Annotated in this window: 89 protein-coding genes and 1 tRNA gene (2 of these 90 cut by a window edge); 37 read left to right on the plus strand and 53 right to left on the minus strand. The window is 46.2% G+C overall.

The genetic code is table 11. The features are described from left to right. The 4 genes from BUR42_RS18245 to BUR42_RS18260 form a co-directional block, all read left to right on the plus strand. Positions 1-162 carry the 3' end of an MFS transporter gene (locus BUR42_RS18245; RefSeq protein ID WP_074240868.1) on the plus strand. Its footprint begins 1116 nt before the window's first position, so the window shows 162 of its 1278 coding nt (coding positions 1117-1278); its start codon lies off the left edge, out of view; the stop codon is at positions 160-162. Next, complete coding sequence (locus tag BUR42_RS18250; RefSeq protein WP_074240869.1) at positions 159-1871, plus strand: hypothetical protein; 1713 nt, start codon at positions 159-161, stop codon at positions 1869-1871. The genes BUR42_RS18245 and BUR42_RS18250 overlap by 4 nt, the downstream gene beginning before the upstream one ends. Positions 1872-2049: 178 nt before the next feature. Further along, entirely contained in the window at positions 2050-3054 is a 1005-nt protein-coding gene (locus BUR42_RS18255; RefSeq protein ID WP_074240870.1) for a sensor histidine kinase, read from the plus strand. Continuing rightward, positions 3051-3803 carry a LytR/AlgR family response regulator transcription factor gene (locus BUR42_RS18260; protein ID WP_074240871.1) on the plus strand — a complete coding sequence of 251 codons (753 nt, stop codon included), beginning with the start codon at positions 3051-3053 and terminating at the stop codon, positions 3801-3803. Before BUR42_RS18255 ends, BUR42_RS18260 begins: the two co-directional genes overlap by 4 nt. A gap of 132 nt (positions 3804-3935) precedes the next feature. Here BUR42_RS18260 and BUR42_RS18265 read toward each other — a convergent pair whose 3' ends face one another. The 5 genes from BUR42_RS18265 to BUR42_RS18285 form a co-directional block, all read right to left on the minus strand. After that, positions 3936-5033 carry an efflux RND transporter periplasmic adaptor subunit gene (locus BUR42_RS18265; protein ID WP_074240872.1) on the minus strand — a complete coding sequence of 366 codons (1098 nt, stop codon included), beginning with the start codon at positions 5031-5033 and terminating at the stop codon, positions 3936-3938. Next, positions 5014-8259: an efflux RND transporter permease subunit gene (locus tag BUR42_RS18270; RefSeq protein ID WP_074240873.1), complete on the minus strand. Its 3246-nt coding sequence runs from the start codon at positions 8257-8259 to the stop codon at positions 5014-5016. Before BUR42_RS18270 ends, BUR42_RS18265 begins: the two co-directional genes overlap by 20 nt. 10 nt (positions 8260-8269) lie before the next feature. Next, entirely contained in the window at positions 8270-9637 is a 1368-nt protein-coding gene (locus tag BUR42_RS18275) for a TolC family protein (RefSeq protein WP_143197510.1), read from the minus strand. Positions 9638-9699: 62 nt separating this feature from the next. After that, entirely contained in the window at positions 9700-11025 is a 1326-nt protein-coding gene (locus BUR42_RS18280) for a sensor histidine kinase (RefSeq protein WP_074240875.1), read from the minus strand. Continuing rightward, positions 11022-11705 carry a response regulator transcription factor gene (locus tag BUR42_RS18285; RefSeq protein ID WP_074240876.1) on the minus strand — a complete coding sequence of 228 codons (684 nt, stop codon included), beginning with the start codon at positions 11703-11705 and terminating at the stop codon, positions 11022-11024. The genes BUR42_RS18280 and BUR42_RS18285 overlap by 4 nt, the downstream gene beginning before the upstream one ends. A 146-nt stretch (positions 11706-11851) precedes the next feature. On the opposite strand from BUR42_RS18285, the gene BUR42_RS18290 reads away from it, so the two are divergent. Next, positions 11852-12769, plus strand: coding sequence for a hypothetical protein (locus BUR42_RS18290; protein WP_074240877.1), 918 nt, complete (start codon positions 11852-11854; stop codon positions 12767-12769). 58 nt (positions 12770-12827) lie between these two features. Here BUR42_RS18290 and BUR42_RS18295 read toward each other — a convergent pair whose 3' ends face one another. From BUR42_RS18295 to BUR42_RS18315, 5 genes are all read right to left on the minus strand, one after another. After that, positions 12828-14834 carry a protein-disulfide reductase DsbD family protein gene (locus BUR42_RS18295; RefSeq protein ID WP_074240878.1) on the minus strand — a complete coding sequence of 669 codons (2007 nt, stop codon included), beginning with the start codon at positions 14832-14834 and terminating at the stop codon, positions 12828-12830. A 109-nt stretch (positions 14835-14943) separates the two neighbouring features. Next, positions 14944-15399 carry a protein-disulfide reductase DsbD domain-containing protein gene (locus BUR42_RS18300; RefSeq protein ID WP_074240879.1) on the minus strand — a complete coding sequence of 152 codons (456 nt, stop codon included), beginning with the start codon at positions 15397-15399 and terminating at the stop codon, positions 14944-14946. 29 nt (positions 15400-15428) lie between these two features. Continuing rightward, positions 15429-16073 (minus strand): phosphoribosylformylglycinamidine synthase I, encoded by a 645-nt coding sequence (purQ, locus tag BUR42_RS18305; protein WP_449506081.1) that lies wholly within the window; start codon positions 16071-16073, stop codon positions 15429-15431. A gap of 205 nt (positions 16074-16278) precedes the next feature. Beyond that, entirely contained in the window at positions 16279-17259 is a 981-nt protein-coding gene (locus BUR42_RS18310; protein WP_143197511.1) for a hypothetical protein, read from the minus strand. A gap of 15 nt (positions 17260-17274) precedes the next feature. Further along, positions 17275-18789, minus strand: a complete 1515-nt coding sequence (locus tag BUR42_RS18315) for a hypothetical protein (protein WP_074240882.1) — start codon at positions 18787-18789, stop codon at positions 17275-17277. A gap of 188 nt (positions 18790-18977) precedes the next feature. On the opposite strand from BUR42_RS18315, the gene BUR42_RS18320 reads away from it, so the two are divergent. After that, positions 18978-19904 (plus strand): TIGR01777 family oxidoreductase, encoded by a 927-nt coding sequence (locus tag BUR42_RS18320; RefSeq protein WP_234979712.1) that lies wholly within the window; start codon positions 18978-18980, stop codon positions 19902-19904. Here the strand turns inward: BUR42_RS18320 and BUR42_RS18325 are convergent. From BUR42_RS18325 to BUR42_RS18340, 4 genes are all read right to left on the minus strand, one after another. Further along, positions 19893-21131 (minus strand): anthranilate synthase component I family protein, encoded by a 1239-nt coding sequence (locus tag BUR42_RS18325; protein WP_074240883.1) that lies wholly within the window; start codon positions 21129-21131, stop codon positions 19893-19895. The genes BUR42_RS18320 and BUR42_RS18325 overlap by 12 nt on opposite strands. Before the next feature lie 60 nt (positions 21132-21191). After that, complete coding sequence (locus BUR42_RS29880; RefSeq protein ID WP_074240884.1) at positions 21192-21737, minus strand: hypothetical protein; 546 nt, start codon at positions 21735-21737, stop codon at positions 21192-21194. Between the two features lie 96 nt (positions 21738-21833). Next, positions 21834-23096 (minus strand): adenylosuccinate synthase, encoded by a 1263-nt coding sequence (locus BUR42_RS18335; RefSeq protein ID WP_074240885.1) that lies wholly within the window; start codon positions 23094-23096, stop codon positions 21834-21836. A 74-nt stretch (positions 23097-23170) separates the two neighbouring features. Next, the gene (locus BUR42_RS18340; RefSeq protein WP_074240886.1) at positions 23171-25405 is read right to left on the minus strand and encodes a RelA/SpoT family protein; all 2235 of its coding nucleotides are present in this window, start codon (positions 25403-25405) and stop codon (positions 23171-23173) included. Between the two features lie 132 nt (positions 25406-25537). Here BUR42_RS18340 and BUR42_RS18345 point away from each other — a divergent pair. From BUR42_RS18345 to BUR42_RS18370, 5 genes are all read left to right on the plus strand, one after another. Further along, positions 25538-25619 (plus strand) — tRNA-Leu (locus tag BUR42_RS18345). 183 nt (positions 25620-25802) lie between these two features. After that, complete coding sequence (locus BUR42_RS18350; RefSeq protein WP_074240887.1) at positions 25803-27173, plus strand: trigger factor; 1371 nt, start codon at positions 25803-25805, stop codon at positions 27171-27173. Continuing rightward, positions 27163-27870, plus strand: a complete 708-nt coding sequence (gene clpP, locus BUR42_RS18355; protein WP_074240888.1) for an ATP-dependent Clp endopeptidase proteolytic subunit ClpP — start codon at positions 27163-27165, stop codon at positions 27868-27870. Before BUR42_RS18350 ends, clpP begins: the two co-directional genes overlap by 11 nt. A 338-nt stretch (positions 27871-28208) precedes the next feature. After that, a complete protein-coding gene (clpX, locus tag BUR42_RS18365) occupies positions 28209-29450 on the plus strand; it encodes an ATP-dependent Clp protease ATP-binding subunit ClpX (protein ID WP_074240890.1) in 1242 nt (413 codons plus the stop codon). A 100-nt stretch (positions 29451-29550) separates the two neighbouring features. Beyond that, positions 29551-29745: a hypothetical protein gene (locus BUR42_RS18370; RefSeq protein WP_143197512.1), complete on the plus strand. Its 195-nt coding sequence runs from the start codon at positions 29551-29553 to the stop codon at positions 29743-29745. A 120-nt stretch (positions 29746-29865) separates the two neighbouring features. On the opposite strand, the gene BUR42_RS18375 is transcribed toward BUR42_RS18370, so the two are convergent. After that, positions 29866-30414 (minus strand): cupin domain-containing protein, encoded by a 549-nt coding sequence (locus BUR42_RS18375; RefSeq protein ID WP_074240892.1) that lies wholly within the window; start codon positions 30412-30414, stop codon positions 29866-29868. A 1-nt stretch (position 30415) separates the two neighbouring features. Next, on the minus strand, positions 30416-31207 hold the full coding sequence (locus BUR42_RS18380) for a c-type cytochrome (protein ID WP_074243081.1): 792 nt from the start codon (positions 31205-31207) through the stop codon (positions 30416-30418). A gap of 181 nt (positions 31208-31388) precedes the next feature. Between BUR42_RS18380 and BUR42_RS18385 the strand changes: the two genes are divergently transcribed. Next, on the plus strand, positions 31389-31952 hold the full coding sequence (locus BUR42_RS18385) for a helix-turn-helix transcriptional regulator (protein WP_084185693.1): 564 nt from the start codon (positions 31389-31391) through the stop codon (positions 31950-31952). Between the two features lie 198 nt (positions 31953-32150). On the opposite strand, the gene BUR42_RS18390 is transcribed toward BUR42_RS18385, so the two are convergent. Further along, positions 32151-33779 (minus strand): NADP-dependent glyceraldehyde-3-phosphate dehydrogenase, encoded by a 1629-nt coding sequence (locus BUR42_RS18390; RefSeq protein ID WP_074240894.1) that lies wholly within the window; start codon positions 33777-33779, stop codon positions 32151-32153. Positions 33780-34478: 699 nt separating this feature from the next. On the opposite strand from BUR42_RS18390, the gene BUR42_RS18395 reads away from it, so the two are divergent. Genes BUR42_RS18395 through BUR42_RS18410 form a run of 4 tightly spaced genes read left to right on the plus strand, consistent with a single transcriptional unit; the run spans position 34479 to position 41963 of the window. Next, positions 34479-37646, plus strand: coding sequence for a SusC/RagA family TonB-linked outer membrane protein (locus BUR42_RS18395; protein WP_074240895.1), 3168 nt, complete (start codon positions 34479-34481; stop codon positions 37644-37646). Between the two features lie 20 nt (positions 37647-37666). Next, entirely contained in the window at positions 37667-39589 is a 1923-nt protein-coding gene (locus tag BUR42_RS18400; protein WP_074240896.1) for a RagB/SusD family nutrient uptake outer membrane protein, read from the plus strand. Between the two features lie 55 nt (positions 39590-39644). Continuing rightward, positions 39645-40859: a DUF5000 domain-containing lipoprotein gene (locus BUR42_RS18405; protein ID WP_074243082.1), complete on the plus strand. Its 1215-nt coding sequence runs from the start codon at positions 39645-39647 to the stop codon at positions 40857-40859. A 33-nt stretch (positions 40860-40892) separates the two neighbouring features. Next, the gene (locus tag BUR42_RS18410) at positions 40893-41963 is read left to right on the plus strand and encodes a DUF4998 domain-containing protein (RefSeq protein WP_074240897.1); all 1071 of its coding nucleotides are present in this window, start codon (positions 40893-40895) and stop codon (positions 41961-41963) included. A 33-nt stretch (positions 41964-41996) separates the two neighbouring features. Here the strand turns inward: BUR42_RS18410 and BUR42_RS18415 are convergent, their stop codons facing one another. From BUR42_RS18415 to porX, 5 genes are read right to left on the minus strand one after another with little or no spacing between them, the layout of a single operon-like run. Beyond that, positions 41997-43142 carry an acyl-CoA dehydrogenase family protein gene (locus BUR42_RS18415; RefSeq protein WP_074240898.1) on the minus strand — a complete coding sequence of 382 codons (1146 nt, stop codon included), beginning with the start codon at positions 43140-43142 and terminating at the stop codon, positions 41997-41999. 15 nt (positions 43143-43157) lie between these two features. Further along, the gene (locus BUR42_RS18420; protein WP_074240899.1) at positions 43158-43817 is read right to left on the minus strand and encodes a ComEA family DNA-binding protein; all 660 of its coding nucleotides are present in this window, start codon (positions 43815-43817) and stop codon (positions 43158-43160) included. Between the two features lie 47 nt (positions 43818-43864). Continuing rightward, on the minus strand, positions 43865-44626 hold the full coding sequence (locus tag BUR42_RS18425) for an MBL fold metallo-hydrolase (protein WP_074240900.1): 762 nt from the start codon (positions 44624-44626) through the stop codon (positions 43865-43867). Positions 44627-44637: 11 nt separating this feature from the next. Continuing rightward, complete coding sequence (locus BUR42_RS18430; protein WP_074240901.1) at positions 44638-44988, minus strand: hypothetical protein; 351 nt, start codon at positions 44986-44988, stop codon at positions 44638-44640. A gap of 21 nt (positions 44989-45009) precedes the next feature. Next, positions 45010-46563, minus strand: a complete 1554-nt coding sequence (gene porX / locus BUR42_RS18435) for a T9SS response regulator signal transducer PorX (RefSeq protein ID WP_074243083.1) — start codon at positions 46561-46563, stop codon at positions 45010-45012. A 233-nt stretch (positions 46564-46796) separates the two neighbouring features. Between porX and BUR42_RS18440 the strand changes: the two genes are divergently transcribed. From BUR42_RS18440 to BUR42_RS18490, 11 genes are all read left to right on the plus strand, one after another. Further along, entirely contained in the window at positions 46797-48023 is a 1227-nt protein-coding gene (locus BUR42_RS18440; protein WP_074240902.1) for an HD domain-containing protein, read from the plus strand. A 91-nt stretch (positions 48024-48114) separates the two neighbouring features. After that, complete coding sequence (gene lpxD, locus BUR42_RS18445; RefSeq protein WP_074240903.1) at positions 48115-49170, plus strand: UDP-3-O-(3-hydroxymyristoyl)glucosamine N-acyltransferase; 1056 nt, start codon at positions 48115-48117, stop codon at positions 49168-49170. Between the two features lie 45 nt (positions 49171-49215). Then, positions 49216-50628, plus strand: coding sequence for a bifunctional UDP-3-O-[3-hydroxymyristoyl] N-acetylglucosamine deacetylase/3-hydroxyacyl-ACP dehydratase (locus BUR42_RS18450; RefSeq protein WP_234979713.1), 1413 nt, complete (start codon positions 49216-49218; stop codon positions 50626-50628). Positions 50629-50632: 4 nt separating this feature from the next. After that, complete coding sequence (gene lpxA / locus BUR42_RS18455) at positions 50633-51433, plus strand: acyl-ACP--UDP-N-acetylglucosamine O-acyltransferase (RefSeq protein ID WP_074240904.1); 801 nt, start codon at positions 50633-50635, stop codon at positions 51431-51433. Beyond that, a complete protein-coding gene (locus BUR42_RS18460; RefSeq protein WP_074240905.1) occupies positions 51417-52037 on the plus strand; it encodes an ABC transporter ATP-binding protein in 621 nt (206 codons plus the stop codon). The genes lpxA and BUR42_RS18460 overlap by 17 nt, the downstream gene beginning before the upstream one ends. A gap of 56 nt (positions 52038-52093) precedes the next feature. Beyond that, complete coding sequence (locus tag BUR42_RS18465; RefSeq protein WP_074240906.1) at positions 52094-53401, plus strand: MFS transporter; 1308 nt, start codon at positions 52094-52096, stop codon at positions 53399-53401. Continuing rightward, positions 53382-54221, plus strand: coding sequence for an MBL fold metallo-hydrolase (locus BUR42_RS18470; RefSeq protein ID WP_074240907.1), 840 nt, complete (start codon positions 53382-53384; stop codon positions 54219-54221). The genes BUR42_RS18465 and BUR42_RS18470 overlap by 20 nt, the downstream gene beginning before the upstream one ends. 18 nt (positions 54222-54239) lie before the next feature. After that, positions 54240-54683 (plus strand): hypothetical protein, encoded by a 444-nt coding sequence (locus tag BUR42_RS18475; RefSeq protein WP_074240908.1) that lies wholly within the window; start codon positions 54240-54242, stop codon positions 54681-54683. 37 nt (positions 54684-54720) lie between these two features. Then, positions 54721-56280 (plus strand): helicase HerA-like domain-containing protein, encoded by a 1560-nt coding sequence (locus tag BUR42_RS18480; protein WP_074240909.1) that lies wholly within the window; start codon positions 54721-54723, stop codon positions 56278-56280. A gap of 12 nt (positions 56281-56292) precedes the next feature. Beyond that, complete coding sequence (locus tag BUR42_RS18485) at positions 56293-56652, plus strand: SdpI family protein (protein WP_159442301.1); 360 nt, start codon at positions 56293-56295, stop codon at positions 56650-56652. Positions 56653-56657: 5 nt separating this feature from the next. Continuing rightward, positions 56658-57704, plus strand: coding sequence for a Gfo/Idh/MocA family oxidoreductase (locus tag BUR42_RS18490; RefSeq protein ID WP_074240911.1), 1047 nt, complete (start codon positions 56658-56660; stop codon positions 57702-57704). Positions 57705-57807: 103 nt separating this feature from the next. On the opposite strand, the gene BUR42_RS18495 is transcribed toward BUR42_RS18490, so the two are convergent. From BUR42_RS18495 to BUR42_RS18505, 3 genes are read right to left on the minus strand one after another with little or no spacing between them, the layout of a single operon-like run. Continuing rightward, on the minus strand, positions 57808-59712 hold the full coding sequence (locus BUR42_RS18495) for a RecQ family ATP-dependent DNA helicase (RefSeq protein ID WP_074240912.1): 1905 nt from the start codon (positions 59710-59712) through the stop codon (positions 57808-57810). Between the two features lie 2 nt (positions 59713-59714). Continuing rightward, positions 59715-60320 (minus strand): trimeric intracellular cation channel family protein, encoded by a 606-nt coding sequence (locus BUR42_RS18500; protein WP_074240913.1) that lies wholly within the window; start codon positions 60318-60320, stop codon positions 59715-59717. Between the two features lie 42 nt (positions 60321-60362). Continuing rightward, positions 60363-62468: a heavy metal translocating P-type ATPase gene (locus BUR42_RS18505; protein ID WP_074240914.1), complete on the minus strand. Its 2106-nt coding sequence runs from the start codon at positions 62466-62468 to the stop codon at positions 60363-60365. A 171-nt stretch (positions 62469-62639) separates the two neighbouring features. Here BUR42_RS18505 and tsaE point away from each other — a divergent pair, with 171 nt between their 5' ends. Both tsaE and BUR42_RS18515 read left to right on the plus strand, forming a co-directional pair. Continuing rightward, entirely contained in the window at positions 62640-63101 is a 462-nt protein-coding gene (gene tsaE, locus BUR42_RS18510; RefSeq protein WP_074240915.1) for a tRNA (adenosine(37)-N6)-threonylcarbamoyltransferase complex ATPase subunit type 1 TsaE, read from the plus strand. 43 nt (positions 63102-63144) lie between these two features. After that, positions 63145-64362 (plus strand): alanine dehydrogenase, encoded by a 1218-nt coding sequence (locus tag BUR42_RS18515; protein ID WP_074240916.1) that lies wholly within the window; start codon positions 63145-63147, stop codon positions 64360-64362. On the opposite strand, the gene BUR42_RS18520 is transcribed toward BUR42_RS18515, so the two are convergent. The 4 genes from BUR42_RS18520 to BUR42_RS18535 form a co-directional block, all read right to left on the minus strand. Beyond that, entirely contained in the window at positions 64359-64964 is a 606-nt protein-coding gene (locus BUR42_RS18520; RefSeq protein WP_074240917.1) for a hypothetical protein, read from the minus strand. The two genes, BUR42_RS18515 and BUR42_RS18520, sit on opposite strands and share 4 nt — an antisense overlap. Positions 64965-65003: 39 nt before the next feature. Beyond that, positions 65004-65798, minus strand: a complete 795-nt coding sequence (locus tag BUR42_RS18525; RefSeq protein WP_074240918.1) for an undecaprenyl-diphosphate phosphatase — start codon at positions 65796-65798, stop codon at positions 65004-65006. A gap of 63 nt (positions 65799-65861) precedes the next feature. Beyond that, complete coding sequence (locus BUR42_RS18530) at positions 65862-66113, minus strand: DUF3098 domain-containing protein (RefSeq protein WP_074240919.1); 252 nt, start codon at positions 66111-66113, stop codon at positions 65862-65864. Positions 66114-66133: 20 nt separating this feature from the next. Then, entirely contained in the window at positions 66134-66898 is a 765-nt protein-coding gene (locus BUR42_RS18535; protein WP_084185695.1) for a cell division protein FtsX, read from the minus strand. A 275-nt stretch (positions 66899-67173) separates the two neighbouring features. Between BUR42_RS18535 and leuS the strand changes: the two genes are divergently transcribed. Beyond that, positions 67174-69951 (plus strand): leucine--tRNA ligase, encoded by a 2778-nt coding sequence (gene leuS / locus BUR42_RS18540; RefSeq protein ID WP_074240921.1) that lies wholly within the window; start codon positions 67174-67176, stop codon positions 69949-69951. Between the two features lie 152 nt (positions 69952-70103). Further along, positions 70104-73250, plus strand: coding sequence for a S41 family peptidase (locus tag BUR42_RS18545; RefSeq protein WP_074243085.1), 3147 nt, complete (start codon positions 70104-70106; stop codon positions 73248-73250). 7 nt (positions 73251-73257) lie between these two features. Here the strand turns inward: BUR42_RS18545 and BUR42_RS18550 are convergent, their stop codons facing one another. Together BUR42_RS18550 and BUR42_RS18555 are read right to left on the minus strand one after the other, a co-directional pair. Further along, on the minus strand, positions 73258-73539 hold the full coding sequence (locus BUR42_RS18550; RefSeq protein WP_074240922.1) for a hypothetical protein: 282 nt from the start codon (positions 73537-73539) through the stop codon (positions 73258-73260). Positions 73540-73581: 42 nt separating this feature from the next. Next, the gene (locus BUR42_RS18555) at positions 73582-73956 is read right to left on the minus strand and encodes a hypothetical protein (protein WP_143197513.1); all 375 of its coding nucleotides are present in this window, start codon (positions 73954-73956) and stop codon (positions 73582-73584) included. Positions 73957-74093: 137 nt separating this feature from the next. Here BUR42_RS18555 and BUR42_RS18560 point away from each other — a divergent pair, with 137 nt between their 5' ends. Continuing rightward, positions 74094-74957 (plus strand): endonuclease/exonuclease/phosphatase family protein, encoded by an 864-nt coding sequence (locus tag BUR42_RS18560; RefSeq protein WP_074240924.1) that lies wholly within the window; start codon positions 74094-74096, stop codon positions 74955-74957. A 33-nt stretch (positions 74958-74990) separates the two neighbouring features. Here the strand turns inward: BUR42_RS18560 and BUR42_RS18565 are convergent, their stop codons facing one another. Beyond that, the gene (locus BUR42_RS18565) at positions 74991-75968 is read right to left on the minus strand and encodes a M20/M25/M40 family metallo-hydrolase (RefSeq protein ID WP_074240925.1); all 978 of its coding nucleotides are present in this window, start codon (positions 75966-75968) and stop codon (positions 74991-74993) included. A 68-nt stretch (positions 75969-76036) separates the two neighbouring features. On the opposite strand from BUR42_RS18565, the gene ruvB reads away from it, so the two are divergent. After that, positions 76037-77062: a Holliday junction branch migration DNA helicase RuvB gene (ruvB, locus tag BUR42_RS18570; protein WP_074243086.1), complete on the plus strand. Its 1026-nt coding sequence runs from the start codon at positions 76037-76039 to the stop codon at positions 77060-77062. Positions 77063-77098: 36 nt separating this feature from the next. On the opposite strand, the gene BUR42_RS18575 is transcribed toward ruvB, so the two are convergent. Genes BUR42_RS18575 through BUR42_RS18585 form a run of 3 tightly spaced genes read right to left on the minus strand, consistent with a single transcriptional unit; the run spans position 77099 to position 79713 of the window. Next, complete coding sequence (locus BUR42_RS18575) at positions 77099-77800, minus strand: response regulator transcription factor (protein ID WP_074240926.1); 702 nt, start codon at positions 77798-77800, stop codon at positions 77099-77101. A gap of 34 nt (positions 77801-77834) precedes the next feature. Then, positions 77835-78629 carry a DUF3108 domain-containing protein gene (locus BUR42_RS18580; protein WP_074240927.1) on the minus strand — a complete coding sequence of 265 codons (795 nt, stop codon included), beginning with the start codon at positions 78627-78629 and terminating at the stop codon, positions 77835-77837. A 10-nt stretch (positions 78630-78639) separates the two neighbouring features. Further along, positions 78640-79713 carry a lysylphosphatidylglycerol synthase domain-containing protein gene (locus tag BUR42_RS18585; RefSeq protein WP_084185696.1) on the minus strand — a complete coding sequence of 358 codons (1074 nt, stop codon included), beginning with the start codon at positions 79711-79713 and terminating at the stop codon, positions 78640-78642. Between BUR42_RS18585 and ruvC the strand changes: the two genes are divergently transcribed. Both ruvC and BUR42_RS18595 read left to right on the plus strand, forming a co-directional pair. Next, positions 79661-80224 (plus strand): crossover junction endodeoxyribonuclease RuvC, encoded by a 564-nt coding sequence (ruvC, locus tag BUR42_RS18590; RefSeq protein ID WP_200798320.1) that lies wholly within the window; start codon positions 79661-79663, stop codon positions 80222-80224. The two genes, BUR42_RS18585 and ruvC, sit on opposite strands and share 53 nt — an antisense overlap. A gap of 166 nt (positions 80225-80390) precedes the next feature. Continuing rightward, the gene (locus BUR42_RS18595; RefSeq protein ID WP_074240929.1) at positions 80391-81092 is read left to right on the plus strand and encodes a response regulator transcription factor; all 702 of its coding nucleotides are present in this window, start codon (positions 80391-80393) and stop codon (positions 81090-81092) included. Here the strand turns inward: BUR42_RS18595 and BUR42_RS18600 are convergent. The 4 genes from BUR42_RS18600 to rsmA all read right to left on the minus strand — a co-directional run bounded on the left by BUR42_RS18600 (position 81087) and on the right by rsmA (position 83841). Beyond that, positions 81087-81476, minus strand: a complete 390-nt coding sequence (locus tag BUR42_RS18600; protein WP_074240930.1) for an HIT family protein — start codon at positions 81474-81476, stop codon at positions 81087-81089. The genes BUR42_RS18595 and BUR42_RS18600 overlap by 6 nt on opposite strands. 67 nt (positions 81477-81543) lie before the next feature. Beyond that, a complete protein-coding gene (gene greA, locus BUR42_RS18605; protein WP_074240931.1) occupies positions 81544-82020 on the minus strand; it encodes a transcription elongation factor GreA in 477 nt (158 codons plus the stop codon). A gap of 145 nt (positions 82021-82165) precedes the next feature. Next, complete coding sequence (locus tag BUR42_RS18610) at positions 82166-83092, minus strand: NAD(P)-dependent oxidoreductase (RefSeq protein WP_074240932.1); 927 nt, start codon at positions 83090-83092, stop codon at positions 82166-82168. Beyond that, positions 83089-83841 carry a 16S rRNA (adenine(1518)-N(6)/adenine(1519)-N(6))-dimethyltransferase RsmA gene (gene rsmA, locus BUR42_RS18615; RefSeq protein ID WP_074240933.1) on the minus strand — a complete coding sequence of 251 codons (753 nt, stop codon included), beginning with the start codon at positions 83839-83841 and terminating at the stop codon, positions 83089-83091. The genes BUR42_RS18610 and rsmA overlap by 4 nt, the downstream gene beginning before the upstream one ends. Positions 83842-83937: 96 nt before the next feature. Here rsmA and pdxA point away from each other — a divergent pair, with 96 nt between their 5' ends. Next, entirely contained in the window at positions 83938-85014 is a 1077-nt protein-coding gene (gene pdxA, locus BUR42_RS18620) for a 4-hydroxythreonine-4-phosphate dehydrogenase PdxA (RefSeq protein WP_074240934.1), read from the plus strand. Position 85015: 1 nt separating this feature from the next. Here the strand turns inward: pdxA and BUR42_RS18625 are convergent, their stop codons facing one another. The 14 genes from BUR42_RS18625 to BUR42_RS18690 form a co-directional block, all read right to left on the minus strand. Further along, positions 85016-85861 (minus strand): class I SAM-dependent methyltransferase, encoded by an 846-nt coding sequence (locus BUR42_RS18625; protein ID WP_074240935.1) that lies wholly within the window; start codon positions 85859-85861, stop codon positions 85016-85018. Positions 85862-85920: 59 nt separating this feature from the next. Next, positions 85921-86217, minus strand: a complete 297-nt coding sequence (locus tag BUR42_RS18630; RefSeq protein WP_074240936.1) for a winged helix-turn-helix domain-containing protein — start codon at positions 86215-86217, stop codon at positions 85921-85923. A 68-nt stretch (positions 86218-86285) separates the two neighbouring features. Then, positions 86286-86936 carry a hypothetical protein gene (locus tag BUR42_RS18635; protein WP_074240937.1) on the minus strand — a complete coding sequence of 217 codons (651 nt, stop codon included), beginning with the start codon at positions 86934-86936 and terminating at the stop codon, positions 86286-86288. A 34-nt stretch (positions 86937-86970) separates the two neighbouring features. Further along, positions 86971-89127 carry a TonB-dependent receptor gene (locus BUR42_RS18640; RefSeq protein ID WP_074240938.1) on the minus strand — a complete coding sequence of 719 codons (2157 nt, stop codon included), beginning with the start codon at positions 89125-89127 and terminating at the stop codon, positions 86971-86973. Positions 89128-89223: 96 nt separating this feature from the next. Next, the gene (locus tag BUR42_RS18645) at positions 89224-91134 is read right to left on the minus strand and encodes an OmpA family protein (RefSeq protein WP_074240939.1); all 1911 of its coding nucleotides are present in this window, start codon (positions 91132-91134) and stop codon (positions 89224-89226) included. A gap of 15 nt (positions 91135-91149) precedes the next feature. Beyond that, positions 91150-92163: a PorP/SprF family type IX secretion system membrane protein gene (locus BUR42_RS18650; protein WP_084185698.1), complete on the minus strand. Its 1014-nt coding sequence runs from the start codon at positions 92161-92163 to the stop codon at positions 91150-91152. Positions 92164-92180: 17 nt separating this feature from the next. After that, positions 92181-105872, minus strand: coding sequence for a PKD domain-containing protein (locus BUR42_RS29580; protein ID WP_143197514.1), 13692 nt, complete (start codon positions 105870-105872; stop codon positions 92181-92183). Between the two features lie 314 nt (positions 105873-106186). Next, positions 106187-107764: a F0F1 ATP synthase subunit alpha gene (gene atpA, locus BUR42_RS18660; protein ID WP_074240941.1), complete on the minus strand. Its 1578-nt coding sequence runs from the start codon at positions 107762-107764 to the stop codon at positions 106187-106189. A gap of 88 nt (positions 107765-107852) precedes the next feature. Beyond that, positions 107853-108413 (minus strand): ATP synthase F1 subunit delta, encoded by a 561-nt coding sequence (gene atpH, locus BUR42_RS18665; RefSeq protein WP_074240942.1) that lies wholly within the window; start codon positions 108411-108413, stop codon positions 107853-107855. Between the two features lie 22 nt (positions 108414-108435). Further along, a complete protein-coding gene (atpF, locus tag BUR42_RS18670) occupies positions 108436-108930 on the minus strand; it encodes a F0F1 ATP synthase subunit B (protein ID WP_074240943.1) in 495 nt (164 codons plus the stop codon). Between the two features lie 90 nt (positions 108931-109020). Further along, a complete protein-coding gene (gene atpE, locus BUR42_RS18675; protein ID WP_074240944.1) occupies positions 109021-109287 on the minus strand; it encodes an ATP synthase F0 subunit C in 267 nt (88 codons plus the stop codon). A gap of 78 nt (positions 109288-109365) precedes the next feature. Continuing rightward, positions 109366-110499: a F0F1 ATP synthase subunit A gene (atpB, locus tag BUR42_RS18680; protein WP_084185699.1), complete on the minus strand. Its 1134-nt coding sequence runs from the start codon at positions 110497-110499 to the stop codon at positions 109366-109368. A gap of 170 nt (positions 110500-110669) precedes the next feature. Then, on the minus strand, positions 110670-112445 hold the full coding sequence (locus BUR42_RS18685; protein ID WP_074240945.1) for an ABC transporter ATP-binding protein: 1776 nt from the start codon (positions 112443-112445) through the stop codon (positions 110670-110672). A 273-nt stretch (positions 112446-112718) separates the two neighbouring features. Continuing rightward, positions 112719-114902, minus strand: coding sequence for a hypothetical protein (locus tag BUR42_RS18690; RefSeq protein ID WP_074240946.1), 2184 nt, complete (start codon positions 114900-114902; stop codon positions 112719-112721). A gap of 269 nt (positions 114903-115171) precedes the next feature. Between BUR42_RS18690 and BUR42_RS18695 the strand changes: the two genes are divergently transcribed. Continuing rightward, a protein-coding gene (locus BUR42_RS18695) for a response regulator transcription factor (protein ID WP_200798323.1) crosses the window boundary here: on the plus strand, positions 115172-115343 show its 5' end (the start). It continues 518 nt past the right edge of the window; the window shows 172 of its 690 coding nt (coding positions 1-172); its start codon is at positions 115172-115174; the stop codon falls past the right edge of the window.

A 115343-nucleotide genomic window follows, 5' to 3' on the forward strand; every position in this document is an offset into this window, starting at 1 on the left:
CACTTTTTTTCCATGGAGATCGCACTCCGGTATGCCATCATCATCATTGCCGTTATGCAACTCGGCTCTATCTATGTGGCAAAAGTGATCATGCGGGAAAGAGTGGAACTGATGCATCAGGAAGAAGAAAAAGACTTAAACAAAATTCAACAGGCTATATGAAGCATCTGATCTTATATTCCCTTTCCCTGCTGCTGCTGGCAGCCTGCAAAGAGTCCCCTAAAAAGGCTATGCCCCAGCAAAACCTTGCCAGGGTGGATTCCATGCCCAACCTGCCGCAGCCGCTGGAAATAATAGATTATCATCAACTGGCCCTGCAGTTCGACAGTACGGTATATGATCCAAACGCTACCGGCGAATACTGGCCATTGGTATGGCTGGACAGTAGCCACAAAAACTATCCACAGACCGTAGTAGGTTTATATACGGCTATCGGAGATGTACGGCAAGGCCCATCACATAACAAAGGCATGTTCCATGAAGCACTGGCCAGCATGGGTGCCATATTGGGCGCATCACTGGTAGGCATTGATAAATCCCGGCAGCGTGATCTCAATTATGTGGGTATGCTGAAAAACTACTTCAACAAAGATATTGGCTGGAACATCATGATGAACAATACCTGTCCGGAAGTAGCCTTGCTGGGTGGCGGTTATGGCCGCGACTGGTGGTACGATGTATTTCCGAATGTATTGTTCTACGCTATTTACGATAAGTATCCCAATGAACCCGGTTTTGACAGCATTGCCCGGAGCATTGCAGATAAATTCTATCTCGCGGATTCTCTCCTGCATGGTGACTATAATTATTCCTATTTCGATTATGGTAAAATGCGCCCCATGAAAACACATATCTGTCCGCAGCCGGATGCTGCTGCAGGTCATGCATGGGTTTTATATTCCGCTTACAAAAAATTCGGCGATGAGAAATATCTCAGCGGCGCTATCAGTGCTTTGAATGCATTGCAATCGCAACCATTGAATCCTACTTACGAAGTACTGATGCCCTTTGGCGCCTACCTTGCTGCAAGGATCAATGCAGAGCAGGGGAAAGATTTTTCCGTGAATAAAATGCTGGGATGGAGTTTTGATGGCACACCGCTTTGCAGGGAAGGATGGGGTGTATTAATTGGCAACTGGAATGGCATGGATATTTCAGGCGTAGTGGGCAGCACTGTTGATCATGGCGGATACGGCTTCCTGATGAACACCTATGACTTTGCATGGCCACTCGTTCCCTTGGTACGGTACAATCAATCATATGCCACGGCAATTGGTAAATGGATGTTGAATGCAGCTAATGCAGCCCGTTTCTTTTATCCTGCACATATGCCGGATGAACATGAAGCCATTCCGCAAATGGCGGCAGCCACCAAAGGGGTGATAGGATATGAAGGATTGATCCGTACATCCGGTTTTGAAAAATATGCACACATCAAAGGGCCTGTGGCTCAGGGCGACGGCCCCAACTGGGTACCGGGTAAAAACCCCGAGGTATCCCAATTCAGTGTATATGGCAGTGCGCATGTTGGTATCTTTGGCAGCATCATCCGCCCAACGGAAATACCCGGCATCCTGCAATTGAACCTGCTTGCAACAGATTTCTACCGTGATAAAGCATACCCCACTTTCCTCTATTACAATCCTTATCCCGAAAGTAAAGAGATCACATTGCCGCTAGACAAGCGCTCTGATCTTTACAATACCACCACCGGAAGTTTTATAGCCCGTAAGGTCTCTGATTCTTTTAATATCATCCTGCCACCGCAGCAATCTACTGTTATAGTGATTGTACCTGCTGGTAAAAGAGTAGTGTATGAAGGAGATAAGATGCTGGTGGATAATGTGGTGGTAGACTACAACGTACAATAATATCAACGGACAAGTACGCATAATTACGTATTTCTACGTAACGCCCAAGACAACTTGGGCGTTTTTTTCTGTTTAAATACATAATTATGTGATACCCCCGTCCAAAATCTGCGCTTAACTTGTGCCCCAATAGCCCCAAAGAATTGTTAGCGGCCATGCGCAACTAAATCTATTTACAATGACGACAAAAAAAATAAGGTGTTATGCGCCTGTTTTTCTTTTCATCTTTCTACTCCTCCTGTTCCACGTTGCAACGATCAGTTACCTGAGCATTGCCGCTTCTGCATTTTATGCCATCATGGTCAGCGAAAGCGCGCTCTGGATCATTTTGCTCACCCGGAGGAAAGCAAGCGGCATCATTTATCTTAAAAAGAAATTACGGCTGATCGTTTTATATGGATTGCCGATCCTGCTACTGGTATCTGTTTCCGGATTTCTCTTTTCCCGGTGGATAGGGCTGCATCATGAATTCGCTTATATAGCCGGCTTAAATATGTTATGCAGTTCTTTGGTGATCGGCGCTTACGAATGTGTATATTATGTACGGCAGTGGAAAAGGCTTTTCATTGAATCAGAAAACATCCGGAAGAGTACGCTTCATATTCAGTACAAGTTCCTCAGAGACCAGATCAAGCCACATTTCCTTTTTAACAGCCTCAACAGCCTCTCCTCGCTGATCTCCCAGGACCCGGAAAAAGCAGAGCGGTATGTGGAAGAAATGGCCATGGTATACCGCTACCTGCTAAAAAATAACGGTAAGGCGCTCACTACCTTTAGAGAGGAAAGGGAATTCCTTTCTTCTTACCTGCTCATGTTACATACCCGTTTTAACGATGCACTGATCATAGATATGCAGGTAGATGAATGTTACGATGATTTCCTCATACCTCCGTTTGTATTACAGCTGCTGGTAGAAAATGCCGTAAAACACAATATCGTTTCCCAGCGTCAGCCACTCACTATCCGCTTTTATACAGATGAAGAAGATCAGCTGCATGTCTGCAATAATTTACAAAAGAAAAAGAACCCTCCCCCATCAGAAAAAACAGGTTTACGTAACATCAGTTCACGGTATGGATTATTACCGGTGAAAAGAACACCCCGGATAACGGAACAGGATGGGCTGTTTAAAGTAATGATCCCGCTCATTCCTCACCATACATATGAAACCATTGAAGAATGACAGCACTTGTAATTGAAGACGAAACCTTAGCCGCTGAAAAACTACTAAAGATGCTGGCTGCCGAAGATGAAAGCATCCGGGTGTTAGGTGTTATAGATACTGTAGAAAAAGCAGTATACTATCTGAAAGACAATCCGGCACCGGATATCATTTTTCTTGACATCGAGTTAGGAGATGGAAAGAGCTTTGATATTTTCCAGGAAGTAGAGGTGAAAAGTCACATCATTTTTGTGAGTGCTTTTGATGAATACGCGCTGCGGGCGTTTAAGTACAACAGCATTGATTATTTGCTCAAACCCCTCAAAAGAAAAGACCTTGCCTTTGCCCTGGAAAAGTTCCGGCAGCATTTTACCTTAACACAATCCAAATCTGAGATAGCCGGTATTATCCGGCAGCTGCAACAAAAGGAATACCGCAACCGTTTCCTCCTCCGCCAGGGCACCCGGCTTTTTTCCCTCCATATCAATGAGGTGGCCATTGCCTATACCCGGGAGCGTTTACATTACATCCGTACCTTTTCAGATACCCATCACCTCATAGATAATAACCTGGACGAACTGGAAAGCCAGCTGGACCCGGAGAAGTTCTTCCGGGTTAACCGCCAGTTCATTGTGAGTTTCAATGCCATTGATCAGGCTTATGCCTGGTTTGATGGCAAGATCAAACTTATGGTGAAACCACCCGCGTATGAGGATATTATCATCAGCCGGCTACGGGCGAACGACTTTAAGAAATGGCTGGGTAAGTAAGTACCAAAAACATAAGGGGAACAACGCCTATCACCGCGCTGTTCCCCTTTTCCCTAATCCCTGTCTCTGATTCGTCAACCTTTCCTTTTACCAACTTTCATCATTGGCCTTTAACATAAGCATAATCCCTGTTTACTTCTTAGAAGTTAAAGCCGAGCCATTCCTGATCTCGTCATTCGCCTTTTCTACCAATATGTCCCCGCTGTTCAATTCTCCGAATATCTCCACTTTTCCTTCTGCCTCTCTACCTTTCCTTACTTCCACCCATTCCGCCTTTTGGTCCTTCAGCCGTACTACAAAGATCTTCTCAGTAGAACTTACTACTGCTGTAACCGGTACAACAAATACACTGTCTGTTGTATTCAACGGAATACTCACTTCCGCTACCATACCCGGTAATAATTTCTTATCGTTATTCAACACGTCCATTTCCACACGCTGAGAGCGCAAACGGCTATCCAGCGCACCTGAAAGACGGTTTACATTTGCTTTAAATGGTTGACCCGGCAAAGATTTCACGGTAAATCCCACTTCACTTTTATCCTTGAGATAACTGGAATAAGCTTCCGGAACGGCCACTACCAAACGTAATTTCTTTTGTTCCTGTAAAGTGAACATCGGCATTTCGGAACCTTTACCGGAAGGGCCAACATAAGCACCTGCACTCACATTCCTGCCACTGATCACACCTGCAAAAGGTGCGCGGATCTCCAGGTAGTTGCGGTTATCAGCAATTTCCCTATAAGCAGCCTTTGCTGATTCCTGCTGTGCAAAATCAGATTTCTGTTTGGCAAATGCCAGGTCCAGATCGTTCTGTGAAACAGTACCCGGTGTTTGACTGGTGGTATATAAACGATCGTAATTAGCTTTGCTTGCAAGGTATACTGCTTCCTGGGAACGCAGTCTTGATTCAGCACCTGCCAGCTGGGAGCTTAGTTCCGGTGCTTCCAGTGTTGCCAATACCTGCCCCGCAGATACGGCAGATCCCACATCCACATATAACTTCTTCACAAAACTGTTCACCTTGGCGTATAGATCCACCTGTTGAAAAGGCACCAGTTCTCCCGGCATTCTGAGGGATGCTGAAAAGATATTTTTCTCCAATGCAAAGGTGGCAACCGCGGGAACTGAAGCAGCTTCGTCCTTGCGGGTGTCTGTTTTGCTTTGCGAAACACCGCAGCCAGCCAACGCTACGGCTGCTATCAGTATTCTATTTGTTATTGTGATCATACAACGAAGGTATATAGTGTTTACTTTCTTTATTTTCAGGATCAAGGGAAACGGATGCAATGGATGCTTTTTTCTGTACCCAGGCAAATACCAGTGGCAGAATGATCAGTACGGCAAATGTAGAAGCTACCAGCCCTCCTATCACCGCACGGCCCAATGGAGATACCTGGTCCCCACCTTCTCCATGGCCAATGGCCATTGGTATCATACCTGCCACCATCGCGAGGCTCGTCATCAGGATAGGACGTAAGCGAAGTGCAGCAGCTTCTTTTGCAGAGGCCAGCGAATCGCCGTTATGCTTCCTCAGATGTTCCGCATTGGTGATCAGCAGCACCGCATTGGAAATGGACACCCCTACGGACATAATGATACCCATGTAAGACTGAAGGTTCAGGGTAGAACCTGTGAGCATCAGTAATGCAAGAGATCCTAATATTACCGCCGGTACCGTTGTCAAAACTACAAAGGAAACGCTGAAGGACTGGAAGTTAGCTGCCAGCATCAGGAAGATCACCACAATAGCCACCAGCAATCCTGATTCCAGGCTGTCCAATGTTTCTGTTAAGGTATTGGAAAGCCCGATCGGTTCCATTGCTAATCCACGGGGTAATTCTCCCAGCGAGGCAATTGCAGCCTGTACATCTTTGGTAGCGGTACCTAAGTCTTTATTGTTCAGGTTCGCTGTTACGGAAAGCATAGGCATAGCACCCAGGTTATCATTCTCTCCGTATGTAGTGGTCTGTGTGAGTGTGGCGATATCACCTAACACAGGGCGGGCTGAGTTTTTAAGGATCGGTATTTCACTGATATCATCAATGCTCGTCATTTTATTCTCCGGGATCTGCACCTGCACGCTGTACATCAACCCAGCCTTTTCATCTACCCAAACATTTTTCTCCGTTAAACGGGAAGAAGAAGTAGAGGCAATGAGCGAACGGGTAACATCTGTCATATCCACGCCCAGCTGTGCTGCACGGGTACGATCGATGTCTATATTGATAGCAGGATACTTGGTGGATTGCGTTAATTGAACATCCCTTAAGTAAGAAATTCCTCTCAGCTTCGCCATCAGTTTCTCTGCGTACTCTTCATTCAGCTTCTTATTCCTGCCGGAGATCCGCACCTCTACAGGTGTAGGAGAACCCTGGCTAAGGATCTTATCTGTGAGTTCAATAGGTTCAAAGGACAGAGAAAGTTCAGGCGCTCTTTCTTTTATTTTTGCACGTAACTTTTCTTTTAATTCATCCAGATCCACGTGATACTCTTTATTCAGGCTCACCTGTATAACTGCTTCCTGCGGGCCGGGCATGAACAAATAAATAGGGCTCACAGAAAACAGGGAAGGGTGTTGCCCTACATAAGCAGAGGTGATGGAAATATTCTCTTTCCCGATCACTTCTTCCATACTTTTCAGCGCCACTAATGTTCTCTGTTCCGTACGCTCCATCCTTGTACCCTGTTCAGAACGGATCCTCACCTGGAACTGGCCGCCGTTTGTTTTCGGTAACACATCCCGCCCGATATTCATCAGCAGTAATACGGCAATCGCGCTGATCACTATCAGATAACCTATTACAATGGGTTTGCGGTAAGGTATCATGCGATTGATGAAACGCATAAAACGTGCCCTGAACTTTTCAAACCGGCTGATCTTTCCATCTCTGTTGCTATCTGCACGTTCTACCAGTTCTTTCTTCTGGTCCCAGGTATCACCTTCACTTGCCGCACTGGGAATATGCGCATGTTTCTTATGACCCTTCATGATCCAGTTGGCCATTACGGGCACAAAGGTTTGGGAAAGGAAATAAGAAGTGATCATGGAGAAACCGATTGCCAATGCCAGCGGCAGGAACAATGATCCGGGAATACCCGTCATTGTAAATGCCGGTGCAAACACGGCGAGGATACAGAAAAGGATCAGCAGTTTCGGGAACGCTATCTCCTTACAGGCATCCCAGATAGCCAGCGCCTTGGGTTTCCCCATATCAAGGTGCTGGTGTATATTCTCAATCGTCACCGTACTTTCATCTACCAGGATACCAATGGCCAATGCGAGTCCGCTCAGCGTCATGATATTGATCGTTTGCCCGAAGAGGCTCAGGAACAATACCCCGGAAATGATAGATACCGGAATGGTGAGGATCACGATCAGTGCCCCTCTCAGGTCACCCAGGAACAACACCACCATCAAACCGGTTAATACCGCACCAATTACACCTTCACTTATCAGGCTCTTCACGGCATTCATTACGTAAGTGGACTGATCGAATTCATATGTAAGCGTTACATCTTCCGGCAATGCGGCCTGTAAACGCGGGATAGATTTCTTCAGGTTCTGTACCACTTCCCATGTAGAAGCATCCGCAGATTTAGCCACATTCAGGTATACAGAACGTTTACCATTTACCAGTGCATAACCGGCAGCGATATCGGCCCCATCCTCCACAGTAGCTACATCCCGGAGATAAAGGTTTTGCACACCACCTTTGAATAGCGGGATGTTCTCAAAATCTTTGATATTGGTGATATTGGTATTAGTAGGAGTAAGATAGTTCTTGTCGCCGATACGTACGTTACCGGAAGGTGCTGTTTGGTTATTCAAACGGAGCGCTTCCACTAATTGGTCCGGCGTAAGATTGTGGGAACGCAGCATTTCAGGGTCTGCTTTGATCACCACGGTACGGATATTACCACCAAAGGGAGGCGGGGCTACAAGACCAGGAATGGAAGTAAAGGATGCCCTTACATATACATTCGCCAGGTCCATCAATTCATTATTCGTTCTTTTATCACTGCTCAATACCAGCTCTCCCACCGGCAAAGTGGATGCATCAAAACGGATAATGAACGGCGGCTGTGATCCCGGAGGGAAAATAGCCTGTGCCCTGTTACTGAAGGCAGATACCTCTGCTGCTGCCTGCGCCATATTGGTTCCCTCATAAAAACTCAGTTTCATCAGGGTAAGGCCTTGTACGTTCTTTGTTTCAATGGATTTCAAACCATTCACAAAGAGCAGGATGTTCACATAGTTCTTGGCAAAGAAAGCTTCCATCTGGTTAGGCGTATATCCACCAAACGGATGCGCAATATATAATACCGGTAATTCCAGTTTCGGAAAGATATCTACCTTAATCTGCCGCACCGCCTTGATACCAAAGAAGAATAGTCCTGCCACCAATACCAGGATCGTGATCGGTTTGTTCAGTGCGCTTTTAATCAGTCCCATTATCTAGCTATTAGAATTCATTGATAAATAACCCGAAGTTGCCTACTGCCGCAGATTTCAGCAACAACGCCTGCCACACATTGCTATAAGCAATATCCCGGTCTGTTTCCGCACGGTTCAATGCATACAGTGCCTGTGTTACATCTACCAGCGTGCTCAATCCGTTACGGTACATCACTGTTTTCTGTAAATAAGCATCTGCTGCAGATTTGATCTGTACGGCGGCTTCCCTGTAATTGTCCAGCGCATTCTTCATTTTAGTATCTGCCAGTACCACCTGCGCTTTCAATTGCTGGTCCACTACTTCCATTTCGTTCTGTAATGCTTTGGAAGTAAAATCCTGTGCCGCAGACTGATGACGTACCCTGAGAGGGCTCGTCAGGTTCCAGGTAACTCCCACACCCAGCAGGTAATTGCTCCTGGTTGGTTTGATCCCTTCCCAGTAATTATGTGTATAAGAATTCTGGTCCTGCGCATAATCATTATGGAAACCGGAAGCCCTTGTTTGCAATACACTGAAAACACTAAAGGCAGGGTAGTTAAATGTTTTGATATATTTCTCCTGTTCCTCACTCAGCAGTACCCTGCTTTTATAATATTGTAAAAGCGGATGCGCATCAGGGTTTAATGCGGCAGTATCTGTGATGGCAGAAGGTAACCGTGTAATGAACAAACTGTCCAGCACAAACTCCGCAGGTGCTACACCCAGTAATTGGGCCAGCACATTTCCCTGCTCCTGTTCCAGGTCCTTTGCTTTTGTAAGGGCTATCCTGGCATTGGAAACTTCAGCATTGGCGAGGGAGGAATCCACCCCGGCAATCAACCCATTCTGCACGCGGCGTGTTACCACAGCACGGAAAGTGTCCGCTCTTTCGAGGTTGCGCTCCCAGGAATTTGTTAAACGCTGCGCCGCCAGTAAGTTCAGATAGGCCCCTGCCACTCTCACTTCATGCCGGAACTGTTCCTGCTGCCAGTCACGCTCATCGCGCGCGGCCACAGATGCAGCCGTTTTAATCTTTTCTTTCGCCCTGCCGAATGCAAAGAATTCCCAGTTGATATTGGCCAGGTACAAAGCCCCGAAGGCAGCATTCCAGTTCTGAGAAGGTAAGGGTAAACCGGAAGAAGCCACACCAAGACCGCCAAAACCGTACAGGGGGCCATTCTGCCCATTGACGGTTCCGTAATCCTGTTGAGCCGAAAAATTAAGATTGGGGAGGTAATCCCTCCTGGATTGTTGAACGGTAGCCTTGGAAGCGTTTAAGTAATTGGCCTTGGCTTTAATGGTCCCGTAATTGTTCAAAGCCGTTTGTACAGCATCTTTCATTGTAAGTACCTGGGCTTGCGCATTCCAGGTAGCGCAACAAAATATGGCTGACATCAGCAGATGAACCTTGTAGCGTATAGTCATCTCTAATGAATGTGCGATTATGCATGGCAGCTTTAAAGCTGAATTCTCTCATGCAAATAGCGCTCATCATTTTGAAGCAATTTTGAAGAATGGGATTCCGGGGGGAAGTTCACGATAAGGATATGGAGCCCGGATGTATAGTGGTACTGGATTTCAAAGGAATTCATGTCACATATCTGTTTTACAATAGACAGACCAATTCCGATAGAGTTGTTACACTGGCTTCCTTTCTTAAATCGCTGGAACATTTCCGAGGTAGGATGTTCTGGCGCTTTTCCGGTATTTTTTACCATCAGGAATTCCCGGTTCAGGATCACTTCTATGGTACCGCCGGGCATATTGTGGCGGATAGCATTGCTGAGCAGGTTATTGAGCAGGATGTCTGCCAGTGAGGCATGCAGCTTCAGGCAAACAGATTCTTCTATGCTGGACTTTACGGTCAGTTCTTTCAGGGCTATCAGGTCGCAGAAAGCACCCAGGGCCTCCCTGGTGTATTGGTCAAAAGGCACCTCTTCCGTAGCTTCATATTCATTGTTCTCCAGGCGGGATAACAAAACCAGCGAACGGTTAATGCGCGTGAGCTTCTCTACCGCATTGTTCATATCCGCGATAAGTACAGCCTGATCTCCCTGGATATCAGATTCTGATAACAGTTCCAGCTTACTCCGGATAATGGCCAAGGGCGTCTGCAGCTCATGGGACGCATTTTCGGAAAATTCTTTGAGGGAGCTATAATCATCCACCGCTTTATCCGTCATCTTCTTTACAAAGAGGTTCAGTTCCTTGAACTCCTTGGTGCGCGTTTCCGGCAACACCAGCCGTTTCTTGGATTTCAGGTTGAATAGCTGCAATTTTTTAATGGTGCCGTAAAAAGGAGCCAGCACTACCCGCGAAGCTACCCGGGCCGTTAACACCACCAATGCCACCAGGATGATCAGCTTCCACATGATGGAGATCCTCAATCCCGCCAGGATCTGTTCCGAGCGCGATACATAATCGCCGGAAGTGATCCTGTAATATTGATTATTGATATTATGATAAGAAGTAACAATGATCTTGCGGTCATTATCATTCAGCTGAGGATCGTGGGTTACATCCCTTTCTGTAATTACATAGTGATCGGCAGCAAAAGCTGTATCCGTTTTAGCATACAACACCCTGCAGCCTGCGGTATATTCTCCGGGCGGCTGCCCTTTCCCTATCTGTTCTGCCACCCGCACATTCACATGTTTCAGGCGCTCAATAGCTGATTTATCAATCTCCCGTTTGATACTATAATAAGTGATCACACTATTGATAGGTATGATCACCATGGTAATACCCAGGAACCATAAGGTGAATTTATCAACGAGCTTCATTGCTTTGATGTATTAAACTTGTATCCCAGCCCGTACACTGTTCCAATATAATCCGTACCATTTGCTGCGCTGATCTTTTTCCTGATATTTTTTACGTGCTGGTATACAAAATCAAAGTTCGCAAAATTGTCTGTATAATCCCCCCAGAGATGTGCGGCAATGGATTGGCGGGAAAGTACCCTGTTCTTGTTCACCACAAAATACAGGAGCAGGTCAAACTCCTTCCGCGTCATATCCAGTAATTGCCCGTTCACCGTAGCTTCCAGTGTATCTATATTCAAACTTATTTCATTAAAGGCAATAATATTGCTCCCGTTCAGCTTTTTGCGGCGGTAAATGGCGCGCAGGCGGGCATGCAGTTCCGGAAGATGGAAAGGTTTAGTGAGATAATCATCCGCACCCTCTTCCAGTCCGGCGATCTTATCGTCCAGCGAGTTTTTGGCAGACAGTATCAGGATGCTGCTTTGTATGCGCTCCGCTCTTATAAAAGACAGGAGCTGTAATCCATTCCCGTCCGGCAACATGATATCCAGCAGCACACAATCATATTGAAATGAGATCAGCTTATCCTGGGCATCCGTGATATTATAGCTCACTTCGCAGATATACCCCTCTCTCCCCAGAAATTCAGAAATACTGCTGGCCAGTTCTTCGTTATCCTCTATCAGCAAGACTTTCATATCTTCTGCAAATTACACACAAATTTGAAGTAATCTTGAAGTGAAAGGGGTTATAAATACATATTTCATTGAAAAACAACAACTTGCCTTGGTTCAAATTATTCTAGCACAGGATTTGCTTATACCTCACCCGTAAACCTATAAATATGAAACCATATTCTTTATTCTTTCTTTTAACAATGATGTTGGCTGCCTGTGCCGGTCCCTCCTCAGAAAAAAAGGCGGAGGCAGACAGTGTGCAGGCTAATGTTACGGCCGTAAGCAGTACACCTACGGATATCAGTACTTATGTAGGAGACATTGATGAAAAATCCGGTTCCGATTATTACCTGCTGGCGCTCCATGATTTTTTGAACGGAGAGAACTCAAATGGCATAGTGGCTACCTTCAATAACAGCGGACGGCCATTACGTGTACTTCTTTATCCGGAAGGAGATCAGCGGATCAAAGCTCCGCAGACCTGGATCTACCTGGATTCCCTGTCCGGCAAACCTGTATTGCTCCGGGAGATCGTGGAAAGTGAGAACAATGTAACAGAGAATAGCTTTTACTATGGTAATGATTCCGTGCTACAGTCAGAAACACGTGCAGCAGCAGATCTGCCCGGTCTTGAAAAAGCAGTATTCACCAGTTATCAGTCCCCTGCTCCGCCAAGTGACTACCGTTTACAACCGGCTGAAGTAAGCAAACTGGTGGAAAAGGTATTGACAGCAGTAAAAGCAGATAGAAAAGACCTGAGCAAAGGAGCAAATATTGTACGTAAAGATGGTGCCTCTCACTGGGGCACTGGTAATGAACCCGGATGGAGCATTGCAGTGATCCCTAATAAAAAGATCATCCTGCATATGAACTACGACCAGGATAAATATGAATTCCCATATAGTGATGCGCAGAAAGGAGATAATGAGGCAACAGAATTCATCACCACTATTAAAGATCACACCCTCACCGCAAAATTTGAGAACAAGCGGTGCACGGATGATGCAGATATAAAACATCCCATGACCGTAACCATCCGGTTCGATGGCAAAACTTACCAGGGCTGCGGCCAATCGTTATTTTAGTTAAACGGATGCACCGAAGAAAAAAGCCGTCCCACATTCCGGGACGGCTTTTCCATTTTTATTTCTTTACCTTTTTAAATGCATCCAGGCCTGATCTGAGCCAGTTGGCATACTCCTGGATGTTGGGCGTGTAAGCCACAGGGTACGTCAGCAACTTTTCTTCAGGGCTGATCAATACATACAAAGGTTGTGAGTTATTGTTGAAGTTCAGGGTCTGCATGGTGGCATACTTATTCCCGATAGTTTTGATCGGTTTTTTACGGCCATCAGGGAAGGTGTGCATGAACTGCTCATCTTCCGGCAGCTTCTGCTTATCATCCACATACAATGAAACGAGGATGTAGTTATCCTTGATCAGCGCATGCACTTCAGGATCTGTCCATACATTCTCTTCCATGTTCCGGCAATTCACGCAAGCCCATCCGGTAAAGTCTATGAGGATAGGTTTGTTCTGTGCTTTGGCCAGTTCCAGCGCTTTATCGTAGTCATTGATCACATTGGGTTCTACCGCACCTTTTTCATGCGCACTGTTACCATACCAGCTATAAGACATCGGTGGCGCGAATCCGCTCATCAGCCTTACGTTGGCATATTTAGTATTGGTAACACCCGGAAGCAGGTATATAGTAAAGGCGCCAAAAATAACGGCAAAGAAGATCCTGGTGGCCCCCAGCTTTTTCACAGGGCTATCATGCGGGAAACGGATCAAACCTAACAGGTAGAGCGTGGTCAGCAATCCGATAATGATCCAGATCAGGAAGAAAGTTTCGCGGTGCAGGATACCCCAGTGCATCACGAGGTCTGCATTGGAAAGGAATTTAATCGCCAGCGCTACTTCAATAAAACCTAATACCACTTTTACGGAAGTAAGCCATCCGCCTGATTTTGGCAGAGAGCTTAACCAGTTCGGGAACATCGCAAACAGTGCAAAAGGTAATGCCAGTGATACGCCAAAACCGGCCATACCGGCAGTAAGCAACCATGCACCGCCGTCAGAACCCAAAGAACCTGCCAGCAAAGAACCCAGGATAGGTCCTGTACAGGAGAACGATACCACAACCAGCGTTAATGCCATGAAGAAGATCCCTACCAGTGTTCCTTTATTTGCTTTGGAATCTGCCTTGCTGGCTAATCCGCTGGGCAATGTGATCTCAAAATATCCGAAGAAGGATATCGCAAACACTACAAATACCGCAAAGAAAAATACGTTCAGCCAAACGTTGGTAGAAATATTATTGAAGATCTCAGGCTCTGCCAGTCCCGCTATGTGGAAAGGCACGCTGAATAAGATATAGATCAGGAAGATAAAGAAGCCATACATGGTGGCATTGAAAATGCCTTTCTTTTTATCCTGCGCGCTCTTTGTAAAGAACGATACTGTCAGCGGGATCATAGGGAACACGCAAGGTGTTACCAGTGCCAGCAATCCTCCCAGGAATCCAAGCAGGAAGATGAACCAGGGGTTTGTTTCCCCTTCGTTACCGATACCGCCTACTTTATTTACAGGATTCTGCAGATCAATGTTATCCCGTTTCAATTTATTGGCCTGGTCAGCCGAAGCTACCAGCCCGCCTGCTTCTCCGGAAAGGTTTCCGGCAGCATCTGCTTTAAAGCGGAATTCAGTTTCTTCCGGGTTGATCTCTTCTCCTTTCAGGATGAAGTAATTGATCGTTCCTTTAAGATCGTTCACCGGGCCTTTGAATTTAACCTGCAGGGTAACTACTGTTTCTTTCTCAAAGAATTTGATTTCCTGGTTATCCAGCAAAGGTTCCGGCGCTTTCAGCTCTTTGCCTTCATAACCTAAACCTGTGATCGCAGCCCTTACATCACTAATGCTATCCAGTATAACACGGGTATTAGGATCGTCATCTCCCATACTGGGGGAAAACAACTTCCAGCCTTCGGCAATGTTTGCTTTGAATTTTAAGGTATACGCCCCTTCCCCTATCTTCTCGGATGTAAACGTCCACTTCACATGCTTCGCTGTGGCATCTGCATCCTGCGCACGCAGAGCAGGCAAGAGCATGAGCTGGAGGCTGGTAAGGAATAATAAAAAGTACTTCATATATATGATAGACTTAACAGATTGTAAAGAATGTAAATGCAAAAACGAGTTCCTGTAAAGAACTCGTTCCTGCTATACCTGAATATAATGATGTATTGGAGTGGTCAATTTACTTTCCTCCTACATTAAAAGCGAATTCTACTTCTGTAGGTGGCAGGCATTGGTGATCGTCGCAGACCATAAACTCTACAGAGCCTTTCAGCTTTGTAGCCGCTTTCCCTTTTACAGTAACTGTTTGTACAAAGGAAACGGTGTTTTCATAATACTTCAGTTCTGAATCAAAGTTCTTATCGAATGCTTTATGCAGTTTACCCACTTCTTTTACTTTACCGGTGGGTACCACCAGCGGGTTTTTGGCAAATTTAAAAGTGGTAGGGATCGGGCCTTCGCCAGCTTCCTGTGCATATACGTGCCAGCCTTTTTCAATAGTGGCAGTGGCAATCACTTCATATGTAGTGGCATTTACCTTCTTAGAGGAGAACGCCCATTTAACCGGGTTTTCTTCCTGTGCTAAAGCCAGCACGGGCAGTGCAAATAAGCACAATGCAACGAGTAATTTCTTCATAGTTCTTTTTTTTCTGGTTGGTGGTTGATCTAATTGTTATTGATAAGGCTCTGGAAAATCAGCTGCCCATCGCGGTTACCCAGTATTTCGCTGGAAGCCCTTTCAGGGTGAGGCATCATTCCAAAAACATTTCTCTCTTTATTACAGATCCCGGCAATGTTGCGAATAGCACCATTCGGGTTAGCTTGTTCAATAATATTGCCAAACTCATCGCAATAGCGGAAAAGCACCTGGTTGTGTTTAAACAGTTCGTCCAGGGTGGCATCATCAGCATAATACCTGCCTTCGCCATGTGCGATAGGGATCATCAGCGGCCTGCCCGTTACATCTTTAGTAATAGATGCCTGGGTGTTTTCGCTTTTCATGAAAACATTCTTGCAGATGAACTGTTGGTTCTGGTTCTTCAGCAGGGCGCCTGGTAACAAACCTGCCTCGCAAAGGATCTGGAATCCGTTGCAAACACCTATTACACGGCCGCCCTTTTTGGCAAACTCAATTACGCTCTGCATCATAGGGCTGAATTTGGCAATAGCCCCGCAACGCAGGTAATCACCATAAGAAAAGCCACCTGGCAGCAGCACGCAATCTTCCGTACCAAACATGCTAAGATCCTTGTCTTTATGCCAAAGCGCAATAACATCCTGGTTAAGGTCGTAACGCAATGCATCAATCATGTCCTGATCGCAGTTTGAGCCTGGAAATGTAACAACACCAAATTTCATCAGTTAATATTTGTTTTTATCGGTCAGATGGAACTTCGCTTTCGCTCCGTTTCATATAAAAATGTACATTAATTTATCCCGGAAAAAGCAAAATTACTTAGCCTTCGGGAATTTACAATAACCGCTCATAGAATTTATGATTCTACTAACACAAGGGCTAATGTGAAAAGTATTGCATTACAATAACATATGCTAAAACGAGTATGTGTATAGCGCTTGCAATACCGTTATTAGTAATGGACCAGAAAACATTCCCTACAAACATGGAAATTGGCAATACCACCAATACCCAGTAATTAGGTGAAAAATGCTCGCTGAAAAAGGGCACGAACATGGCCACCAGCACGTAAACAACCACCGTTGCCCAAATCTTGCGCCCCTGGATCAGCATCTTCTTGAAGGTCCGCTGCAAAAGCAGCCAGCCTACTGCAAAGAACAACACATTCGCAATCAGTGCGCCCCAGACCTTATAATCCGTGATCATCGGTAAATGGAAGCCTATCCGGGGCATTTCATAGATCAGATCCCACTTATCCGTCAGGAACAGGTAAGTTCCCAGCAGGTAAAAAGGGCAGAACAGCCCCAGTAACCCTATTATCCATTCTGCCAGGCGGAAAGACCGCATGATGAGCAGGCTCAGGAATAACAGCAGCACAAAAAGGATGGCGGGGAAGTAGAAAAGCCCACAGATCCCCAGGGCAAACCCAATATTAAAAGCCACATCCCTTGCGGAAGATCGCATGTACAGATCAGAAATGCTGGCAAAGATCCACAGCATGATGGTATTTACGATCAGCGCAGGAGAAAACACATTCCAGCCCTCCAGTAAGGAAGTGAAGAGCAAAAAGCTCATAGCGGGCAGGTAAGTATCTTTGGCAAAAAGGCGGTGATTATTGATGGTACGGGTAAGCAACAAAGCCTGCAGGAACTGCAGGAGCAGCACCAGTGAGGTGAAAAAGAACGGGCTCTTGCCCACTATCCCTTCCAGCCAGCCGGTTAAAGCATTATACAGCAAACCTTCGGAACCATCTGCCTGATAGAGAGACGGGTGTAAAAGATAGTAGAATTTAACGAGCAACGTGTAGATGAACAGCAGCAAAACCGTCAGCGGATTGCCTGATCTAAAAAAACGTATCACGGTGCAAAGGTGTAATTAAAAGTCAATTTTAGCAAAGCAAATATAATTCCTGTAAATGCAGGGGATCAGTACGGTACGCCCGCTGATCTGTTTGCCATAACGGGGCATCCAGGTAAAACCCTTATCCAGGTTGCGCAGTGTAGGCATACGGTTCACTTTGCCATCAGGCCCAATGGTGTTTTCAGACAGTACATACTGCCGGCGGTCCAGTTCATTGAACAGGAAATGCAGCTCACTGCCCACATTTACTAACATATAGCTCAGGTAAAGATCGGCACCATCGTCGAACTGGCTTTTATGCACAAAATTGCTGTATGTCAGCTCCCCTTTGTCGTCAAATGAAAGGATGGCCACGTTATCATAGTGGTAACGGGTTCCCTGGGCATCGTTCCAGCCATAGGGGTTATAATAATAAGGAGAGTAAGGTGAATAATAATAGGGACTGTATCCGCCATAACCGCCATACATATAGTTCCAGCGGTTCCAGGGCTGGGTGCGGGAAGTGGTATAATAAGCTTCTGCCGTCAGCAAAAAGCCGCCGTTCTTGGTATTGATCACCTTGCGGATGAAATAATCGTTGAAAGCCGCAGAAGTGGAAGATTCCCCACGGGCGCTTTGTTTAAGTTCGGGACTGAATGCCACCAGCTTTTCGAATAACCGTTGCCGTTGGCCATAATCCAGGCGGAAAAGGTATAAACCTTCCACATTCCCTCTCTTCTGTTTATAATAAAAAGCAGTAACAAGGGCCTGTTTGTCCTGGTTATCCAGTTTTACCTTCACTTCATCCAGCAGCAATCCTTTCGATTCAAAGTCCTGGTACTCAAAATCGTCCACCACAGCTCTTTTGATCACTATCTTTCCGCTGGTAATATAATCCCGGTTAGAGGTCCTTTCCAGTTTGGTGAAAATAAGGTCTCCGTCGTTATTCAGGTGGAAATTGCTCAGGAAGTGGCGTTTGGTTTCCATGGGCAGGGAAACGCGGCTGTTATTGACCAGGTTAAATGCGCTATCGTAGAGGAAAGTATAGAAAACATGGTTGTCCTCCTTATCCTGGTTGATCTTGTATACCAGGATGCGGCTTTTATCTTCGGATACTTCTACTGAATATACTTTATTGTCTTTGGAGAAATTGCCGATACGGGTGGAATCCACCATCACGGGCGCAGATTCAAAAACACCCATGCTGTTCACGATCCCGCAGAAACTGTATACCGCATCCTTACGCTGGAACTGGTAGAGCATATAAGCCTTATCCCCATAGTTCACAAAGTCCACGCTGATCAGCTTCTTAGGCAAAAAGTCCAGCTTCACCCTGTCCTTCAGCTGCATGCCATTATCATACACGGAAATGTGATAATCCCCGCGATCGGCCTTATATACAAGGATATTACCCGAAATCTTGCCTATTATTTCAAACTCCGTGGATTTATAATCATCCCGTTCCGGTTCTGAATAAGTGACCTTTTGGGCGGTTGCGACTGTTCCACACAGCAGGAGGGCAAAAATTTGTACGATAGATCGAATGCGCATGGATAACTATTTATGGTTTGATACAGGATAAACGTAACACTTGGCTATTTTATGCATGCTTCTGCTTTCAAACCTACACGAAAATTATCTTATTGCAAAGGGGTGAAAGGGTGTAAGGTGTATATTTCCCATGAGCGCGATTTATTGCGTAAATTTAGGGCGTATATTATCAAAAAGCTGGCACTACCATGATGGATACGGTTTTAATTACCGGTGGCACCGGGCTTATTGGCCGGGCCCTTACCTCCCTGTTACTGGAGAAAGGATACAAAGTGATCGTTCTTTCCCGCAAAAAGATGTCGTCAGACCATCCTCAGCTAAGGTACGCCTCATGGGACCTCGGGCACAAAACACTGGATACCACAGCCTTACAGGAAGCCGATCATATCATTCATCTTGCAGGAGCCGGTGTAGCAGATGCCCGCTGGACGTCTGCCCGCAAACAGGAAATAGTAGACAGCCGTGTACAAAGCAGCCAGCTGTTATTTGATCAGCTCCGCCAGCATCCCAATAAAGTAAGAAAAGTGATCAGCGCCTCTGCCACAGGTTATTACGGGCCTTATACAGATCATGCCTTTACAGAGAACGATCCTCCGGCAACTGACTTCCTGGGTACTACCTGCAAGGCCTGGGAGGATAGTGTACGGCAGATAGAAACCCTGGGCAAAAAAGTGATCATTTTCAGGACAGGTATTGTGCTGAGCCTTAAAGGCGGCGCACTCAAAGAATTCCACAAACCGCTGAAACTGGGTTTTGCTACTGTAATGGGGAGTGGAGACCAGTTTGTTTCCTGGATCCATTTACAGGACCTGGTAAGATTGTACTTCAATGCCATCGTGAACGACAGGCTGAATGGTGTTTATAATGCGGTAGCGCCGCATCCTGTAACCAACCAGGAACTGGTAACTTCCCTGGCACATGCCGCAAAGGGAAATAGCTTCATAACAGTTCATGTACCTGCCTTTGCGCTGAAGCTCGCCCTGGGGGAAATGAGCGTTGAAGTATTGAAAAGTGTAAAGGTATCTTCTGCCAAGATCCAGCAGACGGGGTTCCAGTTCTCCTATCCCGTAGTAAAAGAAGCAGTGAAGCAATTGATCGGGGCCTCAAAGGCCTAATGCGGTTTTCAGGGCTTTTGCTTTTAAAAGACATTCCTCCCATTCTTTTTCCGGCGTACTATTAAAAGTAATAGCAGAGCCTGTCTGGAAAGACAGGTAACGATGTTCTGCATTGTACAGCATACTCCTGATCACTACATTGAGATCAAAGTTCCCTTCCGGCGTGATGTAACCAACAGCGCCGGAAAACAGGCCGCGTTTGGTTCTTTCATATTGCTCTATCAGTTCCATCACCCTTACCTTAGGTGCGCCGGTCATGGACCCCATGGGAAAAGCTTCGCGGATGGCATCTGTAAAATGGAAACGTTCGTCGAGTGTAGCCATCACCGTTGAGATCATATGATGCACCTGCGGAAAAGCATAGATCCCGAAAAGCTCATCCACATGCACTGTTCCCTGTACCGCAGTTTTGGAAAGATCGTTACGTACAAGGTCTACGATCATTACATTCTCTGCCCTTTCTTTTGGATTATGCAGTAATTCCTGCCGCAGCAACTCATCCGCAGCAGGATCTGTGGCGCGGGTAATGGTTCCTTTGATGGGCTGGGAAATGAGCGTACTGCCTTCTTTCCGCAGGAACCTTTCAGGGCTGGAGCAAACCAGGTATTTATCTCCTGTACGGTAGTAGGCAGCAAAAGGGGCCGGGGATAAAGCATTGAGCCGGTGGAATAATAGCAGCGGGTCTATAGTAGTATATGCATACTGCTCCCGGCAGAAATTCACTTCATAACAATCTCCTTTGCGGATGTGTTCCTGCAGGGAACGTACGGCAGCCAGGTAATATGTTTCATCCATCCTGGCTTCCAGGTTGAAAGATGCCCGGGTAACTGCTGCCGGAGGGGTTTCCGGTTCAGCCAGGCAGGACTCATAGATCTTACGGGCAGCTGTTTCCTTGAGGTCTTCCCCGCTGATCAATACCTGTTGTTGTTCTAAAAGCAGGAGATAACGGGGTCTGAAAAAGAAGAGATCAGGAAATTGTATACCATCCGGATGAATGGAAGAGAGTTTTTCAGTTTCGTTCTTGAGATCATAACCCAGGTGGCCGAATAACCAACCAGGACGGGCAGCATGAAATGCGCGCAACTGTTCAAATGCAGTGCCGGCATTACATTGCAGCTGCTCTACAGCATCGGCTGCCAGCAATGCTTCTGCGCGTTGCCCCCTTAAGCGGTAATCATTATTGTCTAAAAAACAACAAATGTTGAACCGGTTGCCCCAGCTCAACATTTGCTGTTTAAATGCGCTTATATTTTTAACAGGAAAACTGTATGATAGCACTTTTACGAATTAGTAATCATCATCGTCATCATCATCGAACCGGTCGTTGAACATATCCATGTCCTTGAACTCATCGTCTATATCCAGATCATCGTCATCTCCTTTCTTGGAACTTGGGCGGCCACGTTTGCTCTTCGCTTTAGGTATATCAAATTCTTCGAAGTCAGGATCATAGTCCTCATCTTCACCTTTTTCCCACGCATCATCATCGTCTCCCTCATCATCGCTATCATCGTCATCATCTTCGTCGTCATCATCCTTCTTCTTTTTGGCGCCAGCCTTAGCCGGTTTCTTAGCGCCGGATTTCTTTGGCATATCGTCGTCATCATCTTCCTCATCGTCATCATCATCCTCTTCGTCTTTCTTCTTGGATTTTGCCGCAAGCTTATCTGATTTTTGAGAAGCAGCAGACTTACGGGGAGTTTCCTCCTCGTCCTCATCATCTTCGTCTACTTCTTTCTTAGGCTTAGCACTGGCCTTCTTTTCAGGGGCTTTGCCAGTCTGTGAAGAAGCAGTCTTTTTAGTCTCTTTTTCTTTATCAGATTTTGATTTCATAATGGTACGTTGCAATTAGATTCTTGCGTAAAGTTTTAACAGTTTTTTTGATTAGCCAAATTTTTTTTTGACTCTTTTTTTTGTATTTTTTCCTCTTTATTTTTCCAGTATCTGGTCACGTCCCGGGCCGTTTGAAACGAATTGTACAGGTACCCCCAGATAGCTTTCCACAAAAGATAAGAAATTTTTCATTTCCGCAGGTAGTGCATTGTATTGGCGGCTATCAGCTGTTGGTGTGGACCAACCGGCGAAATGTTCCAATACTGGTTTGATACTCAGGCCATTGAGTTGAAACGGCATTTCTTTCGTCTGCTTACCATTTATTTCATATGCGGTACAAGCGTACACATCTTTAAAAGCATCCAGTACATCACTTTTGGTCATCACCAATTGGGTAACACCACTTAAAATGCAGGTATAGTCCAGTGCTACCAGGTCAATCCAGCCACAACGGCGGGGACGCCCTGTTGTTGCACCAAACTCATGACCAGCCTGGCGGAGTGTTTCTCCTGTTTCATCTTCCAGTTCTGTTGGGAAAGGACCACTACCTACCCGTGTACAGTATGCTTTGGTTACACCAATCACTTCCCTGATCCACTTAGGCGCAATCCCCAAACCGGTGCAAACGCCCGCTGAAATGGTATTTGAAGAAGTAACGAAAGGATAGGTGCCGAAGTCAACATCTAACATACTTCCTTGTGCGCCTTCTGCCAGCACTTTCTTTCCTGCCTTCAGATGGGCATTGAGCCAATATTCTCCGCTTACGATATTCATTTCCTTCAGGAAGCTCACTGCTTCAAAGAATTCTTTTTCCCACTCGGAAATATCTTCGCTGAAGTCGTAATTAGCCAGTAACTGAAGGTGTTTGTTCTTTAATTTGGTATAAGATGCCTCAAAGTCTGCATGTAGTACGTCTCCTACACGTAATCCGTTCCGGCCCGTTTTGTCCATATAAGCCGGTCCGATGCCTTTCAGCGTGGATCCGATCTTTTCCAGTCCTTTGGACAGTTCGGAAGCTTTATCCAGTGCACGGTGAGTAGGTACAATGATATGTGTTTTCTCAGAGATGTAAAGGTTCTTCTTCAGATCAATACCCAGCGCGGATACTTTCTCACATTCCTTCTTAAAGGTTACAGGATCCAGTACCACACCGTTTCCGATGAGGTTAAGGGTATTATTGTGGAATACACCGGAAGGAATGGTGTGCAGCACAACCTTCTGATTATTGACATACAGGGTATGGCCCGCATTGGGTCCACCCTGAAAACGGGCTATCACATCATATTTGCCCGCAAAGTAATCTACGATCTTACCTTTGCCTTCATCGCCCCATTGCAGCCCCAGCAGTACATCTACCATTGTTGAATTGTAATTTATGGTTTAAAAGAGTCGCAAAAATAAGGCGATTGAATGAATAGTTCTAGAAATAATCCTTAATCTTCCAGCCGGTTGATGCTCTGGATGCCATCAAGGCCCTTTAAGCGGGTCACTAATTCTTCCAGTTCATCCTTATCGTGCACGAAAACTTTGATCAAACCTTCAAATAAACCTTCTTTTGATTCAATGGTAAGCCCCGCAATGTTGATCTTGAGCTCTCCGGAAATGATATTGGTGATCTTGTGGATCACCCCCACATCGTCCATCCCCACAATGCGTAAGCCTGTAAGGAAAGAGATTTCCCGGTTCTTCACCCATTTCGTTTTCACTACCCGGTGGCCATAATGGGCCAGCAACTGTGCAGCGTTGGGGCAATTGGTGCGATGGATCTTCAATCCTTCGCTGGCAGTGATAAAGCCAAATACATCATCCCCGGGGATGGGCCTGCAGCAGTTGGCCAGCTTATAGGCAATTTTATCAGAGCTTTCCCCGAATATAATGAGTTCCGCATCCTTCTTGGAAGGCTGCTTCTGGTGGGGTTCTTCTATCACCACCTCCGGCAGTTTCACCGGTTTAGGCGGCTCCAGCTTATCTCCCAGCACATTGAACTGCTTGAGCTCTTTCAGATCGATATTACGTACCGCTATCTGGTAATAAAGGTCCAGCGGCGATGGTTGTTTATAGAATTGGACCAGTTCGTTGATGTTGTATTGGCTGGCAGAAACTTTCATATGGTCCAGCTTACGCTCCAACAGCTCTTTTCCGTCCATGGCCACTTTCCGCTTCTCTTCCTTCAGTGCGTCCTTGATCTTGCTCTTGGCTTTGGCCGTTAGAACAAAGTTAAGCCAGTCATCTGAGGGTTTTTGTTTATTGGAAGTGATGATCTCCACCTGGTCTCCGCTGCGCAGCTTGTGGCTTAAGGGCACCAGCTTGTAGTTCACTTTGGCCCCGATACACTTGTTCCCCACCGCACTATGGATAGAGTAAGCAAAATCCAGCGCAGTAGAGCCTACCGGCAGTATCTTAAGATCTCCTTTGGGGGTATAAACATAGATCTCCTCCGTGAACAGGTTGCTCTTAAAGTCTGCCAGGAAGTCCAGCGTATTGGAATCCGGGCTGTTCAGGATCTCCCTGATCTGGGTGAACCACTGCTCAAATTTAGATTCCTGAACAGTTTGGTTCCCTTCCTTATAACGCCAGTGAGCAGCTACCCCTTTCTCCGCGTAATCGTTCATCCGCTTGCTCCTGATCTGCACTTCCACCCATTTACCATTAGGCCCCATCACAGTTACATGCAGTGCCTCATACCCATTGCTTTTGGGGTTACTGAGCCAGTCCCTGGTACGTTCGGGGCTGGGGTGGTAGAAGTCTGTAATGATGGAATACACTTTCCAGCAATCCGCCTTTTCCTTTTCCACGGCGGAATCCAGGATAATACGAATGGCAAAGAGGTCGTACACCTCTTCAAACTGAACGCCCTTGGTTTTGATCTTATTCCAGATGGAATGGATGCTCTTGGGGCGTCCGTATATTTCGAAATCGAAACCTTCTTCCTGTAATACCTCTTTAATAGGTTTGATGAACTCATTGATATAACGGGTCCTCTCCCGCTTGGTTTCCTTGAGCCGGCGGGCAATTTCCCGGTATTTATCCTGTTCCGTATACTTCATGGCCAGGTCTTCCAGCTCACTCTTAATAATATACAGGCCCAGGCGATGTGCCAGGGGCGCATATACGAATACGGTCTCGGAGGCTATCTTCAGTTGTTTTTCCCGGCTCATGCTATCCAGCGTGCGCATATTGTGCAGCCGGTCTGCCAGTTTAATGAGGATCACCCTGGGATCGTCTGCCAGGGTCAGTAATATCTTTTTGAAGTTCTCTGCCTGTGTGGTACTGGTATTGGAGTCAATAACAGTAGATATTTTGGTCAGCCCGTTAACGATATGGGCTATTTCAGTTCCAAATTCCCTTTCCACGTCTTCCAGCGTTACTTCTGTATCTTCCACGGTATCGTGCAATAAGGCACAGATAGCAGAACGTACTCCCAGGCCTATTTCCTCCACAGTGATCTGTGCAACAGCCAGGGGATGCAGAATGTAGGGCTCGCCTGATTTACGGCGCATATCTTTATGGGCATCCGCCGCCATTTCAAAGGCGGTACGTACAAGTTCACGGTCCCCTTTCTTCAAACGGGGTTTGAGGGCTCGTAACAGGGCCCGGTAATGCCGGACGATCTCTTTTTTTTCCTGCTCTTCGTCGAGATTATATTTTTGAACGGTCACAGTTTCCATGCTAATATCAAAATTACGAAATCAGCAGCAGTATTGGAACAGGGGAAATTGGCCACCTCAGGCCCAAATATTTTTATAATTCCCAAAAAACGATACCTTTGCAGTCCTTTAAAATAAAGGCTTTTTGAATTCGCGGGTGTGGTGAAATTGGTAGACACGCCAGACTTAGGATCTGGTGCCTCACGGTATGTAGGTTCGAGTCCTATCACCCGCACTAACATTTTACCCGGGAGCGTTGACAGCTCAAAGTGAAGATTGACTGCCAACGCTTCATCCTAACTGCTAAAAAGGCAGGGACTCCCTCTCCACAGGCGCATGGCACAATCTTCGTAGACAAGTGCTTCGAGCCCTGAAATAGCTTTTATATTCTGTGTTTTAATATATTAACAAAAAACAAATGGCAACCGTAACCAGAGAGAACATTGGTTTATTAAATGATAAGATCACTGTGAAAGTGAGCCAGGAAGACTACCTTCCCAATTTCGAGAAAGCCGTAAAGCACTTTTCTAAAACAGCTAATATTCCGGGTTTCCGTAAAGGTCAGGTTCCTGCGGGCATGATCAAAAAAATGAGCGGCCAGGCCCTGTTCCAGGACGAAGTACTGAAAACCGTTGAAAAGGAACTGATGGGTTACCTCCAAACAGAAAAACTGGAGATCTTCGCACAACCCCTGTCTTTGGATGCAGAAGCCAAAAACTTCAACTACGCTCAACCTGAAGCATACGACTTTAACTTCGAGATCGGCCTTAAACCTTCTTTCGATGCTACCCCGCTTCTTGATAAAACCACGCTCACCCGTTATAATGTAAAGGTTACGGATGAAATAGTAGCACAGGAACTGGAACGCCTCCAGCTGAAAGGTGGCAAAATGTCCGAGCCTGAAACAATCACTTCTGAAGATAATGTACTCACCCTGGAATTCCTGGAAAGCGATGCTAAAGGCAATGTAGCTGAAGGCGCTGAAAAGAAAGAGAACTCCCTGCTGGTGAAATACTTCTCCAAAGATGTACAGGATAAACTCCAGGGCAAAAAAGCAGGTGATACCCTCAATATCCAGCTGGGTAAAGCTTTCGATAAAGAGCGCATAGAGTTTATTCAAAAGGACCTTGGGCTGGCAAATGAAAAAGATGCCGCTAAGAAATACTTCCAATTAACTATTACCAAAGTAGGACTGATCGAAAAAAGAGAACTGAATGAAGAATTCTTCAAGGAAGTTTATCCCGGCCAGGACATTACAACAGTAGAAGCATTCAAAGACAAACTGAAGGAAGAGATCGGTAAATACTGGAAACAGGAAGCTACCAACCATCTCCACAACGAACTTTTTGAAACTTTGGTGCACGAAACACCCATCGAGCTTCCTAAAGAATTCCTCAAACGCTGGCTGCAAAAAGGTGGTGAAAAACCTAAAACAGCAGAGGAAGCCGAGCACGAATACCCTAATTTCGACCATCAGCTCCGCTGGACGCTGATCAGCGATAAACTGATCCGTGATAATTCCCTGGAAGTTTCTTTCGAAGAACTGAAAGAAAATGCACGCACCAAGATCATGGGTTACTATGGTATTGGCGGCGAACAGGCAGAATGGCTGGATAGCTACCTGGACCGCCTGCTGCAGGATGAAAAATATGTTGATCAAACATACCGCGAAATGATCACTCAAAAGCTGTTTGATTGGGCAGAAACAAAGGTGAACGTGAAAGAAGAGGAAATAACCGCTGACGAATTTGTAAAATTACCTCATAAACATCACCATCATGAACATTAACAACGAATTCAGGAAATATGCCATCCAGCACCGCGGTATCAGTAGCCTGGTGGTAGATAGTTACGCTAAAAGTCACCAGATCAATTCCCTGACCCCTTATATCATTGAGGAGCGTCAGCTGAATGTTACACAGATGGACGTATTTTCCCGTCTCATGGCTGACCGGATCATCTTTTTAGGAGATCCCGTAAATGATTATGTGGCGAATGTTATCACTGCCCAGTTATTATTCCTGGAATCAGCTGATCGCAACCGCGACATTCAAATGTACATTAACAGCCCCGGTGGTAGCGTATACGCTGGCCTGGGTATCTACGATACAATGCAGATCATCTCCCCGGATATCGCTACCATCTGTACAGGTATGGCGGCTTCTTTCGGTGCAGTATTGCTCGTAGCCGGTTCTAAAGGAAAACGTACCGCGCTGAAACATGCACGTGTAATGATCCACCAGCCACATGGCGGTGCAGAAGGTCAAACTTCTGACATCGAGATCACAGCCCGCGAATTCGTAAAGCTGAAGAAAGAGCTGAACGAGATCATTGCCGGTCACTGCGGTCAACCCATTAAAAAAGTGGAAAAAGACTCCGATCGTGACTATTGGATGACAGCTGATGAAGCTAAAGAATACGGCATTATTGATGACGTACTCGAAAAGAATCCAAGGAAAAAAGCAGCGGAAAATAATCCTCAATAATCCTGAAGAAACCGTCTCAATTACTTTTAGAGACGGTTTCTTTTTTTGTAACTTTGGATACATCTTCCCATAGTTCTGATACTTTCTTCCCCTTTCTTCACATAGGCTTCTCCTTTTGTTCTCCTTTTGTTCAGGTTGTCTTCTCCTTGCTCCGGGTATACTGTTAATTTAATATCATTATAGTTAAAAAAGACCGCCCCCTTCATTAACCTGCCCTACCCTGCCGGGCTTCCAAAAGGTATGTTAATTTCAAGCCGTCCGGCTGCCTGTTAACCGCGAAAAAGTGTAATTTTGTATCCCCCTGACGGGAAGCTGAATGTTATATTAAAAAATATTAAATGAAAGAATCCAAAATACGCTGTTCGTTCTGCAATCGTAATAAAGACGAAGTAAGGATACTGATAGCTGGTGCTGAGGGACACATTTGCGAAAATTGTGTGGCTAATGCGCAGGAGATCATTGAGCAGGAATTTGCGCCTTCCGGCGAAACCAAAAAATCCGGCGCCTCCTTGTTTGTTCCCAAAGTGTCCAAACCGGTAGAGATCAAGAAGTTCCTGGATGAATATGTGATCGGGCAGGACGATGCCAAAAGGATACTCGCAGTGGCTGTTTATAACCACTACAAAAGATTGAATCAGCAGGTGCTGGAGGATGATGTGGAAATTGAAAAGAGCAACCTGATCATGGTGGGAGAAACCGGTACCGGTAAAACCCTCCTGGCAAAATCCATCGCTAAATTGCTGAATGTTCCTTTCACCATTGTAGATGCTACCGTTTTCACGGAAGCAGGTTATGTGGGAGAAGACGTGGAAAGCATCCTCACGCGCCTCCTGCAGGTTTGTAACTATGATGTGGAAGCAGCCGAAAGAGGAATTGTTTATATCGATGAAATAGACAAGATCGCCCGTAAAAGCGATAACCCTTCCATCACCCGCGATGTGAGCGGCGAAGGTGTGCAGCAAGGTTTGCTGAAACTGCTGGAAGGCACGGAAGTATTGGTTCCACCACAAGGTGGCCGTAAACACCCGGAACAAAAACTCATCAAGGTTAACACACAGAATATCCTGTTCATATGCGGAGGTGCATTTGATGGTGTAGACCGTATCATCAGCCGCAGGATCCAGACACATTCCATTGGCTTCACTGTGAATAAAGACAAGGAAGAAGATGCACGCAAACACATCCTCCGCTACGTAAACTCACAGGACCTGAAGCAATTTGGATTGATCCCGGAACTGTTGGGCCGTTTACCGGTTGTAACTTATCTGAACACGCTGGATAAGGACGCCCTGAAAGACATTCTCACCAAACCGCGTAATGCCCTGGTGAAACAATACAGGAAACTCTTCCAGGTAGAAGGAATAGATCTGAAGATTGCAGATGATGCTGTGGACTATATTGTAGACAAAGCCCTGGAATATAAGCTGGGTGCCCGCGGGCTTCGCTCTATCTGTGAAGTGTTGCTGGCAGATGCCATGTTCCACCTGCCATCTACAGATGAAAAATCTTTTGAACTCACACGTGCCTACGCAGAAGAAAAGCTGGAGAAGAGCACGCTGGTGACGCTGAAAGTAGCGTAAACTTATTATAACCTTTGATGGTTGTTGGAGAAGAGATACATTGTTTTTCGTACCTTGTTACGGCAGTATCTTTTCTTTAACAACCATCAATTTTTTACCCATGCAAGAGCTTATACAGAACCTCAAAGACAGAGCAGGCCTTACCGAAGAACAAGCCATTCAAGCCATTGATACCGTTAAAGATTTCGTGAAAAGTAAATTACCTGCAGCTATTGCCGGTAACGTGGATGTTTGGTTCGCAGGCCTGGGAGCCTCCACCCCTAAACCCAAAGCTGACGAAGACTTCCTGGATTGAGAAAGCGTTTGATATCGTGAAAAAAGCAAAAAATAAAGTTTGCAGCTTCTCTGATAAAAGCAACGAAAAGAAATAACATTGTAAGATCACATTTAAGTAGGGGCGCATCCATTTGCGTCTCTACGATTTATAATACGGTTCCAGCTCTTTTAAAACACCTCTTCTTCTTGCAATCCTCCCAAGGTAACGAAACAATCTGACCTGTAACCAATAAGGCAGAAAAGTCAGATAGGTTTCTCCCATTTCCATCAGTATGGCCAGATGTGTTAGCTTAAGCGGAATGCCGCCCTTACGCACTTTCCCATCTGTTGCCAGTCCATACGCAACACGCAGGCAGGCTTCAAATTGCCTGGCCGGCGTGATCGTTACCTTGAAAGTAACCGGGCGCTTGCCACTGGGATTGAAGAACAGGTGACGCTCATATAACGGCACTTCTGCCATGCCACCCCTAGAAAGGAAAAGAAATCCTTTTCCGATCCGCAGCCCCAGCTCTCCTTCCATCACTTCAAATTTCTCTTTGTAGGTAGTATGAAAATGCAGACCATTCTTTCCACCCGGGGCCAGTTCTACGATTACAGTAACATGAGATCCGCCCGTTTCTTCCGTAGTTTCCAGGAAAGTGACCTTATCTCCAATGATCGGGTTGCTGATCGTTCTGGGCAGAGACATCTTAAAGTGTTTTGAGATAGAGGTAAAGGGCCTGTAACTCTTCGTCCGTATAATTCTTCGTCATTTGCCAGGGCATATCTTCATTTTTCAGCTGGCGGCCATCCGGAGTAGCGCCTGTGCGCAATACTTTGATAAACTGATCAAGCGTCCATTTACCAATATTGCCACTTGCTGTGATATCGCGCACTGGTGTACCGCCGGGAACAATATTATCTCCTCCTTTAAGATTGGGTTTATGACAACCTGTGCAGGACAGGGTAAGATATTTCCCATATTCAACAGATACAGATCTTTCTATCTTTTGAGGATACTGTGCCTTATGATCTATCTGTTCGGCAGGTATCAGCGGAAGTTTATCCAAACCCGACAATACAGTGCCCAACGGGCCAAGCTTAATGAGCGCCGGTTCAGCATCCACTGCAGGCACAGATTTGCAATAAGCAATAAGGTTCGCCAGATCATGGTCCGCCAGTTTACAATATTCATATGAAGGCATTATTACAAGAGGTTTACCGTCTGTTTTTATTCCATGACGCAAGGCCAGGATCCAGTCACGGTCAGTATAATCTGCCGGCCTTCCTCCTTTTCCGAAAGTGAGGTTTGCCGCTCTGATGGTACCAACCATCCCGTCTTCGAGGAAAGTTTTTCCGGAAAGATCCTCTCCATGGCAGTCTGCACAACCTTTTGTAGCGTATATATGCGCTCCTTCCGCTATGGAGGCAGAATCGGAAGGAATATCAAACATCCGTACTTCTACGTTGTAAGTTTTGTCTCTCTTGTTACTTACCACCATATACATTAAGAAATAAAATATAAGGATTAACGCCACCAATACGCCAATCCCGCCAGTTATCCATTTCAGTATTTTCCGCAACATGTTTATGATTATTTTTGTTGCATCGAAGTTATTCCACTCAACCCCGGTGGATAGTACGATAAACGGATAAACATATACGTAAAACGGATTTAGAGTTATGACCCCAAAAATGCCAGCCGATGTGCACCACGCCATCGCAAACCATGCGTTCTTTTCTGACCACGTTTCATTCCTGGTAAAAGAGCAAACCCCTTTAACTGATGTAATAGACGATCAGTATGCAGACCTGTGGGACCCACTTCAGGCATTGCTGCAATTTCATGTGAAGGCAATTCCGGCCGCGAGAAGTATTTCCCCCGCAGACGTTAAGCGTTTGCAACAGGTAAAATCGTTCCTGCTGGAACACTATCTTGAACCATCGCTAAGCCTGGGCCTGCTTTGCAGAAGGTTTGGATTAAATGAGTTTAAACTGAAAAAGGGATTCAAACAATTGTTTGGACACACTGTTTTTGGTTATGTGCAGGAAATGAGAATGAAAGCAGCCCGCCAGATCCTGGCAGAAGGAAAGATGAATGTGAATGAAGTAGCAGATCATTTAGGCTATAGTTCGCCGAATCATTTTTCGACGGCCTTTAAGAAGATGTACGGTATCCCACCGGCAAAACTGAAGTCGTTCTCCTTTAATTTCTTTGCAACCCCAAAAGAAAACCGCCCCGAATGAGGCGGCTTTACATGGAGTAGAAATTTTCTCGATCTTACTGTTTGTTTTAGGTTGATAAATTGGTAAGGAAAGTAATTAACCCAAATTTAACTTTCTGTTTGCAATTTTCCATCACACTAATGTGTAAAAATGAAGAATTGTATAAAAAGTGAAATGCTGTCCTGCTAAATCTTAACAGGACAGCGTCTTTACAGTTTATTAAAAAATATACTTTGTAGAAAGAAAATTTGAGGATTGACCGCTGACGATCTCATTAATGAGTGCTTTGTTCTCTTCTGTTTGTTTTGTGGCCACCATTGAGCGAATGGAAAATGCTCTTAAAGCGTCGGAAACAGAAAGTGTTGCTTCTGCAGAATCTTTTCTTCCGGTGAAAGGGAAGATATCAGGTCCGCGCTGACACTGGCAATTGATGTTTACACGGCTCACCTGGTTGATCAAAGGATCGATGAGAATAGAAAGTTCTGTAGCGTCATTTGTAAAAATACTCACCTGTTGCCCGTGATCGGATTCAATTAAATAGTCGATGGGCGTTTCAATATTCTCAAAGGGGATCACAGGGATCACTGGTCCGAATTGTTCCTCCCGGTATAATTTCATCTTCTCGTTAACAGGATACACTACTGCAGGATACACAAAAGAAGCATTTGCAGCCCCGCCATGAGGGTTCATCACCCTGGCGCCATGTGCAACTGCATCCGCCACACAACTTTGTAAATAGCCCGGTTTATGAGGTTCTGGCAGGGGCGTCAGGAACACATCCTTCTCCCATGGCATCCCGAATTTCAATTTTCCGATGGCAGCTGTCAGTTTTTCCAGGAATGCATCCGCTACATGCTTATGCACATAGATCATCTTAATAGCAGTACAGCGTTGGCCGTTAAAAGATAAAGAGCCCAGCACACATTCTTTTACTGCCAGGTCAATATCTGCCTTCTCTGTAATAATGGCTGCATTCTTTGCATCTAAACCAAGGATAGCACGAAGACGGTTTACTTTAGGATGCATCTTTTTCAACTGGTTGGCTACTTTACTGGAACCTATCAGCGTTAATACATTGATCTTGCCGGATTCCATTAAAGGCGCAATGATCACATTACCGCGGCCATAGATCGTGTTCACCACACCTTTAGGGAAACAATCCCTGAAAGCTTCCAGCAGCGGATAATGTACTAAAGTGCCGTGCTTGGGAGGTTTGAACAGTAGGGTATTTCCCATGATCAATGCAGGGATCAGGGTAGTGAATGTTTCATTCAGCGGATAGTTGAAAGGGCCCATACAAAGTACAACACCAAGAGGGGAACGACGTACCTGGCCAATGATCCCCTGCTCTATCTGGAAACGGGAAGATTTACGATCCAGGTCCTTCAGCGCATCAATGGTAGCGTTGATGTACTCTACCGTTCTGTCGAACTCCTTAATAGAATCTGCCAGGGATTTACCGATCTCCCACATGATCAGCTGCACTACTTCCTGCTTTTTAGCGATCATCTTCCCGGTGAATTTCTCCACACAGGCAATCCTTTCGGAAACAGACATGGTGGGCCATTCCCCGCGCCCGTCCCGGTAAGCGAGAATGGCTGCATCCAAAGAAGCCTTAGCTTCTTCTTCGCCGCATAATGGATAGGAGCCGATCACCTTTCGTTCCAGGCCTTTTTCGGTTTTAATACAAATGGGGGACAGTACAGTGTGCACCTCGCCTGTCCATGTTTTCATAACGCCATCGGAGAGATATTCCCGTTGATGGACCTCTGCCGGCAGCCTGAATTCCTGGGGGATGGCGGAATCTGCCGGAAAAAGGTTGTTGAGTTGTTCTTCAAAAGTGGTCATATAGTTGGAGATAATATCTGCACAAGATAGAAAGTATTATAGAATAAACATATAAATATAGCCGTAAGCCGAATAGAATCAATCTATTAGGAAAATGCAATCGTTTGCTATAGATTTATAGGTCGGCTCTCGAACTGCTAGATAAATTTACATCGTTGTAGTTACTATAATATCGTTTGAAATTAATATAATACCATATAATGATAATTTGGTATTATATTTTTCATAACTTCCCTCCTATTTTTAAGGTCACGTTACATTAGATGCAATCGTTTGCAATATTGATAGTTATTATTCAACCAAAATTAAGAAGCAATATCAAGCAGTTTTCTAAAAGTCTGCCTATACCAGGAATATCATAGCAGATGAGTAATTCCACTGACCAGAATTGACATATTGACAATCCTTATGCGAGATAACGATCCGCAGTAATCATTTTAAAAGGTGCTGTGCGATTTTTCAGGACTATATTCTGCAAACGTTTGCAGCATGGGAAATCATCTTGTCTATTTAGTGAAACTAAAAAAATTCCAACGTCTATGAGTAGCGCTACCACAGCTATGAAAGGGAGAACAATGATGCGGCGCCCACGCGGAAGCCCCGCTGGTATTACCTGCGGTATTTATTATCTGATCCGCTCTTTTAAGCACTGCCCCTGAAGGTTGTGCGCTTTTATCAAATCCAAAAAATTCCAATTCCATGTTAAAAAATCTACTCCTCCTGAGTTCCCTGTTCCTATTGCTCCTGCGGGTGCAATATGCAGCCGCGGAAGCTCCCAGGCCGCTTGCTGATCATGAGATCAAAGGTCTTGTAACTGACAGTAGCGGTACACCACTCCCCGGTGTTACCCTGATGGTAAAGAACAAAACTTCTGTTGGTACCACCACAGACATTAACGGCCGGTACATCCTTGTGGTGCCGGATAATGCTGTGATCATCGTGCGTATGATAGGTTTCCAGGAACAGGAAATCCCTGCCAATGGCCGCAGTACCATCAACATCGTCATGAAACCATCTACTAACAACCTTAATGAAACAGTGGTAGTAGCTTATGGCACACAAAAGAAAAAAGAAGTGGTAGGGTCAGTAACCTCCATCAATGTGGAAGACCTCAAAGTTCCCTCCAGCAACCTTACCACAGCTCTTGCAGGACGTGCTGCAGGGTTGATCGCATTTCAGCGTAGCGGTGAGCCCGGGCAGGACAATGCGAACTTCTTTGTGCGTGGTGTTACCACTTTTGGGTACAAGCAGGACCCACTGATCCTGATAGATGGCGTAGAGCTTACAACAGATGACCTGGCGCGTCTTCGCCCTGATGATATTGAAAGCTTCTCCATTATGAAGGATGCTACATCCACCGCATTGTATGGTGCAAGGGGCGCTAACGGTGTGATCCTCGTTACTACAAAAAGAGGTAAGCAGGGACCCGCCAAAGTGAACTTCAGGGTAGAGAACTCCTTCACTGCCCCTACCAAAAGAATAGAACTGGCAGATCCTATTACCTATATGAAGCTTGCCAATGAAGCAACGCTTACACGTAACAGGCTTGAGCCACTCCCTTATACCGAAGATAAAATAGAAGGTACCGCCAAAGGTGGGAACCCTTATGTATACCCGGCTAATGACTGGGATGAAATGTTGTTCAGGAAATATGCTACCAGCCAGCGTGCCAACCTGAACGTAAGTGGCGGTGGTAATGTGGCCCGTTATTTCATTTCCGGTTCCTATACACGGGATAACGGAATGCTGAAAGTCGATAAGCGGAATAACTTTAATAACAACGTTAATATAGGCAGGTATACTTTCCGCGCCAACGTTGATGTTGATCTTACCAAAAGCACCACGTTAACAGTGCGTGCAGCTGGTAACTATGATGACTACAAAGGCCCTCTGGGCAGTGGCGCCACTTCAGGTGGAGAATTGATGTACAACCTGGCCATGCACTCTAATCCGGTAATGTTCCCCGCTTACTTTGAAAAAGATGCAGACCACTGGTATGTGAAACATATTATGTTCGGAAATGCAGGCGCTTTGGGAAGTTACATTAACCCATATGCCCTGATGGTAATGGGTTATAAAGATGAGTCCCGCTCTTTTATGTCCGCACAAACAGAGCTTAAGCAAAATTTTGACTTTCTGTTACCTGGTTTGAACTTCCGTACCATGCTGAACGTAAACCGTACTTCTAACTTTGCTGTTAGCCGTGCCTATAATCCGTTCTTTTATACTTCAACCGGTTATGACAAACAAAGCAACACTTTTACTATTGTTCCGCTAAACCCTGATCAGGGAACAGAATACCTGCAGGTTTATACCGGTGGCAGTGGAAGCGGTCAGCGTTTGAATTCCGTTTTTTATTGGGAATCCGCCCTGACTTATGGCAAGGCTATTGGCAACCATAGCATCAATGGTATGCTCATTGGCATCCTGAGAAGTACTATTACTCCTCCGCCATCAATCACAAGCACAAACAATGCGCTGCAATTATCTTTACCTTACCGGAACTCCGGCGTATCAGGCAGGTTAACTTATAATTACGCATCCAAGTATTTTGCAGAATTTAACTTTGGCTATAATGGCTCAGAACGTTTTTATGAAAAACAACGTTTTGGCTTTTTCCCATCAGCAGGGGTGGCCTGGACTATTTCCAATGAAGATTTCTTCAAACCCTTCAGCCAGTCTGTTACTAATTTAAAATTGAGAGGTACTTACGGTATGGTGGGTAACGATGCGATCGGTAACCAGGAAGACCGTTTCTTCTATTTATCCAGTACCAATCCTGCTGACCCTGCTAAAGGAGCCACCTTTGGAAGAGATAACGGCTATAACCGCCCTGGTTATTCCATCAGCCGGTATTCCAACTTAGACATTACCTGGGAAAAATCCTATCAAAGTAATATTGCCCTGGAACTAGGTCTTTTCAACAAATTCACCTTTACAGGAGAATATTACACTACACAGCGTAAGGACATCCTGATGGACCGCGCTAACAACCCTTCAACCATGGGGCTTTCAGATACATCCAGGGCCAATGTGGGTGAAGCATACAGCCGTGGTGTGGACCTTTCTCTGAATTACTCCGCTAACTTTTCCAGCGACACCTGGCTGGAAGTAATGGGTAATTTTACTTATGCTACCGGCCGCTTTAAAGTATATGAAGAACCCAGTTATCTGGCCAATGAAAAATACCGTTCCCGTGTTGATTATCCCGTTGCCCAACAATGGGGATACATTGCTGAAAGACTTTTTGTAGATGATGAAGAAGCAAGGAACTCTCCCAGGCAAAACTTTGGCCCTTACGGCGGTGGTGATATCAAATACACAGATGTGAACAGGGATGGAGAGATCACTACGGCAGACAGGGTACCTATCGGCTATCCTACAACTCCGGAGATCACTTACGGCATTGGTTTTTCTATGGGATATAAAGCCTTTGACTTTTCTGTATTCTTCCAGGGCACTGCCCGGGAATCTTTCTGGATAGATCCGGCAGCAACTGCACCTTTTGTGAATGAATCACAATTGCTGAAAGCATATGCAGATGATCACTGGTCTGAGGACAATCGTAATGTTTACGCGTTATGGCCCAGGCTGAGTACTACACAGATGGATAATAATACCCAAAGAAGTACCTGGTTTATGCGTGATGGAAGTTTTCTGCGGCTCAAACAAGCAGAGCTTGGATACAATGTGCCTAAAAGCTTCCAGAGAAGGCTCCATACCAGTACCCTGCGCTTCTATCTGAATGCCACCAATCTGTTTGTACTCTCCAGCTTCAAACTATGGGATGTGGAACAAGGTGGAAAGGGGCTTGGTTATCCGTTGCAGCGGGTAGTTAACGTTGGTCTGAATATCACATTCAATTAAGCCATTAAAATCAGCAAGAAATGAAAATCAAATATACATGGAGGATCATAGTGGGGGCAATACTAGTATTGCCATTGCTGAACTCCTGCAAGAAATACCTGGATGTGGTGCCTGATTATGTAGCCACCATTGAGAATGCGTTCACCATGCGCAAAGAAGCAGAAAAATATCTTTTCACCTGTTACTCCTATTTACCGGCAGATGGCAACCCTTCTGCCAATCCGGGGCTTACCAGCGGTGATGAACTTTCTCTCATCTATCCGTTTGTAGCAAGCGCCCTGCAACCTCCGCCTTATCATATAGCACGCGGTTTCCAGAACGTGGTAGACCCTTATGCCAATTACTGGGACGGTACCCAACAAGGAAAAAAACTTTTCATCGGCCTGCGGGACTGCAATATTTTCCTGGAAAATATCAATAAAGTACCTGATATCAATAATGATGACAGAAGGCGTTGGATAGCAGAGGTGAAGTTCCTGAAAGCGTACTATCATTTCTACCTGTTACGCCATTATGGTCCTATTCCATTGATCAAGGAAAATCTGCCGCTTGAAGCAAGCAATGAAGCAGTAAGGGTTTACCGTGATCCGGTGGATTCCTGCTTTGAATACATCGTTAAACTGATGGATGAGGCAAAGGATGATCTGCCTGTAACAATTATTAACGAAACAGATGAGTTGGGCCGTATCACCAAACCTATCTGCCTTGCCATAAAGGCTAAAATACTGGTAACAGCTGCCAGCCCTCTGTTCAATGGCAACGCGGATTACTCTTCCTATGTAGATAACCGGGGCATCAAATTGTTCAACACAACGAAAGATGATACCAAATGGGTTAAAGCGGCAGAGGCCTGCAAAGAGGCTGTTGAGCTTTGCCAGGAGGTAGGTTTAAAACTCTACACTTTTATACCTGGCGCCTTGCAAACCCCGCTTGCTCCTGAAACAATCACGCAAATGAGCGTTCGCAATGCCGTAACAGAAAAATGGAATTCCGAGATCATCTGGGCCAACACAAACAGTATGAGCAACCCACTGCAGATCCTCAATATTCCACGCGGAATTGACCCTGCACAGGCTGGCAATACTGCTCCACGCGGACAAATGGCTCCGCCCCTGAAAATAGCAGAATTGTTCTATACCAAAAATGGCGTGCCCATCAATGAGGACAGAACATGGGATTACACTGGCCGTTACGGATTGCGTACTGCCGTTAACACAGAGCGGTTCAATATAGAAGAAGGCTATACTACTGCAGCATTACACTTTGACAGGGAAGACCGCTTTTACGCCAACATCGCTTTTGATGGCGGTAAATGGTATGGTTATGGTCAAACAGACGATACAAAAAGCATTACGCTTAAAGCCAAAAAGGGACAGGCATCCTCCCAGCAGGTAAACTTTTCTTATTCTACCACCGGTTACTGGGTAAAGAAACTGGTACACTTCCAGAATATTGTTGGTGCTAACTCTACCCTTACCATCAGGGATTATCCATGGCCTGAAATGAGGCTGGCAGATCTTTATCTGCTGTATGCTGAGGCATTGAATGAAAAGGACGGGCCTACGCCTGAAGCGCTGCGCTGGATCAATCTTGTAAGAACAAGAGCAGCCATCCCTTCTGTAGAAACTGCATGGACCACCTACGCAAAAAATCCTGCAGCTTATCAAACGAAAGACGGCTTCCGCAAGATCATTCACCAGGAACGCCTGATAGAACTGGCTTTTGAAGGTCATCGCTTTTATGATCTCCGCCGCTGGAAAGAAGCATTGAGTGTAATCAATGCACCTGTTACAGGATGGGACCTGGATCAGGCAACACCGGAAGCATATTACCGTGTACGCCCCATCTATACACAGACTTTCAGCCTGAAGGATTATTTCTGGCCTATCAGAGAAAATAACCTTACCGTGAACAGGAACCTGTTGCAGTCTCCGGGTTGGTAATATATTGTCATTACAATCAATTGATCATTCTATGCTTTACATAAAAATATTCAATATGAACAGGCGTCACATTCTTATACTATTACTGGGACTTTTCCTCTGGTCCTCCTGTAAGGAAAAAGGCCAGCTTATATACCTGGACGACAGTGCTCCTGCTCCTGCCCCGGTGACAGATGTTACTGTTATTCAGACAGCCGGCGGAGCCAAGCTGCATTACAAGATTCCTTCGGATAAAAACCTGCTTTATGTAAAAGCAGTGTATGATATCCAGCCAGGTGTATTAAGAGAAAGTAAAACTTCCCTTTTCAAAGACACGCTGATATTGGAAGGTTTTGGAGACGTAAAACCACATGATGTGAAAATATATTCCGTTGGCCGGAATAAAAAGGAATCCGCTCCCGTAAGTGCTACAGTTACACCCTTGGAACCTCCGGTGCATTCTGTATTTGCTACGCTCACGTTAAAAGAAACATTTGGCGGTGCTTCCGTTACATTTCAAAATCCTAACGAAGCCTCACTGGCCATTGTGCTGATGAGAGATACCACAGGAAGAGGAGATTGGACGGATGTAACTACCTATTACACGGCATCCCCCAAAGGAGCTTTCTCTGCACGCGGGTTTGATACCATTCCCATTAAGTTTGCCACGTATGTACGGGACCGTTGGAATAATAAGTCAGATACGCTTACCCTTACGCTCAAACCTATTTTTGAGACAAAACTGGACAGGCTTGGTTTCAAGGAAGTATCACTGCCTACAGACGTAAATATTGGCCACGTTTTCTCCAACCTGAGCCCACGTAACATCAGCTTTTTATTCAACAATATCTGGGGAACTGCCAATACCAATGATTGCTTCCACACAAGACCCAATGAACCTAAAATGCCGCAATGGTTTACTTTTGACATTGGTGCAGAAAGTAACCTGAGCCGGTTTAAACTCTATCATCGTGGAGGAACCAGCGGCTTCTACCGCGGAGGAGATCCAAAGAGATTCGAAATATGGGGTAGCAACAGCCCGAACACAAATGGCGACTTTGATGCCAGCTGGACATTATTAGCCACTTTCCAATCCGTAAAACCTTCCGGTTCTCCGCTAGGCACTAATACCAGCGAAGACGAAGCATTTGCCGTAACCAACGGAGAAGACTTTGAATTCCCTCCGGGTACACCATCCGTAAGGTATATCCGTTTCAAAACACTTGAAACATGGGGGCTGTTCCAGTATATCTATATTTCAGAACTGGTATTCTGGGGTGCTAAAAAGTAAAGACGTTTTTTTTAACTTATTAATTCAAGTCCAATGCAAAAATATCCTGTATGCCGCCTGCTGCTACCAGCATTGCTGGCCGTACTGTTCATATCCTGCAGTAAAATGGATGCTACCTACAAAGACTATGTAGTACCCAATGGTATTACCTATGTTGGAAGGGCTGACTCCATAAATGTGTACCCTGGCAGGAGTAGGATTAAACTAACATGGTTACGCGGCACCGATCCTAAAACCACTCAGGCAGTAGTTTACTGGAACAATAAAGCGGATTCCCTTGTTTTTCCTGTTCCGCAAAAAAATCCAAAGGATACCGTAAGCGTAATGCTCACCAATATGCAGGAGAATACCTACACATTCAACATCTACACAATGGATGCGGACAAAAACAGGTCTATCCGCGTAGATGTACAGGGTACGGTATATAATACCGTATATGAGTCCGTTATCCTCTCCCGCCCCATTGGCTCTGTTGCCATTGCCGGAGATGATGTAACATTGAACTGGCTTGCCGGAGATACGGCGTCCTTCAGCACTGAGATCAATTATGTGGACATTGCAGGCGTTGCGAAACGTACCTACATTGCCGCTAACGAAACTTCAATATTGCTGGAAGATGTACGGGAAGGTTCTTCCGTAACTTTCCGTTCTCTTTACAAACCATCTCCGCTTAGCCTGGATACTTTCTATACAGCCTATACTTCCAGGCCATTGAATATGGCAATTGCCAAACCGGTGAAACAAAGTTCATCCACTGCCACAACATTGGTGGATGGCAATCTCACTACTTTCTGGCAGCCATTGGCAGCAGACCGGACGGATGATAAAAAGGTATGGGTAACTGTAGATCTGAAAGCCCCTAAAGCTTTCAACCAGGTAAAACATTACTGGACGGTAGGGAATACTTTAATACAGAGCTATAAGGTGCTTGCCTCAAATGATGAGGCCATCTGGGAAACGCTGTATGAGAAAACATCAGCACCCGCTCTTACAGAAGACGCCAACTTTAATACTGTAACACGGCGTTACGTGAGGCTGGAATTCACCATCAAAACAGATGGTAACCTCAATGTGACGGAATTTGAAGTTTACAACAAACAATAGACAAAAAAGGCCAGGTTCTAACCTGGCCTTTTCTTATTGCTTCAGCGCTTCCCGCGCTATTACTATCTTTTGTATCTCCGAAGTACCTTCCCCTATCGTACACAACTTCGCATCCCGATAATATTTCTCTACCGGAAAATCCTTTGTATAACCATAGCCCCCAAAGATCTGCACCGCATCATTTGCTGTGCTTACCGCCACTTCAGAAGCATAGTACTTTGCCATGGCAGCCTGTTTGGTCATAGGCAGATGTTTATTCTTCATATCCGCTGCCTGCAGGGTAAGTAATTCCGCAGCGGCAATATTTGTGTGCATATCTGCCAGCTTAAAAGAGATGCCCTGGAAGTTGGCAATCGGCTGATCAAACTGATAACGTTCCTGTGAATATTTTAATGCGGCATCATAAGCACCCTTGGCAATACCCAGGGATAAAGCAGCGATGGAAATACGCCCGCCATCCAGTACTTTCATGGATTGAATAAAGCCTTCTCCTTCTTTGCCCAACAGGTTCTCTGCAGGAATACGGCAATTGTCGAAGATCATCTCTGCGGTTTCAGAAGCGCGCATGCCCAATTTATTTTCCTTCTTACCACCGCTAAAACCAGGTGTGCCTCTTTCTACGATAAAAGCACTCATACCACGGCTATCCCTTACTTCTCCCGTACGGGCTATCACCACAGCCACATCCCCGCTTTTTCCGTGTGTGATCCAGCATTTGGTACCATTGATCACCCATTCATTTCCTTCTTTACGTGCCACACATTTCATGTTCATGGCATCAGAGCCGGTATTGGGTTCCGTCAGGCCCCATGCGCCGATCCATTCTGCTGTAGCCAGTTTGGGAAGATATTTCTGTTTTTGTTCTTCATTTGCAAATTGGAGAATGTGCCCCGTGCACAGTGAATTATGTGCGGCCACACTTAATCCGATAGCGCCACAGATGCGTGACACCTCACTTACTACTGTAACGTATTCAAGATAACCCAGCCCGGAACCGCCGTATTGTTCTGGTACCAATACGCCCATCAGGCCCAGTTCACCCAGTTTTTTGAATAGTTCTACCGGAAAGGATTGTGTTTCATCCCATTCCAGGATATGGTGAGGTTGCATATGTGTTTTACCGAAATCGCGGATCACTTGCGCAATCTGTTGTTGCATTTCCGTTGGCTGAAAGTTCATAACCAGAATTTTGTTTTAATTGACCACTAAGTATTTTTCAAGTTTACGATAAATAGAGTCATCCACCAAAGCGATACCTTTAAGGCCCTCCACCTGGCTGAAAGGCCCGTGGCTATTGCGATATCTTATGATCACACGGGCCAGTTTCGTGTTGATGTATGGATGATCGGCCAAAGATTTTTCATCTGTCTCATTGAGATCGATCTTTCTTAGTGAAACATCACCCAGCCGTAACAACGGTTGAATTTTATTAAATACAGAATCCGCCAAACCATAGGTTTCTCCCACCTGGGCAATGGAATGAAAGCCCCCCAGCCGCTCCCGGAAGTATATGATCCTCCTGGCCAGTACGGGTCCGATGCCGGGTAACTGTTCCCATAGTAAGGAGTCCGCAGTATTAATATCCACTACCAATGTCTTGCGAACAAACCGGGGGAAGCTATCCCTTTTAGAAAAAGTCCTATGCCGGAACTGCGGCCTTTCAGCAACCGTATCCTTCATCATCTCATGCAATTGCCTTGCAGCAGCATGAAACCCTGTTGTATCTGTAAAAGCAATATCCGAACGGAAATAAGACCAGGCAATTGGTACACACCAGAGCAGTACTATCAGGCTTAACAAACAGGCAATTCCTGTACGCTCACGGCGGGAAAAAGTGAAAAATTCTTTTAACACAAACAATGGATTATTACGTAAGGGAAGGTCGTATTTTTATTCCATCCTTACAAATCCACTTCCAGCCCATCATATGCCAGTGCCATCCCCTCCGGCAGCGTGGGGTTTACTTCTGCATGCAGGCCAAGCTGGTGGCTGATGTGCGTGAAATACACCTGGGGTATCTGTAATTCTTTTCCCAGCGCAATAGCTTCGTCCAGGGTGAAATGGGAGATATGCTGCTCCCGGCGGAGCGCATTCAGCACTAATACCTTTGAGCCTTTGATCTTTTCTTTTTCTTCCGGCGCTATGTAATTAGCATCCGTGATGTAAGTAAAATCACCGAAGCGGAAGCCCAGTACCGGCATTTTATGGTGCATCACATTGATGGGAATGAACTGCAGGCCATTGATCACAAAAGGATCGTCCATAATGGTGCGAAGGTTCATTTCCGGTATGCCGGGGTATTTAAAATCGGCGAAAGCATAAGAAAATTCACGAATGATCACATTCTGTGAAAAGTCCGATGCATAGATATCAATGGGTTGTTGCTGAAAATAATTGAATGCCCGGATGTCGTCCATCCCGGCAATATGGTCTTTATGAGAATGTGTGATCAATACGGCTTCCAGGTGTTTTACCTGTGCGCGTAACATCTGGTAACGGAAATCGGGTGTGGTATCCACTACAATATTCCCTGCGTCTGAGGCAATCAGGATGCTGCTGCGCAACCGTTTGTCGCGCGGATCATGAGATGCACATATTTTACAGGGGCAGGCAATAACCGGTACGCCTTGTGAAGTGCCCGTTCCGAGGAATGTAACTTTCAAAACGCAGGCAATTATTCTGGTGTTTCTGTTGGATTTTCTTCTGCAGGAGCGGCGGAGGTTTCTTCTGTTCCGTTGCTTTCTGCCGCATCTTCTGCATCGCGGTTATCTTTGATCTGCCGGTACAGCTTTTGTGACTCCGGCGTCAGGAAACCTTCTTCCAGGGTAATAGAAGGCAGGATGTCCATCAATGTATTGATCTTACCTTCCATGTTCAGGAATTTATTGACCACTACCACTTTCTTGTGTTCCAGTATACAGTAACCGGAATTGAAGGTGCCTTTCTCGTACCGCAGTATATACTTCGCCTCTTCAAATATCTTTTCCAGCTTCGCCAGATTGTTGGGGGTACTTTTCAGGTTCATGATTTCTCCTTTTTTTATCCGCTATTTACTCACCATCCGGGCCACCGGAACGATCATTTCTTCCAGGGAAATGCCGCCGTGCTGGAATGTATTGCGGTAATAGTTCACGAAATAATTATAATTGTTGGGATAGCAAAGATACCCGTCTTCGCGCGCAAAGATATAAGAAGAATTGACATTTGGCCTCGGCAGGCCCGCTTCCTTAGGATCACGGAAGGCCAGCACCTCTTTTGGATCGTAGTTTAAGTTGCGGCCGTGTTTATAGCGCAGATTGGTGGTGGTCTGCTTATCCCCGATCACTTTTACCGGGTTTTTCACCCTTACGCTGCCGTGGTCTGTGGCAATGATAAGGTTCACCTTTTTATCCGCTATCCGTTTTAAAGCCTGGTACAGCGGGGAATGTTCAAACCAGCTGGCTGTAATGGAACGGTAGGCAATTTCATCTGCTGCCAGTTCTTTGAGTACTTCCATCTCCGTACGGGCATGGCTGAGCATGTCCACAAAATTATAAACGATCACATTCAGCGGAAAATCCAGCAGATTATGGATGTTATTCACCATATGCTGCCCGTCCGCATGGTTGGTCACTTTGGTATAAGAGAACCGCGGGTCCATTTTCAGGCGTGCCAGCTGCTCTTTCAGAAAATATTCTTCATGCAGGTTCTTTCCTCCCTCCTCATCATCATTCCGCCATTCCTGGGGAAATTTGGCTTCGATATCTATGGGTAACATCCCTGCAAATATGGCATTGCGGCTATATTGCGTGGAAGTGGGGAGAATACTGTAAATAGTTTCTTCGTCTATCAGGCGGAAGGATTCTGCGAAAATAGGCTGGATCACTTTCCACTGGTCGTACCGCAGATTGTCTATCAGAATGAAGAAGTTAGGCACATTGGGGTCCAGGTTGGGCACCACTTTCTGTGCAAACAAAGTATGGCTCATAACAGGAGCATCTTTTGCTTTTGGCTGCATCCAGCTGCTGTAGTTGCGGGCAATGAACTTGGCAAATTCCGCGTTGGCTTCAGCTTTCTGGGAATGCAGTATTTCCATCATTTCCGGGCTGTCGCTTTTGCTCATTTCCATTTCCCAGTACACCAGCTTTTTATAGATCTCGGCCCATTCGGCATGGTCCGGGTTATCGTTCAGGGCCATGAACAAAGTGCGAAACTGCTGCTGATAGGCCGTGGTGGTCTTTTCAGCCACCAGCCTTTTATTGTCTATGATCTTTTTAAGGGAAAGCAATACCTGGTTCGGGTTCACGGGTTTGATCAGGTAATCCGTGATCTGGGAGCCAATGGCATCGTCCATCACGTTCTCCGCCTCATTCTTCGTGATCATCACGATGGGGATCTGCTGGTTGATCTCCTTGATCTTACCCAAAGTTTCCAGGCCGGTGATCCCGGGCATGGATTCGTCGAGCAGCACTACATCTACGATATTTTCTTTGAGGAACTCCAGGGCATCATAGCCGTTTGTGAGGGCGGAAACTTTATAGCCTTTGTTTTCGAGGAAAATGATCTGCGATTTCAAAGATTCTATTTCATCATCTACCCAGAGTATGTTGATTTGGTTCATGTAGCTTTTTTGGTACTGCTTAAAATTACCACTATCTGTCAAAAATCATTCCTCCAAAATATGGCAATCTCCAACAATTTGTTAAAAAATAGGGAAAGGTAGCTGGTTTGATGGGGGAACAGCAAGCGAGCCGCGTCTATTTAGTAAATTACAGACTGTCACATAATACCTTTCTACCGGAAAAGTTACATCCAAATCTGTAGCTTTGCACCGATAGTTTTTAAAACATCCGAATGACTGACCGCAAACGAAAGATTGTGAACGACCCTGTCCACGGGTTCATTACCATCGATCATCCATTGATATTCAGCATTATCTCTCATCCCTGTTACCAGCGATTACGCCGGATCCACCAGATGGCAATGGCGCACCTGGTGTACCCCGGAGCTATGCATACCCGCTTTCATCACAGTATGGGCGCTTACCATTTGATGAGCTGCGCCCTCACCGAACTTAAGGCTAAAGGGGTGGATATTACGGAAGAAGAGGAAGTTGCCGCTAAAATGGCCATATTATTGCATGACATAGGACACGGTCCTTACTCCCATGCTTTAGAGCATACCCTCGTGGAAGGCGTATCACATGAAGAGATCTCTCAATTGTTAATGCAGCGCCTGAACCGGGAAATGAACGGAGCACTGGACCTCACATTAAAGATCTTTAACGACAAGTATCATAAAAAATTCCTGCATCAATTGGTTTCCAGCCAGTTGGATGTAGATAGATTAGATTACCTCAGCAGGGACAGCTTTTATACAGGAGTTTCCGAAGGGGTGATCAGCTACGACAGGATCATAAAAATGCTCACCGTATATAATGGTGAGCTGATGGTAGAAGAGAAAGGCATTAATTCCATAGAAAAGTTCATCGTTGCCCGCAGGCTGATGTACTGGCAGGTGTACCTTCACAAAACCGTATTAAGTGCGGAAAACATGCTGGTACAGATCCTTCACCGGGCTAAATCACTGGCTATCAAGGGAGAAGAACTTTTTTGCTCGCCGGCCCTTCACTATTTCTTATATAATAAGATAGGCAGGGTGGAATTTGAGGGGGATGAAAAATGCCTTACAAAATTCTGTTTATTAGATGACTATGATATTATGGGGGCCATTAAAGTATGGTGCCAACACCCGGATAAGGTCCTGAGCCTGCTATGCCAATGGCTGGTAAACAGGGAGTTATTCAAAGTCACCCTCAGCAATGAGCCATTTGACGCCAGCCGGGTGGAAGATCTGAAAGAAAAAGTGAAGCAAAGGTGGGATTTGACCAATGAAGAGGCAGAATACCTGGTATTTACGGATACTGCCAGTCTAAAAGCCTATGACTCAATCGATGAAAAGATCAATATTCTATTTAAAGATGGCACCGTGAGAGATATTTCTTCGGTAGATAATGCCCTTGTGTCGCAAACATTGGCACGACCGATAAAAAAATTCTACATTTGTCATCCAAAATTCTAGGCTAACAACGTTTTATACGAACTTAACATGTTATCGAATCTATTCATATTAAGCGTAGGCAGCCGGAACGGTAACATTTCAATTATTAACTATGCAATTTAGCGCATTACAGCTGGCTACCATCCTGAATGGGAAGCTGGAAGGAGACCCGGAAGTGAAGGTGCACAATATCGCCAAGATCGAAGAGGCAGGGGATGGCATGCTGAGTTTTATTGCCAATCCCAAATATGAGGAATTCCTTTACACAACCCAGGCGTCTATCCTGGTGGTAAACGATTCCCTGGAGATCGAAGGCACTATTAAGCCCACACTGATCAGGGTAAAGGATGCTTACAGCTCCTTTGCGTTGCTGCTGGAGAAATACCAGCAAATGGTAGGTGCTGGTGCAAAAACCGGCATTCAGCAACCATCCCACGTGCCTGCTACCGTTAAAATGGGGCAGAACGTGTTCATTGGCGCTTTTGCTTACCTCGGCGAAAACGTAGTGCTTGGAGATAATGTGAAGATCTACCCCGGCGTATACCTGGGAGACAATGTGAAGATCAATAGTGGCTCCGTACTTTACCCCGGTGTAAAGGTCTATGATAATTGCGTACTGGGTAACCGTGTGATCCTGCATGCAGGTTGTGTAATAGGCGGTGATGGATTTGGATTCGCTCCCCAGGCAGATGGTACTTATAAAAAAGTACCACAGGTGGGCAACGTAGTGATCCACGACGATGTAGAAATTGGCGCCAATACTACTATAGACAGGGCCACCATGGGTTCTACCATTATTCATTCAGGCGTAAAGCTGGATAACCTCATCCAGATAGCTCATAACGTGGAAATAGGCAGCAGCACTGTAATTGCTGCACAAACAGGCGTTTCCGGAAGTACCAAGATCGGTAAGAATTGTGTGATCGGAGGGCAGGTTGGCATTGTTGGGCACATCCAGATTGCGGATGGCACAAAGATCAATGCGCAAAGCGGCCTTTCTAAATCAATAACCTCTCCCAACACGTCTTTGACCGGTTCCCCGGCATATGATTATAAAAGTTCACTGAAAAGTCAGGCAATTTTTAGAAATTTGCCCGATCTTGAAAAGCGGGTGAAGGAGTTGGAGGAGATGGTGAAACAACTGTTATCTGAAAAAGAAGGGGTATAACCACGTTAGTTAGGAGATTTTAAACGCACTGAATACGAGCTTATAATGATGGAAAATCAGCAGCAGAACCAACAAACCCTAAAAGGCCCCGTAACCATTTCGGGTGTTGGTTTGCATACAGGATCGCACGTGAATATGACCCTTAAGCCGGCTATGCCCGGCTTTGGTATTAAATTCCAACGCATTGACCTTCCGGATCAACCGATCGTGAAAGCTGATGTGGATTATGTGGTAGATACTGCCCGGGGTACAACACTGGAGCATAATGGCGCCCGTGTAAGCACTGTGGAACACATCCTGGCTGCTCTCGTAGGTATGGGTGTAGATAACGTACTGATAGAACTGAACGGTCCCGAGATCCCCATCATGGATGGAAGCTCCATGCCCTTTATTGAGATCATAGAAGAAGTAGGCATACAGGAACAGGATGCTAAAAAGGTATATTACTCCATCGATACCAATATCAACTATTATGATGATGTAAAGAAGGTAGAAATGGTAGCCCTCCCTGCTATTGACTATCGCATCACTGCACTGATAGACTTCAACTCCCAGGTACTGGGTACCCAGCACGCCAATCTTAAAAGCCTGGCTGATTTCAAAAAGGAAATAGCACCCTGCCGCACTTTCGTTTTCCTGCATGAACTGGAATACCTGCTCGCAAATAACCTAATCAAAGGCGGAGACATCAACAACGCCATTGTTGTGGTAGATAAGCAAATGACAGAAGCAGAACTGGCCCGCCTGGCTACTGCTTTTGGACGTGATACGATCTCTGTACAAAGAGAAGGTATCCTCAACAACGCACAACTGCACTTCCCCAATGAACCGGCCCGCCATAAGCTGCTGGACATTGTGGGAGATCTTGCCCTGATCGGTTTCCCTATCAAGGCACATATCATTGCTAACCGTCCCGGTCATGCCTCCAATGTGGAGTTTGCCCGGAAGATCAAAGCATACATCAAAAAGAACAAGCACAATAAGGACGTTCCTATTTACGATCCTAATCAACCTGCTATCTTTGATATCCGCCGTATCGAAAAAACCTTGCCCCACCGCTACCCTATGCTGTTGGTAGACAAGATCATTGAACTGAGCGACACCCGTGTGGTTGGTATCAAGAATGTTACTTTTAACGAACATTTTTTCCAGGGGCACTTTCCCGGAAATCCCGTGATGCCGGGTGTATTGCAATGTGAGGCGCTGGCACAGGTGGGTGGTATCCTGGCACTGAACCCTTTACCGGACCCGGAAAACTATGATACCTATTTTCTGAAGATCGATAATTGTAAATTCAAACAAAAGGTATTACCCGGTGATACCATGATCCTGAAGATGGAGCTGTTAAGCCCCATCCGCAGAGGTCTCGTTGAAATGCGCGGTACGGTATTCATTGGCAACAAAGTAGCTACAGAAGCTGACATGGTTGCCCAAATTGTTAAACGCGAAGGAAAATAACAGCATGATTCATCCGCTCACTTACATTCATCCGGACGCCAAAGTTGCGCCCAATGTAAAGATCGATCCGTTTACCGTTATTCATAAGAATGTTGAGATCGGGGAAGGCACCTGGATCGGCTCCAATGTGACCATCATGGAAGGCGCCCGCATTGGCAAAAACTGCCGCATCTTCCCCGGAGCTGTTATCTCTGCCATTCCACAGGACCTCAAATTTGAAGGCGAGGACACCAGTGTGGAAATAGGAAATAATACTACTATCCGCGAATATGTAACCATTAACCGTGGTACAAAAGATCGTTTGAAGACCATCATCGGAAACAACTGCCTGATCATGGCTTACAGCCATATTGCGCACGATTGCCATGTTGGTAACAATTGCGTTTTCTCTAACAATACTACCCTGGCAGGGCATATCACCGTAGGTGACCATGTTGTGCTGGCTGGTATGGTGGCTGTTCAGCAGTTCTGTAAAATAGGCAACCATGCTTTTGTAACCGGCGGTTCGCTGGTCCGCAAAGATGTGCCCCCCTATGTTAAAGCTGCCCGCGAACCGCTCTCCTATGTGGGTGTAAATTCCGTAGGTCTGAAACGCAGAGGTTTTACCCTTGAAAAGATCAATCACATCCTGGATATCTATCGTATCCTCTTCGTAAAAGGAAACAATATTTCCAAAGCTATCCGTATCATAGAAGCCGAATTCCCGGCCACAGATGAAAGAGATGAAATACTCTCCTTCATCCGCGATTCAGGCCGCGGCATTATGAGAGGATATAGTACAAGGGCAAATGACGATCTCGCTTAACCAGGTAGGAAAGCGATATAATTACGACTGGATCTTCCGTCGTTTCTCCTTTACATTTACCGGTACTGGACATTACGCCATACTTGGGGCCAACGGTTCCGGTAAATCTACTTTGCTCCAGATCATCAGCGGCCATCACCATCACAGTGAAGGCAGTATAGCATATCAATCAGCAGAAGGGAAAACCCTCCCGCAGGACCAGTTCTTCCGCCATAGCGCCATTGTAGCACCTTACCTGGAGCTGGTGGAAGAATTCACCCTGGAAGAATGTTTCGGGTTCCATCTCCATTTCAAATCTTTTCTCCCCGGCTTAACACCAAAAGAAATTGCCCAAACCGTTGGCCTGGAAAAAGCCTGGCGCAAACAGGTGCGCAATTTTTCTTCCGGCATGAAACAACGGGCAAGGCTGGCCCTCGCCATTTTTTCAGACGTTCCCGTACTCCTGCTGGATGAGCCATGCACCAACCTGGATGCAGATGGCGTAAGCCTTTATCAGCAACTGATCAGTAAGTATTGCAGCAACCGTATGGTGATCGTGAGCTCAAACGAAGAAGCAGAATACGGTTTTTGTAAAGAAAGAATTCATATTACAGACTATAAGTAGTGCCTCGCAAATGGTATTTTGCAGGCGGATTTTTAATTCATGTAACTGCACAACCTATGAGCTTGCCGAACAAAAAAGTCATTAATGGATGGGCCATGTACGATTGGGCCAATTCCGTGTACAACCTGGTGATCACCACCACCTTCTTCCCAATATATTTTATTGGTGTAACGGAGGCCAGATTCGGTGGAGACATTGTCAGCTTCTTCGGATATTCCATCAAGAATTCCGTATTGTTCGACTATGCGCTGTCTTTTGCTTACCTCCTGATTGCCATCAGTCTTCCTATCCTATCCTCAATTGCAGATACACGTGGTAATAAAAAGAATTTCCTCCGGTTCTTCTGTTATGTAGGTGCTATCTCCTGCGGAGCATTGTACTTCTTCACAAAAGATACTATTGAATACGGTACTATCTGTTTTATTCTGGCTGCCATCGGGTATTGCGGCGGGCTCGTGTTCTACAACTCCTATCTTCCTGAAATAGCGCCCGTAGAGTATCGCGACAGGGTGAGCGCCCGTGGTTACTCCTTTGGATATATTGGCAGTGTGCTGCTACAATTGATCGGGTTTGCCATTGTATTGATCAAACCCTTGGGAATAGATGATGCGATGGCCGTACGGATCACTTTTCTGCTCGTAGGGCTATGGTGGCTGGGTTTCGCACAGATCACATTTAAACGCCTGCCCAGATCCATGCCTACTGTAGATCAGCATTCCAAAAACGTATTTACGGAAGGATTCATTGAACTGAAGAAAGTATATGCACAGGTACGCGTAATGCCGGTACTGAAAAGATATTTACGCGCCTTCTTCTTTTACAGCATGGGCGTACAGACCGTAATGATGGTAGCCACCATTTTTGCAAGCAAAGAACTAAAAATGGAAAGCAGCAACCTGATTGCCTGCGTGGTACTGATCCAGCTCGTAGCTATACTTGGTGCATGGGGCATGGCCCGGTTATCTGAAAGATATGGTAACTTCAATGTATTGATCTTAACCGTACTGCTGTGGATAGGAGTTTGCTTATGTGCTTATTTCGTTCAAACAGAAATGCAATTCTATCTTTTAGCCGTATTGGTAGGCCTGGTGATGGGAGGTATTCAATCGCTCAGCCGTTCTACTTATGCAAAGCTGATCCCGGAAACAAAGGATACCACTTCCTTCTTCAGTTACTACGATGTAACGGAAAAGTTCGCGATCGTAATTGGCCTGTTCAGCTTTGGCTGGATAGACCATATTTCCGGCAACATGCGCAACTCCGTACTGGTACTGATAGGCTTTTTCTCCATCGGGCTTATCTGGCTTTTTTCTGCTTTAGATAAACAACGTAGATTAGCAAAACATGAAGCTTCACACAATTAATACCGGATTATTTAAACTTGACGGAGGCGCCATGTTTGGCGTAGTGCCTAAAACCTTGTGGCAGAAACTGAATCCTCCGGACGAGAATAATATGTGCACCTGGGCCATGCGCTGCCTGCTGGTAGAAGATGGCAACCGCCTTGTGCTGATCGATAACGGCATCGGGAATAAACAGGACGATAAGTTCTTCAGCCATTATTATCTCCATGGAGATGACACGCTGGACAAATCACTGGCCGCCGCAGGTTATCACCGCAACGATATCACAGATGTATTCCTCACACACCTTCACTTTGACCATTGCGGCGGAAGTATTGAGCGGGAAGGAGATCACCTGGTACCTGCCTTCAAAAATGCACATTACTGGAGCAATGCCGCACACTGGAAATGGGCCGTAAACCCTAACGACCGGGAGAAAGCATCTTTCCTGAAAGAAAACATCCTGCCCATTGAAAAAAGCGGGCAGCTGCAATTCATAGAACAACACGACGGGGTTTCTTTTACAGACCACATCCGGGTACGTTTTGCCTATGGGCATACAGATGCCATGATGCTGCCGGAGATCCGTTACAACGGTCATACTATCATCTATATGGCAGACCTGCTGCCTTCCGCCGCGCATATTCCATTACCTTATGTAATGGCGTATGATATGTTTCCGCTGACCACATTGGAAGAGAAAAAACGTTTTCTCACGGAAGCCAACGAAAGGCAATATGTTCTCTATTTTGAGCACGATCCTGCTAATGAATGTGGTATCTTACAGTCCACCGAAAAAGGTATCCGGCTGAAAGAATCGTTTCCGTTAAGTGCCCTCTAATACTAAAAATCTTAAGTTATGTATAAATACATTTTGCCCGTTGCCGTATTGATAAGCCTGGCTGCCTGCCAGGGTAGCAACAAAGGCCCAGCACAGGACGAAGCTGTTATTAAAGATTCCCTGGCAGTAGATTCTCTTTCAGGTGTGGTGATGAACATCCACGATGAAGGCATGGCTAAGATGATGGTGATCCGCCGTCTTAAAACCCGTGTAACAGAAGTAACGGACAGCCTGCAAAAGAAGAAAGTCAATGCTGCTGCCTATACAGCAGCCGGCGTATTGCTGGACAGTGCAAACAATGCCATGAACACCTGGATGCATGCATATGATATGCAGATGCAGGGTAAAAGCATAGCAGAGAAAAAAGCATACCTGGAAACAGAAGAGAAGAAGATCAGCGACGTAAAGGCCCTGATGCTGAAGAGCATCCAGGATGCTAAAGGTCTCTTGAAAGAGGAATAGGTTTTTCATATCTTGGATCAGCAAAAAATAACCCACCATGGCAAATCAGGAAGCATTTCTCGAATACATCAGGAACGGTTACACCTTCAAGGGAGAACATTTTAAACTGGGCTGCGCCATGCTGAATGGCGAAGTAGTGTCCGGCGCAGATGTGCTGCTCCCATTAAAAACATTAAACCGCCACGGCCTTATAGCCGGTGCCACCGGTACCGGTAAAACCAAAACCCTGCAGGTGATTGCAGAAGGATTAAGCGATGCCAGCGTACCAGTTATGCTCATGGATATCAAAGGAGACCTCAGCGGAATTGCCGCAGCAGGCGCCTCCAATCCAAAGATAGAAGAACGGTATGCTAAAATAGGCGGTACTTATAAACCTACTGCCTATCCGGTAGAATTACTGACCCTTAGTAAGGAAAAAGGTGCCCGCCTCCGTGCTACAGTCAGCGAATTCGGCCCCGTGTTGTTATCCAAAATACTGGAACTGAACGATACGCAATCAGGGTTCGTAGCCATGGTTTTCAAATACTGCGACGATAATAAACTGCCTTTACTGGACCTGAAGGATTTCAAAAAAGTATTGCAGTATGTAAGTGATGAGGGCAAAAAGGAACTGGAAAAAGATTACGGTAAGATCTCAACCACCTCTACCGGCACTATCCTGCGCAAGGTGATAGAGCTGGAACAACAGGGTGCAGAAATATTTTTTGGAGAGAAGTCGTTTGAGGTAGATGATCTCATGCACATCAGCGATGATGGACGTGGCAAGATCTCCATCGTACGGGTTACAGACCTGCAGGACAGGCCCAAACTCTTTTCCACTTTTATGCTCAGCCTCCTGGCGGAACTCTATGCCAGCCTCCCTGAAGAAGGTGACCTGGATAAACCCAAGCTGGTGATGTTCATAGATGAGGCGCACCTGATCTTCCAGGAAGCCAGCGATGCATTGTTGCAACAGATTGAAACCATCATCAAACTGATCCGTTCAAAAGGTGTGGGTATTTTCTTCTGTACCCAAAACCCGATGGATGTACCTCCTTCTGTATTAGGCCAGTTAGGTTTGAAAGTGCAGCATGCGCTGCGTGCCTTTACTGCTAATGACCGTAAATCCATCAAACAAACAGCAGAGAACTATCCGCTGTCTGATTTCTATAAAACAGACGAACTCCTTACCCAGATAGGGATCGGGGAAGCTTTGGTAACCTGCCTCAGTGAAAAAGGCACACCTACGCCACTGGCAGCTACGATGCTGGTATCTCCACGTTCCCGCATGGATATTTTGAGCGATGCGGAAATAGATGCATTGGTGAATGCTTCCAAACTGGTTAAAAAATACAACCAGGAAATAGATAGTGAAAGCGCTTACGAGATCCTGAATGCCAAACTGGAAGAAGCAGCTGAAAAGAGTAAACAGGAAGAAGCGGAAGCTCCTGCCAAAAAAGGGAAAGAGAAAGAAGAGAAAGGTTTACTGGAAACTATGATGAGTAGTTCTGCTGCCCGCCAGGTAGGCCGTACCGCGGCGAATGTGATCACCCGCAGCTTGCTGGGTGCATTAGGTTTAGGAGGCCGTAGTAAGAAAAAGGGAACGAGCTGGTTTTAAAAATGAATGAACATGGCACTCCTTTATTTCATTCCTGTAACACTGCTATTAGGTCTGCTGGCGCTATTGTTCTGGAAAAAGCCACGTAAGAACATTAACCTGGCGATCGGATACAGAACCACCAGGGCTATGAGAAGTCAGCACACCTGGGATTTTGCGCAGGTATACAATGCAAAAATGATGTTTAATCTAAGTATCATTTTTATACTGGCAGGTACGCCGGTGCTGCTGCTCCTTGGTTATTTGTTCCATGTGGCCGTGTCTTTTATTACCGCTTTTGTATTCATTATGCTGGAGACCTTTCTTCCTATTTACTTTACTGAAAAGAAACTGAAACAACTGTTCGACAAAAATGGTAATCCGATAAAATAGTTATTATGGCATCTCCGATCAAAACAGGCCTTTGCTCCTATGGCCACAGCGGTTACGCATTCCACGCACCTTTTATACACGTGCACCCGGGATTTGAACTGACTGCAGTAGTAGAACGCAGCAAACATCTCACACAACAACGTTATCCGTATGTAAAGATCTACGGAGCAGTAACCGATCTGTTCAAAGACACTTCCCTGGAACTGATTGTGGTGAATACCCCCAATCATACCCACTACGAATATGCAAAAGCTGCCTTGCTGGCCGGCAAACATGTGATCGTGGAAAAACCTTTCACCGTTACCACCGCAGAAGGTGAAGAACTGTTGCAACTTGCGGCCTCTAAGAAACTTTTGCTGAGTGTTTACCAGAACCGCCGGTACGACAGTGATTATAAGATCGTGAAGAAAGTAGTAGAGGAGGGATTATTAGGCGATATACTGGAAGTGGAATTTCACTACGACCGTTTTAAAGAAGAACTCAGTTATAAGGCACATAAAGAAGTGGCCAATAATGGTACGGGCGCATTGTACGACCTGGGTTCCCATCTGATAGATCAGGCACTGACCATTTTCGGCATGCCAAAGGCTGTATTTGGAGATGTACGTATGATCCGCACAAATTCCGTAGTAGACGATTATTTTGAACTGCTGCTGTATTACGATCAATTGCGCGTACGCCTTAAATCTTCTTACCTGGTAAGGGAAGCCCTGCCAGCCTATCTCCTCCATGGAAGGAAAGGCTCTTTCATCAAATCTAAATCCGATGTACAGGAAGCACTGCTCATGAAAGGCGTGTTACCTGATACGCCGGATTGGGGAGCTGAAACGCCTGCTGAATGGGGTTTGCTGCACACAGAGAAAAATGGTGTTGCAGTGAAAGAATTCCTGCCTTCTGTAAATGGTAACTACCTGGATTATTACCAGGGCATTTATGCCGCGATAAGAGAGGGTAAACCAAATCCGGTAACAGGGGAAGAAGGATTGAACGTAGTGAAGGTGATAGAAGCTGCATTCAAGAGCAGCAAAGAAGGGAAGGTTATTACACTTTAGAATAGGCTACGGCGGTGAGGATGCTTAGGCTATGTTTTAAGTATCCTCACTTGCTGATGGTAATAGCACAGGCTTATACTTTAAGCACCTTCAATTACTATTGCTAAACTTTCACTGCTACCAATACCCCATCCTTATCGCGCAGTACACATTTCTCTGCAATTAAGAACTGCAGTGTTGTGAGTACCCTATCCTCCGGCGCATCTATATTTTGCATTAATGTTTCTATTGTAGTTTCTGTTTGCAGCGCAGCTAAAATGGCAGTAGCCAGTTCCCCGAACTCTTTAGGCCGTAATGCTCCTTTCTGCTTTTTCACACACACATCGCATACACCACAGGGCTGCGCATCCTTTTCCCCGAAATAAGCCACCAGTTGCTGTGTACGGCAGGTATCCTTGTCACGCAGGTACTGTGCGATGGCTTCTATCCTTTCTTCCATGGCTTCCCTCCTGCGTTTCAGGAGGGCCTGGTCAATGGTGAGATGTTGTACTGCCACGCGCTCCTGCAGGAAACTCAATTGTGGTTTGTCTTTACGGGGCTGGTATTTTACGATAGCCTGCCGGTGTAACAACTGCAGATCATGCACTACATCCTGTTCATCTATCTGCATCAGCTTAGCCAGCTGCCGTTCAAAGATGGGCACCACATCATCAAAGATGCCGCCATAAGTACGTAGTAAAGTTTTAAGCAATGGCTCCATAGCAGGGTTCAGCTGCTCGTATTCATATAACCGGTCCCTGCCGGTTACAAACTCCAGCTTTGAGGGAATGAATATACTTTCGCTGAGTTGCCATACGCCTTCCTGTTCCAGTATGCGCAACGTGCTGAATGCAACTGTAATGTTGAGGGAAAACCGTTTTACAAAATCATTGATGTCAAAATCATAGTACACGCCTTCTATGCTGCCCACCGGCACCTGCAGGTAATTCACCACCCCCTGGTAGACCTCTTTGATCTGTTCCAGTGAAGGGAATTGCAGGGCAATCCGTTCTTTCATTTCTGTGATATCCCGCTCCTTGTACAACAGTACGGCATATGCTTTTTGTTCATCCCTTCCTGCGCGGCCCGCCTCCTGGTAATAAGCTTCAATACTATCCGGCACATCCGCATGGATCACCATGCGTACATCCGGTTTATCGATGCCCATGCCAAAAGCATTGGTACATACCATTACCCGTATTGCGTTATTGATCCAGGCTTCCTGCCTTGTACTACGTTCTGCGGATGATAACCCGGCATGATAGTAACTGGCGGTGATCCCCTGGTTACTCAGTAATCCGGCGATCTCTTTTGTTTGTCTGCGGTTCCGGCAATAAATAATAGCGCTGCCCGGCACACGGTCCAGTATCTGGCGGATGCGGGTGAGTTTACCTTCTTCCTCCGCCACGCTGTAAGAGAGATTGGCACGTGCAAAGCTTTTCACAAAAATAGCCGGATCCTCCAGCAGCAAGCGTTCGCAAATATCTTCTTTTACTTTGGGTGTGGCCGTAGCCGTTAGTGCAAGGATGGGTGCTTCAGGGAAAAGCTCGCGGATGGTAGCTACCTGCAAATACGCGGGGCGAAAATCGTAGCCCCATTGGGAGATGCAATGTGCTTCGTCTACAGCAATGAGTTTAACCGGCAGCACTTCGCAGAACCATCTGAAACGCCTGCTTTGCAAGCGTTCCGGGGAAACATAGAGGAATTTTATTTCTCCTTCCCGAGCCATGATCATTACCTTCTCCACATCCCTTGCATGCATGCCGGCATAGATAGCAAAAGCAGGTATACCTCTTTTATTCAGGTTCTCCACCTGGTCTTTCATCAGCGCAATGAGTGGCGTGATCACCATACATAACCCGTCGTTCATCATAGCGGGCACCTGGAAGCAAATAGATTTACCGCCACCGGTAGGTAAAAGCGCAAGTGTATCCCGGCCACTGGCCACAGATGCAATGATCTCTTCCTGCATGGGCCGGAATTGCTGGTGCCCCCAGAACTTTTGTAATATGGAAAGTGCAGATGACATGTTTATTCTTTCTGTAAATAGGGTAAAGACCAGCCTTTACGTAAGGCTGTTAACCGGATGGCGATCACCAGCAGAATGCTGGCCACCATGTTCCAGTCTTCATCCACACCTGCATAACGCAACCCTATATATAATGCGGCACCCGCCAAACAAGCCGTGGCATAGATCTGGCGGCTGAAGATCAACGGTATTTCATTCACCATCATATCCCTGATCACCCCGCCAAAAATGGCAGAGATCATACCCAGGATCACAGCGGCCCAGGGATGTACCCCATAGAACAAGGCCTTCTGTAAACCTATTACTGTATAAAAACCAATACCAATGGTATCGAACACAAAGATAGACCGCCGGAAACGCAGCAGGCGTGCACGGAAAAGGATGGTTACCAATACCCCCAGGGCAATGGCAACAATGTAATTCTTATCTCCTACCCATACAGGCCTTACCCCAAGGATCAGATCCCGCAGGGTACCACCGCCAATGGAAGTCACAAAAGCGGTGAAGCTCACCCCAAAGATATCGTGGTACATTTTCTTATCCCAGGCCGCGAGTGCGCCGGATATGGCAAATACGAATGTGCCGATAAGGTCTAACCAGTATATCATTTCCTGAACGAATTATGATATACGAATTAACGATAAAAATCCTTACAGCACTTTTTTAAATCTCAAACGTACGGAGTTAATGGCCAGTACCACATCGGATAATCCCATAATAAGGGCGCCGATAATGGGGTTGAGATAGCCTAAAGCAGCCACGGGAATGGCCACCACATTGTATATAAACGCCCAGAAGAGGTTCTGTTTAATGGTGAGGTAGGTATGTTTACCCAGGCCCATCGCTAATGGCAAAGCCCCGAGATGATTGTTCAGCAATATCACATTGGCACTTTGCATGGCCACCTGCGTGGAATCGCTGAGGGAAATACCGATGCTGGCTTTGGCCAGTGCGGGCGCATCATTGATGCCATCTCCTATCATAGCGGTAGGAGCTGTTTGCATGAGACCGTCTATTTTATGCAACTTTTGCTGTGGGGACTGTTCTGCATATACTTCATCAATACCTAACTCCTGCGCAATCAGGTCACATTTGCGTTTCATATCACCACTGAGCAAAATGGTGCGGATGCCATTCTTCTTCAGCTGTGCGATCACGCTCTTTGCCTCAGGACGCAGCTCATCAATGAAATCTATCCAGCCTGCCAGCACGCCGTTCTTCAACAGGTAAATATTATGCGTATCGTCTGTTGTGGCGTTCTTTGCCATGATATAGGAACCCAGCTGCCATTCATTACCTTCTTTATCCACTGCTTTCATACCAATGCCCTTTTGTTCCCGTATCTGCTGCAGAGCTACTTCCGGCAAGCCTTTCCATAAAGCAGTAATAGAACGGGCAATAGGATGGGAAGAGAATTTTTCCAGGCTCAGTACGGTAGATTTAAAAGCAGCATCGTCCATATCGATCGCTTTCCATTCTCCTAGTTGCAGTTTACCCGTAGTAAGTGTACCTGTTTTATCAAATACCATCTGGCGGATGTTGCGGAACATTTCCAGTGTATTCGCTCCTTTTATAAGAATGCCATTCCGCGCGGCGCGGCCAAGCCCTACCATTACAGCAGCCGGTGTAGCTAATCCCATTGCACAGGGGCAGGCAATAACCAGCACGGCTACACTTCGCATAATGGCAATATCCAGTGTAGTGTTTCCAACAAAGTACCAGCCCAGGAAAGTGGCCAGTGCAATACCCAGCACCAGGGGTACAAAAATGGCGCTGATCTTATCCGCCAGTTTCTGCATGGGCGGTTTATTGCTCTGCGCCTGTTTTACCAGGTCAATAATATAAGAGAGCACTGTATCCTTGCCAACGGCGGTGATATACATTTTAAGGCTGCCGTTTTCCAGGATGGTGCCGCCTATTACTTTATCCTTTTCATTTTTCGCCACCGGTTCACTTTCCCCGGTGATCATAGATTCATTCACATGCCCGCTGCCCCAGTAAATGGTACCATCCATGGGGATCTTATCCCCGGTATTCACTAAAACACGGTCTCCCGTGCGGAGGTCGTTATTATGCACTTCGTCTATATGCTCCACTCCCTCTGCATTGGCATGAATACGCCGGGCCATGGTATGCTGCATCTTTGCCAGTTCTGCAATAGCGGTGGTGGTAGATTTAACAGACCTTTCCTCCAGCAGGTTACCCAGGAAAACGAGGGTAAGGATGGCGGCAGTGGTTTCATAGAACAGGTAATCTGCTCCCAGGTGCTGCAATGTACCGGTAAGGCTGTAAGCAAATGCTGCTGTGGCACCGATGGTGATGAGCACATCCATATTGGCCATCCCGTTCCGCAGGGAGCGGAAAGCGCTGCGGCCAAAATGCGCCATGCCCACCAGGTATACCGGCGTGGTTAAAGCTAATTGTACCCATGCATTATGCAGCCAATGCCAGTTCACCCACATATGCAGCAGCAAAGGGGCGGTGAAGATGGCGCAGAAGATGAACTTAAAAGTGAGTGTAGTATACACAGGACGCTTTTTAGCCCCCTGGTTGGGAAGGATCACCTCATACCCCAGGTTATTGATCCCGTTGATCACATCCTCCGCATCTGTGCCCTGCGGCACATTGAAGCTCAGCTCTTCCGTAGCCACACTGATGGCCACATCTTCCATGCCTTTTTTTTCCAGGTATTTGGAGATGGTAAGCGCACAGCTGGAACAGTTCATTCCTTTTACTTTACAACTGATCGTTTCCATATTCCAAAATTACCACATAGCTGATCTTTTCATAATGAAATTAATGCAACGGAGGTGCTTTTTACCCATACTGGCAGCGGCATTCAGGGCCATAGAGGCCATTTAAGGGGAAGCAGGACTTTTAATGCAACGGAATTGCTAATTTTAGCTTCTGATCAGGTATTATCGTTTATGAGACTGACGTTTTCACATGCAGAGCTTACCCAGACAGCTGAACGCTTCTGGGAAACATTCCCCCGCCAGCACGTATTTGCCCTTAACGGAGAAATGGGCGCAGGAAAGACCACTTTCGTGAAAGCTTTATGCGCAGCCAAAGGGGTGGAAGACACCACCGGCAGCCCCACTTTTTCCATCATTAATGAATACCGTTTTAAGGATGGCGGCTCCCGGGAAAGGATCATTTACCACCTGGACCTCTACCGGCTAAAAAGCCTGGAAGAGGCTGTGGAGGCTGGCGTAGAAGATTGCCTCTATCACCCGGATGCCATTTGTTTTGTAGAATGGCCGGAGATGGTAGCCCCTCTTTTACCTGCGGACACTGTACACCTTTTCTTATCCGTTACGCCTGACCATAGGCGAAAACTTATTGCCGGTTCTGCGAACCCCGGTGAATTTGAGCTGTCCCTTCAATAATAAATGTATCTTTGAAAGAGACCTAACACAATTGTCTACGATTATGGAGCAAAGGCAAAAACCTGTTGTGAGTGCCGGTTTTACTTATTCACCACTGGAAGAAACGCTGGATTATCCACAAAAAAATTCCCGTTTATTCATCGGCATACCAAAGGAAACTTCTTTCCAGGAAAGCCGGATAGCGCTAACGCCAGATGCGGTGAGCATTCTTAGCAATAATGGCCACCACATTGTAGTAGAGCATAAAGCGGGGGATGGTTCCCACTTTTATGATACAGACTATTCAGAGGCCGGCGCCGAAATAGTATACGATAAGAAAGAAGTGTTCAAAGCAGACATCATCGTTAAATCAGCTCCGCTGAATGATGAAGAAATAGAACTGCTGCATCCTCACCAGATCGTTATTTCCCCCATCCATCTCTCCATGCTCAAAGCGGAGCAGTTACAGCAGATGATGAATAAAAGGATCACCCTGCTCTCCTTCGAGAACCTGAAAGACGATTCAGGTACTTATCCCATTGTACGGGCCATGAGTGAGATCGCAGGAGGTGCAGTGATGCTGATCGCTGGCCAGTACCTTAGTAACAGTAATAAAGGGAAGGGGATACTGCTGGGAGGTATCACAGGTATCCCTCCTACCAAAGTAGTGATCATCGGGGCAGGTATTGTTGGGGAATTTGCTGCCCGCACTGCACTGGCGCTGGGTTCTTCCGTAAAAGTATTCGACAATAACATCTATAAATTAAAAAGGCTGCAGAACAACATCGGCGTACGGATATTTACTTCTGTGATCCAGCCCCGTGCCCTGGCAGAACAGTTACGCAATGCAGATGTAGCCGTGGGGGCCCTTTCTTCTCAAAGCGGCCGTACCCCCATTGTGGTAACTGAATCCATGGTAAGCAATATGAAAGCCGGCGCCGTGATCGTGGATGTAAGTATCGACCGCGGAGGCTGTTTTGAAACCTCTGAGGTAACCACCCACGAAAACCCCATCTTCAAGAAATACGATGTGATCCACTATTGCGTGCCCAATATCCCTTCCGGGTTTGCGGGTACCGCTTCCCAGGCCATCAGTAATGTACTGATGCCTTTGCTGCTGGAAGCTGCAGACGATGGCGGATTTGAAAATCTTGTATGGATCAAGAGAGGGGTGCGCAACGGTATCTATCTTTATAAAGGAGCGCTCACCAATTACCACCTGAGCGAGAAATTCAAACTGAAATATACAGACCTGGAACTGCTGCTGGCCGTAAAAGGTTAGGGCGCCATTTCTTTCAGGTCCTTTTCCAGTTTCTGGAACACCTTATACATCTTCACGTAGGGAGACTGTCCTTCTGCGGCTTTAAGACATAACATGCTCCTGAAACGGGCATATAATTCCTTATAGCGGGCATCCCCTTCCAGGCGCAGGATCACCAGTTCCCGCATGGTAGCAGTATTGCCGTTATTGCCTATTAATTCCGGATGTAATTCCATGGGAGTGGAGGATAACCAGTTGTTTACCTCTTTTAAAGAAGGGAATTCTGCCAGTACCGGCAGCCGATCATACACAAATTGCTTCACCTCTTCAGGTGTGCTGAGCTGAATTTTTTCAGGATGTACGCGAAGAAGGGTATAGAATTGCTCAGCGTCTCCACCCATAATTTCGATGAAGAACCTTTCTACCCGGGAAAAGCGTTTGAAAAAGGTTAGCCCCTGTAACAGGAAAGCCGTATCGTATTTGAAGAAAACACCTTCAGTTACTTCCTCCCCCTCTTTAATAAGCCTGATCTGCCCTTTTGCTGCCTGCAATTCATAACCTTCTTTCAGCTGAACAGCCTGCCTCAGGGATTCGAGGAATGCATCGTTTTTCATAGGATTCATTACCTGCAATATATAAAAATAATTTATATATCACATACCCTACACGCTCATTTTATAGCCGGCAAAAAAGCCTGCCAGGATGATAACACCTACTATGATGCGGTAATAGCCCCAGATCCTGAATCCGTATTTCTGCAAAGCGCCGATGAAGAACTTGATAGCCAGCATGGCTACAATAAATGCTACCACATTACCGATCAGCAGGAGTTTGATATTCTCACCGGAACTCAGCAGCAGGTCATGGTGTTTTAAGATCTTATAACCGGTGGCAGCTGCCATGGTAGGTACAGCCAGGAAAAAAGAAAATTCGGCAGCGGCATGGCGGGTAAGCTTTTGCTGCATACCCCCAATAATAGTGGCAGCACTTCTGCTAACGCCGGGGATCAGCGCAATACACTGATAGAAGCCAATTCGGATAGCCTTGAAATAGTCCATCTTTTCATCTGAATCGATGGTGGGGTTCTGGAACCATTTATCCACGAACAGCAGCACGATCCCTCCCAGCAACAGGGCCAGCCCTACTACTTCCGGTTTCTCCAGCATACTGTCTATATAGTCCCCGAACAGGTAACCCAGGATCAGCGCGGGCAAAACACCCAGGAACAATTTAAAGTAGAAATCCGGCTTACTGAAGTTGAAGAACTTTTTCCAGTAAAGCACTACTACCGCCAGGATGGCTCCCAGCTGTACGCACACCTCAAATAGTTTGGTGAATTCGTCTTTATTGATGCCCATCAGGCTGCTGGCAATGATCATATGACCGGTGGAAGACACCGGGATAAATTCCGTTAATCCTTCTACTATTGCAATGATAATGGCTTCTATTGTGCTCATGGTGCTTACAAATAAGAAAAGCGATGAGGGACCCATCGCTATATTTAAGTTATCTTTTTAACATTATTGTTTCGGCTTGCGCATGATGGCAAAGATCTCTACCACCAGGCCCAGCAGGATAACGATGGGAGCCAGGGTAATACGGCGGAAGCTGTATACTTCCTTAGGATCAAAACGGGTAGGATCATCTCCACCACCGCCCATCATCAACAGGAAGCCGATCACGATCAGTACCACACCTGCCAGCATCAGCTGATAATTGCTTTTGCCGAAAAGGCTGCGTTCTTCTGTTGTGTGTTTAATTTCTTTAGACATATATGCAAATTAACTTTTAATCAATAAAGATCATCCAGTTTCAGTTTCAGGTATTTCATTACGGAGCGGTGTGTACTCACCAGCGAAATACCAATACCTATCACAATCAGCCCCAGGAACAATAACCCGGTGATGAAGTAATCCCGCATTCCCCTTAAACCAATAAGGCTGGATTCCGCATAATAGATCAGTACCACCAGGCCGGCAATGGCCAAAAGTGCGCTGAGACCACCATTAATAATGCTCCTTATATCAAAGGGCTTGGCAATGAACCAGCGGGTAGCCCCTACCATTTGCATGGTTTTGATGAGGAAACGGTTGCTGAACATCGCCAGGCGGATGGTGTTATCGATCAGGAACAATACCACAATAGCCATTACGATACTGATCACCAGGATCACCAGTCCTATCTGTTTGGCCTTATCCAGCACTTCACTCACCAGGGTACGCTGATAGTAAAGTTCCCGGACCATACTGCGGCCTGCTATATTTTGCTCGATCATCTTCAGGCTGTCCGGATGTACATACCGGGCATAGAGGCTGATATCGATACTGGAATATAAGGGATTGAAACCCAGCACGGCAAAATTCTCGTCCGGGTTCTCTTTTTTGAACTTTTCAGCCGCCATCTCTTTGGATACGTACTGGATCTTTTTCACGGCTGGCAGAACGGCCAGTGAATCTTTTAACAACAAGGCCTGGTTTTCCTTCACGTTATCCCTCAGGATCACCTGCAGCTCAATGCTTTCCTTGTAGTAATCGCTTAGGTTTTTGGCGTAGATCATGAACAGACCAAGAACCCCAAGCAACAAAAGCACGAGGGTGATGCCTATTATGGAATACAAGTAAGAAGGCTTCGATTTCTTAGCTGACGATTTCCCTGATTGAGCCATTCATCTATAGTTTATGGGCGAAAATAATAAAAATTGGCAGTTATGTTTACTTTTGCCCTCCCAAACGGTATTTTAACATTTTTTATTATATAGGTTTTGCGCCGCTTTGGAAATTGAGGAACAAAGATTTAAATTACTGAAAGCGCGCGACAATCAAAGATTTAAGTATGGAATACAATTTCAGGCAAATAGAAAGGAAATGGCAGCAACGCTGGGTGGACACCCAGGCTTATCTTGTCAGCAACAGCAGTACCAAACCAAAGTGTTATGTGCTGGACATGTTCCCCTACCCCTCCGGGGCCGGTTTGCACGTAGGGCATCCCCTGGGTTATATTGCCTCAGATATCTATGCCCGTTTTAAACGCCTGAAGGGCTTTAACGTATTGCACCCCATGGGATATGACGCTTTTGGCCTTCCTGCGGAACAATATGCCCTGGAAACCGGTCAGCATCCCGCAGTAACTACAGAAGAAAATATCCAGGCTTTCCGGAAACAACTGGATAATATCGGGTTTTGTTACGACTGGAGCCGGGAAATTCAGACCAGCCAACCAACTTATTATAAATGGACCCAGCAGATCTTCCTCCAGCTGTTCGACAGCTGGTATAACCGCCATGCAGGAAAAGCAGAGCCAATAGATCTCCTGGTACGCATCTTTGAAGCCTCCGGCAACCACCATCATGAATGCCCCGGGGACCGCAGCATCCGTTTCAGCGCTGAAACCTGGAATGAATCCACTTACGAGCAGCAACAGGAGATCCTGATGCAATACCGCCTTGGCTATCTCGCCTATGCAGAAGTGAACTGGTGCCCTGCGTTGGGAACCGTATTGGCTAATGACGAAGTGATCAACGGCGTAAGTGAACGTGGCGGCCATCCCGTACAGAAAAAGAAAATGCGCCAATGGTTCCTGCGCATCACAGAATATGCAGACCGTTTGCTGAAAGGCCTCGATGAGATCACTTTCAGCGATGCCATGAAAGATATGCAGCGTAACTGGATCGGTAAAAGCCAGGGAGCCGAGATCAAGTTCAATATAACAGGCTCCCTCGAAAGCGTAGTGGTATACACCACCCGCCCCGATACCATTTTCGGCGTAGACTTCATGGTAATAGCTCCGGAACATGACCTGGTAGACAGCATTACTACAGACGAACAAACAGAAGCAGTTACTGCTTATAAGGAATATGTGCAAAGCCGTTCTGAAAGAGAACGGATGGCAGAAGTGAAACAGATCACCGGTTGCTTTACCGGCGCTTATGCTGTAAACCCTTTTGATGGCCGTAAAATTCCCATCTGGATCTCTGAATACGTACTGGCAGGATACGGCACCGGTGCTATCATGGCTGTTCCATGTGGCGATCAGCGCGATTTCAACTTCGCAAACCACTTCTCCATTCCCATCACCAACATCCTGGGCGATGCGTTTGATGGTAAAGAAGCTAACCCAACGAAAGAAGGAAAACTCTTCAACAGCGATTTCATTACCGGTATGGAAATGAAAGAAGCAATGGAGGCTGTGATCACTAAAATAGAGAACCTGGGGATCGGTAAAAGACAGATCAATTACAGGATGCGGGATGCAGGATTCAGCCGCCAGCGTTACTGGGGAGAACCCTTCCCCATAGTATTCCGCAATGGTATTCCGGAAGCGATGGATGTAAAAGACCTTCCGCTGGAACTCCCTCACGTAGAACACTACACGCCGGGTGAAGATGGCGAAGGCCCGCTGGCCAATATCAAAGAATGGGTAAACCTGCCCGCAGCGCCCGGTTCCTCTTTACGCCGCGAAACCAATACCATGCCCGGTTATGCCGGCAGCAGCTGGTATTTCCTCCGGTATATGGACCCTCATAACACCGAAACCTTCTGCGACCGTAAGATCTCAGATTACTGGGGCCAGGTGGATCTTTATATCGGCGGTACAGAACATGCCGTAGGGCATTTGCTCTACTCCCGCATGTGGACGAAAGTATTGTACGACCTCGGGCACATCGGGTTCGATGAACCTTATAAGAAACTGGTGAACCAGGGTATGATACAAGGCAGCTCCCGCCTGGTTTACAGGGTAAGGGGCACCAACCAGTTCGTATCCGCAGGTTTGCGTGCTCAATACGAAACAGATGAGATCCATGTGGATGTGAATATTGTAGACGGCCTGGAACTCGATACCACCGCCTTCAAAAACTGGCGCCAGGATTTTGCTACTGCACAATTCATTCTGGAGAACGGTAAATACATTTGCGGAACACTCACGGAGAAAATGAGCAAACGCCTTTTCAATACCGTGAACCCCAACGTGATCGTGGAAAAGTTCGGAGCAGATACCTTCCGGATGTATGAGATGTTCCTGGGCCCGGTAGAGCAAAGCAAGCCATGGGAAACCAAGGGCATTGAAGGTGTACACCGTTTCCTGAAAAAATTCTGGCGTCTTTTTGCAGACGAACAGAAAGGATTGGTGGTGAAGAATGATGCACCCACTGCTGAAGAACTGAAGGTATTGCATAATACCATCCGTAAGATAGAAGATGATACAGAAAGACTTTCGTTCAATACAGCTGTGAGTACTTTCATGATCTGTGTAAATGAACTCACAGATCTCAAATGCAACAAGAAAGCGGTCCTTGAACAGCTGTTAATCCTTCTTACCCCCTACGCGCCGCATGTTAGTGAAGAGTTATGGTCTTTGATCGGCAACAGCGGCTCTATACTGGATGCGCCATTCCCGGTATTTGAAGAGAAATATGTAACAGAAAGTGCGAAAGAATATCCTGTTTCCGTAAATGGTAAACTGCGTACAACAATCAATATTTCACTGGATGCAAGTGTGGAAGAAGTGGAAAAGATAGCGCTGGGGAATGAGGTGATTCAAAGATGGCTGGAAGGTAAAACACCTAAGAAAGTGATCTTTGTAAAAGGTAAGATGATCAACGTAGTAGTGTAAACATATCCAGGGCAGATCAAATGATCTGCCCTGGCATTTTAAAAGCTCCCGCAACTGCGTTCCAAAGAAAAACATCCCCTATTTGTATGAATGGTTTCCGCAACCGCCAATTCCTTCTTAATTTACCCCCGCAACCAAACAAAACCCGTCTCATGAGATCTATACTTACAGGCATGCTGGCCACAGCCTTAACCCTGCCAGCCAGCGCCCAAAGCACAGCAACCTATTTCACTACTTACCCTACCTTAACCCCCGATGGCAAAACCGTTGTGTTCAGTTATGAAGGGGACCTCTGGAAAGCAGATGTACAGAACCCTCAGGCAGTGCGCCTTACCGCCATGCAGGGAACTGAAATTGCCCCGAAAGTATCCCCGGATGGCAAATGGATTGCCTTCACGGCTTTCCAGTACGGCAATGCAGATGTTTTTCTGTTACCCATCAACGGCGGGGAAGTAAAACAACTCACGGTTCATGAAACCACCGATCTGATGGAATCCTGGAGCTGGGACTCCAAATCTGTTTACATTTCTTCCAACCGTGAGGGCAATGCAACCAGCTTTAAAGTAAGTATAGAAGGTACTACCCCGGTAAGGGTGTTTGATCATTACTTCAACCTCATTCACAATGTAACGGAACATCCCAGCAGCGGAGAGTTATTCTTCAATGATACCTGGGAAAGCAGCTTTGCCGCTAACCGTAAACGGTATAAAGGAGAATTTAACCCGGATATCCAGTCTTACATTCCTGCTACAAAAGCCTATAAACGTTATACAACATACATTGGCAAAGACCTCTGGCCTACCATCAACCGCAAGGGAGAGATCTTTTTTGCCTCTGACGAAGCGAATGGAGAATACAATCTCTATACTTTCGTGAACGGTCAGAAAAAAGCCCTGACTAACTTTCCGACCTCTATCAAACGCCCCTCCGCCAATGCCAATGGCGGCAAAGTGGTTTTTGAAAAAGATTACCAGATATGGATCTATGATGTTGCCTCCGGCAAATCAGAAAAGCTGGAGATCAATCTCTTCCGCAACCCTGTTCTGCCTAAAGAGCAAGCGTTTGAGGTGCGTGACAGGATCTCTTATTATGATGTATCGCCCGATGGCAAAAAACTCGCTTTCATTTCCAGGGGAGAGATCTTTGTTTCCGATATCGAAGGCAAATTCATCCGCCAGATCCCCCGCTCCGCAGAACGTGCTGTTCAGGTACAGTGGCTGGCGGATAACCGTACGCTGCTTTTCAACCAAACCGTTGATGGTTACCTGAACTGGTTCACCGTTTCAGCAGATGGCAAAGGAACGCCCAAACAACACACCAGCGATAAAAGGAATAACCGCGCCCTGAATGTCAATAAAGACCGTACACAGGCGGTATATCTCAGTGGCCGTGATGAAGTACGGGTAATGGACCTGAAAACACTGGAATCCAAAACTGTTGCAAAGGATGAAATATGGGCTTTCCAGAATGCAGAACCCAGCTTCTCTCCCAATGGTGAGTATGTACTCTTCACTGCTTACCGCAACTTTGAGCAGGACGTGCTGGTACATAACCTGAAAAAGAATACCACTACCAATCTCACCAATACAGGGGTTACAGAAACCTCTCCGTTATGGTCTCCGGACGGGAAATATATTTATTTCAATTCTTCCCGCACCAAACCTGCCTATCCTTTTGGTTTGAGCAATGCCAAAATATACCGTGTTGCATTGGATAAGTTTGATGATCCTTTCCGTGCGGATAAGTTTGACGAGCTCTTCAAAAAAGAAGAGAAGAAAGAAGATAAGAAAGACGAAAAGAAAGATACCGCCAAACCTGCCCCCGTACCCAATACCATCAATATTAATACTGCCCGGATCATGGAACGGGTAGAAAGGATCAGCCCTGATTTCGGCACACAATATGGCCCCATGCTTGTTTCACAAAAAGGAGACAAAACCACTGTTTTCTATGTATCTAACCACGATGGCAGGTTCAGTGCCTGGAAAACAGTATTGGAACCATTTGAAGCCCCTAAAACAGAAAAGATCGCCGGCACCGAATCCGGCGCTGATGAAATAAAAGAAGTGGACGGCAAACTGTTTGTACTGGTTGGCGGCAACATTCACAAACTGAATGCAGATGCTAACAAGGTAGACAAGATTGATATCGGCCAATCTTTTTACCGCAACCTCAGCCAGGAATTCGATCAGATCTTCTACGAAACCTGGGCCAATGTGGAAGAGAACTTCTACAATGCAGAATTTCACGGTACCAATTGGGCCAAACTGCGGGACCAATACAGCAAATATCTTCCTTATATCAATAACCGGGCAGACCTCCGCACGATGCTGAACGACCTGCTGGGCGAACTGAACTCTTCGCATCTTGGCTTCAACTCTTATGGCGCAGAAGAAAACATTACCCTTAGCTACCGTACCATGGAAACGGGTATCCTCTTTGACGAGAAGCAACCTTATACCGTATCCCGCATCCTGGCAAACAGTAATGCAGATAAGCAAAACATAACCGTACAAAGCGGTGATGTACTCACCAGGGTAAACGGCGTTGTGGTAGACAAAACCCGCAACAGGGATATCTACTTTACCCGCCCTGCCATGGAAAGAGAGATCACGCTTACATTTGAGCGCGGTGGCAAACCTTACGATGTAAGGCTGCATCCGCAAAGCCCTGGCGCTAATAATAACCAGCTCTACGATGAATGGATCTATGGCAATGAGCAGCGGGTGAACAAACTCAGCAATAACAAGATCGCTTACACCTATATGAAGAACATGGGTGGCGGTGAGCTGGAAAAATTCCTCATCGATATGGCCGGCAAACTGGGCAGCAAAGACGCGCTGATCCTTGACCTCCGTTACAATACCGGTGGTAATGTACACGATGAAGTATTGAAATTCCTTTCCCAACGCCCTTACCTGCAATGGCAATACCGTGAAGGAAAATTATCCCCGCAACCCAACTTTGCCCCTGCCGGTAAGCCAATCGTATTACTGATCAACGAGCAATCGCTTAGTGATGCCGAAATGACAGCCGCTGGTTTCAAAGCTTTGAAACTGGGCAAGATCATCGGCACGGAATCTTACCGCTGGATCATTTTCACTTCCGGCAAAGGACTCGTAGACGGATCTTTCTATCGCTTACCATCCTGGGGATGTTATACCCTCGATGGAAAAAACCTCGAGAAAGAAGGTGTAGCACCAGACATCTATGTGAAGACCTCCTTCACCGACCGGCTGGAAGACAAAGACCCACAACTGGAAAGAGCCGTACAGGAAATACTAAAAGACCTGAAATAAGATATCATCATGAAAGGGCCGGAATTTCCGGCTCTTTCTTTATACCCCGGCGCCAGGTTTCAAGGAAATGCAGTAATTCACTCACAGCCACTCCCATAGCCCTTAATGCATTCATGATTATATACGCGGGTACCGGATCTGCGGACATCCGTAAAACAATAGGCCGCAACTTTCCCTCCTTACACCACTTTTCATGCCCGCAGGGAATACATCCAAAGCGATATCCCTGCTCCTGTAAAAAAGACCGGAAAGCATCCAGGGGAACATCTGACAATGCAATAAAATTCATACTGTAATATTTAAGGTTAACAATACAATTGATCTCCCCCCATCAGCCAAACAAACCTCCCTCTGGCCATTTGATCCGGCAACCGATCTGGTAAACACCACTGCCACTCTCAATACACTTTTCCAAACCACCTAAACCACTCTTCAGCAGATCAGGCGGAACCACATGATGCGGCCCGATCATCCAGCCATGTGATTCCATATCTTTAATCAATCCCCGCTCTTTCATCAGCCGATCAAAATAGATCTTCAGCGTTAACAGCAACGACGCTTTTGCCTCCTCCTTTGTAATGCCATATCCTGTAATATCCAGCGCAGGAACATGTGCATGGTAATAAGCCTGATCATCTCTGAAAAGTATCCCCGGCAGATAAGTGCTGTTGGTATGCATACCGGTCATTGAAATTATCTTTGGCATCTGATAATGATTTTATAACATCAAATCTATCTCAAAATGTATAGTATGCATTCAAAATACACTAACACTTTATCACTCTCAGACAACAATATCTCGGTATTGGAAAATCCAATGTAAAAACGCTATCTTGTTATATCATGAAAAAATCCACCGCTACACTCCTGTTATGCCTCATCATCGCTGTATCAGCCATGGCACAGGACAACAGCCTGCAGGTAATGACCTTCAACATCCGCTATAATAATGCGGGCGATAGCATTAATGCATGGCCCAACCGTAAGGACAAAGTATCCTCACAGGTACTGTTCCATCATCCGCATATCCTTGGCGTACAGGAAGCGCTCTGGGATCAGATCACTGATCTCTCCGCAGCACTTACGCAATATAAACATGTAGGCGTGGGCCGGGACGATGGTGATAAAAAAGGAGAATTCTCCGCTATCTTTTATGACACTACCCGCCTGATGTTATTAGATACTAAAACCTTCTGGCTCTCTGAAACACCGGATAAAGTGGGCAGCAAAGGATGGGACGCGCAACTCCCGCGGATTGTTACCTATGCCCGTTTTAAAGACAGGAAAACAAAAAAGGAATTCTATCATTTTAATACCCACTTTGATCACAGGGGAAGGGTTGCCCGCCGTGAAAGTGCTAAACTGCTGCTGCAAAAAGTAAATGCTATTGCAGGAAAAATACCCGCCGTGATCACAGGTGATTTCAACGCCAAACCAAACGATGAACCCATTGAGGTAATTGTGGATGCACAGAACCCATTACACCTGAAAGATGCCAAGCCCCTCAGCAAAATACCGCATTACGGACCCAACAGTACTTTCAATAGTTTCGGGCCAAAAGAGATCGGGAACGAACCAATTGATTATATCTTCCTGAAAGGCGCCAACTGGGCGGTATGGCAACATGCCTGCATCACGCAGTCATGGGCTGGCTTATTTGCTTCAGACCACTTCGCACAATTTGCAATCCTTACTTTAGGAAAATAAAAAAAGGGGCCTCTTAAAACAAGGCCCCTTTTTTTATTTATTCTCTTCTGCTATCCGTGTAGGTGTATCCTTCCCTCCCACAATACTTTTAGCACTTACCGCAATCGCTTCAATAATATCTGCGATGTTCTTCATATCCATACTTTCTATTTCATCATTCACGGAATGATACAAAGTATCCTTATCTATCTGCGTAGTGGAAATAGTATGTGCCGGCACACCCAGCCTGGCCAGTGTGGCGTTATCTGAACGATAGAATAAACGCTGCTCCGGATAAGGGTCCGGATGGAATTGAAAACTGGAGCCATCCAGGTTCTTTTGCAGGATCTTCCCAAAATCAGATCGCTCATAACCGGTAATGAATGCACTGTTCCTCCCAAACTTCGATTCCTTGCCGATCATCTCGATATTAAACATTGCAACGATCTTAGCGGGATCCAGTTGTTTGGAGAAATAACGGGAACCGAAACCGCCGATCTCTTCTGCGGTAAAAGCAGTAAAGATCACACTGCGCTCCGGGGGGTGTTTCGCAAAATGATCCGCCAGCAGGATCACGGCTGTAACGCCGGATGCATCATCGTCCGCACCATTGGCAATACTATCTTCTTCCACTGCTTTGAGGATGCCAATGTGATCGTAGTGTGCAGAAAAGATCACATATTCATCCGGTTTGCTGCTGCCTTTGATCATACCGGTTACATTGTGCAGGAACTGGGCACTTTGATCTGCAGGCACTGAATCCAGTGCATAGATCTTTCTGCCCACTGTGGCAAAACGCTGCCGGAAATCCTGCGCACCGGGCAGGGGTATCAACCCGGCTTTTGCAAATTCTGATTCTATAAACAAGGATGCTTTTTCAATACCGGGAGAATAGGTATTACGGCCTTGCAGACTGTCTGCAGCCAATACACTGATAATGCGGTTAACTTCCTGTTCATTGATCTGTTGTGCTTTTAATGGTGCTATCCCTGCCAGTAGCAGACCGAACAGGGCGGGTAGTTTAATTTTCATGAGCAGATGCTGATTTGCTTAAAAATACTAGATTCTAACTACATTTGATGAATCCGAAAGGTGATCTAATGAGCAATTCAAACATAAGACCAGATGAGAACCGGCTAAGCGCCGCAGAGAAGGAGTTCGAAAATAGTATCCGGCCTAAAGAAATCCTCGATTTTTCCGGCCAGGAACAGATCATTGTGAACCTGAAGGTCTTTATCCAGGCAGCCAAACTGCGGGACGAAGCATTGGACCACATCCTTTTCCACGGCCCTCCGGGTTTAGGGAAAACTACACTTTCCCGTATTGTTGCCAATGAATTAGGGGTGAACATCCGCGAAACTTCAGGGCCTGTTATTGAAAAACCCGGCGATCTCGCAGGGCTGCTCACTAACCTTGAACCTAAAGACGTACTGTTCATAGATGAAATACACCGCCTGAGTACAGTAGTGGAGGAATACCTGTATTCTGCCATGGAGGATTACCGCATTGATATCATGATCGATTCCGGCCCCAATGCCCGTTCCGTACAGATCAATCTTCATCCTTTCACATTGATCGGTGCCACCACCCGTTCCGGATTACTCACATCACCACTCTTAAGCAGGTTCGGGATCAAATCCCGCCTGGAATATTATAATTCTGCCACCCTGCAAAAGATCCTCTGGCGCGCTGCAGGATTGCTGGGCACTAAGATCACTTCAGATGCCGCAATGGAAATTGCACGCCGTTCCCGTGGCACTCCACGTATTGCCAATGGACTTTTACGCCGTGTACGGGATTTTGCGCAGGTGATCGGGAATGGCGTGATAGATATGGAAATTGCGCAATACAGCCTGAAAGCATTGAGTGTGGATGAATACGGACTGGATGAAATGGATAACCGCATCCTGAATGTGATCATTGAAAATTTTAAGGGAGGCCCTGTTGGACTTACCACCATTGCCACAGCTGTAGGAGAAGAAGCCGGCACGCTGGAAGAGGTGTATGAGCCATTCCTGATCCAGGAAGGGTTTATTAAACGTACACCGCGGGGAAGGGAAGTAACAGAGAAAGCGTATACGCATATGGGTAAAACACCGCTGCGGGGCCCTAATATGTTATTCTAAAAAAAGGCGGGCTTTAAAAGCCCGCCTTTTTTTATGCTAGTCCTTTACAACGAGCCGGAACCCATTCCCATGGATATTCACGATCTCGATATTGGTATCTTCTTTCAGGTATTTCCTTAGTTTGGCAATATACACATCCATGCTTCTGCCATTGAAATAAGTATCGCTACCCCAGATCTTCTTCAAAGCAACTTCACGTGGCAGCAGATCGTTCTTATGTTCGCAAAGCATATGCAGCAGCTCATTCTCTTTCGGAGAAAGCGTATGGGATTCGCCATCCTTTACCAGGGTACGGAGGCGTGAATTGAAAGCGTAGGAGCCTATGCTGAACTCAAAGGTTTCTTCTTCCTTATTATTCAGCTCCTGGTTGCGTTTCAGGATGGCTTTTATTTTGAGCAGCAGCAATTCACTGTCGAAAGGTTTGGAGATATAATCATCCGCACCCAGTTTATAACCCTGGATAATGTCCTCCTTCATGGTTTTGGCAGAAAGGAAGAAGAGTGGAATATCCGGGTCAACGTCCCTGATCTCTTCAGCCAGTTTAAAACCGTCCATATTGGGCATCATGATATCCAGCAGGCATATATCAAATTTCTCTCTCCTGAAAGCAGCAAGGGCCAGAATGCCATCCCTGCAAAGTTCTACCTCATAATCGTTCAGCTCCAGGTAATTCTTCAGTACCATGCCAAGGTTGGTATCGTCTTCCGCCAACAGTATCTTAGGTTTACGTTCTTCCATAATTTAAAAGCTTTTAGCCTGGAACAAATATAACTTATCTTTTCTTCACCAGAGAGGTCAGATCGTAGCGGAGGTTGGCATAGTTGATCATATCCACTTTAATGCTTCCTACGGAGATAGGGCTGTCTATACGAAGTGGTATCTTATTCCCGTCGTCACTCACCCAAACACTCATATCCTCCCCTCCTTTGAATGTGTTTCCCTTTATCAGCAGGGGTTTGAACTTGATAGCCCTGAACTTGCCATAACGGGTATCCACCTCTTCCTTACCCATGTAACGGATGTAAATTTCGTACACTTCATCGTCCAGGAACATACTGAAGGGGATCTTGTCCCCCGGCTTATATTTGGAGAAATCGATATTACGGGCATAGAAAATAGCGCTGATCACATCCTGGACACAGGCAGGCACTTTAAAAGTGCCGTTGGTGCTGGTAGCACTGGATGCTTCCCGGTTAAAGCCAACATTATTATAGATCTTGTATCCTCCCTCATTCACATTCCGGATAAAACGGATAGGCAGCATGGTAGCGGTATCTATATAAGTTTCGTAGCGGTCCCGCACTTTAAAGATCCAGTCGTAGGTACGATAGGTACGCCCATCTCCTACTATATGATAAGCATCTTTACCATTATACTTTTCAAGTGTACAATTAATAACGGCTTCCCCGGCGCCCACAAACATGCTGCCGAGGTTATAGAATACTTTCAGGGTGAAGGATTCGCCTGCTTTGAAGCTGGTATTCTTTATCCCGCAGAAGTTATCCTGCGCTTGAGAGCGTTCAGAAGAAAGGGTTAACCCGATAAGTAACATTAAAAAATACTTCATCGATCAATCGCTATTTATCCTTGAAAATTTTTACGTCGAGGAGCAAAATACTGCCAATAACGGCGGGTAATACCAGGTTAATGAGCCAAATGGCCACAGTTGCTGCCAGAATTCCGGCTGCGTTAGCGCTTAACAGCCCCAGGAAGCTCACGCTCACTTTGCCTCGGATGCCTATTTCGGCAATAGCTATGGTAGGTACCATGGCCATTACAAGGTAGATAACATTGATCATAAAGAACCCCTGCCACCACACAAATGTTACACCCAACGCATATAATAAAATCAAATATTGTGCCGTAAAAACCACGTACCGTATGGCACTCAGGAGTAAAAGCTTCTCCAGTTCACGGGGTGAATAACGGGCTATTATTTGTACAAACACTTTCACTTTTCGCAACCAGGGGATCCTCTCAAATATAGCTACGATGATCCGTAACCGAAAATAGAGCATTAGCACCAAAACTATGATCACCGGAAGAATTGCTAACAATAATTTCTCCTTAAAATGGGGAACGAACTGGTGATCGTTCTCATTCATGGCATAGCTATTAATGTAATAGATCAACCCGATCATGCCGAACACAATGGTAGTGATCAGTTGCGAAAAGCTACCTACAATGGTAGCCGCAATGGCTTTCAGCTTGTTACGATTATTCAGGTAAAGGATGCGGCCGCCATACTCCCCCATCCTGTTGGGGGTGTTTACAGATAAGGAAACACCACTCAGTATAGCACCAAAGGCTCTGTAAAAAGGCACTTCTTCCAGCGGCTGCACCAGCAACTGCCATTTCCGGGCTTCCAGCCCCCAGTTGGCGAACATGAGCACGGTCACTATTAGTAAAAGAAAGAAACCTTTCTGTACCAGGGACTCTTTCATGTGCTGCCAGGCAGCGGGAAGGTCTGGCTGATGCTGTATCTGCTGATACAAAGCAAAGGTTAACCAGATGAAGAGGGCTGCCCCCAGAACGTAATTGAGTATTAATTTGGTACTTTTGTTCAGACGTACAGATTTTGGCAAAAATAACTTTCGCTTGGCAAACAACACTAAAATAATTCTAGGCATCGATCCAGGTACTATTATCATGGGTTATGGTTTGATTGCCGTTACCGGCCAAAAAGTTCAGATCATTGAAATGAATGTACTAAAGCTCAACCCTAAGAAAGATCATTACGAAAGGCTGCAAAAGATCCACCACTGCATGAATGAGCTCATTCAGAAACACCAGCCTCACAGTTGCGCCATCGAAGCCCCCTTCTTTGGGAAGAATGTTCAGAGTATGCTAAAATTGGGCCGGGCTCAGGGAGTAGCTATTGCCACCGCCATGCAGGCCGGGGTACAGGTAGCTGAATATTCCCCTAAAAAAGTAAAGCAATCCATCACCGGCAACGGTAATGCCAATAAGGAGCAGGTCTGGCAAATGCTGCAAAGGATCCTCCTGTTCTCCGAGCAACCTGAGTACCTGGATGCTACGGATGCCCTGGCAGTGGCGGTTTGTCATCATTTTCAGGAAAATAATCCCCTCGCAGGTATCGGAAAGGCAAAGGGTTGGGATAAATTCCTGCAACAGCACCCTGAAAGAGTATCAAAGGGTTAGCCAGCCTTTTGAACAAATAGACGATAGCTGCTGTTTGTTAATTGGGAAAATGTACTTATTTTGAACTAAATTATGGCTGAGTCACTTAAAGAACACGTATTAAGTGAATGTTACACATGTTAAAATGATTATTTATATCTTTTATCACCCCTAATATTTTTCGTAGATGGATACGAAGGCTAGAATATTACTAGTGGAGGATGATTATAACCTGGGTGCAATTACCAAAAAGCGGTTGGAAGAATCCGGATACGAGGTGACCCACTGTTCAGATGGAGAGATAGCTTGGAAAACGTTTCAGAAAAGCCTGTACGATATATGCCTGCTGGATGTTGTAATGCCTAAGAAAAACGGCTTCGAACTGGCAAAGCAGATCAGGCAACGGAACGACTTGATCCCTATACTGTTCCTCACATCCAAATCCCTGGATGAGGATAAGATCAGCGGGTTCAAACATGGTGCTGACGACTATGTTACCAAGCCTTTCAGCATGCAGGAATTATTACTCCGTATTGAAGTTTTCCTGAAACGTACCCGTCCGCTCAATGCAGACAAACGGACTACGTTCGCCGTAGGCAAAACCACTTTTGATTATGGAGAACTTAAGCTGACGGACAAAAGCGGCAAATTAAAAGCCTCCCTTACACAAAAGGAAGCAGACCTCCTGAAGTTCTTTTGCGAGAACGCCAATAAAACGCTTAAACGCGAAGAGATCCTATACCACGTCTGGGGAAAGGACGATTATTTCCTCGGCCGGAGCATGGACGTTTTTATCACCAAGATCAGAAAACACTTCAGTGACGATAAAGAAGTAAAACTCGAAACACTCCACGGGATCGGCTTCAAGTTCTATGTCTCAACTTTATAACTGAGCCAGGATAGATTCCTGTATTCCCCTGAATTCTTCCGGAGATAACTTCAGTTTGGAACGGGTAAAATTAAGGTCATCAGCAGAGTTGATGGGCACCAGGTGCATATGCGCATGTGGTACCTCCAGCCCTACCACGCTCAATCCTACACGGTTACAGGGAATCGCCTTTTCTATAGCCCTTGCAATAGGTTTTGCAAACAATAACCATTCCTGCAGCAGATCGTCCGCTACATCAAAAAATTTATCGGTCTCCACTTTAGGCACTATCAGCGTATGCCCTTTCACTAACGGAAAAATATCCAGGAAAGCATAGAACCGGTCGTTCTCAGCAATACGGTAACTGGGAATTTCGCCTTTGATAATTTTTGAAAAGATGGTCATAACGGGTTGAGTTAAAAAAGGCCCCCCGGTCTCATCGGAAGGCCTTCATGCTGTAAAGTTATTTTACTCAGATAGAGATCTGTTCTATCTTGAATTTCATATTATTCCCATTAGGCGCCAGGATATTGGCTTCCTCTCCCACTTTCTTACCCAGCAATCCTTTTCCGATCGGGGAAGTAACAGAGATCTTACCCAGCTTCAGGTCCGCTTCGGATTCTGAAACCAGCTGATAAGTAAGGGTTTTCTTATTCGCGAGATTGGTGATAGTTACTTTGCAAAGCACAGATACTTTGGAAGTATCGATGGCATCTGCTGCCACAATCCTTGCAGTAGCGATCGCATTTTCCAGGACGGCGATCTTGGCTTCATGCATGCCTTGTGCTTCCTTTGCTGCATCGTATTCTGCATTCTCTTTCAAATCCCCTTTTTCACGTGCTTCGGAAATAGCTTTGGCAATCTCTGAGCGGCCTTTTGTTTTAAGCTGCGTAAGTTCATCCCTCATTGAATCAAGGGTTTCCTTGGTTACATAATTTACGCCTGACATAACCTTTATGATTTAGTATGAGAAAAAAAAATTAACGCCCCCGCTTGCGCAAAGACGTCATTAAGTAGTGATGATTGCAAATATAACTAAAATTTATTCCGATCCCTAGCCCGTTTCACATATAAAATTCACTAATACAGAGAAGCTAAACGTTTAGCTTCTTAAGTACGATCTGCGCCATTTTTATACTGGCTTCATGAGAATATCCTGCTATATGCGGGGTGAGGATCACGCGGTCATTTTGCAGTAAATACCGGAACTGTTCCTTTTCTGTTTCACTGAATGTTTCCAGTTTTTCGTTTTCCAATACATCAAGACAAGCACCTGCAATCTTTCCGGATTCCAGCGCCGCCACAAGGTCAGCCGTGCTTACCACTTTACCGCGGGAAGTATTCATCAGGCAGACCGGTTTTGCAAATGAACTGAAGAAAGCAGTGTTCCCCAGGTGCCGGGTTTCTTCTGTAAGCGGCAGATGCAAACTCACCACATCCGCTTCCCGGAAAATGGTGTCCATATCTGTTTCCGTTACAAGATCATTACCATACCCTTTTTTATATTTATCGTAAGCCAGGATACGCATATCAAACCCGCGGAGCTTACGGGCAAATGCACTTCCCGTATGGCCATAACCAATAATACCAATGGTTTTGCCACCCAGTTCCCAGGCCCTGTTGCCATCCCGCTCCCAGATCCCTTCCCGCAATTGCAGGTTGCTGCGAAGCAGGTTATGCTGCAGCATAATGAGCATACCCACCGCCTGTTCGCCTACGGTATCCATATTTCCTTCAGGGCTGCTGGCACAATGAATACCTTTACTTTCTGCATAAGGTACGTCTATCAGTTCCATGCCGGACCCCAAACGCCCTATCCACTGCAGTTCCGCAGCACGGTCTATCATGGCCTTATCTACTTTAATACGGGTGGTTACGATCATGCCTTTTACATCATGTATCGCCTGCATCACCCCATCATAAGTAATGGAGGGCTGGTAATGAACGGTGTATCCTTTTGACTCAAGCTGATTGATCAGGTACTCATGTACTTTGGCGGTAATTAAAACTTTCTGACTCATAACATGTGTTCGGACAGGGCTACGAAATCTGCTACAGTAAGCTCTTCGGCCCTTTTAGTAAATATTGGTTGCTGTAAATATTCCTTATCAAAAAAACCTTTCAGCGGATTGCGCAATTGTTTACGACGCTGGCCGAATGCTGTTTTCACCAGTAAGGTGAACTTCTTTTCACTCTTCACAGCCAGCGGAGCATCCAGCCTGGTAAGGCGGATCACGCCGGATTTTACTTTCGGCGGAGGATTGAAGGCATCTTCCTGTACTTCAAAGAGGAATTCTATATCATAGAACCGTTGCAGGAATACGCTCAGGATCCCATAATCCTTATTTCCTTCCTTCGCTGCAATCCTTACTGCCACTTCTTTCTGGAACATACCCACCACTACAGGCACCTGCTCCCTCCAGTCCAGGATCCGGAACATGATCTGCGTGGAGATATTATAAGGGAAATTGCCGATCACGGAAAACTGGCCCTCATAAGGTACCGGCGTTTCCAGGAAACTATCCAGGATCAGCTTTCCCTGTATAGCCGGGAAGGTTTTCTCCAGGTATTGCACTTTCTCTGCATCCAGCTCTACCGCCTTAAAGTGAATATCCGGGATCTCCAGCAGGTATTTGGTGATGGCACCCGCTCCGGGTCCTACTTCCAGTACCTGCATACCCTTTTCCACAGGCAGCGATCCCACGATCTGTTTACAGATGTTCTCGTCTTTCAGGAAATGCTGACCCAGTGATTTCTTTAGCGTATACATTCGGCAAAATTAAGGAATACTACCGAGTTTGGCCGCCTCTCCTAATCTGTCAACAATTCCACGTATATTTGTCAGCATACTTTATCAGTAAAACGCATGAGTACAACAGCCTCCGCACAAATAAACCGGCCCGTGATCGGCATCTCCGTTGGAGATCTTAACAGTATTGGAACTGAAGTGATCATTAAGACCTTCGCTGACCCGCGTATGCTGGAACTATGTACGCCTGTGATATTTGCTTCCAACAAAACCATTAACTTCTACCGGAAGCTGCTCAACGAAAACAATTTCAATTACCAGAGCATAAAGGATTTTAACCGGCTGAACCCAAAGCAGGTGAGCGTTTTCAATTGCTGGGAGGAAGAAGTGCAGATCACACCTGGCATCCTGAACGAAACCGGCGGCAAATACGCAGCCCGTTCCCTGGCAGTTGCCATCGAATGCCTGAAGAATAAAGAGATCGACGGCCTGGTAACAGCCCCTATCCATAAAAAGAACATTCAAAGCGCGGATTTTAATTTCACCGGCCACACCCCTTACCTCCAGGATGCTTTCCAGAGTAAGGATGTGCTGATGTTTATGACCGCTGAGAACATGCGCGTGGGCCTGCTCACGGAACATGTACCCGTTGCCGAGATAGCGAAGTATGTAACAAAAGAAAATATCCTGAGCAAGCTGAATATCATGAAAGACAGCCTGGTGAAGGATTTTGGTATAGATAAACCCCGTATTGCCGTATTGGGCCTTAACCCGCATGCCGGCGATGAAGGCCTCATCGGCGATGAAGAGATCAAACACATCGGCCCTGCCATTAAACAAGCCAAACACAACGGCCTGCTTTGTTTTGGCCCCTATAGCGCAGATGCCTTCTTTGCAAGGGAAATGTTCCGCAAGTTCGATGGCGTACTGGCCATGTATCACGACCAGGGCCTGATCCCCTTCAAATCCTTAGCTACAGGAGAAGGTATCAACTTCACCGCGGGCCTTCCCATTGTACGCACTTCTCCTGATCACGGCACTGCATTTGACATTGCCGGTAAGAACACCGCAGATGCGTCTTCTTTCAGGCAGGCCGTATACACCTGCATAGACATTATTATGCAAAGGGAAGATTATGCAGAAGCTACCCGCAATCCGCTAAAGAAATCAGAACTGGCTTCGGAAGGTCTTTAATCTACAGATAGAACACTACCATTTCGATCAGGCCTTCCCCATCTTCATAATATACCTCATTCCGGCCATTGAGCTTGAATTCCACATCCTGCATGGAATCCACGCTGGCAACATCGCCATGCAGAACGGCCACGAGGTTAAAGATCTGCTGACGGCTGCAGCTATAAAGACTTCCCCCGATAAAAGCTTCCACACCTTTCTTTACGGCATACCAGGCAGGCAAAGTACTCTCAGGCATATATTCCTCAGGAAGGATATAATCCATCAGCACCACATTCGTTTTATTCACCGTTCTGAACAGCTGCATGATGTTGAGGAAATGTTCATCCCCGATATAAGGCAGCAGGCCTTCAAATATTACCAGCGTAGGAAAAGCAGGAGAATACCCCGCATCGCGGAGACGGTCCAGCAGATGCAGGGTATCTGTGATATCCGCCTGAATAAAATGTATCTTTTTATTATCGGGCAACAAACGTTCGTAGAGCTTTTGTTTTATCCCAAGGTGATCCATATCCACTTCAAAAATGCCGGATACTGCATGATCATACTGTTGCAGCAGATGCAAAGAGATCGGATCAAGCCCTGCACCTAAAATGCATACCTGTACAGGTGCATCTTCCGATAAATACTGATCCAGCAGATAACGGACAAAACGCTTGCGGCACAATACCGTATAGTCGAAGTCTTTATAAGATGCTTCCATCTTTTCAGAAAGCTGCTGAATTTCGCTAAAATCTATTTTTGATAAATAGGTCTTTTCCGGACCGCTTTCATATAGCGAGCGTGCATGGTATAGCACCAGAGCGGCTGTAGGAGCCACTTTCAGGGTATGGTCAACAAGTTCCATTATCTGTGTCTTTAAGATAATGAAGATAGGGATTAACGCTGCATTGATGTAACAGTGCGCTACTTTTTGCCGGTATGCAAATAGGATTGAATAGACTTTACATAGCCCTGAAAAGCTTTCACCCCTTTAGGTGTGATCTTACAGATCGTTTGCGGATAATTATCCTTGAATTGCTTGACAACTTCAATATATTCCACATCTTTCAATTTATTGATCTGCACACTCAGGTTACCTGCCGTAGCATTTGTTTTTTCTTTCAGATGCGTAAATTCCGCTTCCTGTTCGCTGATCAATACAGACATCACTGCCAGCCGCAGCTGTGAATGTAACACCGGATCAAGTTCTTTAAAGTCCATTTAGTTCAGTTACGTGTAGGTAGATCAGCATACAGGCGGGAACCACCTGCCTGTATGCTGTTATAATTTTATTTACTGAGATCCGCCATCAGCGCCTTCACATATCCTTCACCCCAATGAGGCGTAAGTTTATCTGCCGGTTTTTCTGTTGCGAATTTTTTCAAAGATTCTTCAAACTTTTCTTTTGCTTTTGTTTTGCTGCCACCAAAAGCTTCCGGTGTATACAGGAGAGCCTGGCCCTCCAGCATATATACCCTTGGATTCTCCGGGTTCAGTTTTTTGGCCTCCTCCAGGTGCTGACCTGATTCCATACCATATTTCATGCCGCGGGTCATTGGATCTACCCCTATGCGGGCAGATGCGATCATGGACAAGATACAACTGATCTCTGAATCCTTTCCTTTCAATGCTGCTGCTTTTTCAATATTCAGCAATGCCTTATCAGCTATTTCATCCACCTTTCCCTTATCCTGTGTAAAAAAGGCTTCATTCACCCGGCAGTAAGCAGCATAATAATACGGCAGCCACTGTGTTTTTTCTGCTTCGGCTACCCGCTCAAATGTATTACCCAGTTGCTGCATGCCAGCTTGTGTAAAAGAGCTGGCACTGTCCAGCAACCCTACCTGCTGGTTCATAGCCTGCTGATATTGTTCGCTCTGGGCCCGGGCTGCAAAAGTGATCCCGGTAACCATTAAAAGAGAAAAGAGGATTTGTTTCATATGATTGTAGATTTTATAAACGATGAATGAATGATTATTGTCTGTCTATTTGTTCCTGGCGGCGGTCGATACCAAAGCTCATGAACATGCCCAGGTAAAAGAACCGCGGTGCCATTGGGCCCACCATATTGCGGCGTAATTTGTCTGAAGAATAACGGAAGCCATACTCCTGATCATTCCCTAATACATTGGTCATGGTAAACACAAATACCGTAAATGCCTTACCGATGGAAGTGAGATAGTTCACATTCACGCTGAGCGTATTTAACGTTCTTGTGCGATCTTTCATGAACTCACTTTCCGGACGGTTGGGATTAAAATAAGGTCTCCCGGTAGCGAATGTATACGTGGCCCCCAGGTTTAATTGCGTGGATGGAATATAATGTTTGTATACCAGCGTGGCCGTATGATTAGCGGCAAAATCCGGCTGCACTTCATAAGGATAGTTCAGGTAATCCCGCTTGGTATCAAGGTAAGAATAAGAGATCCAGTAATCTGCATTTTTGATAGACTTCCTGTCTCTCCAGAAAACTTCCAGCCCTTTGGCATAACCGGTACCGTTGTTACTATAATCCGGTGTGGTTTTCACAAGATCATGATATTTTTTGTAAAACAATTCGGCACGGAAAGTATGGAACTGCGCGAGGCGCTGATAACTGGCAATGTAATGGGTTGCTTTCATGAAACCCAGTTCATGGGTAAAGCGCAGGTATTGGGGCTCAGGTTTCTGATAAAAATCCCCATAGGCAAAAGCCACCTGGCTTTTATTATCCAGCTTATAAGCCAGCGAAGCCCTGGGTGCAACGTTTGATCTGGCCAGGATAGAAGTATACTCGTATCGCGCTCCGAAACGGCCTACAAAACGTGGGGTGAAATATACATCGCTTTCTACGAAACCTGCCGTGTAACCATCTACGTAGTTAGCATCAAATCCGTTAAAACGGGAGCGCTCATCGCCGTATTGATATTCACTGCCAATACGTAATACGGAGAACTTACCCAATCCCTTTGTAAACATCAGCCTTACCTGGCTGAGGTCCTGACGGGCTTTTACGCGCGTGGGAGCAGGTACTTTATTAATAGTATCCATATAGATCCTGTCCCTGTTAGTACTATAGGAAGTACCCAGGTTCATGCGCCAGCCTTTACCCAGGTTTTCCTTATAGTTGATGTTCGTGTATATATTATAGCTCTCCAGTTCAAACGCTTCTTTAAAACCCGGGTATTCCAGGCTTTCTCCTTCAAAGCCAAAACGCTGGTAACTGCCGGTAACAAAGATCTTCAGCATACCGGTCTTGGAGGTTTTTAACCGATAATTGGCAGAACCATTGGTTCCCTGTGGCGCAATAGTAGGTTCCTGCTTTTGCTTCATTATTTTGAAATAAGGAGACAGGTTGAAGTAATCCGCTTCAAAACCATAGGCTTTCTTTTTATCCTTCGTGAGAATATCCACGCCAACACTTGGCCCAACAGAACCAATACCCAATGAATAGGAAGAGCGCTCCGGCAGATCAGTGGATTCCAATACCAGTGCGGAAGATAAACCCTGCCCGTATTGTGCGGAATACCCCCCGCTGCTGAAAGTGGTGCCTTTAAAAAGGAAGGGAGAAAACCTGCCACGCGCAGCAAAGTCAGGCATGCCGGAGAAGAAAGCGTTCCGTACCATCATACCATCAATAAAGGTTTGCGTTTCGTAACCGGTACCTCCTCTTACAAAAAGGCCTTCCTTCTCTCCTACCTGTTGCGCTCCAGGCAATGTTTTCAGTGCGCTTACGATATCTGCGTTGGCACCTGCGGTAGTAACAATATCCAGCGGTTTCAATACCGTATTCTTCTTTTCATCGCTGGCTTCAAAACTACCTGCAGAAATAGTAACCATGTTTAGCTGATTCACTGTTTCTTTTAATACCAGGTTAAACTGTTGGGAAGTGCCGAGTTCTGCTTTTATTTCCAGTGTTTGATATCCTGTAAGGCTGGCTGTGATGAATCTTTCTCCGTTGGCGGTACTGGTAAAAGTAAAGGTGCCGTCTTTAGCACTGGTAGCTCCGTCATAGGAGCCTTTGATCGTAATGTTCACTCCGGCAAGGGGTCGCTTTTTAGCATCTGTTACCCTGCCGCTGATAGTCGACTGGGCCTGTAGCAGCAGGGGAATGCAGGTGAAGATGATCAGGGTTGAGAATAGCTTAAACATATAGTTAGATTAGGTTTGCAAACCAAAAGTAAATTAGTTTATAATATAAACCAAATATCAAGGTTACAAATTCACTATACATTGATTATAAGCATGTTAATTTTTAAGAATTTGAATATTTGTTCTCCTATTGCTTTGATGCCGGGCTTCATTGCAAGGGTCACAATCGTCAGCTGGTGCTCTTTTTCCCTGGAAGCCTGTAGCGATCCTCGCTGCAGGAATACCTTTTTGCAACAGGTATTCTTTTGCCTTCGCAGCACGATGGCTGGATAAAGTAATATTATAAGCATCGCTGCCTCTTACATCCGTATGAGCAGTGAGTAATACAGTAGCTGAAGGGTGTTCCTGCAATAACGTCACCAATTTATCCAGGATCGCTGCAGCATCTGCCCGGATGGAGCTCTTGTTGAAGTCGTAATAAATGTTTTCTATGGCCAGGCTTTCTTTAACAGTTTGCGCATCCAGGTAAAGCGTTACACGTATCGTATCGTTGCCGGTACGGCCAGCAGTAGATACTTCAACCGGTAATGCTTTCCGGCCGCCTTTATAAGCTGCTGCTGTATACTTACTATCATTGTTCAGCACTAAATAGTTGGTCCCATCTGCAGGCGTAATTTGTGTCCATTGCCTGTCTTTTGGCGGCTGGCTGATCAGTGTAAAAGCCTCCGGCACCGGGTTATTATTTAACTTATCCAACACCGTGGCTGCAAGGATCAGCACTTTTCTGTCCGGTTCAACAAATGGTGTTTTACTCATTTCCATGATAAAGGCATAGATATCATCATCTCCTATTCCCCCTTTGCGGTTAGAAGATAAATACCCGCGGGATTGCCCGTCTATCATGAAGGAAAAATCATCTGCAGAAGAGTTAACAGGTACACGCATATTCAGGGGCGTACTCCATTGTTTGCCTTCTCCTTTTGCAGCAAATACATCAAAGCCTCCCATGCCTGCATGCCCTTTGCTGGAAAAATACAATGTACCATCCGGCGCTATCACAGGAAATTCTTCTGCCTCTGTTGTATTGATCTGCGGGCCGCAGTTCACGGGGGCACTCCAGCTGCTATCGCTTAAGCGTGTACTGTACCAGATATCTGTTTGCCCAACACCACCTGGCTGGTCTGATGTATAGTACAGTATATTTCCATCATTACTGATAGCAGCATGGCCTAATGAAAAAGCTGCTGTATTATTATGCGGGAAGGGCGCCAGTAAAGCCCAGGTGGCCCCTTTTTTTACATAGGTGAGCAGTTCAAGCCTTCGGTTACCATATACAGCAGGCCGTTCTGCTTTTTCAAAATTCACTTTCCGGGGGTAGGTAACAGTTAGCCATGCTGTGTCCTCGTTCCGGGAAAAGCATACGGGACCTGAGTGATAAGGGAAATGATCCATAGCATTATGGAAGGAGCTTACATATGCACCATTGGGCTGGGCCGTATAGAGTTTCAGGAAGGGATGTTTATTACGTTTATACCTGCGTTTATCATTTCCCCGGTCAGATACAAAAACGATCTTATCTCCATACTTCACTGTACCCCAATCACTATTGGGTGTATTGAGAGCAGTAAGGTCCTGCCATTGCAGCGATACCGGGTTCTTTAACCAGGCCATGGCAGAATCGCAACCTGCTATAAGTTGTTGTGCATTACCTTCTGAAGACCAGCTGCTATATTGCACTTTAGCGGCTTCATATTGCCCCATGCTCTTTAGCATATCTCCATAATATCTTTTATTGATAGCTGCAGCGCCAGGTTGCTGTAATAGTTTTTCATACCATCCGGCAGCTGCTTCGTATTTATTCACAGCCCTGTAAGAGGTAGCCAGCTTCTCCATGATCTCTGCAGATGGCTTCTTCCGAACGATCACTTCATATAATGCAGCTGCGGGTGCATATTCCGCACGTTGAAAATGAGCATCTGCACGCTGTTGCAGGGAACGTTGCTCCTGCGCATAAGCAGATGCGGCCCATACAATAAACACAATGATAATACTGCATCTTAAGAACATAGTTCGCTTTTACAATTAGAAATAACGCGGACTGCTCACCCGCAAACGGTTTTGACGATTCGCGAAAAATACGCCGATGGAGATCTCATGTGATCCTTGCTGCTGGCTGGCCATCTTATTGATCGTAAGATCATAAGCGTAACCAAAACGGAAACGTTCCCCTGCATAATATTCCACCATAAAACTGGCGGCATCTATAGGATCAAGCCCTTTTTCCAGTTGTGGTTTATTCCATAAACGCACGCCTGTACGGTAAGAAGCTCCCAGCCATAACTTCTCTTCTATCAGCAGAAAAGCATTCAGGTCTACATTGGTAGGGCCTTTGAAATCTTCTTTCACCAACAGGGAGGGTTTCAGCTGCAGGTGTTCGGATAACTTCCACATGAAACCTGTAGTGAGGTACATGTGTTGTGTTTTTTTAATCACCTTATAACTGTAGCCATTCCAGTAATACTTACTGTTGTCTGTATACAAAGAGAAAAGGTCCATCACAGAAACTCCGGCATAAAAAGAAGATGTGTAATAATAGACGCCAAAACGTGCATCCGGGATACGAATAGATGTTTTGCCGGTAGGGATGGCCTCATCCAGATCATCCACATAAGTTAATGCCTTCCCATCTATCGAATACTGTGTGATGCCTCCGCCCAGGCCAATGCATAAGCGTTTTGTATCTGCATCATCCAACGGAATGCGGTAGGAGTAGGAGGCGTAGGCAGACAATGCTTCCTGCGGTCCAAGTTTATCGAACATCACCTGTAAACCCACACCCACCTTTTCGTCCCGGGCATTGGTGAGCCCGTCTACAGATATAGCGCCTGTGCGGGGCGCGCCAGGGATGCCTACCCATTGATGCCTGTAAATGGTATTGAGGTACCAGTCTCCCTTATATCCTGCATACGCAGGGTTTACACTGAGTCCGTTGAACACATACTGGCTGAACTGTACATTCTGCTGTGCCTGCAGGTTACCTGCTATTAAAAAGCAGCTGAGCAGCCCTATGTATATCCTGTATTTCAAGCGCGTCATAAATATTCTTTTAATAGCTATCGTAACAATTCTATCCATCCTTTGAATACCCTGATGCCAGTTGGTGTACGTAGTTCCAGGGTATAATAATAGGTTCCCTCATTCAGTCCGGATCCATCCCATTGGTTTTGATAATCTTTGGATTGGTACACTATATTTCCCCAGCGGTTGTACACTACAAGAGCAGATCCGGGGAATTTCGTGATATCCAGGATCACGAGCTTGTCGTTCCTGCCATCTCCGTTTGGAGTAAAGGTGTTAGGAATAAACACTACTTCTCCCGTGATAGGTTGTTCCGGTATAACAGAAATGTTATCCCCGGGCACCAGGTCTTTTTCTGCAGAAGTACCGCTCGCCGTATTGGTTACACTTCCTCCGCTGTTGATCCTGATACCGAATCGCAAAGTGGCAGTGCCATTTGCTGCAAGGCTGTCCAGCGTCCACACAAAACGGCGGGTACCAGGGTTATAGTTGGTAGCGCCTGCGCTTACAATGATATCCCTTGGAACATCCAGGTTGGCGGCAATCACGTCTTCCACCACAACACGTGTGGCTTTATTGGGGCCCGCATTTGTTAAAGTGATGGTGAACGTAACAACGTCCCTGATCCTGTACGGTGCTGCCGTATTCAGTTCTTTCACCACTTTCAGGTTAGCCAGGTATTCACTCGTTACATTAATTAAACCGGAATCCGGGATAGCCGGAGTGAAACCATTAGTACCCGGAACAGCTACTACTGCTTTATTGGAAATAGCCCCGGTATCAATGATCGTCATGGCATATTCCATTTGTGCACTGGTGTTGCCATCCATTAAACCTATCGTCCACCTGATCTGGTTAGTATTTGCATCATACACTGCTGTGCCTTTTGCAGGAGCTGTAATAACAGGTGCTGACACTTTGCTGCGTGCCGGCAACTGGTCTGTGAAAACAACAGGGTTTAATGCCAGCAGGCCCGGATTATTCACCGTTAGCCTGTAACGGATAGTGCTGCCCACCGGGTAAGGTGCAGGTGTCAGGATCTCTTTCGCAGCCTTCAGTTTGGTTTGCGGCGTAATGTTTGTATTTACACCCGGCGTTTTATTATCTGTGGTATCTGTATCCTGCACACGGGACGGCGGAGCAATGGAAGCTGTATTACTCATCTGCCCGGTTCCACTCACAATGCCCGTTACCAATATCCTTACACTGCTGCCTGCAGGGAAAGTTTCCACCGTTCCGCTCAGTAGATTATTTACCACGCTAAGTGTTACGTTTCCTGCATTACCTGTTGTACCTATAACCCTTGCGTTGATATGGCTCATAGCGGCAGGCAACCGGTCTGTGATCACAGCCCCGTCTGCCACTGAAGGGCCGGCATTGGATGCAGTGATGATGTAAGACATGCTGTCTGTATTGATCACGTTATCCTTGCCTGTTTTAGTGATAGAGATATTTGCATTCCTGCCGATAGCCGTTTCTGCGATATTGGAAGTGATCCGTTTGCCTGTTACAGTTTCTGCTACCGCCCTATTTGAAATATTACCTATAAAGGAAGGATCTATAGTCCCGGTGATCTGCAGGCGGATAAGATTAGCAGCGCCCGCAGCAAGGTCTGCATTGAATACAACAAGATTACCCGTTCCGCTGAGCGTGGTTGTACCACCAACTTGCGCATTGCCGGTAGCAGTGGCCGTCCAGGTAACATTTGTGAGTTGCGGGGCTACTGTATCCCTCACGGTCATGTTCTTAAGATTAGCAGGGCCGTTGTTTTGCAGAGACACGGTATATTCCATTACCGTACCCGCCTCTTCTTTATCCGGCGCTACTTTATGGATGCGCAGATCTGCTTCCTGTTCAATTTGTGTAGTTACCGTATCAGAACTAACAGTGCTGCCATCCGGCTTCTTCACAAAGGCCATATTGGTGATGGTGCCTGTGGCATCTGCATTTAATTTACCGGTTATCTGTACCTGTATAGTATTACCTGCACTACCGGCTATATCTCCTCTGATCACTACGTTGTTACCTGCACCGGTTTTGCCAACTGTTACCAATGCGTTGCCGGTAGTGGAAGTGGTCCAGCTTACATCTGTAATGGCAGCAGCCACCACATCTGTAATATCAATGTCTTCCAGGTCAGAAGGGCCTGCATTTGTAATGCTGAGGTTATAACTTACGGTATTACCAGCAGAGATCTTCAGCGGCCCGGTTTTATTGATCACAATGCGGCCATCTTCTATTATGCTGGTACTTACAACAGCAGTATCTGCGTCTCCGTTTACATTTCCTGCGATAGCCGTATTGCTGATAGTACCGGTAAAGCCGGGATCTGCTATTCCATTCACCAGTAACTGCACCACATTACCGGTACCTGCCGGGATATATGCCTGCAGCTGAATATCATTACCTGTTCCGCTGGCCGGGCTATTGTTGATCAATTGCGCATTGCCCAGCAATGTCACCGTCCATTGTACATTCATGATCTCAGGTGGCACCAGGTCCCTGATCCTTACATCCGTTGCATTAGATACACCGCTGTTATTAATGTTCACGATATAATGAACGGGTAATCCTGCAGCAATTACCTGCGGCCCTGTTTTAACAACGTTCAGGTTAGTGCTTACATATGCCAGTGTATTTACTGAATCCTGTGAAAGGACCACTTCACCTGCTTTCGCCCTGGCAATATTCTTCAATGGCCCTTCAAATGTTGGAGGAACAGTACCTTCAATGGCAAGCATGATATAATTGCCTGTACCTGCAGGAATATTCACCGGCAGGCTGATCAGGTTGCCGGCACCTGTTGTACTACCCTGGATAGTTGCAGCTCCTGCTGCAGTGGCCGTCCACGTAATACCACGGATAGGGCCAGGAACGGTATCTGTAATGTTGATAGTACCGCTATTGGAAGGCCCGGCATTTTCTACCATGATCACATAGCGGATGCGGTTACCAGCAGCAATACTGTCCGGCGCCGATTTACTCAGTTCAATACCCGGGTCTGATGTAATTTTTGTTACAACCGGTGTACTGCTTACCGGCGGTTCTCCAGGTATGGTATAAGTAGCGATATTAGTTACCGTGCTGGTATCCCCCGCATCCAGTGTACCACTGATCGCTACTTTCACACGGTTACCATCTCCCGCAGGAATACTGGCAGTGAAACTCACATCGCCGGCCCTGTCTGCAATATTTCCGCCGGCAATGGTGGCACTGCCTGATGCTGTAGCTGACCATAGTGCATTTTTCAGCTGAGCAGGTATTACATCTGTCACCGCAATGTTGGCTGCATCTGAAGGACCACTGTTGGAAAGCTCTATCATATAACTAACGCCCGTACCTGCACTGGCTGTTTGCGGGCCATTCTTAACGATCTGTAATCCAGGCTGGCTCCTTAATGTAGTGCTGGTGGTATTGGATGTTACCAGCGCTTCACCCAATGGTTTGGCATATGCCGTGTTTTGAAGCAGCCCTGCAAATGCGGGATCTGTTTTACCATTGATGGTTACACTAATGATGTTGGTTGTTCCTGCAGGCAGGTTAGCCACAAAGTTCACATGGCCTGTTTGGTTCACCAGGTCGCCGCCAACAATTGTAGCAGTGCCAACACCTTTGGCAGACCATGTTACGTTTTGCATCCGGGCAGGTAATGTATCTGTGATGGTCACATTTTTCGCATTGGAAGGCCCGTCATTGAATACATTAAAGCTATAGTTGAGGTTACTGCCGGAAGTTACATCTGCCGGTGCTGCTTTTTCTATGCGTAATGTAGGCACATTACGGATATTGGTCACCACGGTATCTGCAATTTCCGGTAATCCTGCACCCGGGATAGCACGGGCAATGTTCATAATGTCTCCCACCAGATCCGGGTTTGCCTGTGCGTTTACAGTGATGATAATATTATTGGCGGTACCCGGTGGCAAAGTAGCCGTAAAGCCAACATTACCTGTTTGATCTGTGAGATTTCCACCACTGATAGCAGCGTTGCCACTTGCTATGGCAGACCATTTAACATCAAGCAATGCAGTTGGTATCACATCCACTACATTTATATTCTGCGCAACAGATGGCCCGTTATTGGAAAGTGTGATCACATAATTAATGCGTTCCCCTGCATTGATCCTGCCAGGGCCTGATTTTGATATTTCCAGTGTGGGTGAATAGCTGATCTGTGTTTTAAGCGAATCGCTGGTCACCGTCTGATCATTATTCCCTGCAGTAGCTACGTTGCTCACGGTACCATTGAACAGGGGATCCGCCGTGCCTTCGATGGTTACTATCACAATACCACTGGCAGGTATGTTTGCAGTTAACGCTACCTGGTTACCTGTACCGGTGGCATGAGCGGTCACCACAACTCCATTACTTACTGCAGAAGACCATGTTACATTACTGATCTGCGCAGGCACAAGGTCTGTAATGTTAACGGCAGTGGCGCTGGAAGGCCCTGCATTGGTCACATTCAGTGTATAGGTCACCGGTAAACCCGCTGACACAACAGATGGGCCGGATTTAGAAACAGAGAAGCCGGTCTGTTTATTCACGATCGTTGCAACACTCACTTTCGCCGGCCGCGGATCTGTAACGCCAGCAGCAGGTTGCGCCTCTGCTGTGTTGATAAGGGTACCAACATATGCAGGGTCTATTGTGCCTTCAATGGTAAAGGTAACCATACCTGTATTGGCAGGTACATCTGCTGTTACCGCAATATTATTGCCTGTGCCGGATGAAGCGCTTACAGTTGCACCACCGGTTACTGCTGCTTTCCAGGTTACATTTTGTATTTCAACAGGCACATTATCTGTAACAGCTGCCCCAATGGCATCTGCAGGACCATTATTGGTGAGTTTCAATACATATACGATCTTCTGGCCCGCAGCAATATTAGCCGGCGCCGTTTTATTCAATTGCAGGTCCACAGATTTATTTACACTCGTTACCACCGTACTTTCTTTCTTGCCATCAAATTCTGCACTGGCCGTGTTAGTGATGGTTAATCCTGCACTGGTGCTCACCGTTCCATTTACAGTGATGATAATACGGCCACTTGATTCTGTGGACATTCCCTGGATGGTACCGATCACACCAACGATATTTCCTGATCCACTGAGCGGGGTGGCGCTGGTGGAGGCTCCTTCCACAGCTACCGTCCACGTTACATTCGTGATCTCTGCCGGAATAGTATCCGCTATTTTAACAGGGCTTGCATTTGAAATACCCGTGTTGTTCACTTCTATCGTATAACTGATAGGATCTTTTACATTTACAGATGCAGGGCCTGATTTGGAGATCAGCACGCCTACATCAGTTGTGATATTGGTGGTAATGGTACTGGAATTTGTTTCCGGCACTGTTTCTGTAACATCAGATGGCGGAAGCACTTTCGCTGTGTTCCGGATAGCTACCGGTTGAGAGCCTGGATTTACCTGTCCGGTAATATTAACAGTTATAGCATTCCCAGTGCCTGCAGGTATATTACCTGTTACCCGCACCACATTGTTCACAACAGGCAGGATTACAAAACTGGCGCTGCCAGTTTGGGATGCGGTTACTACCGGGTTAAGAATGTCTGCCGGTAATGAATCAATGATAGCCGCAGCAGTAACATCAGACAGTCCTTTATTTGTAACAACCAGTTTGTAAGCAATACTTTCTCCTGCTGTTCTATTCGCCGGCCCGCTTTTTACGATCACCAGGTCTGCCTGCCGAAGTACACTGGTGGTAACGGTACTGATAGCTTCCGCAAAATCTGTTGTTCCTGCCGGCGGTATTGCCCTCGCCGTATTAGTGATAACACCATTTGGTGCTGCTGGATTTATTGTGCCGTTGATCGTAACTACGATCGTACTTCCATCCGCAGCAAGATTACCGGTGAGATTGATCACACTTCCAACGCCGCTGGCAGCACTCACTGTGGCATTGCCATTGGCCACTGCCGTCCAGGTGATATTGGTGAGCAATGTGCTCACGGTATCTTTTATACTGATGTTCGTAGCATTGGATGGGCCACCGTTGGTAACCTCCAGTGTATAGGTAATGTTCTCTCCGGCTGTTGCGTTAGCAGGCCCGCTCTTGGAAATACGCAGATCAGCAGACCTGGTAGTATTGGTGATCACCGTAGAAGAAACACCTGGCAAACCAGCGGGTACAGCATATGCCGTATTCCTGATGGAAGTACCGCTAAAGGAGGGATCTACCTTACCCGTTACAGTAATATCCATCACATTGCCATTGCCGGCAGGGAGATTACCTGTTACATTGATATTTCCTGTGCCACTGCTGCTGCTTACAGTTGTACCTGCACCACTTGTTACAATTGTCCATGCAGGATTCTGGATGGCTGCATGGATCGTATCTTTTATAACCAGCCCGATTGCATCTGAAGGTCCTGCATTGGTAACACGTATATTATAGGTAACAGGCTGACCCGCTTTCAGAGAAGCGGGGCCAGACTTGGTGATGTTAATACCAGGCCTGGTTTCTACAATAGTAGCCGCAGTATCAGATACCACTGCTTTACCCACTGGTAATGCATACCCGCGGTTTTCTATGGGAGCACCGGTATAACCAGGTTGTATCACACCGGTAATAGTTACAATCACCGCATTGGCAACACCCGGAGGGAAGCTACCGGTTAAGCCGATAATATTTCCTGTACCATTTGCCGTACCGGTGATCTGTGCATTTCCGCTGGCTGTAGCTACCCAGGTTACGTTGGTGATGGAAGCAGGAACAGTATCTCTTATTTGCAGGTTACTGGCATTGGATGGCCCGTCATTTGTAATGTTCAAGGTGTATGTGATCTGCTCACCTGCTGCCAGTTTAGGCGGCGCGCTCTTCACTATCTGCACGGCCACTTCATTGGTTACCAGGGTTTTCACCGTATCTGAAGTAAGCAGCGGCTGCCCCGGAACCTGTACACTGGCATAGTTTTCCAATGTTCCGGTAAAGTCTGCATCCACCACTCCGTCTATATATATAGTAAGGTCTGAAGCTGGTTGAGAAGGTATATTAGCCGTGATGGCTACATTGTTTCCGCTGCCACTGTTACCCGTTAATACCTGTGCATTTCCGGAAGTGACTACAGACCAGGTGGCATTTTTCACTTGTGCAGGTATCACATCGGTAATGGTAACATTCTTTGCATTAGATGCAGGGCTACTATTAGCAACAGATACAATGTAGCTGATCTTACTACCTGCCGCAAGGGATGAACTGCCCAGTTTAAATACAGAGAGGTTGGGTTTATTAATGATGCTTGTTGTTACCGTATCTGAATGTACCAATGGCTGATCCTCTGCTTTAGCCGTTGCACTGTTCGTAATACTTCCTTCAAATGCAGGATCTGCAGTGCCGCCCACAGTAATAAGGATACGGTTTCCACTGCCGAACGGAATATTTCCTGTTACTTCCATATTAGCACCGCTGCCGGTTCCGCCGGATGTTACAGTAGCTGAGCCAAAGCCGGTAGCGATCCAGGAAGGGTTCAATATGGCAGCAGGAATGATGTCCGAGATCAGGATATTTTTTGCATCTGAAGGCCCATCGTTAGTGATCACAAAATCGTAGGTAAGGCGGTTACCTGCAATTATAGAGACAGGGCCGGTTTTCTTCACCCTTACGGACGCTGTATTCGTTGCATTGGTATTGGCATTACTGCTTACCGGTGGCTGGCCGCTTACGGTAGCGGTAGCAGTATTAGTCACCACACCTTTGAATGCAGGATCTATTGTGCCATTAATATTGATGGTAATAGTGCCTGTACCTGCCGGGATATTACCCGTTACATTTACATTGCTGCCACTTCCGGCGCTGCCACTTAGTACCGTGGCCCCATTGGCTGCAGTAGCCGTCCATCTCGCATTTTTGATTTCGGCTTCCAGTACATCCGTGATGGTTATATTTTGGGCGTCAGACAAGCCATGGTTGCTCACAATCACCGTATAGGCAATAGCGTTACCTGCAGATACGGATGCAGGAGCAGATTTGGTGATCTGCAGCGCGGGTTCAAAAATAAGTTTAGTATCTGTTGTATCTGAATGGATCGCAGGCTGGCCAGGTTGCATGGCGGTTGCAAAGTTCGCCAGGTCTGCTGTGGCAGCCGGATTCACCTTACCGGTAATAGTTACTACGATCTTACCCTGCGGATCTGCCGGTAGTACGCCTCTTACTCTTAAAATATTACCGGTACCTGTTGCGCCGGACAAAACAGATGCTCTGCCTGCTGTTGTTGCCACCCATGTAACATTTGTAAGATCTGCCGGTATCAGATCTTCTATGTTCACTTCCGGCGCGTCAGAGTGCCCTTCATTTGTTACCGTGAGTACATAAACAATGTTATCTCCCGCTATTGCCTCTGCAGGCGCTGATTTTGTTATCTTAATCAGCGGTTCGCTTTTTACCACCGTTTTCACCTGTGCGCCTGGAAGATCTGTTCCGTTAGCTAACCTGGCAGTAGCGCGGTTGAAAATATCGCCTGAATAAGAGGGATCTACCGTAGCTGTAATAACGATCAGCACACTGTTGCCACTTCCGGCAGGAATATTTGCCCGCACATCAACGATCTGCCCGTTCACTGCATCAGAGGATACGTCTGCCGTACCATTGTGCTGCGTATTGAGTACGATATGTTGTAACTGAGGGGCCAGTGTATCCCTGATCACTACATTAAATGCATCTGAGGGGCCTGTATTATGAACAGTTATAAAGTAGGTGATCATTTCACCTGCTATTACTGTATCCGCTGCGGTTTTAATAATGGTAATACCCGGACGGTTCTGTATGGCGGTACTCACCTCGTTGGAAGTAACAGCTGGTTGGCCGGTTACCTGCACACTGGCTGTATTCTTAGCCGTACCCGATGCACCGGGTTTTACTTTGCCGGTAATTTGCACGGTAACAGTATTACCACTGCCTGCGGGGATATTTACTGTCAGGCCAACATTGTTGCCTGTACCCGTAGCGCCTGAAACTATTGTGGCCGCACCACCGGCAGCAGCCGTCCACTGAACGTTCTCAATATCTGCATGTATAAGGTCCGTGATACTGGCGTTCACTGCATTGGATGGGCCTGTATTGCTAACGGACAAAGTATATGCAATAGCACCACCTGCATCTGCCTGTGCAGGGCCAGCTTTTGTAATAACAAGGCCGGGGGTGTTTTCAACAGTTGTAACATCTGAATCAGTTATTGCCGTGCCGCCCGGAGGTGTAACGGTAGCCACATTGGTGAGTACGCCGGTGAATGATGGCTGTACAATACCGTTTACGTGAATTTCAATAATATTACCAGTGCCTGCAGCAATATCTCCTGTTGTGCTGATGTTATTACCGCTACCTCCGTCAGGTAAGGCTCTTGCACTACCACGGGGGGATACATACCAGGTAACATTAGTGACTGCTGCGGGCACAACATCCGTTATCACAACACCTGTTGCATCAGAAGGGCCGGCGTTGGTAACCTGTATAATATATTCGATAGGAGTACCTGCAGCAATGCTGCCTGATACAGGACCGGATTTCACGACTGTGAGCCCCGTTTGTTTTAGTAAAGTAGTGAAGGTGGAATTTGAATTGCTAACAGGTTTGCCCGGAGGTGTTATGCTTGCTGTGTTCTGGATCACCCCTGCAGCACTTGCACTAATGGTTCCATTAACGGCTACTACAATAATATTAGCATTACCAACCGGCAGGCTGCCGGTAAAACTGATATTGTTGCCGGTACCGCTGGCAACACTGGCAGTGGCAGCTCCCTGCGTACTTACCGTCCACGTAGTATTCTGAATAGACGCTGGTACTGCATCCGCAATCACCGCATTCACCACATTTGACGGGCCTGCATTCTGTATCACTATTTCATAATGGATAGCACCTCCTGCCACAGCACTTGATGGTGCTGTTTTGGAAATGCTGATATCATACTGCAGATCTGGTGTATCCGTATCTGTAGCAGTATTGTTAGCTGTATTATTTTCCGTGTAACCGGATGGTGCTGTTACGGTGGCTGTGTTCACAAGATTACCCGTAAAAGCCGGCGGCACTGCCATCGTGAACGTATACACGATAGTTCCATTCACGGGTATGTTCACCAATTGGCTGATGGCACCGGTTCCACTATTGGCCGGTACGGTAGCTCCACCTGAAACATTTGCACTCCACGATGCATTGGTGATACCTGCAGGAAGGAGATCACTCACCTGGGCACCTGCCACATCTGAAGGGCCCGTATTGGTAACATTGATGGTATAAATGGTATTTGTACCCGGTACGTAAGAAGTTTTACCATCCGTTTTGGTGATCTGCAGATCTATACTCCTGCTGGCGGGTGTGGTTACACTTCCGGTTGCCGGGGTTGGATCTGTGAAGTTTGGCGGAGGCGTTACATTCGCCGTGTTCACAATTGAATTGCCGGTGAATGAAGCACTGATATGGCCGGCAATAGTTAGTGTAATACTTTTACCCGGCGTGAATTGCACACCGGTCCAGCCACCGCTCACCGCATCAAATGTTCCTTCGCTGGCAGTATAAGTATTTGCTGTAAATTCTGCGGGGAAGTTATCTTCCACCACAAACCTCTCAGAAGGAAGGATAGTAGAAGGTCCTGCATTGGTGATAGTGATAGTATAGGTTAGATCAGCACCTGCTACCACTTGTGTGGGGTTAGATGTTTTGGTAACGGAGAGATCTGTTACCGGCGCTGTTACGGAAATAGTGACGGTGCCTTGTGAACAACCTCCTTTATTATCACACACCGTATAAACAAATACATCTGTACCTGTATAGCCAGGGCTTGGTGTATAGGTGAATGTACCATTTGCATTTAACACCAGCACTCCATGTGCAGGAGGCGTGAATGGCGTGGTGGTTACTGTTAGCGGATCATTTTCCGGATCAGTATCATTCGTTAATACGTTTCCGCTCACGGCTACATCCCTTACTGTAGTGTATTGATCATTATTGGCAACGGGCGGGTTATTTTGCACTATTCCTGTTACGGACGCATTGTTATTACCCGGTACAGGATCTGTTACACCGGCGGAAGCTGTAACACTGGCGCTGTTAGTGATAGTAGCACCTCCTGTTACACCGGCCCTCACAAAACCTTCTAACGTGATCACAATTTTATTTCCCGGCGCAAAAGGTATGGTCCCCAAACAGTTAATGGTATTGCCTGTTCCGCTGGAAGGGCTTATCGTTACCCCGTTCCCGGTAGTTGCGGCATTCCATGTATAGTTCTCTAACTGCCCCGGCTGATTGTCTGCAATAATAAATCCCTGTGCGTCTGAAGGGCCAAGGTTTTCTACCGTAATGGTATACACCACTTTTTTCCCGGTCTGATAAACACTGCCCGCATCTGATTTGGTGATCTTCAGATCGGTACTTTGTGTATAGGTTAATGTTACATCGTCTGCTGAAGATGCACAATTTCCATTGCTGATGGTCCAGCGTAGAGTTGCAGTGGTATTAGGGTTGAGGGTTACATTACTGTTGGGCGCATTAGGGTTTGCAATATTGGCATTCCCTGTTACTACCGTCCAGGTGCCTGTACCAACAGCGGGTGTATTACCCGTCATCACAAAAGCACCGCTGTTGAACTGTGTTTTATCTGCGCCTGCATTTGCCACGCTGGGTAATGCATTGATCAGCACTTTTACATTATCCGTACTTGCAGCGCAGGGCGAGTTGGTAACAGACCATACAAATTCATAAGTACCCGGTGCTAAACCGGTGACCGTTGTAGTGGGGCTCGCCGGGTTTGTGAATACGGGAGTGGTTGGGCCGGAAAGCGAACTCCATGCACCTGCTCCTGCTGTTACTGCACCAGCGGCCATCGTTGTACTGGTTACATTGCACAAAGCCTGGTCAGGCCCTGCATTGGCGGTGGTAGGATTGGCTGCAACCGTCAGCTGCACATCATCAGACGAAGCGGTGCAGTTGCCATTAGTGATGGTCCAGCGAAAAACATAAGTGCCGGGGGTTAAACCTGTAATGCCTGTAGTAGCATTTGCAGGGCTGGTGATGTTGGCGGCGGGGCCACTCACTTTTGTCCATGTACCCGTTCCTGTTACGGGTGTATTACCGCCTAATGTGGCATTGGTTATATTACAAAGGTTCTGGTCCGTTCCTGCATTTGCTGTGGTAGGCAATGCATTCACTACAATTGTTACATCGTCTGTGCTTGGCGTACAGCCTCCATTTGAGATCGTCCAGCGGAAAGTATAAGTACCGGGAGTTAATCCGGTAACAGTACTGGTAGCACTGGCAGTATTAGTGATTGTAGCAGAAGGGCCGCTTACTTTCGTCCAGGCACCGGTACCGGAAACTGCTGTATTTCCTGCCAGTGTAGCAGATGTTACGTTACAAAGATTTTGATCCGGGCCCGCTGCTGCTGTTGTTGGCAAAGCACTGATCACCACCTGTACTTCATCGAAATTGGAACCGCAGGGGGAATTTGTGATCGTCCATCTGAAAATATATGTACCCGGCGTAAGGCCTGTTACTGTTGTGTTTGCACTGGAGGGAGTGGTGATCACAGCCGCAGGGCCCGATTCCTTCGTCCAGGTACCTGTTCCTGTTCCGGCGGCAGGTGTATTACCTGCCAGTGTGGTGGTGGTTACATTACATAAGTTCTGATCATTCCCCGCAGCGGCCGTGGCCGTGGTTTGCGTGATATTAACGGGAACACCTGTTGTAGTACTGCTGCATGGGCCGGATGTTACCACCCGCCTGTACCATGTTGTTTGTGTGATCAGGCCGGGGGTATAATTTTGTTGATTGTTCACACCTGCCGCCGCGCTAAAACCTGCAGTTGCGCTTGTGGTGCTCTGTTCCCACAAATAAGTATAAGAACCTGTAGCACCTGTTGGAGTGGTCCCTTGCAGTGTAGCAGGTTGTGTATTTGTACAAAGGGCCTGCGAAGGGGGCGTTACAAAATTATTCTGCACAGGTTGTGCCACTGTAGCCGTAAGGTATTTTACGCAACGGCTGTCGTCTTTCACTACTAATGAATAAGTACCGGGCGTAAGGTTATTAAAAACATTGCTGGTTTGAAAAGTTGCGCCGTTATCCTTGCTGTACTGTACATTGGTGCTGGTGTTGGTAGCTGTTACTGTGACAGATCCGGAGCTGCCTGTACAATCTGGTGTAGCCACTGCTGTTGCATTTAACGTACAACACTTGAAGGTAGCATTCCCCGAACCTGCCACCTTTGCCAGGTTTATATTGGTAGGCAGATTTCTGAAGTTGGTAATGATCAGTAAGTAAAATTCTCCTGCAGCCGCACCGGTGAACGTAATACTTTCATTGGCACTGGTGGAATAACTGCAGGACTCTACCGGTTGCGCATTGCCCAGCAGGTTTCCGCAGGCAGCCAGCATATTGCTAATGGAAGTATAGGGCCCGAGCAAGGCAAAGTCCACGTCAATATTGGCAGAATTCGTTTCACTGATGGTAGCATTTCCGCCGGTGGCCACCTCGAAAAACAAATAGGTAGGATTCGGTGTGGTAACAAGGCATCGTATTGTACCCAGACTGGCGGTATTTGTTTTTGCAGGAAAATTAATGGTTTCACAAACCCGTTGCGGGTCAGAACAGGTAGATTGGGCCACTGCATACTGCGATAGCAGCATTAAAAACAAAACAATGAAAATGGCTCGGACAAAGTAGAAATTCCCCATGCATGAAGCGTTATAATGAATGATAGCGATGCTCCAATGCGGGGGCATACAGCTAGATTTAAATAACACTCTTTTGGAAGGCGCTTATAGGTTACGATACAGTAAGGAATGTGCTTATCTAATTGGGAGAAAAAACGGGTTAATTGCTTAGACGATAAAGAGCCTGTGTGTCACTGTTGGATTTAAAAATAAGTGTAGAAATTTATTTATCCAAAAAAATTATTTACTTGTAGCGATTAATATATATCAATAAAATATACAGTATTTACCTGTAGTATATATCCTACAAGGGTTGTAGCAAAAAAACGGGCTGTTCCAAAGATCAGGAACAGCCCGTTTTTTAAGTATGTTGTTGTTTGCTTTTACGCAAATCTTGGTTTCAGTTCGTCTGCCAAAGCAACCATTTTTTTGATACCATCTTCCGGCAGGTTACCTTTTTTGAATTCACCTAAAACATCAGGCAGTCTTACTTCCATTTCGTGTTGGAAAGCATCTTCGAAAGCTCTCACATTTTTCACGGGAATACCGCTGAGCAAACCATTGGTACCGAGGTAAATGATCGCTACTTGTTTTTCCACGGAGAATGGATTGAACTGTGCTTGTTTCAGGATTTCCACGTTACGTGCACCTTTCTCCAGAACGGATTTGGTTGCAGCATCGAGGTCACCACCGAATTTAGAGAAGGCTTCCATTTCACGATACATCGCCTGGTCCAGTTTCAGGGTACCGGATACTTTCTTCATGGATTTGATCTGCGCGTTACCACCTACACGGCTAACGGAGATACCTACGTTAATTGCGGGGCGGATACCTGCGTTGAACAGGTTATTTTCCAGGAAGATCTGACCATCCGTGATGGAGATCACGTTGGTAGGGATGTATGCAGATACGTCGCCGGCTTGTGTTTCAATGATAGGCAAAGCTGTCAGGGAACCACCGCCTTTAACGAGGTGTTTGATAGAATCAGGGCAATCGTTCATTTGCTGAGCGATCTCATCCTTAGCGATGATCTTAGCTGCACGTTCCAGCAAACGGGAGTGCAAATAGAATACGTCACCAGGATATGCTTCACGTCCCGGAGGGCGGCGGAGCAACAGGGAAACCTCACGGTAAGCTACGGCTTGTTTGGACAGATCATCATAAATGATCAGCGCAGGACGGCCGGTATCACGGAAGAATTCACCGATCGCTGCACCTGCAAACGGAGCGTAGAACTGCAAAGGAGCAGGGTCAGCAGCAGAAGCCGATACGATAGTAGTGTAAGCCAGTGCACCATTTTCTTCCAGGGTTTTCATTACACCTGCAATAGTGGAAGCTTTCTGACCGATGGCTACATATATGCAATACACTGGTTTACCAGCGTCGAAAAATTCTTTCTGATTGATGATGGCATCGATACAGATGGCAGTTTTACCTGTCTGACGGTCTCCGATCACCAGCTCACGTTGACCACGGCCGATAGGGATCATTGCATCGATCGCTTTGATACCTGTTTGCAGTGGTTCTTTTACCGGCTCACGATAGATAACGCCCGGTGCTTTACGCTCCAGTGGCATTTCATACAGTTCACCTGTGATAGGGCCTTTACCATCGATAGGTTCGCCCAATGTGTTCACTACACGTCCAACCAGGCCTTCACCCACTTTAATGGAAGCGATCTGTTTGGTACGGCGAACAATTGCACCTTCTTTAATTCCGGCAGAAGGACCCATCAATACCACACCCACGTTATCTTCCTCAAGGTTCAGAACGATAGCTTTGATACCATTCTCAAATTCTACCAGCTCACCGGAGCGCACGTTGTTCAATCCGTAAACGCGGGCGATACCATCACCCACCTGCAACACGGTACCTACTTCTTCCAGATCGGCAGAAGCGTTGAAGTTGCTGAGTTGCTGGCGTAATATCGCCGAAATTTCATCTGGCTTAATGTCAACCATTTTTTATGCTTTTTAAAAGAGTCGTTAAGGTTTAAACTAAATATAACGACAACAGCTTTGCGATTACGCAGCGGCTGCTGTTAAGTACTTATCTGATCTCAGGAATGTAAATGTTCTTGAGGAATTGTTTTTTGATATCCTTCAGGTCGCGCAGGATGGAAGCATCGAAGAGTTCGTTACCGGTTTCCAGTACAAATCCGCCAATGATGTCCGGATTTACGGAAGTTTCGATCTCTACCTTACGCCCTGCGGAAGTTTCTACTTTCTCGCGGATCAGTGCCAGCAGGCCTGATTCCAAAGGAGTAGCAGTAGTGAGTTTCACACGGGTGATGTTCTTGAGTACATTATACTGTTCTTCAAATGCCGCCGCAATTTCATCCAGGATACCTTCACGGCCTTTCACTGTGAGCAGACGAATAAAACCGGAAGTGATGGCACTGATCTTACCATCCAGGATAGCGCCCAGGATCTTTACCTTTTTATCGGCTTTAATAACAGGGCTCCTCAGCAAAGCAACCACGTCTGCATTACTGCGGGTGATAGCTTTTAATAACAGCATATCGCTATGAACTGCTTCCAGTTGGTTCTTTTCAACCGCGAGGTCTATCAGTGATTTAGCGTATCTGCCTGCTAAACGGGGATTTTGCATAATCTTTTATTCAGCCGGTTAATTAGTTCATTTTGATTTCAGCAGCCAGTTGCCTGATGTAAGCTTCCTGGTTCTGTTTGTCTGACAGTTCTTTACGCAACACTTTCTCTGCTACTTCTATCACGAGCGTACCTACCTGGTTCTTTACATCCGTGAGGGCTGCCATTTTCTGGTTCTCGATGGCTACGGAAGCATCCTGGATGATCTTCTTCGCTTCGGCCTGTGCAGTAGCTTTAGCTTCGCTGATGATCTTATCCTTTGCTTCTTTTGCTTCTTTCAAGATCATGCTGCGTTCCGCTTTAGCTTCAGCCAGTACATGCTCATGCTCAGCTTTCATCTGCGCCATTTCCTCTTTCACCCTTTCTGCAGTAGTGATGGAGTCAGTAATGGAATCTTCCCTTTCCTTCAAAGTAGCAAGGATAGGTTTCCAGGCAAATTTCTTCAGTATCAGGAAAACGATAATGAAGATCAGGAGAGAGATGGAAAACAGGCCAAAGGCCGGTAACAACAAATCCATATATCAGTGTTTATATATTGTATTATACTTTTCGGAAAAAGGATTACTGCATCCCTTGCCCTGTGCGCAGGATGCAGTAATAAGATGTTCTTAGAGAACTACTGCCAACAGGCCGGCAATAACACCGAACAGGGCAACACCCTCAACGAGTGCTGCAGCCAGGATCATGTTTGCACGGATGTCGTTTGCAGCTTCAGGCTGACGAGCGATAGATTCCAGTGCGCTCTTGCCGATGTTACCAACACCGATACCAGCTGCGATAGCAGCGATACCAGCACCGATTGCACCACCAGCTTGTGCCAGTCCAGTTGAAGCAGCAGCTTCAGTAGCCTGCATTAAAACAGATAAAAGTGCCATAATGAAATGTGTATTTGAAATTAAAAATTAACGCGTTTGTTGTTCTGGTTGCAAAATTCGGTTATGAATTCCACATAATTAATGATGATGATCACCTGTGTGCTCCATTGCCTGACCGATGAATACAGCGGTAAGGTTAGCAAAGATGAACGCCTGGATAAATGCTACCAGCAATTCCAGCATCATCATTACAATGTTGAAGGCGATAGTGATCGGCAAAAATGCATAACCTGCGATCTGGTTCAGGGAACCAAAGATAAATACCAGGGATATAATGCTCAGGATGATAATGTGGCCGGCCAGGATGTTGGCAAACAACCGGATCATCAGGGAAATTGGTTTGGTAAATACACCTATCAGCTCCACAGGCGCCAGGATCACTTTAACACCGCCCGGTACGGGAGGGTTAAAGATGTGGCCCCAGAAATATTTGTTGGTGCTTGCCATCATCACTACAAAACTGATCAGTGCCAGTGCAGCAGTAACGGCAATATTACCCATTACGTTTGCAGAACCCGGTAACAGGCCCAACAGGTTGTTGATCAGGATGAAGAAGAAAATGGTTAATATGAAGGGAACGTATTTATCTCCTTTAACACCGGGGATATTAGGTTTCACTACTTCGTCGCGCATGAAGATGATCACCGGCTCTATCAGGCTTTGGAAACCTTTGGGTGCCTGTTTGGAACCACGGATGCGGTAACTTTTAGCCACGTTCAGCATCAGCACTATCAGCAGCACAGCGCCCAACAGCATAAAAGCAATATTCTTGGTGAAGGAAAGATCGTAGATCTTTTCGCCGGTTGGCGTATCATTTGCATCTACTGCAATAACAGTACCTTCTGTGTATTCTTTGGAACTCAGTCCTTTTTCGTGCATGTAATGCTCGGTCACCAAACGGTAGCCGTCGTGCGCATCATGGCCATGATTAAATCTGGAAGAAGAAAACGTGGAAAGCCCGCGGGTTTTGCTGTAAATGATCACTGGCAAAGGCACCGTTGCGTGAAACTCGCCGATACTGAACACATGCCAGTCGTGCGCATCTTTCACGTGCCCGAGGATCACTTCCTTAGCATTGAACTTCTCCTTTTTTTCATGACCGCCAGTTGCATGAGGATCTTCATGGCCATTGGCAAATACACCCGTAACGGCTATTGAAAACACCATTATCAGGGCTACCAGCTTATATTTGAACCGATTGAAAGAAATCACAGTTTTCTGAAATTTTGTGCAAAGGTAGGCGATTTTAAATAAAATAGTAACGCAGAATGAAAAAACTGACGAGGATCATGTGGTATTTTTCAACGATGGGGCCTTATGTTCTTTTCTATTGATTCATAACGTGTTAAGTCAATCTTCCAATATGTCAATTATACACAAAGCTAGCCGTTGATGACAGCACCAGCCTTCTGAAATTGCATCGTATATAATTTATAATAATATCCTTCCTGTTTCATCAGTGCCTCGTGATTGCCGATCTCTTTGATCTCTCCCTTATCCAGTACAATGATCTGATCCGCTTTACTGATGGTGCTCAGCCTGTGTGCAATCACAATAGCCGTACGCCCTGCGATGAGCTTATCTATCGCATGCTGGATCAACATTTCCGATTCTGTATCTACGGAAGAAGTGGCTTCATCGAGGATGAGGATAGCGGGGTTATATAATAATGCCCTGATAAAAGAGATCAGCTGGCGCTGCCCCAAACTGAGGGTACTTCCTCTTTCCATCACCTGGTAGTCGTACCCGCCCGGTAAACGCAGAATGAAATCATGCACGCCTATCAATTTGGCGGCATGCTCTACCTGCTCTCTGCTGATGGCAGGATTCCTAAGGGTTATATTATCTATCACGGAACCGGAGAAAAGGAACACATCCTGCAATACTACCCCTACCCTGCTGCGCAGTTCGGCCAGCTTATAATCCTGCAAAGGAATATTATCTATCATGATCCGGCCTTTCTGGATCTCATACAAGCGGTTAAGAATGCTGATGATAGTGGTTTTGCCGGAACCCGTATGCCCCACGAGGGCAATCGTCTGCCCCTGTGTTGCATGAAAAGTGATATCCTTCAATACAAACCTGTCTTCCTTGTACCCAAACCATACATGATCAAAGCTGATCTCTCCTCTCATACCTGCGGCCGTATGGGTACCATGGTCCGCAATATGTTCATCGCTATCCAGCACTTTGAACACCCGTTCACTGGCCACCATACCCATTTGCAGGGTATTGAACTTATCTGCCAGGATGCGCAGCGGGCGGAACAACATGTTCAGGTACATGATAAAAGCAATCATTACTCCCTGCGTTACTTCGTAGTTCAATACTTTGTTTGCGCCCCACCAAACCATTAAACCCAGCGAGATAGCCAGGATGATCTCCACTACCGGGAAAAAAACGGAGTAAGCAAAAATGGCATCTATATTGGCTTTGCGGTGATCTTTATTGATGGTGCGGAATTTACCGAACTCCCTGTTCTCCGCTGAAAAGGCCTGTACCACTACCATACCGGTGATATGCTCCTGCACAAATGCATTCAAAGCAGCTACCGCATTCCGTACCCGGTGGAAAGATTTATTCACGCTTTCCTTGAACCACCAGGTGGCCAGGATCAATACCGGGAAGGGAGACAGGCTGATCAGGGTCAGGCGCCAGTCCTCATACACCATCACGCCCAATATGGCCAGGATCATGAGCAGATCTGCCACAATGGAGATAATGCCTTCGGAAAAGATATCGTTGATAGCCTCAATATCATTGATGGTACGGGTAGTGAGCGTACCGATGGGTGTTTTGTCGAAATACGCCAGGTTAAGGCGGGTAACCTTGCGGTAGACTGCCACGCGGAGGTCTTTGATCACAGACTGGCCCAGCCAGTTGGTCAGGAACGAGAAGAAGAAACGTACGGCTGTTTCCAGGAGCAGCATAACGATCTGAACGATCGTAATGATCACCAGCATCTGTGCCCATTGGTTAGTGATGTATTTGTCTACCGTCAGCTGGATAAGGTATGGCCGCACCGGCGAAAGCAGGGCCAGCATTACCGTAAGGAACATGGAGAGATAAAAATAGCGCTTGTAGGGCGCTGCAAAGGAAAATACCCGCTTTAGCAAACTGAAATCAAAAACCTGCTTTTTAGCCTTTACGTTGTCCATTCCTGTAAAATTAACGGGATAAATCTAAAGCGCAAAGAAGTGGGTGGTGATAGTACTATCCAGGCCTTCTCTTATAACATTCCTATATCGCTCCTATAGCATTCCTATAGCATTGTAGGCACATAGGTATATCGAAACGATATAGGAATGCTATAAGAGTGCTATAGGAATGCACCTTCAGCGATATAAGGATATACAACTACAGTACTTCCCATAACGAAAAATGGCCCGCCTGTTTGGCGAGCCATTATATTAATCAGTTGATTATCAGTATTAATCTTTCATTACCTGGCGGTAGGCCTTGATAAAGATGGCCCCGAGGTTCTTATGAGGTGGTACATAGTCGTCAAAGAGCGGTTTATTGCGGGCATCCCCGGCAAACTTCTTCCCTAAACCAGCCCACATCTGCACCCAGTCCACATTTTTGCCGGCACGGATCAGGTCTTCCAGGCTGAGGATAATGGGTTCATTCACCCAGCGGGTACCCACCTGTTTGGAAGAGATAATGTGTGCTTCCGGCGCCTTCTCCAATACGGTAGCCAGGTTATGATAACCTCCGCAGGAACCCAGGATCACGATCCGGGCAGTACTTTGCAGATTATCCAGCGTGGTGTTCACGTGGTAGCTATGGCCCCGGTGAATGAATACGGTTGGGTGAATATCTTTTTCATCCAGGTATTCTGCCAGTTTCTCAATAGCCGTTTTATCTTCCGGCTCCTTCAGGGGAAGGTTGGCATATATGGTGGTAGGTTTTCCTTTAGTAGAAGTAATGGTGGTCCAGAAGGCATTTTTGCTGATGCTCCAGGAAGAACCCGGGAAGTTACCCATGAAACTTTGATAAGAACTGAGGCCATCTTCGTCCCCATAGAAGAATACCTGCTGGTATACACGGCCACTGTCGCTGGGCAGGGTATTGTACTCTACGTAATTGATGGGAGGCAGGGAAAGTTTTGAGGCCATGTTCGAGGCTGCTGTAGAATCATTCCCGCTTCCTTCCGTAAAGATGCTGTTCAGCAATTCGTAAATAGTGATACCCCGTTTATCCTTTTTGCCGGTCACAAATACCAGGTTCTTTTTTACTTCCGAACGGAGGAAGTCCAGCAGTTTGGGGTCGCGGATACTGCCAAAAGAATTGGCCACATCCACGGCATCTTCCAGGTCTTCTGTTTTTTCCAGGCTCCTTACGAATTTCACCATCAGGTAGTTCGCATTCTCGGGGTCCATGGATTTCAGGAAATTATCGAGGGTATTAAAGCCCGCCGCCATGGCGATGAACTTCTTGAACTTGTCAAAGCTTACCAGCATCAGCAGGCTGTCGCCACGGGAAGGTTTCATACGCAGCATCATCTGGTCGTACAGGCCCATTTTTGCGGCGTTCGTGTAACTGGAGGTATAAAGCTCCTCCTGCCCGTTTACGATCAGGTAATACAGCTCTTCAGGGGTAAAATCCTTCACTATGCGGAAACGTACTGCATGCGGTTCATCATGCAGGTCGTTCATTTCCCGGATATACCGCATGGATTTAGCCCGCATGTTCTCACTCATGGATTTAAGCCCAAGGGGGTTCTGCCCTTCTGCTTTCTTCTTTTGCAGCAGGATGGAGGTTTTCACCATCTGGCGGAAATAGTTGTCATCATTCTCTACGGACCTTTCCAGTTCAGTAACCGTGGAAGAGCCGTCCAGCAGCTGATCTATAAAAGGCATCAGTTTGGTGGACTGTGGAGAACGGCCGATCTGTACGATCTGCTGCACCAGGTGGTCCGGATTACGACGGATGGCGCTGGCCGTAGGCGTATATGAAGTAGCGTAAGTAAGGAGTTTATTGGGATAGAGGCGGGCTACCGCAGCTATCACGGAGTCCGTTACCGGGTAATCCAGGTAGGGCCCCAGCTTTGGCATAATATCCTCAAGGTTCTTAAATGCATATTTGGCGAACATCTCCTGGCGGGCTTCCTTAAAGCCGGGATTATCGTTAAACACTTCCACCAGCTTATCCCCTGCTTCAAAGCTCAGTTTGCGGGCAATGGGATAAATGCTCTTTCCTTTAATATCCGCGAGCATCATACTGCGGTAAGCCTGAACGATAGACGGAGCTTCTGCAGCATCTATCCTCCGGAAAGCGCGCTTGCTGTTATAATCTTTGAGCACCTGCTGAAGGCCGGAAAGGTATTTCACTTTCAGCCTTTGATCCAGGGCTGTGTCTCTTTCTATTTCAAGCTGGATATCGTCTACCTGTTTGATGAGGGCATTGGTCACCTGGAGGTTCATGGCCTCGTCATCACCCACTTTAATATAGTTATCCGTTTTACTATCGAACTTATCGGCAGTAACCTGTTCTTTATCAATGTTATCGTGGAAGATCTGCCGCTGGATAGGGATCTTTACCTGTTGTGGCTGTGCCGATACCCAGTTGCTGTGAACAATTCCCAAACATATAATCAGTAATAATTTTCTCATATAAGTGTATTACTCCTCGCTGTACTGCAAATTTACTACCAATTATGTGGAAATAGCAATCCCCTTATAGTTATTATATTTTACTTCCATTTAAAAACTCAATCATATCAACATACTAGCTATGCAAATGCTGAAATCGGTATTGAATTCCGTATCTTGCAGCAGGCATTAAAAGTGCCAGGATGGCTTAACTTAACAATTTTATAATGTTATCATTCTATTAATCGGGAATATGCAAGTTAATTTTGTGCCATCTTAAAAACTCATTTATGTTGATGGAACCAGCAGTAGCAGTCGGAAAAATCCTTGTAGTGGACGATGAAATGGATATCCTCGAAATCATCAGTTACAATCTCAAGAGCGCAGGTTACGAAACAGTGACAGCGAAGGATGGCCTCGAAGCTATTCAGAAAGCCAAGATCTTCAGACCGGACCTGATCA

The organism is Chitinophaga niabensis (assembly GCF_900129465.1).
Taxonomy (GTDB): Bacteria; Bacteroidota; Bacteroidia; order Chitinophagales; family Chitinophagaceae; genus Chitinophaga; species Chitinophaga niabensis.

Excerpts from the sequence above, each read along its gene's own strand:
- BUR42_RS18250 (WP_074240869.1), top strand. The coding sequence starts at position 159 with ATGAAGCATCTGATCTTATATTCCCTTTCCCTGCTGCTGCTGGCAGCC.
- BUR42_RS18255 (WP_074240870.1), top strand. The coding sequence starts at position 2,050 with ATGACGACAAAAAAAATAAGGTGTTATGCGCCTGTTTTTCTTTTCATC.
- BUR42_RS18260 (WP_074240871.1), top strand. The coding sequence starts at position 3,051 with ATGACAGCACTTGTAATTGAAGACGAAACCTTAGCCGCTGAAAAACTA.
- BUR42_RS18265 (WP_074240872.1), bottom strand. The coding sequence starts at position 5,033 with ATGATCACAATAACAAATAGAATACTGATAGCAGCCGTAGCGTTGGCT.
- BUR42_RS18270 (WP_074240873.1), bottom strand. The coding sequence starts at position 8,259 with ATGGGACTGATTAAAAGCGCACTGAACAAACCGATCACGATCCTGGTA.
- BUR42_RS18275 (WP_143197510.1), bottom strand. The coding sequence starts at position 9,637 with ATGTCAGCCATATTTTGTTGCGCTACCTGGAATGCGCAAGCCCAGGTA.
- BUR42_RS18280 (WP_074240875.1), bottom strand. The coding sequence starts at position 11,025 with ATGAAGCTCGTTGATAAATTCACCTTATGGTTCCTGGGTATTACCATG.
- BUR42_RS18285 (WP_074240876.1), bottom strand. The coding sequence starts at position 11,705 with ATGAAAGTCTTGCTGATAGAGGATAACGAAGAACTGGCCAGCAGTATT.
- BUR42_RS18290 (WP_074240877.1), top strand. The coding sequence starts at position 11,852 with ATGAAACCATATTCTTTATTCTTTCTTTTAACAATGATGTTGGCTGCC.
- BUR42_RS18295 (WP_074240878.1), bottom strand. The coding sequence starts at position 14,834 with ATGAAGTACTTTTTATTATTCCTTACCAGCCTCCAGCTCATGCTCTTG.
- BUR42_RS18300 (WP_074240879.1), bottom strand. The coding sequence starts at position 15,399 with ATGAAGAAATTACTCGTTGCATTGTGCTTATTTGCACTGCCCGTGCTG.
- purQ (WP_449506081.1), bottom strand. The coding sequence starts at position 16,073 with ATGATTGATGCATTGCGTTACGACCTTAACCAGGATGTTATTGCGCTT.
- BUR42_RS18315 (WP_074240882.1), bottom strand. The coding sequence starts at position 18,789 with ATGCGCATTCGATCTATCGTACAAATTTTTGCCCTCCTGCTGTGTGGA.
- BUR42_RS18320 (WP_234979712.1), top strand. The coding sequence starts at position 18,978 with ATGATGGATACGGTTTTAATTACCGGTGGCACCGGGCTTATTGGCCGG.
- BUR42_RS18325 (WP_074240883.1), bottom strand. The coding sequence starts at position 21,131 with ATGTTGAGCTGGGGCAACCGGTTCAACATTTGTTGTTTTTTAGACAAT.
- BUR42_RS29880 (WP_074240884.1), bottom strand. The coding sequence starts at position 21,737 with ATGAAATCAAAATCTGATAAAGAAAAAGAGACTAAAAAGACTGCTTCT.
- BUR42_RS18335 (WP_074240885.1), bottom strand. The coding sequence starts at position 23,096 with ATGGTAGATGTACTGCTGGGGCTGCAATGGGGCGATGAAGGCAAAGGT.
- BUR42_RS18340 (WP_074240886.1), bottom strand. The coding sequence starts at position 25,405 with ATGGAAACTGTGACCGTTCAAAAATATAATCTCGACGAAGAGCAGGAA.
- BUR42_RS18350 (WP_074240887.1), top strand. The coding sequence starts at position 25,803 with ATGGCAACCGTAACCAGAGAGAACATTGGTTTATTAAATGATAAGATC.
- clpP (WP_074240888.1), top strand. The coding sequence starts at position 27,163 with ATGAACATTAACAACGAATTCAGGAAATATGCCATCCAGCACCGCGGT.
- clpX (WP_074240890.1), top strand. The coding sequence starts at position 28,209 with ATGAAAGAATCCAAAATACGCTGTTCGTTCTGCAATCGTAATAAAGAC.
- BUR42_RS18370 (WP_143197512.1), top strand. The coding sequence starts at position 29,551 with ATGCAAGAGCTTATACAGAACCTCAAAGACAGAGCAGGCCTTACCGAA.
- BUR42_RS18375 (WP_074240892.1), bottom strand. The coding sequence starts at position 30,414 with ATGTCTCTGCCCAGAACGATCAGCAACCCGATCATTGGAGATAAGGTC.
- BUR42_RS18380 (WP_074243081.1), bottom strand. The coding sequence starts at position 31,207 with ATGGTGGTAAGTAACAAGAGAGACAAAACTTACAACGTAGAAGTACGG.
- BUR42_RS18385 (WP_084185693.1), top strand. The coding sequence starts at position 31,389 with ATGACCCCAAAAATGCCAGCCGATGTGCACCACGCCATCGCAAACCAT.
- BUR42_RS18390 (WP_074240894.1), bottom strand. The coding sequence starts at position 33,779 with ATGACCACTTTTGAAGAACAACTCAACAACCTTTTTCCGGCAGATTCC.
- BUR42_RS18395 (WP_074240895.1), top strand. The coding sequence starts at position 34,479 with ATGTTAAAAAATCTACTCCTCCTGAGTTCCCTGTTCCTATTGCTCCTG.
- BUR42_RS18400 (WP_074240896.1), top strand. The coding sequence starts at position 37,667 with ATGAAAATCAAATATACATGGAGGATCATAGTGGGGGCAATACTAGTA.
- BUR42_RS18405 (WP_074243082.1), top strand. The coding sequence starts at position 39,645 with ATGAACAGGCGTCACATTCTTATACTATTACTGGGACTTTTCCTCTGG.
- BUR42_RS18410 (WP_074240897.1), top strand. The coding sequence starts at position 40,893 with ATGCAAAAATATCCTGTATGCCGCCTGCTGCTACCAGCATTGCTGGCC.
- BUR42_RS18415 (WP_074240898.1), bottom strand. The coding sequence starts at position 43,142 with ATGAACTTTCAGCCAACGGAAATGCAACAACAGATTGCGCAAGTGATC.
- BUR42_RS18430 (WP_074240901.1), bottom strand. The coding sequence starts at position 44,988 with ATGAACCTGAAAAGTACCCCCAACAATCTGGCGAAGCTGGAAAAGATA.
- porX (WP_074243083.1), bottom strand. The coding sequence starts at position 46,563 with ATGAACCAAATCAACATACTCTGGGTAGATGATGAAATAGAATCTTTG.
- BUR42_RS18440 (WP_074240902.1), top strand. The coding sequence starts at position 46,797 with ATGACTGACCGCAAACGAAAGATTGTGAACGACCCTGTCCACGGGTTC.
- lpxD (WP_074240903.1), top strand. The coding sequence starts at position 48,115 with ATGCAATTTAGCGCATTACAGCTGGCTACCATCCTGAATGGGAAGCTG.
- BUR42_RS18450 (WP_234979713.1), top strand. The coding sequence starts at position 49,216 with ATGATGGAAAATCAGCAGCAGAACCAACAAACCCTAAAAGGCCCCGTA.
- lpxA (WP_074240904.1), top strand. The coding sequence starts at position 50,633 with ATGATTCATCCGCTCACTTACATTCATCCGGACGCCAAAGTTGCGCCC.
- BUR42_RS18460 (WP_074240905.1), top strand. The coding sequence starts at position 51,417 with ATGACGATCTCGCTTAACCAGGTAGGAAAGCGATATAATTACGACTGG.
- BUR42_RS18465 (WP_074240906.1), top strand. The coding sequence starts at position 52,094 with ATGAGCTTGCCGAACAAAAAAGTCATTAATGGATGGGCCATGTACGAT.
- BUR42_RS18470 (WP_074240907.1), top strand. The coding sequence starts at position 53,382 with ATGAAGCTTCACACAATTAATACCGGATTATTTAAACTTGACGGAGGC.
- BUR42_RS18475 (WP_074240908.1), top strand. The coding sequence starts at position 54,240 with ATGTATAAATACATTTTGCCCGTTGCCGTATTGATAAGCCTGGCTGCC.
- BUR42_RS18480 (WP_074240909.1), top strand. The coding sequence starts at position 54,721 with ATGGCAAATCAGGAAGCATTTCTCGAATACATCAGGAACGGTTACACC.
- BUR42_RS18485 (WP_159442301.1), top strand. The coding sequence starts at position 56,293 with ATGGCACTCCTTTATTTCATTCCTGTAACACTGCTATTAGGTCTGCTG.
- BUR42_RS18490 (WP_074240911.1), top strand. The coding sequence starts at position 56,658 with ATGGCATCTCCGATCAAAACAGGCCTTTGCTCCTATGGCCACAGCGGT.
- BUR42_RS18495 (WP_074240912.1), bottom strand. The coding sequence starts at position 59,712 with ATGTCATCTGCACTTTCCATATTACAAAAGTTCTGGGGGCACCAGCAA.
- BUR42_RS18500 (WP_074240913.1), bottom strand. The coding sequence starts at position 60,320 with ATGATATACTGGTTAGACCTTATCGGCACATTCGTATTTGCCATATCC.
- BUR42_RS18505 (WP_074240914.1), bottom strand. The coding sequence starts at position 62,468 with ATGGAAACGATCAGTTGTAAAGTAAAAGGAATGAACTGTTCCAGCTGT.
- tsaE (WP_074240915.1), top strand. The coding sequence starts at position 62,640 with ATGAGACTGACGTTTTCACATGCAGAGCTTACCCAGACAGCTGAACGC.
- BUR42_RS18515 (WP_074240916.1), top strand. The coding sequence starts at position 63,145 with ATGGAGCAAAGGCAAAAACCTGTTGTGAGTGCCGGTTTTACTTATTCA.
- BUR42_RS18520 (WP_074240917.1), bottom strand. The coding sequence starts at position 64,964 with ATGAATCCTATGAAAAACGATGCATTCCTCGAATCCCTGAGGCAGGCT.
- BUR42_RS18525 (WP_074240918.1), bottom strand. The coding sequence starts at position 65,798 with ATGAGCACAATAGAAGCCATTATCATTGCAATAGTAGAAGGATTAACG.
- BUR42_RS18530 (WP_074240919.1), bottom strand. The coding sequence starts at position 66,113 with ATGTCTAAAGAAATTAAACACACAACAGAAGAACGCAGCCTTTTCGGC.
- BUR42_RS18535 (WP_084185695.1), bottom strand. The coding sequence starts at position 66,898 with ATGATCTACGCCAAAAACCTAAGCGATTACTACAAGGAAAGCATTGAG.
- leuS (WP_074240921.1), top strand. The coding sequence starts at position 67,174 with ATGGAATACAATTTCAGGCAAATAGAAAGGAAATGGCAGCAACGCTGG.
- BUR42_RS18545 (WP_074243085.1), top strand. The coding sequence starts at position 70,104 with ATGAGATCTATACTTACAGGCATGCTGGCCACAGCCTTAACCCTGCCA.
- BUR42_RS18550 (WP_074240922.1), bottom strand. The coding sequence starts at position 73,539 with ATGAATTTTATTGCATTGTCAGATGTTCCCCTGGATGCTTTCCGGTCT.
- BUR42_RS18555 (WP_143197513.1), bottom strand. The coding sequence starts at position 73,956 with ATGCCAAAGATAATTTCAATGACCGGTATGCATACCAACAGCACTTAT.
- BUR42_RS18560 (WP_074240924.1), top strand. The coding sequence starts at position 74,094 with ATGAAAAAATCCACCGCTACACTCCTGTTATGCCTCATCATCGCTGTA.
- BUR42_RS18565 (WP_074240925.1), bottom strand. The coding sequence starts at position 75,968 with ATGAAAATTAAACTACCCGCCCTGTTCGGTCTGCTACTGGCAGGGATA.
- ruvB (WP_074243086.1), top strand. The coding sequence starts at position 76,037 with ATGAGCAATTCAAACATAAGACCAGATGAGAACCGGCTAAGCGCCGCA.
- BUR42_RS18575 (WP_074240926.1), bottom strand. The coding sequence starts at position 77,800 with ATGGAAGAACGTAAACCTAAGATACTGTTGGCGGAAGACGATACCAAC.
- BUR42_RS18580 (WP_074240927.1), bottom strand. The coding sequence starts at position 78,629 with ATGAAGTATTTTTTAATGTTACTTATCGGGTTAACCCTTTCTTCTGAA.
- BUR42_RS18585 (WP_084185696.1), bottom strand. The coding sequence starts at position 79,713 with ATGATAATAGTACCTGGATCGATGCCTAGAATTATTTTAGTGTTGTTT.
- BUR42_RS18595 (WP_074240929.1), top strand. The coding sequence starts at position 80,391 with ATGGATACGAAGGCTAGAATATTACTAGTGGAGGATGATTATAACCTG.
- BUR42_RS18600 (WP_074240930.1), bottom strand. The coding sequence starts at position 81,476 with ATGACCATCTTTTCAAAAATTATCAAAGGCGAAATTCCCAGTTACCGT.
- greA (WP_074240931.1), bottom strand. The coding sequence starts at position 82,020 with ATGTCAGGCGTAAATTATGTAACCAAGGAAACCCTTGATTCAATGAGG.
- BUR42_RS18610 (WP_074240932.1), bottom strand. The coding sequence starts at position 83,092 with ATGAGTCAGAAAGTTTTAATTACCGCCAAAGTACATGAGTACCTGATC.
- rsmA (WP_074240933.1), bottom strand. The coding sequence starts at position 83,841 with ATGTATACGCTAAAGAAATCACTGGGTCAGCATTTCCTGAAAGACGAG.
- pdxA (WP_074240934.1), top strand. The coding sequence starts at position 83,938 with ATGAGTACAACAGCCTCCGCACAAATAAACCGGCCCGTGATCGGCATC.
- BUR42_RS18625 (WP_074240935.1), bottom strand. The coding sequence starts at position 85,861 with ATGGAACTTGTTGACCATACCCTGAAAGTGGCTCCTACAGCCGCTCTG.
- BUR42_RS18630 (WP_074240936.1), bottom strand. The coding sequence starts at position 86,217 with ATGGACTTTAAAGAACTTGATCCGGTGTTACATTCACAGCTGCGGCTG.
- BUR42_RS18635 (WP_074240937.1), bottom strand. The coding sequence starts at position 86,936 with ATGAAACAAATCCTCTTTTCTCTTTTAATGGTTACCGGGATCACTTTT.
- BUR42_RS18640 (WP_074240938.1), bottom strand. The coding sequence starts at position 89,127 with ATGTTTAAGCTATTCTCAACCCTGATCATCTTCACCTGCATTCCCCTG.
- BUR42_RS18645 (WP_074240939.1), bottom strand. The coding sequence starts at position 91,134 with ATGTTCTTAAGATGCAGTATTATCATTGTGTTTATTGTATGGGCCGCA.
- BUR42_RS18650 (WP_084185698.1), bottom strand. The coding sequence starts at position 92,163 with ATGACGCGCTTGAAATACAGGATATACATAGGGCTGCTCAGCTGCTTT.
- BUR42_RS29580 (WP_143197514.1), bottom strand. The coding sequence starts at position 105,872 with ATGCCCCCGCATTGGAGCATCGCTATCATTCATTATAACGCTTCATGC.
- atpA (WP_074240941.1), bottom strand. The coding sequence starts at position 107,764 with ATGGTTGACATTAAGCCAGATGAAATTTCGGCGATATTACGCCAGCAA.
- atpH (WP_074240942.1), bottom strand. The coding sequence starts at position 108,413 with ATGCAAAATCCCCGTTTAGCAGGCAGATACGCTAAATCACTGATAGAC.
- atpF (WP_074240943.1), bottom strand. The coding sequence starts at position 108,930 with ATGGATTTGTTGTTACCGGCCTTTGGCCTGTTTTCCATCTCTCTCCTG.
- atpE (WP_074240944.1), bottom strand. The coding sequence starts at position 109,287 with ATGGCACTTTTATCTGTTTTAATGCAGGCTACTGAAGCTGCTGCTTCA.
- BUR42_RS18685 (WP_074240945.1), bottom strand. The coding sequence starts at position 112,445 with ATGGACAACGTAAAGGCTAAAAAGCAGGTTTTTGATTTCAGTTTGCTA.
- BUR42_RS18690 (WP_074240946.1), bottom strand. The coding sequence starts at position 114,902 with ATGAGAAAATTATTACTGATTATATGTTTGGGAATTGTTCACAGCAAC.